This window comes from Butyricicoccus sp. Marseille-Q5471, assembly GCF_951230135.1.
In the GTDB taxonomy this organism is placed as follows: domain Bacteria; phylum Bacillota; class Clostridia; order Oscillospirales; family Butyricicoccaceae; genus Agathobaculum.
The window spans coordinates 113,426-228,768 of record NZ_CATNVC010000002.1 but is presented as its reverse complement, the minus strand read 5'-3'; the positions used below and the strand labels follow the sequence as shown (position 1 = coordinate 228,768).

Sequence of the window (115,343 nt, the reverse complement as noted above, 5' to 3'; positions counted from 1 at the left end):
ACGTAATTGCACAGCACTGTGATACCGCAAACCCGGCTCTGGCTGCTGAGAAGGCCGGCGTATGGGCAATCGGCTACAACTCCGACATGGCTGAGAAGGCGCCGGGCGCTGTTCTGACCTCCACAATGTGGGACTGGTCGGTGTACTACACCAAGGCAGTCGAGGACGCCATCAACGGCACCTGGGACGGCTCGAACTACTTCGGCGACATGGCTGACGGCCTTGTCAAGCTGGCTCCGCTGTCCGATCTGTGCACAGACGGCACGGCTGACGCCATCAAGGCAGCGCAGGACAAGATTATGTCCGGCGATTGGGACGTATTTGACGGCAAGACCGAGCTGGAGACCAACACCGGCGAGAAGGTCACGCTGAACGGTGCGGATTACGGTACCTGCACTTGGTACTACCGCAATGTTGAGGTTGCGTAAGCACCTCAAATGATCCGGCCGCCTGTGGCTGCATCAGAACGAAGGAAAAGGCGGTTTCCCGCAGAGGAAACCGCCTTTTTGAAATGAACGGACGATACAAAGAGGAGGAAACCTATGGCGCAGCAAAATACCACGCCGAATCAGGCGGAGCCGTCTGCGGTGGGGGAGTATGCGATTGAGTGCCGCGGTGTTACCAAACGCTTCGGTACGGTCGTCGCCAACGACGGCGTCGATCTGACCGTGCGCTACGGCGAGATTCTTGCATTGCTCGGCGAGAACGGCTCGGGCAAAACGACGCTGATGAACATGCTCTCGGGCATTTACCACCCGGACAGCGGCAGCATCCGCATCGCGGGCAAGGAGGCGGTCATCAACTCTCCCGAGGATTCGATGGCGCTCGGCATTGGCATGATTTATCAGCACTTTAAGCTGGTCGATGTGTTCACCGCGATGGATAACATTGCACTAGGCACACCGGGCCGCCGTCTGCCCGCGCGCGAGCTGCGCACAAAGGTGGAGGGCATCTGTAAGGGCGTGGGACTGACCATTGACCCGGCTAAGCGCATTTATGAAATGTCGGTTTCGGAGAAGCAGACGGTTGAGATTTTGAAGGTGCTATACCGCGGTCAGAAGATTCTGATTCTGGACGAGCCGACCGCCGTGCTGACCCCGCAGGAAACGGACAAGCTGTTCGCGATTCTGCGCCGCATGCGCGAGCAGGGCTGCGCAGTCATCATCATCACCCATAAGCTGGGCGAGGTGCTCGACATTTCCGACCGCGTGACCATTCTGCGCCGCGGCAAGTATATCGACACGGTGAACACGGCCGAGACAGACGAACAGCAGCTGACCGAATTGATGGTTGGCCGTCCGGTGTCGCTGGAGATTGACCGGCCGGAGCAGGGTGAGCTCAACAGCATCCTCAAGGCGGTCGACCTGACCATCCGCAAGCCGGATGGTGCAATCGCGGTCGATGATGTATCCTTTGAGGTTCGCACGGGTGAAATTCTGGGCGTTGCCGGCATTGCCGGATCGGGTCAGAAGGAACTGTGCGAGGCTATCGCGGGTCTGTATCCCGCAGAAAAAGGTGCGGTGCTGTACCGCAAGGAAAACCTGATTGGCAAAAATCCGCGTGAAATTTCCCGACTGGGCGTACATTTGGGCTTTGTGCCCGAGGATCGTCTGGGCATGGGTCTGGTCGCGTCCATGGGCATGGTGGGCAATATGATGCTCAAAACCTATGACGCGCCCAAGGGACCGTTCATTGATACCGCACCCGCGCGGGAGCAGGCGGAGGAGCTGGTGGACAAGCTGTCTATCGTCACACCGTCGGTCGATACACCGGTTCGCCTGATGTCGGGCGGCAACGTGCAGAAGGTATTGCTCGGACGCGAAATCGTGTCCAAGCCCAGCGTGCTGATTACGGCCTATCCGGTGCGCGGTTTGGATATCAATTCGTCCTACACAGTCTACGATCTGCTCAATGAGCAGAAGAAGGATAACGTCGCGGTTGTCTACGTCGGCGAGGATCTGGATGTGCTGATGGAGCTGAGCGACCGTATCATGGTACTGTGCCACGGCAAAATTACGGGCATCGTCGATGCGCGTACAGCAACCAAGGATCAGATTGCGCGATTGATGGTTGGCGGAAAGGAGGAGGCATAAATGCTGCGTGTGATTAAAACCGAGGAAAAGACCGCGAAACAGATGATGATCATTCGTCTGGCGGCATTTGTGCTGGCGCTCGCCGCGGGTGGGCTGTTTATCCTCGCCTTGGGGGTAAATCCGCTCAAGGTGTACGGCACAATCCTGTCGGGCGCGTTCCGCTCGAAGATGGCGGTGCAGGCCACCATCAAGGTCATGATTCCGATGCTTGTCGCTGCGCTGGGCGTAACGCTTGCGTTTAAAATGAAATTCTGGAACATCGGCGGCGAGGGTCAGATTATTATGGGCGCGGTGTTTGCCACCTATTTTGCGCTGTACCATGCCGATTGGCCGTTCTTCATCCTGTTCCCGGTGATGCTCATTGCGGGCATTGTGGGCGGCGGCCTGTGGGCGCTCATTCCGGCGCTGTGCAAGGTGCGGTTTGGCACCAATGAAACACTGTTTACCCTCATGCTCAACTATATCGCGCTGTATTTGGTTGCGTATTTGCAGGAAGGCCCGTGGCGCGATCCCGCTGCCAACGGCTTCCCCAAAATCCCAAGCTTTGCCGCGTCTGCGACGCTGCCCAAGGTGCTCGGCGTGCAGATGGGCTGGATCGTGGCGCTCGTGCTGACCGTAATCGTGTTTGTCTACATGCGCTACACCAAGCACGGCTATGAAATCAGCGTCGTGGGACAGAGTCAGGCGACGGCGGCATACGCCGGCATGAATGTGTCCAGAATTGTGCTGCGTACGATGTTCCTGTCGGGCGCGGTTGCGGGCATCTGCGGCATGCTGCAGGTTTCCGGTTCGGACAAAACGCTGACGACGGGCGTTGCGGGCGGCATCGGCTTTACCGCCATTATCATTGCATGGCTCGCGCAGCTCAATCCGTTTGGAAGCTTGGTTGTTGCCTTCTTGTTTGCGATACTTGAAAAGGGCAGCTCGGTCGTGCAGTCTGATTTCGGCCTGTCCACCGACTGTGCGGACGTATTGCAGGGCATTATTTTGTTTTTTGTATTAGGCTGCGAATTCTTTATCCGCTATCGCTTTGTGCGCGATAACGCACGCAAAGCTGCGGCCGTGAAGGGAGGCGAGGGCTGATGCTGCTGAAATTTATTGTTGCCGCTATCGGCGCTTCAACTCCGCTGTTATTCGGTACGGTGGGTGAAACCCTGTCTGAGAAGGTCGGTCACTTAAACCTCGGCGTGGAAGGCATGATGTCCATCGGCGCGTGTGCAGGCTTTATGGTCGGCATGATGACGGACTCGTTCCTGTGGGCAATTCTTGCGGCGTTCGGCGCAGGCGTGCTGGCAGCGCTGATTTACGCGGTGCTGACGGTCACCTTCATGGCCGATCAGAACGTTTCGGGTCTTACGCTCACGATTTTCGGCGTGGGACTTGCAAACTTCATCGGCATTTTCATGCTCGGTCATTCGCCCTCCGGCACGCTCAAGCTGCCTGACGGCATCACGGCGCAGATGCGCGGCGTGCACATCCCCGGACTGAGCGATTTGCCGGTCATCGGGGAACTGCTGTTTTCGTACAGCCCGTTTGTTTATATCGGCATTGTTATTGCGATTTTGTGCACCGTTTTCATGCGAAAGACCAAGGCCGGTCTGAACGTGCAGGCAATCGGTCACAATCCGGCGGCGGCTGATGCCGCGGGCATCAGCGTCACGCGCTGGAAGTATACGATGATTCTCGTTGGCGGCGGTATCTGCGGCATTGGCGGTGCGTACTGCGCGCTGATTATCAACGGCGGCGTTTGGATTTCCAACAACGTCGGCGGTCTGGGCTGGATTGCTGTAGCGCTGGTTATTTTTGCGAAATGGAAGCCGCTGTATGCGATTTGGGGCTCGTTCGTGTTCGGTGCGCTGCGCGTGCTCAAATACTATGTGCCGGCGTCTGTCATTCAGCTGCCGACCGCGCTGTACGACATGCTACCGTTTGTCATAACGGCGCTCATTCTGGTTGTCAGCTCGATGCGCAAAAAACGTGACCATAATATTCCGGGCAGTCTTGGCGTAAACTACTTCCGTGAGGAGCGCTGATGCATCCGGCGCGATAAATGCGGAATCAAAAAAGTATTTGACAACACATGTCCCTTATGGTAAAATATCAGAGCACGATTGAAGTGCGAAACACAATTCACACATTCTGCGATGAAAGCGGCGGGTGATGAGAACCGGGAGAAATCCGGGACAAATTGCCGCTGTCAGATGAGCGGAATGGAGGAAAACAACCGAGGAGGAAATTTAAATGGCAGTAATCTCTATGAAGCAGCTGCTGGAGGCTGGTGTACACTTTGGCCACCAGACCCGCCGCTGGAACCCGAAGATGGCAACCTACATCTTCACCGAGCGTAACGGTATCTATATCATCGACCTGCAGAAGACGGTCAAGAAGCTCGAGGAGGCTTACTTCTTCGTGCGTGATATCGCCGCTGCCGGTGAGTCTATCCTGTTCGTCGGCACCAAGAAGCAGGCGCAGGACGCAATCAAGGAAGAGGCGCTGCGTGCAGGCCAGTACTATGTCAACGCTCGTTGGCTGGGCGGCATGCTGACCAACTTCAAGACCATGCGTACCCGTATCGCTCGTCTGAATCAGCTGCAGAAGATGCAGGAGGACGGCACCTTTGATCTGCTTCCCAAGAAGGAAGTTATCAAGCTTCAGCTCGAAATCGCTAAGCTCGAGAAGTACCTCGGCGGCGTTCGTGACATGAAGAAGCTGCCGGGCGCTATGTTCGTTGTTGACTCCCGCAAGGAGAAGAACGCGATCGCCGAAGCTCGCAAGCTGGGTATCCCGATTGTTGCAATCGTTGACACCAACTGTGATCCGGACGAAGTCGATTACGTGATCCCGGGCAACGATGACGCAATCCGCGCCATCAAGCTGATCTCCCAGACCATGGCTAACGCCGTTCTGGAAGGCAAGCAGGGCGAGCAGCTCGAAGTTGAGCCTAAGGCCGACGAAGCTGCACAGGCTTAATCGCATACCGATAAAGTTTTAACCGTAGGGCGCGAGGTCCCGGCGCGCCGGGTCAATGCGCCCTACGGATTTTTTGTACTCAATAAAATTGGAGGAATTTAAAATGGCTTTTACCGCTGCTGACGTAAAGAAGCTCCGCGAAATGACCAACGTAGGCATGATGGACTGCAAAAAGGCGCTGACCGAAGCGGACGGCGACTTTGACAAGGCTGTCGAGCTGCTGCGCGAAAAGGGTCTGGCTAAGGCTGCCAAGAAGGCTGACCGCATCGCGGCAGAGGGCGTTGTCTGTGCGACCGTATGCGCTGAGTGCGGCATTGGCGCCATCATCGAAGTAAACTCCGAGACTGACTTCGTTGCCAAGAACGTGGACTTCCAGAAGTTCGTATCCGATCTGGCCGGCGTTGTCATGCAGGAGAACCCCGCTGATGTAGAAGCGCTGAAGGCTTGCAAGATGGGCGAAGGCACCGTGCAGGATGCCCTGCAGGAGAAGGTTCTGACCATCGGCGAGAACATCAAGATTCGCCGTTTCGAGCGTTACGACGACTCCACCGTTAACGTTTCCTACACCCACATGGGCGGCGTTATCGGCGTACTGGTTGGCCTTGAGGTTTCTGAGAATATCAAGGGCAACGAGAAGCTTGTTGAGCTGGGCAAGGACATCGGCATGCAGGCTGCTGCAATGCGCCCGCTGTTCATGGACAAGTCCGATGTGGACGAATCCACCCTGGCCAAGGAGCGCGAGATTCTTCTGGCGCAGGCGCTTGAGGAGAACAAGACCGCTGCTAAGCCGAAGCCGGAGCAGATCATCCACAAGATGGTTGATGGCCGTGTTGGTAAGTACTACGAAGAAAACTGCCTGCTGCAGCAGGCCTTCGTTAAGGAAAACAAGCACACCGTTGAGCAGCACATTGCTGAGGTTGCCAAGGAACTGGGCGGCGAAATCAAGCTGGTCAAGTACACCCGCTTTGAAAAGGGCGAGGGTATCGAGAAGAAGGTTGACGACTTCGCTGCAGAAGTTGCTTCGATGGCCAAGTAAGAACCAAACAAAGAGCAGTCCGCATGGACTGCTCTTTTTCTTGCTTTTATCGCGCTCCTTCGGTACAATAGGGAAAGAACATCAAAAGGAGTATAGAAGATGGAACTGCAGTACAAGATCACCAAAGAAGATTTTATCGCGTTTAACCTCAACTATTTTACCAATAATGCAATTGTGCAGCGCAGCATGATGGTCACACGCGTTGCCACCGCGGCAATTTGCGTGCTTGGCGGCACGGCACTGATGTATTGGCTCAAGCTGCTCTCCCCGGTGTCGGTTGCCGTGTATGTTGCCCTCGCGGCGCTCTGCTTTTTCGGCACACCGTGGTACATGAAGCGTAAGGTCGTTAAGAATGTCGACCGTATTCTGAAAAATCCGGCCAGCAAGTCGGCCTGCGGGGATAAAACACTGCTGCTGCGCGAGGAGGACTTCGAGCTCAAGGGCGAAAACGAGGATACGGTCTATCAGTATGCCGCTGTGCATCGCATCGCGTCGGATGAAAGCCACTACTATGTCTATGTGGATGAATTTTCTGCGCTGATTATCCCCTTTAACGCCTTTGCCGATGAAGCGCAGAAGCGTGCCTTTTATGAGCGTATCACGGCAGGTGTAGAGGATGAGGCCTACAAGCAGTGATGCCGCAGCTGCCTATAATTCAGCTGAATGACGGTTGACAAATGCCGATTTGGGGTATAAAATAGTACCATTCATACAAAACAAGCGATGATGGAAATCACGTTTTGTTCCCGAAACGCCTGGCAGAGAGCGACTGACGCGGCTGAAAGCGGTCGCAGGCGGTGGAACAGCGTTTACCGATTCCGGAGCTTCGCGGAGGAACTCAAAGTATTCCGCGACGTGTCGTTCCCGTTAAGAACTCTGAGCGGCAGTCCGTGCAAGCGGGCTTGCAAGCAGGGTGGAACCGTGGGTTACTTGTTAGCTCACCCCTGATTTTATGTCGGGGGTGAGCTTTTTTTCGTTCTCCCCGCAATCAAAAAGGAGGAAACAATCATGTCCGAAGAAAACAAGTACACGTTTGAAAACGAGGAATACCGCAACACCTACCGCCATACGGTATCCCATATTCTTGCGCAGGCGGTCAAGCGCCTGTACCCGGAGGTAAAGCTCGCCATCGGTCCTGCGATTGAGAACGGCTTCTACTATGACTTTGATACGCCCTTCTCCTTCACGCAGGAGCATCTGGACGCACTGGAAGCCGAGATGCGCAAAATCTGCAAGGAGAAGCTGCCGCTGGAGCGCTTTGAGCTGCCCCGCGCGGAGGCCATCCAACTCATGGAGGAGCGCGATGAGCCGTACAAGGTCGAGCTGATTCACGACCTGCCCGAGGACGCGGTCATCTCGTTCTATAAGCAGGGCGATTTTACCGACCTGTGTGCCGGCCCGCACCTTGACTCGACCGGCCGCATCAAGGGCAACGGCATCAAGCTGACCTCGGCGACCGGCGCTTACTGGCGCGGCGATTCCAAGCGCAAGATGCTGCAGCGTATTTACGGCACGGCTTTCCCGAAGAAGGAAGAGCTGGACGCGTATCTTGCACAGGTGGAAGAAGCCAAGAAGCGCGACCATAACAAGCTTGGCCGCGAGCTGGAGTATTTTACGACCGTCGATTCGGTCGGTCAGGGTCTGCCCATTCTGCTGCCCAAGGGCGCGCGTGTCATTCAGCTGATGCAGCGCTGGATTGAGGATGAGGAGCAGAAGCGCGGCTACCTGCTGACCAAGACGCCGCTCATGGCCAAGCGTGAGCTGTATAAGATTTCCGGCCACTGGGATCATTATCTGGACGGAATGTTTGTCATGGGTGATCCGCAGGATGAAACCAAGGAATGCTTCGCGCTGCGCCCGATGACCTGCCCCTTCCAGTATCAGGTGTACCTGAACCGGATGCGCTCCTACCGCGATCTGCCGATGCGTCTGGGCGAAACCTCGACGCTGTTCCGCAACGAGGATTCGGGCGAAATGCACGGCCTGATTCGCGTGCGCCAGTTCACCATTTCGGAAGGCCATCTGGTGCTCCGTCCCGATCAGCTGGAAGAGGAGTTTAAGGGCTGCCTTGATTTGGCGAAATACTGCCTGGAAACCGTCGGCCTGCTTGAGGACTGCACCTTCCGTTTCTCCCAGTGGGATCCGGCCAACCCGAATAACAAGTATGAGGGCACAGCCGAGCAGTGGAACGAGGCGCAGAGCGTTATGGCCAAAATCCTCGACCATCTCGGCGTGAAGTACGAAATCGGCATCGACGAGGCCGCGTTCTACGGCCCCAAGCTCGACATTCAGTACAAGAACGTATTCGGCAAGGAGGATACGCTTGTCACCATCCAAATTGATATGCTGCTCGCCAAGAAGTTCGGCATGGAGTATATCGACAAGGACGGCCAGCGCGCGACGCCGTATATCATCCACCGCACCAGCCTTGGCTGCTATGAGCGTACGCTCGCTTACCTGATTGAGAAATTTGCAGGTGCGCTGCCGCTGTGGCTTGCGCCTGAGCAGGTGCGCATCCTGCCTGTGACCGACCGCAATGCGGACTATGCAGAAGCCATCCGTGCTCGTCTGTGCGAAGAAGGCTTCCGCGTGGAGACCGACAGCCGCAGCGAAAAGATTGGCTACAAAATCCGCGAAGCACAGATTGGCAAGGTACCGTATGCAATCGTCGTGGGCGACAAGGATGAAGAAGCCGGCCTGATTTCGGTGCGTGACCGTAAGACCGGTGAAACCGCGCAGATGGAGCTGGATGAACTGATTGAAAAGCTGGCCTACGAGGTCAAGGTCAAGCTGCGCTAAACAGCAAAGTGCCCCGCGAAAAAATCGCGGGGCAGCTGTTGCGGCTCACGTGTTTTGTTCGAGTGCGCGAATCTGATCGGTTCGCTTAAAAACCTTGACGTGGTAAAGCTTGCCCGGCTCGAGCGGACCGAAGGCAAACTGCCCCTGATCGTCGGTGTAGAGTGCGCCTATGGGCGTCTGCGGCGCATCGGCGCGGTAGACGGTCACAAGGGCGGCGTCTACCGGCTTGTCATTCGTGTCGACGACCGTGCCAATGAGCGCGGGGCGTTGGTCGGCCGCGAGAGCCACCGTGGTTTCAACGACCTCGTGCGTGGCGGGCTTGACATAAAAGGACTGCGAATAATTCATGGCAAATAACCCCTTGTAAGTACGCATATGTGTGTAATACAAACTATGAGAATCATTGAAAAAAGGTGAGTGGATATATAATGGCAGATCAGAAGAAACTGGTCAGTGAAATTACCTCGATGGACGAGGATTTCGCAAAATGGTATACGGACATCGTAAAAAAGGCAGAAATGGCCGACTATTCCTCGGTTAAGGGCTGCATTATCCTGCGTCCGTACGCGCAGGCTCTGTGGGAGAACATCCAGAAAACGCTTGACGGCATGTTCAAGGCGACCGGACATGAAAATGTGGCGATGCCGCTGTTCATTCCGGAAGGTCTGCTGCAGAAGGAGAAGGATCACGTCGAGGGCTTCGCGCCCGAGGTTGCCTGGGTCACCCACGGCGGTTCGGAGAAGCTGGAGGAGCGTCTGTGCGTTCGTCCGACCTCGGAGACTCTGTTCTGTGAGCACTATGCAAAGACTGTCCGCTCCTGGCGCGACCTGCCCAAGCTGTACAACCAGTGGTGCTCGGTCGTACGCTGGGAAAAGACGACTCGTCCCTTCCTGCGCAGCCGTGAGTTCTGGTGGCAGGAGGGTCACACCGTGCACGCCACCGAGCAGGAGGCGCGCGAGGAAACCATGCGCATGCTTAATATCTATGCGCAGTTCTGCGAGGAATATCTGGCAATCCCGGTTGTCAAGGGTCGCAAGACCGACAAGGAACGCTTTGCCGGCGCGGTTGAGACTTACACCATCGAGGCGATGATGCATGACGGCAAGGCACTGCAGTCGGGCACCAGCCATTACTTTGGCGACGGCTTTGCGCGTGCGTTTGATATGCAGTATGCCGATAAGAACAACACGCTGCAGTATATGCATCAGACCTCGTGGGGCGCATCGACCCGCCTGATCGGTGCAATCATCATGACCCACGGCGATAACGAGGGTCTGGTGCTGCCGCCTAAAATCGCACCGATTCAGCTCGTCGTCATTCCTGTGGCGGCGCACAAGGAAGGCGTCAAGGAAAAGGCAACCGAGCTGTATGAGAACATTCAGAAGCTGGGCGTGCGCGCGAAGATTGACCTGTCTGAGCAGTCGCCCGGCTGGAAGTTTGCCGAGTATGAGATGAAGGGCGTGCCGCTTCGCCTTGAGGTTGGCCCGCGTGATATTGAGAACGGCCAGTGCGTACTGGTTCGCCGTGATAACCGCGAAAAGACGGTCGTGAAGTTTGAAGATCTCGAGCACGTCATTCCGCAGATGCTGGATGAATTGCAGCAGGCGCTGTTCAACAAGGCGCTCCAGAACCGTGAGGAGCACACCTACACCGCGTCCTCACTTGACGAGATGAAGCAAATCGTGTCCGAGCACACCGGCTTTGTCAAGTCGATGTGGTGCGGCGATTTGGCGTGCGAGGAGAAGGTCAAGGAAGAGGCAGGTATGTCGTCCCGCTGCATGCCGCTTGAGCAGGAGGAGCTCGGCGCTGTCTGCCCGATTTGCGGCAAACCCGCCAAGCACAGCATTTACTGGGGCATCGCGTACTAAGTATTGTCCTTTGCGTGAAGGGAGGCTCTATGGAACAGAGTGAAGTGCCGGAAAAGGTAGTCGAAGCTGTGACCGGGGCAGTGCCCAGTGGCTTTCGCTATGAAATTATGCAGTTTTTTGACAGCGATCTCGGTCGGATGACGCAGACACTGTTGTCGCTGATACTGGTGATACTGATGACGGTCGTCATCAAGCGTATCGTTTCCCGCGGCCTGCACCGGCTGCAGACCCGTCTGCGCGCGCAGAATAATTCAAGCGCGGCGCTGATTGGGTTTATGAGTCATATTGTGGTTGGTCTGGTTTATATTTTTGGTATAATCAGTGTGACCGGTGTGCTGCGCACGACGATTCCGGTGATTGATAAGATTTTTACCAGCCTGTTGGCAGCCGGCGGCATCATTACGGTAATCGCCGGTATTGCCTCGCAGGAAGCGCTGGGCAGTATGGTCAGCGGCATTATGATTCTTGCATTTAAGCCGTTTGAACTGGGCGATGTGGTGCGTTATGTGGATAACGATATCTCGGGCGTAATTGAGGAAATCACCGTGCACCATACCACCATTCGCACTTGGGAAAACAAGCGTGTTATCATTCCGAACAGTAAGATGAACAGCGCCATCATTGAAAATGCGGACTATGCGGACAGCAAGGTCTGTGTGCTGTTGGATATCGGCGTGACCTACGAGTCGGATTTGGTGCGTGCCAAGGCGCTCCTGATGCAGGAAATTGAAAAGCATCCGGACTATATCGACAACCGCACGCCGATGGACAAGGAAAACGGTGTGCCGCGCGTGTTGGTGCGTATCAAGGAACTGGCGGACAGTGCGGTCGTGCTGCGCGCGTGGGTCTGGGCGCGCGATAACGCCACAGCCGCTGCGATGAAGAGCGACCTGCTGCAAAGCGTCAAGGCCGCTTACGAAGCAAACGGCGTGGAGATTGCCTATCCGCATCTGGTCGTTGTGAACAAGTGAAAAAATAACCGCTGCGAGCAATTGCTTCGCAGCGGTTATTTTTATTTATTGTTTCGGTTGTAACGGGATCGGCGGGAGCGCATCATCGAGCGCTGCCTGCGCCGGCGAATTCGGCCGACCGTCATGTTGAAAATAATGTACAGCAAGAGGAAAATAACCAGAACGACCAGGATAAACTTGAATACGGGCGTTTTGAAGAAGTTCTCAAGCTTGTCCGCATAGTAAAGCACCTTGCTCATTTCCACGTCATTGAGTGCGACCAGTTCGACCGTGCCGTACTCTACGCCGTCATACGAGTAGGTGAGCGTGCCCAGTACGTCGCCCGCACGGATGGGCGCATCGACCGCGTCCTTGGCGGCGATATCCTTTTGCATATCTGCCAGTTCCAGCCCCTTGGGCACGGAAGCGTTCAGGTCACGTTTGGCGGTCAGCACCAGCTTGTCCGCATCGGTGGACAGTCGTACGCCGATTTGTGCGATGTTATCACCTTTTTTAGCGAGGGTTTTGGAGGTAAAGTTCTCATAACCCCATTCAAACAGGCGCTTGGTTTCGGTAAAACTCTTCGCGACAGTGCCGTCCGTTGCGTTGGCGCAGCCTAAGACGACCGAATACAGCTTGGATTTGGACTTTTCCGCATACGAAATCAGGCAGTTGCCCGCCTGCGAGGTGTGTCCCGTCTTGATTCCCTTGCAGTAGCCGTAATACCAAGGCTGGTAGGAGGAAAAGGTGAGCATATTGGTTGTGAAGACCTTGCGCTCCTCGTGCATGTTGGTTTTGGAGATGGTTTTCTGCGCGGTGTTCGCAATCTCGGCAAAGGTTTCGTTCTGCATGGCCGCATAGGCAATCTTGTACAGGTCGCGTGCGGTGGTGTAATGGTTTTCATCATGCAGGCCGGAAGGGTTGGTGAAATGCGTTCCGGTGCAGCCGAGTGCTTCGGCTTTGGCGTTCATCATGTCCGCAAACGCCTCGGAGCTGCCGCCGACATGGCGGGCGAGCATATAGGCCGCTTCATTGGCCGAAGGGAGCATCAGGCAGTACAGCAGGTCGATTACCTTGACCTGCTCGCCAACCTTGATGTCGGCGTTGGAGGAGTCCCAGCTGACATGTTCAAAGTCGACCTCCTCCGCGGTAACCACATCGTCGAGATTTGCGTTTTCCAACGTCAGCAGTGCGGTCATGATCTTGGTGGTGGAGGCGGGATAGCGGCGCTCGTCGGCATTTTTTTCATACAGCACCATGCCGGTATCCGGATTGACGAGCAGCGCCGCCGTCGCATCGATTTTCGGATCCTCCAGCTGAAACGCGAAGGCGGTCGGCAGGGACAGACAAATCAAAACGGCGGCAAGCACCAGTGCGCCGAGTCGGCGCAGCAGGTCATTTCTCATTGCTGTCACCTATGGAAAAGTCGGCAGCGGTAAAGCGTCCCCGCAGCGCGGCAGGCTTGGGTGGCGTGCGGCGCAGCGGGTCATAGCGGAACGAACGGCAATGATGTGTGGCTTCCACCACGCCGCGGCGGGGGCAGGTCAGACGGGTGCCATCCGCAAGCGGCGTGCCGTAAGCGCAGTAGGTGCATCGCGGTTCTATGTTTTTTCGGAATAATTTCCTGAGTGACATATGTGTTCGGCTCCTTTTCGGCCAAAGCGCAGTGCTTTGGGGAGATAGGGTATTTATAAATATTATACCGTATCTTTATGCTTTTTTCCAGTCCAAAAAGGAAACAAAACGAGAACAAGCAGCGCGGCGATGGCAACCCAGTCGGGAAGGGGAGAAACCGTCGGGTCGGGGGCGAAAACAGCAAGCGTCTGCGGCAGCAGGCGGCCGAGTGCGATGGTCAGTCCGGCGGCAATCAGTCCATGCAGCACTTTGCCGAGCGTAAAGCGGCGCATCGGAACGCCGTAGGGTGCAAGCAGCGCGTGTACCTGACAGTGCACCGAAAGTCCCCCGAAGCCGAGCATGAAGGAGGTGAGCGGCAGCAGCACGGCCGCGGGCAGCGTCAGTTCATTCAGGTGGTCAAGTCCGTTGGTCAGCTCGAGCAGACCGGAAAAAACCGGTGCGTCGGGCAGTGTGTGGATAATCGGCGCAAGCAGCTCGAGCAGCACGGAAAAGGCGGCGATGAAGGCGGTTACAATCAGCGCGGTCTGTGCGGCTGACTGCACCGCGCCGCAAAATGCGGTCGGAAAAGCTTCCCGCCGAATGTGCGGTGTGTTTTCCGGCGGCGCAAATCGGCGCTCCGGACGGCGGGTGACAAACAGACCGGTCAGCAGTGCGGACAGCGCATGAATGAGATACAGGATGGCGCCGATTTTCACGCTGCCGAACAGCATCACGCCGCACAGGTTGATGACGAAAGCAGGACTGGCACAGTTGCAGAAGGCAACCAGACGAGAAGCGTCCGAGTTGGACAGGCGATCGCGCGCGAGCAGCTCAGACACCGTTGCCGCGCCGACCGGATAACCGCCGACCAGACCGAGCAGCAGCGCGCCTGCACCCGCAGGCGGCAGACCGTAGATGCGCCATAGCGGACGGGACAGCAGGCGGGCAAGTTCGTCCACCGCACCCGAGCGCACGAGCAGTCCGCTCGCAATAAAAAAGGGGAATAGCGCGGGGAGCGCCTCGACCGCGGAAAGCGCGAGACCCTCCCGCACCCCTTCGGCGCAAGCGGTGGGGCACAGCAGAAAGGCCAGAAAAACCGCAATGGTCAGCAGCAGTGAGCCGTATTTTTGCATCGTTCATCACCTCATGTTTTGTGGAATCCTACGCGCGTCGGGCAACTTTCATGCCTGCGGTTCAGATTTGTGCACACGCTGCATAAAATAGCCCGAACGGAGGAGAACACATGCCATATGACGCGTTTCGCGCAGGCGAAAGCCTGCTGATCGAGGACCTGCGCAGCGACAAGCCGCGCGTTGAGATTTTCGGCAACAGCCGCGTCGTAGTCGAGAACCACAAGGGAATTCTGGAATACGACGATACGCTCCTGCGCGTTAAATGCAGCGGCTGCGAGGTGAGCATCACCGGTGACGGACTGACGCTGGCCGCATTGACGCTCAGCGAGCTCGCAGTGACCGGCACGATCGTATCGGTCGATTATCGGACGGGAGGATGAGAAAATGATCGGGCGCCTGATTCATCTGGCGCGGGGACAGGTGCGTGTGCGCGTGACCGGTGCAAGCCTGACACGCTTTTTAAACGTCTGCGCCGCGAATAACATTGTTCTGCGCCGTATGCGGCGAAAGGACTGGAATGAGCTGTATGCCGTGCTGTCGGTCGAGGATTTTCGCATACTGCGCCGCCATATGGGGCGCACAGGCTGCCGGGTGCACATTGTATCGCGGCGTGGCGCGCCCTTTTGGATTGAGCGCGTCCGTCCGCGTTATGTGCTTTGGGGCGGCCTTCTCGTGCTGCTTGCACTGTGCTGGACTCTGTCCACCCGCATTTGGTCAATTGAAACACATATTTCACCCGGTCTGTCGCGCGGCGAGATATTGGAGCAGCTGGATACGCTGGGCGTGCACGTTGGCACACGGCGCAGCGCGGTAGATGCAAAGCGTCTGCGCTGGAAGGTACTGCAGAAGCAGCCTGAAATCGGCTTTTTCGCACTGAACGTGCAGGGCAATCGCCTGACAGTCGAAGCGACAAAGGCTGTTGAAAAGCCGGAAATGCTCGATGAAGAGGCGGTCGTTAAACTGGTTGCAACGCGGGACGGCGTGATTGCCAGTCAGCGTGTGCAGGAGGGCGAACCGCAGTTCGAGGTGGGCGACGCGGTACGGCAGGGGGAGACACTGGTCAGCGGTCTTGTGCCGCCGCGCACGGAGACCGGCGCATACCGACTGGCGCATTCACGAGGACAGATTGAGGCGTATACGAGCTATGACGTAACGGCTGTGCGTGCGCTGACCACCGAGCGCAAGACCTACACCGGCAAGGAAAAAACACAATATGCACTGACTTTTGGCAAACGACGGTTAAATTTGTATTTTGGGAGTGGAATTTCAGGGGGCACCTGTGATAAAATAGTAGAAACGAAAACGGCATGGCTGTCGGAGAGCGTGGTGTTTCCGATATCACTCGTCAAACAGACCTATCGGTACTATGAACGCACGCCGGAGACTGCTGCGCCCGAAACCGTTGCACAGGACATGACCGACCGTGCGCTCGGCGATGTGACGGCGCAGCTGGACGGCGAGGCGCTTGCACACACCGAACAGGTAGCGGAGCAAAACGGTGTGGCCGTGCTGCAGCTGAACGTCAAGGCGCGTGAGCAGATTGCTATGGAAGCGCTGGATGACAGCGAGATTCCTCAAACACCACCGGAATCGGCGGAAACGCCGTAATCAAAGCAGAAAGCAAGGTGCAGGACCATCGAAAAGACCATGCAGGTAGATCAAATCGAGCTGATGATCAATATCTTCGGCGCGTTTGATGAAAATATTAAGTTGCTCGAGCGCGAGCTCGCCGTATCTGTCATCAGCCGCGGATCGGAACTGAAAATCTCCGGCGAGGAAGCTGATGTAGCCACCGCCGAACGCACGCTGGACGCGCTGTTCGGCATGGCCAAGCGCGGCGAAGCCGTTGGCACGCAGACCGTGCAGTACGTGCTCGGCCTTGCGCGCGAGGGGCGACAGGCTGAGGTGCAGACCATGAGCCGCGACGTGCTGTGCATCACCGCCAAGGGCAAACCGGTCAAGGCTAAAACGCTCGGACAAAAGAAATACATGGAGGCCATCCAGAAAAATACCGTTGTCATGGGTGTCGGCCCTGCGGGTACGGGTAAAACGTATCTTGCGGTCGCCGCCGCCGTCGCCGCGTTCCGCGACAAGCGGGTCTCGCGCATCATTTTGACGCGCCCTGCCGTAGAAGCGGGCGAAAAGCTCGGCTTTCTGCCCGGCGATTTGCAGAGCAAGGTCGACCCCTATCTGCGCCCGCTGTACGACGGCCTGTTCGACATGCTCGGTGCGGAGAATTTCGCCAAGTATCAGGAGCGCGGCTCGATTGAGGTAGCGCCTCTGGCCTACATGCGCGGCCGCACGCTCGACGACAGCTTCATCATTCTCGACGAAGCGCAGAACACAACGCCCGAGCAGATGAAAATGTTTCTGACCCGCCTGGGGTTTGGCTCGCAGGCTGTTATCACGGGCGATATCACGCAGATGGACTTGCCGGACGGCAAGCAGTCGGGACTCAAGGAAGCGCTGCGGGTGCTCGACGGCGTCGAGGGCATCGCCCAGTGCTTCCTGACCGACAAGGACGTAGTGCGTCACGAACTGGTGCAGCGCATCGTCCGTGCGTACAGTGAGTACGAAAGCAAAAAGAGCAAGGCGGCGGCAAAAAAGCCTGCGCCCCGCCGCAGAGAGGACAAGCGATGAACCATCAAATAAACATCGGCTTTGAGACCGAGGTGCCCGATGAAAACGCGGTGCGCGAGCTGATCGAAACCTGCGCAAAGCGTGTGCTGGAGAGCGAAGGGGTGGATTTTGCCGCCGAGATTGATGTGACTGTGGTCGACGCGGAGAGTATTCGCGCCCTGAATGCTGAGCATCGGGACAAGGACGCGGTGACCGACGTGCTGTCCTTCCCGATGTATGCGTTTTATAACGGAGCGCCGCAGGAGGAGCTGGAGCAAGAGCCGGGCACCGACTGCGTCATGCTTGGCGATATGATTCTGTGCTACACCCGCGCGTGCGAGCAGGCGGCCGAGTTTGGTCATTCGCCGGCCCGCGAGTGCGGCTATCTGACCACGCATTCGGTGCTGCATCTGCTGGGGTATGACCATGAGCGCACCGATGAGGATACGCGCCTGATGCGCATGAAAGAAGAGGACAACCTGACATTTTTAGGACTGACAAGAGAGTAAAGATGAAAAAACAAATCCGCAAACTGCATGAAAGCTTTCAGCACGCCTTCCGTGGACTGGGTCTCTGCATCCACGGCGAGCGTAATTTCCGCGTGCATCTGGTCGCGGCCTTTTATGTGACGCTGTTCGCGCTGATGGGCGGCGCATCTGCGGCCGAGGGCGGGATTCTGTGCGTGTGCTTTGGCTTGACGATGGGAGCGGAGCTGATGAACACCGCAATCGAGCGCCTTTGCGACAAGCAGGCCTCGGGCTATGACGGCGGTGTGCGCAACGCCAAGGATATTGCGGCCGCGGGCGTGTTCGTGTGTGCGGCGGCCTGCGTTGCAGTGGCTGTCTGCCTGTTTCTCGGCAGGGGACTGCTCTGGGTTGCGCTCGCGTATTTGCAGACACATCTTTGGGCGGCCGGACTGATTGTCATCACGATTCCGGCGGCATTGCTTTTTATATTTAAATATGGGAGAATTCAATGAGTAAAATTACAAAAACCGCGGTCGTCTCTGTCGTCGGCCGCCCCAACGTCGGTAAATCGACGCTGACGAACAAGCTGGTCGGCCAGAAGGTGGCCATCGTGTCCTCCAAGCCGCAGACGACGCGCACCCGTATCACGGGCGTGCTTTGCCGCGGGGAAACGCAGTATGTCCTGCTCGACACGCCGGGTCTGCACAAGCCGCGCTCGCGGCTGGGCGATTTCATGTGCAAGGTCGTCACCGAGACCGTGTCTGAGGTAGACGTGGCCGCGCTCGTCGTTGAACCGATTGCGAACATCGGCCCGGCAGAGGAAACGTTGATTGCGCAGATTAAGCAGAACCACATGCCGTCGATTCTGGTCATCAATAAGATTGATACCGTGCGAAAGGAAGAGCTGCTCGCGGTTATTGCGGCTTATGCCGCTGTGCACGAGTTTGAGGCTATTATCCCGATTTCCGCCCGCACGGGCGAGGGCGTGGGCGAGTTCCTCGATGAGGTGGACAAGTTCGCGCTGGAAGGACCGCAGCTGTTTCCGGACGATATGGTGTCCGATCAGCCGGAGCGTCAGCTCGCAGCAGAGATTGTGCGCGAGAAGATGCTGCGCCTGCTTGACCGCGAGGTGCCGCACGGCGTGGCCGTCGGCATTGAGCGCTGGAACGAGCGGGATGACGGCCTGATTGAGATTCACGCCGTGATTTACTGTGAAAAGGCAAGCCATAAGGGCATTATCATTGGCAAGCAGGGCGCAATGCTCAAGGAAATCGGTCAGCAGGCGCGCATCGATATGGAGCGCATGCTCGACACCAAGGTGTATTTGGAGCTTTGGGTCAAGGTCAAGGAAGGCTGGCGCAACAACCAGTATCAAATGCGCAACTTCGGGTACGAGGGCGAGTAAATGGCCGAGGTCAAGCTGCGCGCACTCGTGCTGCGCGAAGTCGATTTCGGAGACTACGACCGCTATCTGACCGCGATTTCCGAGGAAGGGCGCAAGATTGAGATTTTGTGCAAAAATGTGCGCCGCGGCGGCAAAAAACAGGTGCCGGCGGCGCGGCAGTTTTGCTATTCGTCGTTTCTTTTATCCGAGCGCGGCGGTCGGTATATGCTGCGCGAAGCGGATTTGGAGCACAATTTCTGGGATGTCACGCAGGATATCGAGGCCTACGCGCTGGCTTGTTATCTGGCCGAGCTGTCGGTCTGCCTGACCACGCCGGAGGATGAAAATCCGGCGGTCACGCGGCTGTTCCTGCTCGCGTTGCACGCGCTGACGAGCAAAAAACGCGCGCCCGCACTGGTCAAAGCGGCGTTTGAATGGCGGCTGATGGCGGAGTGCGGCTACGCGCCTGACTTGGCTGACTGCGGCGTGTGCGGCAAGCCGCTTGAGGCACCGCCCGTGTTTTTCTCGGTTCGTGCGGGTACGGCGGCGGATGAAGCCTGTGTGCGCCGCGTCGGCGGCGATTACGCGCCTCTGGCGGACGCGACGCTGCGTGCACTCGTGCATATTTTGACGTGTGACGTGGGTCGGGTCTATGCCTTTGCGCTGTCCGGCCCTGCGTGCGAGCAATTTTGTGACTTGTCGGAGCGGTACGTGCTGTATCATCTGGAGCGTGGGTTTGACAGCCTGAAATTTTATCATTCGGTCAAGCTGCCGCAGGGAGATGAATGAAACCAATCGTTCGGAACAACCTTGGTCGTATTGCTTGCATCTGATTCGGCGATGCGTATGCCGTTTTGGCACTATACTTTTGGAGCGAAAAGATGAATAAATTAGGAGAAAAATCCCTTAAAACGTTAGAATATTTCCTGATTCTCGACCGGCTTGCCGAGCAGGCCGCGTCGGACAAGGGAAAGGAGCTGTGCCGTGCGCTGCGTCCGCTCGACGACCGCGAGCAGGCTGAGCTTTGGATGCGGCAAACGTCGGACGCTAAGGAGCTGATGATTCGGCAGGGCAGTCCGGGCTTCGGCGGCATCCGCGAGGTCGGGGCGATTTTGTCCCGCGCTGACCGCGGGGGCGTGCTCAATCCGCGCGAGCTGCTGAGCGTCGCAAGTCTGCTGCAAACGGCGCGCCGCGCACTGTCCTATGACGCGGAGCATGAGGAAAAGACCTCGCTTACGCCAATTTTCGGCATGCTTTCGGGCAACCGTTCGCTGGAGGAAGCAATCACGACGGCAATCGTCTCCGAGGAGGAGATTGCCGACGGCGCAAGCCCCGAACTGCTGTCCATCCGGCGGGAGAAGCGCCGAATCGCGGGCAAGGTGCGCGAAACGCTCGGCCGTCTGATTTCGGGCGAGCGCTCGAAATATTTGCAGGAAGCCATCGTCACCCTGAGAAACGGACGCTACGTCGTGCCGGTCAAGGCGGAGCACCGGGGTGACATCCCCGGACTGGTGCACGATACTTCGTCGACCGGTGCGACCGTGTTTGTTGAGCCGTCCTCGGTGGTTGAAATCAACAACCAAATCAAGATGCTGGAAGGCCGCGAAGAGGTGGAAATCGAACGCATTCTATCCGAGCTATCCGCTGAGGTTTCGCTGTACAAGGGCGCGATTGAGCAGGATTATGACGCACTGACCTCGCTTGATTTTATTTTTGCGCGCGCCAAGCTGTCGTTCGGGATGAACGCTGCCGCGCCCGCGCTGCTTGAGGGAAGCCGCTGCCGTTTGCAGCGCGCCCGCCATCCGCTGCTCGATAAGGACAAGGCCGTGCCGATTGATATCGCCATCGGCGGCGAGTACGATACCCTCGTCATCACCGGCCCGAACACGGGCGGCAAGACGGTGTCGCTCAAAACGCTTGGTCTGCTGAGCCTGATGGCGGCGTCGGGTCTGCACATTCCGGCAAGCGAGCAGTCCGAAATCGGCCTGTTTGAGCATGTATATGCGGACATCGGCGATGAGCAGTCGATTGAGCAGTCGCTTTCAACCTTCTCGGCGCACATGAAGACTATCGTGTCCATCATGGACTGCTGCGGACAGGGCGATTTGGTACTGTTTGACGAGCTGGGCGCGGGCACCGACCCGGTCGAGGGTGCGGCGCTGGCGGTCGCGGTGATTGGCTATGCGCGCCAGATGGGCGCGTGCGTCGCGGCGACCACGCACTATGCGGAGCTGAAAACCTTCGCGCTGACGAGCGAGGGCGTGGAAAACGCCTCCTGCGAGTTCGATGTGCAGTCGCTTCAGCCGACCTACCATCTGTTGACCGGTATTCCGGGCAAGTCCAACGCGTTTGCTATCGCAGGGCGGCTAGGGCTTTCGCCGACCATCATCGAGCGTGCCAAGGAGCAGGTTTCTACTGAGGACGCGCGCTTTGAGGACGTCATCGCCGAATTGCAGAAGGAGCGCCGCCGCATCGAGCAAATCAAGGAAGAAGCGGCCAAAATGCGCGCCGCTGCGCAGTCGGAACGCGATAAAATGCGCGCCGACCGCGACGCGGCCGAGGCCAAGGCCGACAAGTTGCTCGAAAGCGCGCGCAGTCAGGCCGATCGCATCCTGAAGGACGCGCGGATGACGGCGGAAACCGTGTTCGGCGAGCTGGATGACATGAAAAAGAAGGCGCAGTCCACCGTGGCCGATCAAAATCTCGCCGCGGCCAAGGCAGCGCTGCGTGGTGTAATCACGCAGACCGAGTCGGAGCAGCGCCGCAGTGTAAGCCGCCGCACAGTGGAGCAGGATGAGCAGCGTCCGGTGCAGAAGGGCGATAAGGTGAAGCTGCTCAATGTTGCGGGCGTAACCGCGACCGTGCTGGCGCCCGCCGATCAGGACGGCAACGTGCAGGTGGCTGCCGGACAGATGCGCATGACGGTCAAGCAGGAGGAAATGCGCCTGCTACAGGAAGAGCCGAAGAAAAAACCGGTGCAGCCGCGCCGCACCGGCGCTGCGCCGCAGTTGAATTTGACCGCGGCCGACCGTGAGGTAGACGTGCGTGGCATGATGGTGGAAGAAGCGCTGCTTGAAGTGGATAATTTCCTTTCTCGCGCGCTGATGGGCAGTTTGCAGACGGTTACCATCATCCACGGCAAGGGCACCGGCGCACTGCGCACCGCGATTCAGCAACATTTAAAGCGTCACAAGCGCGTAAAAAGTGTTCGTTCCGGCGTTTACGGCGAGGGAGAACAGGGCGTTACAATTGTTGAATTACGCTAAAAATGTCTGTTTTTGCGGGTAAAAACGGTTATGCAGGGCAAATTGCCTGATGGGAACATTGTTTGCAGGAATAAATTCATTGAAAACGCAAACAATCCCGCAGGCAAAAGAGGCTTGACGAAACACACAAAAGGCAGTATGCTATATATATCGGATTTGAAGAAATAGGAGCGATGCAGATTATGTTTTCTAAAGAGGTACAGGTTACCAATCAGGTAGGTTTATATGCCCGTCCCGCAACGTTTTTCATTCAGAAGGCGAATGAATTCAAGTCTACGATTCTGGTAGAGAAGGAAGAGCGCCGCGTTAACGCGAAGAGCCTGCTCGGAATCCTTTCCCTTGGTATTACCAAGGGCACAACAATCAATCTGATTGCAGACGGTCCGGACGAGGAAGAAGCTGTCAATGCACTGATTGAGCTGATCTCGTCTAACTTTACGGACTGAGTCGTACGTTATCGCATCCTGAAAAAGCGCCGAGTTTCGGCGCTTTTTGTTGTATCTGGGAGAAGCAAATATGACCAAAGACCAACTCAAGGAACGCGTGCGCAAGCTGCCGCTTTCGCCGGGCGTCTATCTGCACAAGGATAAGTCGGGCAACGTCATCTATGTCGGCAAGGCCAAGGCGCTGAAAAACCGCGTGTCCAATTATTTTCAGGCAGAAGAGCGCCTGAATCCGAAAACGCGCCAGCTTGTATCCAAAATAGACGACTTTGATATCATTGTGACCGAGACGGAGTTTGAAGCGCTCGTGCTTGAGAACTCCATGATTAAAAAGTACAAGCCAAAGTACAATATCCTGCTCAAGGACGATAAGGGGTATCCCTATGTGCGGCTGAATGTGAATGCCGACTATCCCGCGTTTTCGGTCGTATCCAAGCCGGGACATGACGGTGCGCGATATTTTGGGCCGTATCCTGGGCGTGTGGCCGCACGCCGTGCAATCGACACCATCAGCGAAACCCTGCACCTCAAGACGTGCTCGCGCGTGTTTCCACGCGACATCGGCAAAGATCGTCCATGCCTCAATTTGCACCTCGGCCGCTGCTGTGCGCCGTGTACCGGCAAGGTGTCACCCGAGGAATACCGTGGGTTGATTGCGCAGGGGGTCTCGCTGTTTGAGGGCAATGCCAAATCGCTCGAACGGGAGCTGACCGAAAAGATGCAGGCCGCATCGGAGGAGCTGCAGTTTGAACGCGCCGCCATGCTGCGAGATCGACTGCGTGCGGTGCAGAAGCTCGGTTCGCGGCAGCATGTTGTCGCGGGCGCGTTTGCCGAATTGGATGTCATCGCATTTGTGCAGGGGCAGACACGTGCCTGTGTCTGCGTGCTGCATTACGGCGGCGGTGCGCTGCAGGACAAAGAATACACGCTGTTCCACCTGACTGAGAGCGACCCCGGCGAGGTGCTTTCGGCCTTCATCAAGCAGTATTACGCGCAGCGTGGAGCCGTGCCTAAAGTTGTGTTGCTCTCACACGAAATCGAGGAACAGGAGGCGGTCAGCGACTACCTGTCCTCCATTTCGGAGCGAAAGGTGGAGCTTGCTACGCCGCAGAGAGGCGAGCGCCGTGTACTGACCCGCCTTGCAGAGAAAAACGCATCGGAGGAGATCGAGCGGCGAGAGCAGCAGTCGGAACGCCGCCATAAATCGCTTGAGCTGCTGCAGAATGTGACCGGCATGATTGCGCTTCCGCTGCGGCTCGAGGCGTATGACATTTCAAACTTCGCCGGACAGGATACGGTCGGTTCGATGGTCGTTTTCGTCGAGGGACAGCCGAAAAAGAGCGATTATCGCAAGTTTAAGATTGCCTGCGCGGCAAACGGACAGGACGACTACGCTTCGATGCGTGAAATGCTCACACGCCGCGTGCAGCGGTATGCAGACGGAGATGAAAAGTTCACGCCGCTGCCGAATGCCTTTTTGATTGATGGCGGTCTGGGACATGTGCGCATCTGCAAGGAAGTGTTGGACGCATGCGGGCTGGACACGCCTTGCTTCGGCATGGTGAAGGACGATAAGCACCGCACCCGTGCGCTCATCGCACCGGACGGACGCGAGTTTGGCATTTCGGCCACGCCCGCGCTGTTTGCCTTAATCGGCCGCATGCAGGAAGAGGTGCACCGGTTTGCCATCGAGTACAACCGCAAACTGGGCGGCAAAAAGGTGCGCGGCTCAACGCTCGATAAGATTCCGGGCGTGGGGGACAAGCGCCGCGGCGAGCTGCTGAAGTATTTCAAGAGCGTTGACGCGGTCAAAAACGCGACCGAGCAGGAACTGGCCCGCATCGTGCCGCGCAACACGGCCAAGGCGGTTTTCGATTATTTCCATGAGGAGGAGCAGACATGAGAGTGGTATCCGGATCGGCACGCGGCTGTAAACTTACGCCTGTGCCCGGTATGAACACGCGCCCGACGACCGACCGCGTCAAGGAATCGCTGTTCAACATTATCCAGATGCGCGTGCGCGAGGCAGTCGTGCTCGACCTGTTCGCAGGTACGGGACAGCTCGGCATTGAGGCACTGTCGCGCGGGGCGTCACACTGTGATTTTGTCGAAAAAGATAAGACGGCATACAGCACGGTGCAAAACAATACACAAGCGGCACGTGTTGCCGACCGCGCTTTTTTGCACGCGGCGGACGCGCAAACCTTTGTTTCCCACGCCCGCGCAGGCAGGTATGACCTGATCTTCCTCGATCCGCCTTACGGAGGAAAAATTTTGGAAAGTGCGCTCAGCGCGATAGAAACGTTTGACATTCTGTCGACAAATGGTATAATAATATGCGAAAGTGCTGTGGAGGACGTGTTTGCGCACGGTTTCGAGACCGTCAAAACCTACCGATACGGTGCTACTTTGATTACCGTCCTGCAGCGTCGGGACGGCCGAACGGATGAAACATAACATGAGGATTGCGATTTATCCGGGCAGTTTTGACCCGGTCACGCTGGGACATTTGGACATCATTAAGCGCGCATCGGCTGTGTTTGACAAGCTAATCGTTGCGGTGATGCATAACCAGAACAAAGTGCCGATGTTTGACACAGAGGAGCGTATGGAGCTGCTGCGCCGTACGATTAACAACCTGCCAAACGTCGAAATTACCTCGTTCGGAGGTCTGCTTGCCGATTACGCAAGGCAGCAGGACGCGTGTGCGATTATCAAGGGTCTGCGCGCGGTGTCTGATTTTGAATATGAATTTCAGATGGCTCTGGCAAACCGTAAGCTGAATCCCGAACTGGATACGGTGTTCCTCATGACCAGCGCAGAATACATGTATCTTTCGTCATCGGTGGTCAAGGATATTGCGGTACACGGCGGCAATGTCGCCGGATTTGTCCCTGCTGAAATTTTAGATGATATTATGCTCCGAACAAGAAAGGATGGCTAAACGATGGCAACTTTAGACGAACTGATCAATAGCATGTATGATATGGTACAGGACGCAAAGGGCATCCCCCTGGCCAGTGAGAAGTGCGTCATCGAGCGCGACCGTTTGCTGGACTTGCTGGATGATTTGCGCAACACGCTCCCGGGCGACCTGAAAATGGCACAGGACATTGTGGAAAAGCGAAATGACATGCTGGCCGCGGGCAAGCGTGAGGCAGAGGCGATTCGCCGTCAGGCGGAGGAGGATGCCCGGCAGATGGTATCCGAGACCGAGCTGATTGTTGCGGCACGCCGTAAGGCGAAGGAAATCGCCGGCAACGCGGAGATTCAGTCGCGCGAGCTGCGTCGGGTAGCAAATGAATATTGCGAGGATACGCTCAAGCGCACGGAAGAGGCCGTAGCCCTCTCTCTGGAAGAGGTGCGCAAGGCGCGTCAGCGCTTCAAAAGCATCTCAAAGTAACCACAAGCGACCACCTGCATTCCCTGGCTTCGGCGAACCGCCCATTGAGGGCGGTTCTTTTTTTCGTTTTACAGGGATTTTTCCCCACTTCTCATTTTACATAGGATGAAAAAAATGGATGGTCAAAACAATCGAACAGGTGTTTGAAATGTACAGTTTTGCGCAAAAATGGCCGGACAACGCATAATTTTCTGTAACCGATCTGGAAAAAGCCCTTGCAATTTCATAGGGCAGTCAGTATAATGGATTACAGGGTGGTGAGAAGTGGGGAGAAGTGTCATGAATCCCACCGAAGGGAAAGCGTGGTGTAAAAACGGTGAAAGGTGAATACAAGCATTCCATTGACGCCAAGGGGCGTCTTGCCATGCCTGCTAAGCTCCGGGATGAGCTGGGCGATCGATTCACCGTCACCAAGGGACTGGACGGATGTCTGGCAATCTATCCCGAAAAGGAATGGGAAGTGCTGGAAGCACGCATTCGTTCGCTGCCGATGAGCAAGTCCCGTGATTTGCAGCGTTTTTTCTTCTCCGCCGCATTTGATGCAGAAATGGATGCACAGGGTCGTATCCTGCTGCCGGCGAACCTCCGCGAATACGCGGGACTGACAAAAGAAACCGCAATCATCGGCGCATCAAACCACGCCGAGATTTGGGATGCTGCCAAATGGGCAGAATATAATGCGGGCATCAACGATGACCGTATCATGGAGGCCATGGAGGATCTTGGCTTCTAATCGAAACAGGGAGGGCGTATGGAATTTCATCATGTATCCATTTTGCTGGAGCCTTGCCTGGACGCATTGCAGATTAAACCGGACGGGATCTATGTTGACGCGACGACCGGCGGCGCGGGGCATTCGCTTCGCATTGCCGAACGGCTGAGCGACAAGGGACGGCTGATTTGTATTGACCGAGATGATGAAGCGCTGAAAAACGCGGAAACCCGGCTTGCATCGGTATGGCAGCGTGTAACGCCGGTCAAAAGCGACTTTCGCGACATTGATCAGGTGCTCGCCGCGCAGGGACTTGCGGGTGCGGACGGCATTCTGTTTGATCTCGGCGTGTCCTCGCCGCAGCTTGACCATGCAGAACGCGGCTTTTCCTATATGCAGGACGCTCCGCTCGATATGCGCATGGATCGCAGCCAGCATTTGAGCGCGTACGAAGTGGTAAACACTTGGAGCCGAGAAGATATCCGCCGCATTTTATTTGAATACGGTGAAGAGCGCTATGCACCGCTGATTGCGGCAGGCATCGAGCGGGCGCGTGAAAAAAAGCCGATTGAGACAACACTCGAATTGGTCGATGTGATTCGCGGGTCAATGCCATCCAAGACGCTGCGGGAAAAACAGCACCCGGCCAAGCGCAGCTTTCAGGCCATTCGCATCGCGGTGAACGACGAACTCGCGGCCGTTCGTGAAGCGATGGAGAAGGCGATTGCGTGCCTAAATCCCGGCGGACGAATCGCGGTTATCACCTTCCACAGCTTGGAGGACCGCATCGTCAAGGTGGCCTTTGCGCAGGCGGCGCAGGGCTGCACCTGTCCGAAGGAATTCCCGGTCTGCGTCTGCGGCAAAAAGCCGCTGGTCAAACTGACGCCGCGCAAACCCATCCTGCCGGATGAAAGAGAAATTGAAGAAAACCCGCGGGCACGCAGCGCCAAGCTGCGCGTTTGTGAAAAGATTTAACAGAAAGGGACCGATGTCATGATGACTGCAAGCAGGGAAAGCGTAGCCTATCAGCTGTATGAAGAGCGCTTTGTGCCTGCCCGGCGCGAAACGCGGCGAGAACTGCGTTCTGTGTCGAGTAACGAAGTGCCGCCGCAGCAAGAGCGTGAATCAAAGCAGTCGCGTGAGCCGAAACAGCCGCGCCGCCGCAAAAAGGGCGTTGTTCGTCCGGATTTGATGGCGTGCATCGGCATCGTTGCAGTCGTATCGGTGTTCATTCTGTTTTGTCAGATGAATCTGACCCAGCTGACCGCTGAGGTTGCCCAGACAAACGAAAAACTGGAAGAGCTGACAGCGGAAAGCGTTTCGCTGACAACCAAGCAGACATACAACCTCAATATGGATGAAATTGAGGCAAAGGCAGTCGGTCTTGGTATGGTCAAGATGGACAATGCACAGATTGAATATGTTGAGCTGACCAATCCCGACAGCATCACAGTCAAGGAAAGCGGCGTATCACTCAATGCGCTGTTTTCCGGACTGGCGAAGAGCTTTTCCGCTGTCGTGGAATATATTCGGTGAGCCGGCGAATAGGATAGCGTAACAGGGGAGTGAGAGGTGGCAATGACACTTCTGACTCCTTACGCTTTTTTAAAGGCAGGCAGACGGACAACGGCGCGGAATGCGGCGGCGACATGGTTTTGGAGGAACAGGTAACACATGGCAATCAAAGGTCCGAACAATCAAATGCGAGCACGCGTCGGTTGGCTGACGGTGCTCATTCTTGTGCTTGGCTTTGGTCTGGTCGCTGCGCGGCTGCTGTATATGCAGACGGTGCATCATGATTTTTATGTGCAGAAGGCGACGATGCTGCAGACCCGTGACACACTGGTCACGCCGAACCGTGGTACGATATATGACACCAATATGCAGGAGCTGGCACGGTCGGCGTCGACAGAACGCATTGTCATCAACCCCAAGGGTGTGATAGACGAAGCCAAACTGGATAAAGGGATTACGGCGGAGACCCAGCAGCAAACACTGGCGGAAATCCTGAGCAAGTATCTGGAATTGGATACAGCGGAAGTGCTGACAAAAATTCAGCGTACAGATACCATGTACCAGATTATTGCCTCCAAGGTGGATAAAGATACAGCTACCGCGATGTACGAGGAACTGAGCAAGAACGATTGCACCGGCATCTATTCCGAGCCGGACACCAAACGCTATTACAAGTACGGCGCGTATCTGTCCGCAGTACTCGGCTACGTCAATGGCGATAATGTCGGCGTATACGGTTTGGAAGCGCAGTATGAAAATGAACTGGCCGGTACAGCCGGACGAATCGTGCGTGCACAGAATGCAAAAAATCAGGATATGCCGTATGACTATGAGCAGTATATCCCGGCGACTGATGGTAACTCTCTGGTACTGACGATCGACAGCGATATCCAGAGCTATCTGGAAAAGCATCTGGAAACCGCACTGGCCGATAATCCGCAGGCGCGAGACGGCGTTTCCGGCATTGTCATGGATGTGAAGACGGGCGCGGTGCTGGCAATGGCTTCGCTGCCTGATTTTGATCCCAACAGTGCGTATGTGATTTCCAATGAGCGCTATATTAACGAGCTAAAAGATAAAATTACGGCGATTTTGGCCGAAGCAGGAGTAACGGCTGAGATTTCCGACAAATACTATCGGGAGGGCGGTCTGGCCAACCTGCCGGAGAGCATTCAGAAGAATGACGATCTGGTCACCAAGCTGACCAAGGCTCGCACCGATCAGCTGAGTAAGATGTGGCGCAACCCGACCATCATGGATATGTATGAGCCGGGTTCGACCTTCAAGCTGATGAACGTTGCGACCGCATATGATCTGGGTCTGGTGCATGATCAGGATACCTTCCATTGCGGCGGATCGCTGATGGTAGGCGACTGGTCCAAGCCGATTAAATGCTGGAAGTACGGCGGCCACGGCAGCGAAAACCTGACCGAGGCGCTGATGAATTCCTGCAACGTTGCAATGATGCAGATTGCATTTAAAACCGGTCTTGACCGTTTCTATGACTATTACAAGGCGTTTGGCATGGACTCCAAAACCGGCATCGACTTGCCCGGCGAGGCCAGCGGTCTGTTCCATAACATCAATGATTCGACCGCGTGGAACGAGGTTTCGCTTGCTGTTGCATCGTTCGGACAGCGCTTTAATGTCACGCCGATTCAGATGCTCAACATGGCCTGCGCTATTGTCGACGACGGCAAGCTCAAGCAGCCTTACCTTGTTAAGGACGTTCTCAACGGCGACGGTTCGGTCAAATCAACGACCGAGACCAAGGTTGTGCGGCAGGTCATCTCTGCCGAGACCTCTGCCTTTATGCGCCAGGCAATGGAGCAGGTTGTTGCGAAGGGCACCGGCAAAAACGCCTATGTCGCGGGCTACCGCGTCGGCGGTAAGACGGCAACCTCGGAAATTCTGAAGGAAACGGGCGATGTGGAAGACCGTTACACCGCATCCTTCATCGGCGTAGCGCCGATGGACGATCCGCAGATTGCAATCATCGTCGCCATTCAGGATTTGCCCGAATCGGCCACCCACGGCGGCGGCGCAATTGCAGCGCCGGTCGTAGGCCGCGTGATGGAGGATGTACTGCCGTATCTGGGCGTTACACCGAGCTACAGTGAAGAAGAAAACGACCGCCGCGAGCTGTCCGTGCCCAGCCTCATCGGTTCGACCGAGGAACAGGCGGGCGCAACGCTCAAGCAGTCCGGTCTGAGCTACCGCACAGTGGGCGACGGCGATAAGGTCACAGATCAGGTGCCCGCCAACGGTGTGAAAATCCCGGCAAACGGTTCGGTTATTCTCTATATGGGCGGCGCAAAGCCGACCGAGCAAATCAGTGTGCCGGATTTGACCGGCCTGTCCCCGAGCGACTGCCGCGATCGGCTTGCCGGTCTCGGATTGTATATGAAGCGTAAGGGTGTCGCAACCTCGCAGACAACGGGTGAGACGACAGCCAGCAAACAGAATCCGGTTGCGGGTGCCAAGGTGAGCATCGGCTCGGTCATCACAGTGGACTTTGCCAACTCGACCGACATCGGCGACTGACGGAAGGAGACAAAACGATGAAATTACAGGAGCTTCTGCAGGGAGTTGAGGTCGTAAGCGCCTCTGTTCCGCTCGATATGGAACTGCACGAGGTGTGCTACGATTCGCGCGCGGTGGGCAAGGGCGATTTGTTCGTTGCCATCCGCGGCTACGCGACCGACGGCCACCGGTATATCGGCAAGGCGCTCGAGCAGGGCGCAGCCGCCATCGTGTGTGAAGAAGCGCCTGCGGGCGCACCGGCCATTGTGGTCAAGAACGCGCGCCGCGCGCTGGCGGAGATTGCGGCCAACCGGTTTGGCCATCCGGCAGATGCAATGACCATGATTGGCGTGACCGGCACCAATGGCAAAACAACGACGACCTATCTTGTCAAGCACATGCTTGAGGAAGCGGGACATAAGGTCGGCCTGATCGGCACGAATCAGAATTTGATCGGTGACGAGGTCATTGAGACCGAGCGTACCACGCCGGAGTCTTACGAGCTTCACGCACTCTTTGCGCGCATGCGTGACGCAGGCTGTACCCATGTAATTATGGAGGTTTCATCTCACTCACTCGTGCTCGACCGTGTGCACGGTATCCGCTTTGCGGTCGGCGTGTTCACCAACCTGACGCAGGATCACCTCGACTTTCATAAGACGATGGAGGAGTACCGCAAGGCCAAGGCGATGCTGTTCTCGGTGTGCGACAAGGGTGTTATTAATCTGGACGATGCGGCCGCGCCTGCCATGCTGATTGATGCAAAATGCCCGTGCCTGACCTTCTCCTGCGACAAGGATGAGGCGGGGCTGACGGCGAAAAACATTGTCATGCGTGCGGACGGTGTAGACTTCCTTGCAAGCACAATGAACGAACTTGCACGCGTTAAACTGCCGATTCCGGGACATTTTTCGGTTGAAAATGCGCTCGCTGCACTCGGTGCGGTGCTATCCTGCGGCGTAACGCTGGAGGATGCGGCCAAGTCGCTTGCAACTGCGACCGGCGTCAAGGGCCGCGTTGAAGTTGTGCCGACCGATACGAACTATACGGTGCTGATTGACTATGCGCATTCGCCTGACGGCGTGGAAAATGTGCTGAAGGCCGTGCGCGGCTTTGCCAAGGGGCGCGTCGTTGCGCTGTTTGGCTGCGGCGGCGATCGTGACCGCACCAAGCGTCCTAAAATGGGTGCGATTGCGGCGCGTCTGGCTGATTTCTGCATTGTAACCTCGGATAACCCGCGCACTGAGGAGCCGCAGGCCATCATTGACGATATTCTTGCGGGAATGCAGGGTACGAAAACGCCGATGCAGGTCATCGCTAACCGACCTGAGGCCATTCATTGGGCGCTCGACCATGCCAAGGCCGATGATGTGATTGTCCTTATGGGTAAGGGACACGAGACGTATCAGGAGATTAACCACGTGAAGCATCACCTCGACGAACGCGAGGTCATTGCGGCGTATTTTGCGCAAAAGAAGTAAAAAAAGACATCGGAGGACATCGTAGTGGAACGTTTTACGCTCAGACAGGCCGCCCAGTGGACAAATGGCGAAGCGACCGGAGAACAGCTGCTCGAGCATATTTCGACCGACTCGCGTCAAATCGAAGCAGGTACACTGTTCGTGCCCCTTGCGGGTGAGCGCTTTGACGGGCATAACTTCATTGAGAAGGCAATTAACAACGGTGCTGCTGCGGTGGTGTCGCATCGAGAAAACGAAAGCTATCCGGTGCCGGCGCTCTATGTGGAAAACACCGCGCAGGCGCTGCTGGATTTGGCAAGCGGTTACCGCGACCTTTGCGGAGGGCGGGTGGTCGGCGTGACCGGCTCGGTCGGCAAGACGACGACCAAGGAGCTGGTTTATGCCGTGCTGCGTCAGAAGTATCGTGCGCAGAAGACTGAAGGCAATCTCAATAACGAGATTGGCGTGCCGCTGACTCTGTTTCGCATGACGCGGGACACCGAGGTCATGGTCTGTGAGATGGGCATGAACCACTTCGGTGAAATCAGCCGGATGACGGCAGCGGCGAAGCCTGATTTGGCGGTGATTACCAACATCGGCACCTCGCATATTGAGTTTCTCGGCTCGCGAGAGGGAATCTGCAAGGCAAAGCTTGAAATTCTCGAAGGGTTAAAGCCGGATGGCTGTGCAATTCTGTGCGGCGACGAACCGCTGCTTTGGGAAAAGCGCGACACGCTCGGCTGCCGCACTGTGACCTACGGATTAAAAAACACCGCGTGTGACCTCATTTGTGACTTGTATGAGGACGGTACATTTGATATAGTAAATAGCGGTTTGCAGAACGAAACCCTGCCGATCGGACAGAAATTCACTGCAAAACTGAATTTGCCCGGCGCACACAATGTACTCAATGCACTGGCTGCCACCGCGGTCGGCCTGCTGCTCGGCGAGCGGCCCGCGGAGATTGCGCAGGGGCTGTTGTCGTACGAGGCGAGCGGTATGCGCCAGAATATCTACGAAAAAGGCGGCTATCATATCTTTGCCGACTGCTATAACGCAAGTCCGGACGCAATGGAGGCCACCCTTGCCGTGCTGGGCCGGATGGCGCCGGAGGGACGGCGCTTCGCTGTGCTCGGCTCGATGCTGGAGTTGGGAGACTACACGGAGGAGGGACATCGGAGAGCCGGACGCGCTGCCGCAGAATATGCCGATGCGCTGTTTGCCTTCGGGCCTGACGCAGGCCTGATGGTCGCGGGCGCACAGGAAAAAGGACTTGGCAAGGCGTTCGCGTTTGACGATCAGGTGGCGCTGGTCGCCGCGCTGTGCGCGGAGGCGAAACCGGGCGACGCACTGCTTTTTAAAGGCAGCCGCGGCATGAGAATGGAGCGTGCACTCGCATTGTTTCTGGGGGAGGACGTACAAGAATGAGACTGGCACTGATCGTTTGCGCGATTGCGTTTGTGGTAACGGCGGCTATCGGCCCCGGTGTTATCCGCTATTTGCAAAAGATGAAATTTGGACAAAAGATATTGGAAATCGGTCCGAAATGGCATATGAACAAGCAGAATATCCCGACAATGGGCGGATTTATGTTCATTATCGGTATTATAGCTGCGGTTGCAGCGGGTCTGGTGCTGACCGGCGAGATGGACGTTTCTGCAATTGCCATGCTCGGCCTTGCCGCGGCATATGGCGCAGTCGGTCTGGTAGACGATTATGCTAAAATCAAGAAAAAGGAAAACGCGGGTCTGACCGCACGCCAGAAAATGGTGCTGCAGATTTTGGTCGCCGCGGCCTTTATTCTGGTACTGTTTCTGCAGTCGGATGGACTGCCCACCCTGTGGATTCCGTTTACGGATATCGTAATCAGCCTGCCCTGGCCGGCATACATTATCTTCGCGGCCTTCGTCATTGTCGGCGCGGACAACGCGGTCAACCTGACGGACGGCATCGACGGCCTCGCCGCAGGGGTGACGCTGCCCGTTGCGGTGTTCTTCGCCGCGGTGGGTGTACTCACCGAGCGGATGGGCGTTACCGTTTTTGCGGCTGCGCTTGCAGGCGGATTGCTCGGCTTTTTGATTTATAACTTTAATCCTGCCAAGGTGTTTATGGGCGATACAGGATCGCTCTTTCTTGGCGGCGCGGTCGCGGGGCTTGCGTTTGCGTGCGATATGCCGCTCATTCTGCTGCCAGTCGGTCTGATTTATATCATTGAAACGCTGTCTGTTATTTTGCAGGTATCTTACTTTAAGATTTCCGGCGGCAAGCGGCTGTTCAAAATGGCGCCGATTCACCATCACTTTGAGATGTGCGGATGGGGCGAGAAAAAAATCGTTATGATCTTTGCTGGTGTTACGATTTTGATGTGTATCCTTGCTTATTACGGTGTTGTTACACCGATGCAATAATCTAAAACTATTTTGGAGGTGGCTCATGGCCGCAACAAGTACCAATGTTCGTGAAATGCGTCGTGAGCCGCGAAAGTCGGAGCAACCGAAAAGCGAGCGCCGCACGCGTCAGCGCGCCGGCAGTTGGGATGCAGGCCTGCTGTTTTCCATCCTGATGCTGTTGGCAATCGGCCTGATTGCACTGTTCTCCGCAAGCTATTCCACCGGCTACTATCGCTTTGGCAGCGCAACCTACTTTATCTCTCGTCAGGGTATGTTTGCACTGGTGGGTGTAGGTGCAATGCTGTTTATTTCCAAAATTAACTACAAAATTTATGCATCTCTCTACAAGCCGCTATTGATTGTGGCACTGGCCATGCTGGTATTGGTGCTCACACCGCTTGGCACGGTGTCAAACGGTGCGCGGCGCTGGCTGTTCGGTTTTCAGCCGTCGGAGGTTTCCAAAATCGCCGTTATCATCTGCTTCGCTTATTGGATTGCGAAAGACCCCTCAAGCGTGCGCAGCATTAAGGGTATGGCAAAGCCGTACGGCCTGCTGCTAATTGTGATTGCGGGTCTGCTGCTGATGGAGCCGCACACGTCGGCAACCATTATTATTTTCGGCATCGGTGTTACGATGATGTTTGCCGCCGGGATGCGCCTTTGGTATTTTGCACCGGTCGGCGTGGTCGGCGCGGTTGTCGGCACGGTGTTTTACATGACGCAGGAACATGTGCGCGATCGAATCAGTGTGTGGCTCGATCCGTTTCAGGATATGGCAGACAAGGGCTACCAAGGCTCTATGAGCCAGATTGCCATAGGATCGGGCGGATTTTTCGGTCTGGGACTGGGGCAGGGACGGCAAAAACACCTGTATCTGCCCGAGCCGCAGAACGACTTCATTTTTTCGGCATGGAGCGAGGAAATGGGTTTCATCGGTGCGCTGATTGTGATTCTGCTCTTCGCTTACCTGATTTATCGCGGTTTCACCATCGCACGTGCTGCACCGGATAAGTTCAGCTGCATGGTTGCTACCGGCATTACAGCAAAACTCGCCATTCAGACGCTGATGAACCTGTTTGTTGTCAGCGGGCTGATTCCTGTTACGGGCGCGAGCCTGCCGTTCTTCAGCTATGGCGGTACGGCGCTGCTCATGCAGCTGCTCGAGATGGGCATATTACTCAATATATCCCGCTATATGCGCGTCGATGTGCGGCAGGCGGAACAATAGCGTATTGTAAATGGGGGAAGAACATTGAAGCTGTATATTACGGGCGGCGGCACGGGCGGCCATGTTACGCCGGGTCTTGCCATCGCACGCTATTTTGAGCACAAGCATCCGGACACGGTCATTCGGTTCGCGGGTTCGGAGCGTGGCATCGAGAACAAGCTTGTTCCGCGCGAAGGGTATCCCCTCGATGCGATTGAGATTATCGGTCTGTCGCGCTCGCTCAGCCCCAAGGGACTGGCACACAATGTGAAGGCTGCAAAGCTTGCGGTCGGCGCGGTGTCCAAGGCGAAAAAGCTGCTGCAAAAGGCGCGGCCGGATTGTGTTATCGGATGCGGCGGCTATGCTTCGTTTGCTGTGGTCAAGGCGGCGCAGCAGATGGGCATTCCTACGGTGCTGCTTGAGGTCAACGCGCTGCCCGGTAAGGTGACCAAGATGCTTTCAAAAAAGGCGGATCGTGTGCTCGTCTGTTTTGAGCAGGCCAAGGAACTGCTGGGCGGGGGCGATAAGATTATTGTGACCGGCTCGCCGGTGCGCGGTGAGATTGTGACCGCCGACCGCACACGTGCCCGCGCCAAGTTTGGACTGGGTGAGACGGATCAGCTGGTTGTTTCGTTCTGGGGTTCCATGGGTGCAAAGTACATGAACGAGCATATGGCAGGGCTGCTCGCGCTTGAGTGCAAAAACAATGTGAAATACCATCACGTCCATGCGTCCGGCAGCGCCGCACGTGAGTGGATGCCCCGTCTGGCCGCTGAAAAGGGCGCAGATTTGGAGCGGCATCCGAATGTGAAGCTGGTTGAGTATATTTATGATATGGATGACCGCTTGGCGGCTGCCGATCTGGTGGTATGCCGTGCGGGCGCAGCCACACTGGGCGAGCTGTGTATGCTGGGACGTCCGGCGATTCTGGTGCCCTCCCCATATGTTGCGGAAAATCATCAGGAAAAAAATGCGCGTGCGCTTGAAGCGGCAGGCGGCTGCACCGTACTGCTTGAAAAAGACGCAACCCCGGAAAAACTGTACGAGATGATTGGCAGCATGCTGTCTGATCAAGACAGACTGCGCCGAATGGGACATGACGCAACCAAGCTCGCCGCACACGACGCGAGTGAGCAGATTTATCAGCAAATCATGCAGGCGATTGCAGCCGGAAAGCGATAAGAGGGCGGCGGCAGTGAAAAAGCGTAAACGGAAGCAGAAAACAATTGAACAGCGGCGGCGGCAGGCGGGACGACGGCAGCAGATATTCCATCTGGCCGGCAAAATTGCTTTTGTCGCCGTATTGCTGACCGCGGCAATCCTCGCAGTCACGGTGTTCTTCAAGGTCAACTCAGTTGAGGTGGAAGGCAACATCCGATACACGCAGCACGAAATTGTAGACGGTATGGATGTGAAAATGGGGGACAACCTGTATCTTTGGAACAAGGTTGCGGAGGCAAATAACCTGCGTGTCAAATTTCCCTATTTGGAAAGCGTGCGCATTCGCCGCCATCTGCCGGATACACTCATCGTATCCGTCACCGAATGCAAGGCTGCGCTTGCAGTCCCGGCAGACGGCGGGTATTACCTGCTGAGCAGCACCGGAAAGGTGCTTGAGCAGACCAATACCGACGGCGGCCTGCCTGTGATTACGGGTGTGTCCATGCTGGGGATACAGCTTGGGCAGACGCTGGACCGCACGAAGGACGCGTATATCAATGTGCTGATGACCGTGCTTGATGAGGTCAAGAGCAACTCCATGATGGATGAGGTGCGCTTCATCAACCTGCAGTCGCTGACCGACATCCGAATCGGCTATCTCGGCCGGTTTGATATTCGGGTCGGCACGGTCGATCAGGTGGGGTATCGCCTGCGGTTTGCAAAAAATGTGATTGAGGGCCGGCTCTCGCCATCCGACGTTGGACGGCTTTATTGGGACGGCAAGCAGCGGCTACATTTTGTGCCCGACACGGCGGAAAATGTCGCGTTGTCTGCGACGATTTTAAACGGTACGCAGTCGACGGAATCGGGCGATGCCCAGCAGCCTGCTGACACTGCGGGAACGGCAACTGCAGCAGGGGACAAGCCTCAAACAGACGTGTCCGGCGAAGCAGCATCGGGCGATACCGCTGCCGGGAATTCGGACGAGGCTGCGAACGGTGATGCCGGGGAAACTGGAAATAGCGATCAATAACCCCGGGAAAAGGAACAAAAACCGGCGTTTTTCGTGGGAATTGCCCGGTTTTCTGCATGAAATGGATTCCTTTGGTGTAAAGCGACAGAAAATTTCAAGTTTTTTTTGAGGAATTCACTAATATATGTTGCAAAATGCGTGAAATGGGGTTAAAATTAAAACAATAGGGGCATGCTGCCCGCGCGTGAGGTGAATTGGATTCCGCGTGTATTTCCCGACAGACGCAATAACAGAATTTACTTAGATCTTTAATCATAACGGAGGATGGCAACAATGGGTTTTCAGTTTGAATCTGGCTTGGACAATGTGGTGAGCATTAAGGTCATCGGTATTGGCGGTGGCGGCGGTAACGCAGTCAATCGCATGGTTGAAAGCGGCGTGCAGGGTGTTGAGTTCGTTTCGGTCAACACCGATATGCAGGCGCTGAATTTTTCTCAGGCCGGTACGAAAATTCAGATCGGCGAAAAGCTGACCAAGGGACAGGGCGCCGGCGCCAACCCCGAAATTGGTCGTAAGGCGGCAGAAGAGAGCCGCGAGCAGATTGCAGCTGCGCTGCAGGACACCAACATGGTATTTATCACCGCCGGCATGGGCGGCGGCACCGGTACAGGTGCGGCTCCGGTCGTGGCGCAGATTGCGCGCGAGATGGGCATCCTGACCGTTGGCGTTGTTACCCGTCCGTTCTCGTTCGAAGGCAAGAAGCGCCTCGAGCAGGCACTGAGCGGCATCGATGCGCTGTGCCAGAACGTTGACTCGTTGGTTATCATCCCGAACGAACGCCTCAAGTTCGTTTCCGAGCAGAAGATTACCTTTAAGAACGCGTTTGAAATCGCCGATGGCGTGCTGCGTCAGGCAGTTGCCAATATCTCTGAGCTGATTACCGTTCCGGGATTCATTAACCTTGACTTTGCAGACGTGACCTCGGTCATGAAGGATGCAGGCTACGCACATATCGGCACCGGCCGCGCCGCCGGTAAGGATAAGGCTGCCGAGGCTGCCCGTATGGCAATTTCCAGCCCGCTGCTCGAGACCTCGATCGACTCCGCACGCGGCGTCATTGTTTCCGTCATCGGGTCGGACGATATCGGTCTGGATGAAGTCGAGACTGCAGCTACCATGGTGCAGCAGGCGGCTCACCCCGATGCACATATTATCTTCGGTGCGTTCATCGATGAGAGCATGGACGATGAAATCCGTGTTGTGGTTATTGCCACCGGTTTTGATAAGGCGCCCAACTCGGCAACACTGGCGATGGACGGCAAAAAGGAGCAGCCCGCTTCCGCAGGCCTGTTCAGCAGCGCAGCCACCTCGGCTCCTGCAGCGGACAAGTCCTCAAACGAAGTCGGTTCCGATGATGCCGCATTCGATGTACTGATGCGTATTTTCGATAAGGACAGATAAACAATCGTTAAAGCGTCAACAAAACAGCCCTGAAAAGGGCTGTTTTAGTCTGAAAAGACCCTATTAAATTTTGGTAAAAAGGAAGTGATCTCACCGTGAGTCCCGAACCCCGAAGTATTTTCAAAAGAATAAAGACACGCGGTGGGGCATGCGCATAGCCTGCCGCGGAAAGGTGGTACGCTATGGTAGAATATTACAAGACGATAGACGGACAAGTGACCGCGATTCCGGATTTCGCTGATGGCTGCTGGGTCAATATGGTCCGGCCAAGCTCGGATGAAATTGAGGAAATTGCTCGTTTTGCACGCGTGGAGGAGGATTTCGTCCGCGCGGCGCTCGACCCGGAGGAAAGCTCGCGTGTCGATACGGAGGATGATCAGCTTCTGATGATTATCGACGTGCCGATGGTGGAACGCAACTCGGGCGAGGGCGGGCAGCAGCTGTTCAGCACCCTGCCAATGGGCATTGTGGTGGCGGAAAATGCAGTCATCACAGTCTGTCTGGAGGACACGGTTATTCTGCGCTCGATTGCAGAAGGCGCGGTTAAGGGCGTTCATACGGCGTTGCGCACGCGGTTTGTGTTTCAAATCCTGCTGCGCGTGGCCGGACGCTTCCTGAAAAACCTGCGCATGATTGAGCGTGACTTTACCAAGGTCGAAAAGCGACTCTACGATTCGCTGAAGAATGAGGAACTCATTCAACTGCTCGGTTTATCCAAATCGTTGGTTTACTTTTCGGCCTCGCTGAAGGGCAACGAAGTGACAATGGAAAAGGTGCTGCGCGGCCGCGTGCTCAAGCTGTACGAGGATGATCGTGATATCCTTGAGGATGCGCTGATTGAGATTCGCCAGGCCATTGAAATGGCGGGCATTTACTCGAGCATCTTATCGGGCACGATGGATGCGTATGCGTCGGTCGTTTCGAACAACCTGAATATCATCATGAAGGTGCTCACGGTGCTGACCATCATCATGACGATTCCCAACATTGTATTCGGCTTCTATGGCATGAATATCGAGGGCGGTGTGATTCCGGGCGATGTTTTCTGGTGGATTCCGCTGATTATATCGGTTGTGGCCTGCGCAGGAGCGTGGTACTTGCTCAAAAAGAGAAAACTGTATTGAGAAAAGGGCATCGCCATTGGGCGGTGCCCTTTATGTTAGATAGTGTCAATGATGAAGCGTGTGTGACCTGAGATTTCACCAGAGAAAAATTAAAATTACCCGGGAAATTTGTGTGAAACGTCATTGAAAAAAATGTATGAAGTGATATCATAGTAAGCGGACATTTGCGACTTTACAGAGATTAAGGAGATCATCATCATGATACGGTTTTTGGAGAGCCTGCAGTTTGTACTGTTTGTGTTTTTTACTGCCGCGTATGCATACCAAATGGTCTATTTGGCAGTCGGACTGCTTGGCAGGGGGCGTAAGGGACGTGAGGATGCGCCGCCGCATCGCTACGCCGTGATGATTGCGGCGCGCAATGAGCAAAATGTAATTGAGGGACTGATCGTAAGCTTGAAAAAGCAGAGATATCCCGAGGAACTGGTTGATATTTTCGTGATCGCGGATAACTGCACCGATGATACCGCCACGGTGGCGCGCGCTGCCGGCGCTTTTGTATATGAACGGTTCAACAAGACGCAGGTAGGCAAGGGCTATGCAATGGATTTCCTGATTCAGCGCATCTTTCAGAACCACGGACGCGACACCTACGATGGCTTCTTCGTATTCGATGCAGATAATATCGTCGACCAAGATTTCGTTACCGAGATGAACAAAATGTTCGATGGAAGTGACTACGCGGCGATTACCTGCTACCGTAACTCCAAGAATTTTTGTGACAACTGGATTACGGCGGGATATTCGCTGTGGTTTGTGCGTGAGGGTCGGTTTTTAAACCAGCCGCGTGCACAGCTTGGCATCAACTGTGCTGTTTCAGGGACAGGCTTTTTGATTTCCGGCGACGTGCTGCGGGAGAAAAACGGTTGGCCCTACCATCTGCTGACGGAGGATATTGAGTTTTCCGTGTCCTGCGCAGTGGAGGGACGCAAGATCGGTTACTGCGGCACAGCGGTGGTCTACGACGAACAGCCGACGCGTTTCAAGCAGTCCTGGGATCAGCGCATGCGCTGGAGCAAGGGCTTTTATCAAGTGGATGCAAAATATATGGGTTCACTGCTGCGGGGCACGCTGCGCGGCGGCAGAAGGGGTTTCTCCTGCTACGATATGCTGATGACGGTCGCCCCCTGCAATCTGATTACCGTGACGGCAATCTTGGTCGGCTTGGTAGTCGGCGTAACCTGCTTTACGCAGCCGATTTATGTGATGTATCGTGTGCTGCGTCTGCTGATGCACATCACGGTAATGACCGTGATGGGACTGTGGTGCAGTTTATTCTGCTTCGGAGCAATCAGTATGCTCTGCGAATGGAAAAAGATTGACGGGCCGGTACATAAAAAACTGCTCAGCGTGTTTACCTTCCCGTTCTTTATGCTGACCTATGTGCCGATTTCGATTGTTGCACTGATGCAAAAAGTAGAGTGGAAGCCGATTCAGCACGGCGTTCCGCTCAAACACCGCGAGGAATAATATAAAGCGCCATGCTTCTGCATGGCGCTTTTTCTATTCGGAAATTTGATGCGGGCGGCCGGCTGCGTACAGCTCTTTGCGGATGGCGGCAAACATGATTTCGGCCATCTCGAGGTAGCGCCGAATCTCAAGCTCGTCAATCTCGAACGGTAGGTCGGTCGGGTATCGCGTTTCAATATACAGGTCGTTGAGCGCCGCACTTTCGTCGAGGTATTCGTTGAAGGCGGCGTCAAGGTGAATGGCCTGCCGGCACAGATAGGTCAGGTTGTGTCCGTCAAAATGCCGACCGGTGCGAAAAAGCAGATACCCCTTGAGCGCCTTTTCAATGCCCTGTTGGCAGTGAAAGGCAATGTTGTACATATCCCCGCCGTAGGTGTGGAGAATGCGGGCGCACTGCAAATCGCACAGCGCCTTGTCTAGCCATTTGTAGTAAAACTGGCTGTCGGATGCCCCTTTACGTTTTCGGCCCATATAACACCTGCCCTTTCCGCGCAATCCATGCGGCATAGGAGGATTCGTCTTCAAGCAGCTCCTCCCATTGCTCGGCGGTGTAGACGCAGAGCGTTACCGGCACATCAACCGAGACGGCTAAATGCATCCGGGTGCGCAGTGCGCGCGGATTCTCATTTTCGCCCACGATGACGCACAGGCTGAGAGACTTCAGCTTGCGGGTGGACATCGTCCTCTTTTCGGCAAACAGGATGACCTTTTCCGGCATGCAAACACCGAGAATATCACCCAAAACCCGGCTGACTTCATCCATGATTCAGACCTCCTTGATTGGGGACAATGTAACGATGGCCTCGAAGTGTGTTTTGCCCTCCGTTTGACCGCAGACATAGCGTGCGCTGTCGACCGTGCCGCAGGACAGAGCGAGCTGCTCGCCGAACTGGGTTTCGGCCGTATAGTTGACCTGTATGGAAGAGACAAAACCCGGTTGCTTCTGCAAATCAAGCGCATCGGAAATCAAATCGACCACCTTTACGTTGTTGACATGATTGTTAACATCCAAATCGGAATAGCTGACGTTGTGCACGTGGTGCAGACGCACGCTGTCGCACGTGAGCTTGGGCAGGGGAGCAAACATTTCGCCGCGTGCGGTGTGCAAATAGGCTTCGGAGGCGGCGAATGCATTCGGACGCAGGATGCGATGTGTTTCGGGTTCGAGCGTGACCCACATGGATTGTGCTTCGCCCACCTGCTTGTCACCCGCGTAAAAGGCAAAGCTGCGATACCAGCTTGCTCCTCGGATGCCGGGACACCATGTTTCACACTGAATGCGTTCATACGGCTGCAGAGGGCGCGTCAGTTCGACTTTCATGCGCGAGAGCACCCAGAGGACGCTGAGTTGTTCGCGGCTCAGGTGGAGCTCCTCTGCGTGCACAGTGGCCGCGTCTTGCATGATGTCAAACAAGAAGGATGGGCGGGCAATACCGCGGTTGTCAATGTGACTGTAATTGACCTCGTATTCACGGGTAAGAACATTCTGCACTTTAAGACCCCCTTAATGGAAGAGCGCCAGAATAAAACGGGAAAAGGTTTCGATGAGGCCGTCGGCCTGCTGCTCGGGAGACGGCGTCTGCGCCTCGGGTCGGCTAGGCGAGGCAGCGTAGTGCGTGGAAAGCACATCGGACGCACCTGCAACCTGCGTCAGTGAATTGTAGCGGTAGAAAATTTCACCGGACACGCCGGAATCCTTGGCAATCAGGTTAAGTTGGCGTGTCAGCTCATCCGTACCTGACCAAACCGATCCGGCCGTGGCGTCCTCCATCCGGTATGCACCTACGCCGACATACAAATCAACGTCTGAACCCTTGACCGCATCGGTCCACCAGTCGACCAACTTGGAGAAGTCCGCTATTTTGAAGCCGATTTCCCAGTAAATCTGCGGGCAGACATAGTCGACCGTACCGGCTTCAATCCATGCGAGCGTATCGCAGTAGATTTCGGCATAGGAAGAGCGCCCTGCGGTGTCGCTGCCGCGCGGGTCGGCGCTTTTGTTGTTCCAGATGCCTGCCGGACTGATGCCGAAGGAAAGATCGGGGTCAACGTCGTGCAGTGCTTTGTCCAAATCGGCCACCAGCTGATTGACGTTGTCCCGACGCCAGTCGTCAATGCTGTCAAAGCCCTTGCCGTAGCGGGTGTAGGTCTCCTGATCGGAAAAGTCTGTGCCGGGATAGAAGTAATCATCCAGATGGATGCCGTCCACATCGTAATTTTCGGCGATTTCGCACGCACCGTCGACAACCATTGCACGAACCGACGATAAACCGGGGTTAAAGTAGTAGTTATCCTCATATTTGACGACCCACTCGGGATGCAGCTTTGCCGGATTATCCGATGCAAGCGAGGTACAGTCGCTCTCCCCGCCACGTGTGATGCGATAGGGGTTGAGCCATGCGTGCAGCTGCAGTCCGCGCTGGTGAGCCGCATCGACCCAGTAAGCAAGGGGATCGAAACCACCGGCGGGCGCCTGTCCCTGCGTGCCGCTGACATAGCGGCTCCACGGGAAAATATCCGATTCATACAGCGCATCCGCCGCGGGCCGTACCTGCAGAAAGACCGCATTTAGCCCCATGGCCTTCACGTTGTCCAGAATTTCGTTGGCCTGACTCTTTAGCTCGGCCTCGGTCATGCCTTGGCGGGTGGGATAGTCCAAATTATAGATGCTCGGGATCCAAACACCGCGCAGTCCCTCCTCGGGCGCGGGTGCGGCAGCGGCTGCGGGCAGCAGCAGCGCAAGGGTGAGCAATATGGATAAGATGCGTTCTTTCAGCATAAACATACTCCTTTGCATTCGCTTTCAAGATACGTACTATTTTACCATCCGAGCAGGGAGAAAGCAAGTTGACAGCACAGGGAAAAACAAGTATGCTAAGGAAGAAAAGGATGTGAACGGTTTCATGCAGAAAAAGATACTTGCGCTGCACGATCTGTCGGGATATGGGCGTTCCTCACTCGTGCCGATTATTGCAGTGCTTTCCGCCGCCGGACACCAGTGTGTGCCGCTGCCGACGGCTTTTTTTTCCACCCATACGGCAATTCCTGATTGGGTGACGAGCGATTTGACCGGTGTGATGCAGGGTGTAATCAACCAGTATGACGAACTGGGGCTGCGCTTCGAATCGGTCTATGCGGGGTTTCTCGGCTCGGCGGAGCAGATAGATTTGGTGCAGCAGGCGGCAAAGCGTCTATGCGCAGACAACGGGCTGACGCTGATTGATCCTGTGATGGGGGATAACGGTGAGGTTTACCAGACCTATACGCCTGAGATGTGCAGACGCATGCGAGAACTGTGCGAGATTGCGGATATCATTACCCCGAATACGACCGAAGCGGCCATCCTGCTCGACCGAGCGCCTGCGGACAAGCCTTGTTCCGCGGAGCAGACATGGGAATGGCTGCGTGCGCTGCACACGCGCTATGGGGCGCAGATTGTGCTCACTGGATTGGATTATGAAAAGGGTCAGGTCGGTTCGGCCTGCTTTGACGGGGAGCAGGGTATGATTAGCCTGCACGCGCGAATCAATCGATATTATCCGGGCACGGGCGATTTGTTTGCAGCGACCATGCTGGGTGCGCTGCTGAACGGCAGCGATTTAAACCGTGCTTCCGCATTTGCGGGCGAATTTGTCAAGGACTGCATTGCTTATACCGAAACGCAGGGGACGGATCCCATGCATGGCGTACAGTTTGAGCGGCTGCTTGGCAGAATTACCTCGCGATAAATGGAGCAGAAAAAAGAGCCATCCCGCTGTGGGATGGCTCTTATCACTAAAAAGTGCAAGAAAAAAGCACCGTTCAAACGGTGCTTTTGTGGAGCGGCTGACGAGGCTCGAACTCGCTACCTCCACCTTGGCAAGGTGGCGCTCTACCAGATGAGCTACAGCCGCATTTGCTATTTTCTTGTCGCATCTCTCAGCGACGATATTCATTATAGCAAAGCAGCGAGTATAAGTCAAGCCTGTCCATGAAAAAAATTCAACTCTTTTTCAGGCGCCGTAGAAGCAGGGTAATAATCAGGCAAAAGACAACGTATCCGGTAAAGCAAATGGCGGTAGGAAAGAGGATGGGCCAACCGCCCTCGTTAAAAAATGGCACGACGCGCCCAACCAGCTTGAAAAAACCGTAGGACACGGTGCGAGAGCAGATCGTATACAGAAAACCGAAGAGAAGCGGCGCAATCATCCAGATCGCGATGCTCCAAAACGTGCGAAGAAAACGCCGTCCCGCGTCGTTGCGCAGATACAGGCCGACTCCCGTGGCTAGTGACGAAGAGCCGATTTGCAGCAGGATGCCGATAATCGCGGGAATATGCAGCAGGTACTGCTGAGAAATATCGTACAAGACCAGAATCAGGCCAACCAGGCAGCCACCCAGCGTCAGGGCGAGCAGCATGGGCGAAGCGTTTTCCAGTTCTTCGCGGCTGGGAGTACCGGCAGGGCCGGCGGGGGCAGGCGCTGCTTCGATGCCGCGCAGCAGCCAGTCGGTCGTCACCTTAAAATAGACTGCGAGCGCAATCACTTTGTCGGTATCGGGCATGGCATCGCCTGTCTCCCATTTGGATACGGCTTGACGCGATACGCCCAGCGTAATGGCAAGTTCCTCCTGCGACAAACCGTGTTTTTTGCGCAGCTCTAATATGCGTTCTCCAAGTGTCATGAATGTTTACCTCCTTGTTTCTGCCCTGATTATAGCGCAACAGCCGGCTTGCAAGCCACCAAGTTCGCATGGAAATCCCGCAACCGGCGGTTGCATGGCATAAAAAAGGCGCGATTTTGTTCATCACGCCTTTGTTTGGTCAATATCCGAGTGTTTCACCAATCAGCACAATCTCGCAGGCTTCCATGCCCTTGGGCGGAGCCATATGGACAACGAGCGCAGAGCAGATGCGGTCGGCACTGCGGCAGTCATGGCATTTGCCGTCGATAGCACAGGGCGTTTTGCAGGAAAGCCGTTTGGCATTCATGGGCGCGGCAACATTGCGTACGCGCCAGATGGCGGAAGTCAAATCGTCGCACAGCTTATTGACACCGCATACGAAAATGCAGCGTTTTGGCCCGAAGAGCGTGCCGGCAACGCGGTTGCAATTCCCGTCAATGTTGACGATTTCGCCGGTTTCGGAGAGCGCGTTGGCCGAGGTGAGGTAGACCTCTGCATCCTGTTTGTAGTCGCTGGGGGTCAGCCAGTGCCAGTGCAGATCGGATCCATCGGCCAGTGCGTCGGCCACACCAAGCTCACGCAGCGTCATCGAACCGCCGAGCGATACGGTTTTGCCGCGGCAGGCCTCAGCTAGGTAGGGGAGTGCCTGCTGCGCGGTCGGGAAATAGGTAAATCCAAAGCTGCGTGCGGTGAAGGCGGAACCGATGGCCGCCGCGTTAAAAACACCGTGCTCAAACAGCGGCAGCAAATCGGACGGCCGATGTGCGAGAGCGTCAGCACCGGCTTCCAGCAGCGACTCCGCCGAACGGAAGCCCCAGGCCACGCCGACGGCGGTCAAACCGGCATTTTTCGCGGTCTGCATATCGGTGGAGCTGTCGCCGATATAGAGTGTGGTGGCCGGATTGCCGCCGAGTTCCCGCAGCAGCTGCAGCGTGCTGGAGGGATCGGGCTTGCGCGGTACGTCGGGCTTTTCGCCGCAGGTAATCTGACACAAATCGCCGAAATAATGACGCACGAGTCCCTTAGCGGCCAAATCGTACTTATTGGACAGCACACCGACGGCAACGCCCTCCTTTTTGAGGGTTTTCAGCACGCGCAGGATGCCTTCATACGGCTGTGTGCGGTTCATCATGCGTCGATCGTACACCGTGCGGAAATCGTCCAGACAGGCGTCGATGAGCGCGTCTTCCGCGTCCTGCGGCAGGCATCGGGCAACAAGCATGCGCACGCCGTTGCCGACGCGCTCACGCACCTGCTCCTCGGTTGCAGGCGGAAAGCCGTGGCGCTGCAGGGCGGCATTGACACTGTCCGCAAGATCGCCGAGCGTGTCGAGCAGCGTGCCGTCAAGGTCAAATATGGCAGTTTTGATTTTCATGGTGTTATCCTTCTTTTTCTATGGGGTTTCGATTCTTACGCGCGTTTATAGGTCACAGTGATATCGCCCAGTATGGCGGCAACATCTTGATTGAGCGCTTCCTTGCGCACGCGCCAACGCCAGTTACGGCCGCCGATGGTCGCGGGCGTATTCATGCGGGCATCCGCGCCGAGTGAGAGCACATCCTGCAGGGTGGTCATTGCAGTGCGTGCAGGGGAGGCCCAAACGCTCTTAATTGCGCTCCAACCCATGGCCTCACTGGTCGAGGTGCGCAGATAACGGTAGGCAAACTGCTTCTCCGGCTCGGTGCACAAATCCATAACCTGCTCGCAGATGGTCTGCGAGTCGTGTGTGGAGGTGTAGACAATGCTGTTCGGCAGGTAATTGTGCGGCAGATGCTCGTTGTCCTCTTCAGGCAGCAGACCAAAAATCAGCACGCGCATACCGGGGAAGCCGGTTTCACACAGCAGTTCCCGCACCTCATCGGTGATGATACCCAAATCCTCTGTGATGATCGGCAGGTCGCCCATCGTTTCTTGGAGCGTATCGAAGAAATCCGTGCCCGGCCCCTTACGCCACGCGCCGTTCACAGCTGTTTCTTCGCCGGCTTCGACCTCCCAAAAGCTTTCAAATCCGCGGAAATGATCGATGCGGACGAGATCAAACAGCGCAAGATTGGTCTGCATGCGCCAAATCCACCACGTGTAATCGTCCTTTTTGTGCGCCTCCCAGTCATAGACCGGATTGCCCCAGAGCTGTCCGGTGGCCGAATAGTAGTCGGGCGGAACACCGGCAATCATGCGGGGACTTAGGTCGTCCTGCAGCTTAAACAGCGTCGGATGCGTCCAAACATCGGACGAGTCGGATGAAACATAAATCGGAATGTCGCCGATGATTTGTACGCCGTGCTCGTTGGCATAGGTGCGCAGTGCGGCCCACTGTGTCCAGAACTCATACTGGAGAAAAATGCGAAACGCAATTTCCTCGTGCAGTTCTTCCCGTATCGCACGGAGTGCCTGCGGGTCACGCGTGCGAACGGCGTCATCCGGCCACTCCCAAAGCGGGCGGTATCCGTATTTTTCCTCGCGCAGCGCCATGAAGAGTGCATAATCGGGCAGCCATTCGGCGTTCTGCTCGGTAAAGTCTGTAATTTTGGCGCGGAGCGCATCGTCCACGCGGGAAAAGGCACAGCGGAACAGCGGCCAACGGGTCTGCGCAAGCGCGTCAAAGTCCACCTCGTCCGGCTTGTTCGGAAAGTCTGCGGCAGCGACTTCGTCAGCGGTCAGCAGACCGTCTTTGACGAGCAGGTCGAGGTCGATTAAGTACGGATTGCCGGCGGCGGCGGAAAAACACTGGTAGGGTGAGTCGCCGAAGCCGGTGTGGCCGAGCGGAAGCACCTGCCAGTAGGTCTGCCGTGCGGACGCGAGAAAATCTACAAAGTCGTATGCGGTTTGCCCCAGCGTGCCGACACCGTGGGGTGAGGGCAGTGAGGTGATATGGGCAAGTACGCCGCTTTTTCTAGGAAACATAAAGCTTTCCCCCATTCATTCGATATTGTATTATATCAAGTCAGGTGGAAATTTGTCAATTTGACTTGCCAACTGCGCGTGCGCCAGATATAATAAAAAGGCTGAAAAATACAGAAAAAGAGGGGACAACCCGCGATGAGAATGCGTAAAAAGAAAAATCTGGACGTTCGCTTTGCCGCCTGCCCGGATGTTATGGCGTTTGAGCCCAAGGAGAAGCGCGGCAAATGGCGTGCACTGTTTGGCAACGACAAACCGCTGCATGTCGAAATCGGCTGTGGTAAGGGGCGTTTTGCCATCGGCATGGCCGAACAGAACCCGGATGTGAACTTTATCGCGGTCGAGCGTGAGGAGGGTGCGCTTATCATGGCAGCCGAGCGCTGTCAGCTGGCGCCGCTGCCCAACCTGCGTTTCGTCTCATTTGACGCTGCGGAATTAAGCGAGGTGTTCGCGCCCGGCGAGGTGGATCGTATCTATTTGAACTTTTCCGACCCCTGGCCGCCCAACCGTCAGCGCAAGCGCCGTTTGACCCATCGTAATTTCCTCGCGGTGTATGATGAGATCCTCAAGAAACAGGGCGATTTATGCTTTAAAACGGATAATCAGCGCTTTTTTGAGTGGTCACTCAGCGAGATTTGTCAGTTTGGCTGGCTGCTGCAGAATGTTTCGCTCGATTTGCATCATTCGGACTTTGAGGGCAACATCATGACCGAGTATGAAGAGCGTTTTTCGAGCGAAGGCTACCGTATCTACCGCTTGGAGGCACGCCGTCGTCTGCCGGAATTTCTGATGAAATAGCGAAGGAAAAAACCGAAAAAAAGCGCGTCCACCGGATTGACGGGGGGCGCGCTTTGTGCTATGGTGAAGACAAAACAGAGCAGAGGAGGCGAGCGGATGGAAATTCTGCATGGAGTGATGGGGTTGGGGCGTGAGGTGTGCGCCGTTCTGATGGGGGCAGCCTGTTTCACAGGCGGTACGGTTGGCGCACGGCTGACCTACACATGGCGCGGAAGAATCTGCCTGCTCTCTGCGCTGCTGTTTGCGGTTTCGGTCTGCGAGCTCGCGCTGCGGGCATTTGGAGGACTGGCGGGCCGGATGCTTGTGCTGCTCGGCGGAGGTGCGTTTGCCGCGTTGTTCGGGGCGATGGGGTATTGCGCCTATTGCTGGACGGCGGAGTGCATGGCGGCCTGCAAGACTCACTGAATGGGCAAAGGAAAAGGAACGGATTTGTTTCCGTTCCTTTTTATTTACAGCTTGGTATAACCCTGCGGCGTAACGATGGCATCAAGCGGAACGCCAGCCACGCAGTCCGGGCAATTTCGGCCATGAACATAATTGTGGTAATGCGGCAGATCCTCACCCGAAAACAGGCTGATGACCGGCTTGCCGCCTAGCTCCGCGATGTTGGAGAACAGTGCGGAATATCCGGAAATGCGGCCGCCGTAATACTCGACACATTCGCGGGTCTGCGACAGCGTCTGTCCGGTGGAGGCCGATGTGACGAGCACCAGCACATTCATGTGCTCGACCATAGTGCGTAGGTTATCGGCAAAGATGAACTGCCCGTTGACGTTCGATTCGGGTTCCGCCAGATACAGGTCCTTGCCGACATTCATGCCGCCCAATCCGTCGCGTGTCAGCTCGCGGGCGAGAAAGGCGCCGATGTACTCCGTGCCCTCGAGGCACAGGATGGTGTCGACGCTGGTTGCTGAAAAGTGATAGGCAATATACTGAGCAGCCTCGGCTGCAAGGCTCTGACAGTGCTTGAGCGCGGACATATCAAGATAGTAGTTGATATGTGAGTGGTTTGTGGCAAAATGGCCGGGAATGGCGTCTGCAAAGATCTTGTTGTTCTGCTTGGACACGATGCGAATCGGTTGCTGCATACGGAAACCACCTTTCTTACTTGCTTCATTTTTCCAAATCACTTGTTGGTGTCATTATACCGCAATTTGGTGCGCACCGCAATAAAAAAAGACGAAACGCATGATGCGTTTCGTCTTTGGAAAAACTCTTAGAGAGCAGCCTTTGCCTTTTCTGCCAGAGCAGCGAAAGCAGCCTTGTCGTTTACAGCCAGATCAGCCAGCATCTTACGGTTGATGTCGATGCCGGACTTCTTCAGACCGTTCATGAAGCGGCTGTAGTTCATATCGCAGGTCTTGGCAGCAGCCGAGATGCGGGTGATCCACAGACGGCGGAAGTCACGCTTCTTGTGCTTGCGGCCGATGTAAGCGTACTTCAGAGACTTCATAACCGCCTGATTGGCTACGCGGAAATGAGTCGACTTGGAACCCCAGTAACCCTTGGCGCGCTTGAGGATCTTCTTTCTTCTTTTGCGCGTCATCATTGCGCCCTTAACTCTTGCCATTTGTATTGCCTCCTATATAAAAGATGATATTATTTTAACTTATTTGTAGGGGATCAGGCGCTTGACCTGAGCTACGTTGGTAGAATCCGCGAAGCCTTCCTTGCGCAGGTGGCGCTTGAGCTTGGTGTTCTTACCATGGCCGTTGAGCAGATGGCGCTTACCGGCGTGACCGCGCTTGATCTTGCCGGTCTTGGTTACGGAGAATCTCTTTTTTGCACCGCTGTGCGTTTTAATCTTAGGCATAGGTTTTGCTCCTCTCTGAATTTGCGCAAAAACGCGCTATATGATTACTTTTCCTTGATTGGCGCCAAAAACATCATCATCTGGCGACCTTCGAGCTTGGGCTGCTTTTCCACAGTGCTGCACTCGGTGCACAGCTCAGCGAAGCGACGGAGCAGATCCTGTCCGAGTGACGCGTGCGTCACCTGGCGGCCGCGGAAGCGAACCGTTACCTTGACCTTGTCGCCGTCCTTGAGGAAACGGCAGGCGTTTTTAACCTTTACATTCAGGTCGCCAACGTCAATATTAGGGGTCAGTCGAATCTCCTTGGTCTCCACGATGCGCTGGTTTTTGCGCGCTTCTTTTTCACGCTTGGCCTGTTCAAAGCGGAACTTGCCGTAGTCCATGATTTTGCAGACCGGGGGCTTGGCCTGCGGGGCGATTTTAACCAGATCCATGCCCTTTTCAATAGCAAGGTTCTGCGCTTCCTGAATAGAAACGATGCCCAGCTGCTCACTGTCGTCGCCAATCAGGCGGACTTCCTTGTCGCGGATCTCTTCGTTGATCTGATGTTCCATGCTGCTAATGGATAAGCACCTCCAAACAAAACGGATAATAAAAATAGAAAAAGGACGGATCAATAAGCATGATCGTCCTCCCGAATAAGCCGAACGGCACACGCAGAGCGCGGCAGTTTGGATTATTGACCCGGTCGCAAAGCTGCGGGTGAGGACGTTGCCTTCTTCTTTGTACCTGAATAACTATACCAAACCTTTTTCATAAAGTCAAGCCTTTTTTTCTTGCGTTTCTGCTGGTATGATTTAATCCGCTGACGGCATACTATGACAGTGCCGGGCTGTTAATTTTCACTTTACAAAGCCCGCTTCATTTGCTATGCTAGGGATAGGAAGAGGACACTCTTTCAATTTTGAAGGAATATTTAGGAGGTGCCGGACGATGAGTGAAGAGTTTGGCAACAACTTTGTAACGCTGACCGATGAGGACGGCAACGACGTTGAGTTTGAGCACATCGATACGGTGGAATACGAAGGCGAGACCTATCTGGCCTTTATTCCTGCGGACCTTTCCGTTGAGGAAGAGGCCGAAGTCGTCATTCTGAAAGTAGTAGAAGAGGGCGGCGAAGAACTTCTGGAAGCGGTTGAGGATGACGCAATCGCCGACGCGGTCTTTGATATCGTCATGGAGCGCGCGGAAGCAGAAGAAGAGTAAAAAGCGGTATAAAATCCCTGCCCTGTGCGACAGCGGCCTCTTTTTAACCCACATTTTTAGTACGGGATTTCGGAAAGTTCCGATTTCGAGCAGCAGGCCTCCCGGGTATACACGGATGTTGGAAGCGCAGAGATTTCGGACAGAAAACCCACCTGCATCGACGTGCAGGTTACTAATGGGGTTGCATCGGCAGGGCGGGGTTTTATATATTTTCAGGCAGTCACCCCTTTGGGGTGCTTTTTTTATTTTGTTACAATTCTGTGACTTTACAGGATTTTCACTTGCATATTTTCAGCAATGTGCATATAATATAAAAAGAATTCATCACAAGGAGGTGTAAATCAATGAGATATCTTACCATTCCGCAGAGACCGGACACGCCCGATATCGACGATATGATTTTTGGCGATGAGCATCAGACTCAGAGCGAAAAATAAACCGTCAGTTATTGTAGGTCCGCGTTTCGTTATGAAACGTGGTTTTTTTATATTTATTTCGGGGATATAATGAATGAATATTGAATCTGACTGTCCAATAGTCTCTACAACAGAAAACGTCCGCTAAAGCCTTTTGAGGGCCTTGACGGACGTTTTTTCTTTGTTTATCGGCCGAAATAACTGAAATGCATATAGTCGCGTTTGGAGCGCCAGGCATTTCCGCCCCACGTAAAGCCGTATTTGGTGAAGGCGTTATAGACGTCGCCGCCCTCAGGGATTGAAAAGGGATCTTCGCCGGGCGTCCAGTGGGTGCCACAGGTCGGGGTAAGCGTACCGTCGGCATTGATGGTCGCTTCCATATTTTCTTCCCAGTTGATGTCAATCGCCGTGCCCTGCGAATGTTCGCCCGTGCGCCAGGCATAGCTTCCAACGTTCTTGATGGGGAATTTCTCATCGCCGTTATAAATCTCTTCAAAAATCTTCGTATAGATTGGAGCAAGATTTTTGTTGACTGTTATGTAGCTTGTGCCGGTTGTCTTGCTGCCGTCAGATTGCAGCTTCCACACTTTGACTGCGATTTCAACCATATTCGCTTCGGCTTCTTCGGCAGACTGATACTGCGTGCCGCCCTCCCCGTAGACGAGCGTCATCTTTTCTGCGTCCGTGGTCGGCAGCGTGAAGTCCTGTCCGGTCCAGATGTCGCTGGGTTTGGTGTTGGTGGTTTGGTCGATGGTTGGCAGTTCCACATCATCGCCATCAATTGCGGGACGATAGGAGGAAGCAAAGGTGTTGCAGAAGCGGTTGGTCATAATAAGCGCCTGCTCTCGCGTGGCCGTGCCGGCGGGGGCGAGCTGCGTTGCCTTGCCCGTAGCGGCAACACCGTTTACGATGGCGTAATCGACCATGGTAATCATCGCATCAACTGCGTAATCGCGCAGGGACGAAACATCCGGAAAATCCTCCACACAAGCGTCGCCTGCAATCGCGGGTGCTTTGATCTTGGCCTTGTTCAGCACGTTCACCAGCATGACGCACAAATCCTGCCGCTGTATGGGTGCATCGGGATCGAAAATGCCGTCTCCGCGGCCGGAAACAAGGCCGAGCTTGTAGGCGGTAATCACATCGGGATCGGTACAGTCGGTGAATGGCTGCTCCGTAGAGGGCGCAACCGATTTTCCGGTTACATTTTCGTAGGCGTTGAGCGCAATTGCGCAGAACTCTGCGCGCGTGACCGGCGCGGTAGCGGAAAGAGAAGCAAAGACATTGGGCTCCAGTCCGGCATCACGCGCGGCTTCAATGTCATTTTGCGCCCAGACCGAGATGCCGGAAAGCGCATGTGCGCCGGGCACGAGCTGGGTCAGCAGCAGAATGCATGCGCCTGCACGGCGCAGCTTGGGAAATGGCATAAGAGAGTCCCTCCTTGCATGAGACATAATTCGACATTTTACGATGGGAATGGAACAACAAAAAAGAAAGAAATTTGTCGAATGCGTAACTTATTCACAGTATACACAGGTTTATCCACAAAAAATGGAAATGCTGGGATTACTCGGCGGCTTCACGGTCCAACGTGCGGTACTGCAGTGCTTCGGCAAGATGCGCGGCTTCGATAGAAGAAGCGCCGTCCAAATCCGCAATGGTGCGGGCGACGCGCAGCACGCGGTCATGCGCACGGGCGGTCAGCCCAAGCCGCTGGAAGGCGGCGGCAAACATGCGGGATGCATCGGCCTCAAGCGGGCAGAGCGTGCCCAGTTCGGCGGGAGAGATATTCGCGTTGCACACGCCTTCCCCCTGCCTTTGGTACTGAATCTGCCGCGCCGCCAGAACGCGGGCGCAGATATCGGCGGAGGATTCCTCCTCGGTTTTGCCGCGTGCGGCGAGAGCCTCGTACTGCACCGGCTGCACGGCAACCTGAAGGTCGATGCGGTCGAGCAGCGGGCCGGAGAGCCGTCGAAGATACTGCTGAACCGAGGACTGCGAGCAGGTACAGCGGTCGGTGCCGTACCAGCCGCATTTGCACGGGTTCATCGCGGCAATCAGCTGGAAATTGGCCGGATAGGTGACCTGCCCCGCAACGCGGGAAATGGTCACGCGGCCGTCCTCCATCGGCTGACGAAGCGTTTCGAGCACATCGCGCCGGAATTCGGGGAACTCATCGAGAAACAGCACGCCGCGATGGGCAAGTGTGATTTCGCCAGGCGTGGGCAGACGGCCTGCCGCACCGGAGCCGCCCGCGACTGCATTAGCGGAGGAGTTGTGGTGCGGCGCACGAAAGGGGCGCTCCGCACGCTGAACGGCTTCTTCGCCGAGGCCGACTGCCGACCAGACACGGATTACCTCGAGCCGCTCACCATCTGTCAGCGGCGGCAGGATGGTCGGGAAGCGTTTTGCCATCATGCTCTTGCCCGAACCGGGCGAGCCGGAGAGCAGGACGTTGTGACCGCCCGCTGCCGCAATCTCCAGCGCACGTTTGACGGCGTGCTGCCCCATAACATGCCGGAAGTCCAGTTCGTTCGGATGGCCGACTGGCGGCGGAGGCGCAGGGCAGGGGGAGAGGGGGGCTTGTCCGCCGAGGTGGGAAATCAGTTCGCCCAAACTGCGCACCGGCAATACGGTAATGCCGCTTGCGTAGGCGGCCTCGGCAGCGTTCTGCGTCGGCACAAACACCGACTGACAGCCTGCGTCCCGAGCGGCAAGTGCCATGGACAGCACGCCGCAGGCCGGTCGGATTTCGCCGGTCAGAGACAGCTCTCCGAGAAAGACCGCGTCGGGCGGCAGCGCGTTGATTTCGCCCGCAGCCGCAAGAATGGACAGTAGAATGGGGAGATCATACGCGGTTCCGGCCTTTTTCGTGTCGGCCGGGGCAAGGTTCACGGTCAGGCGCGAGACGGGCCAGTCAAAACCGCAGTGCTTCATGGCAGCTCGCACGCGCTCGCCGGCTTCGCTGACCGCACCGGTGGGCAGGCCCACGATGTCCAGACGGGGCAGACCGCCCGAGAGAAAACACTCCACGGTGACGATATACCCGTCAATGCCGCGCAAACCGGCAGAAAGCACGCGCGAAACCATACAACCCCTCCGAATAGACAAATTTCTAATGCTACTATTATACGATATTCCGACCCGCCGCGCAACGGGTGAGAGGGATTGATAAAGAAATGTAATATTAGGGAAAATGCATGGAAAAGATACACTCAACTAGAAGAGTATGTTATGAAAATGTCAAAATTGGTGTTTACAATTGAGGTGGGTAGTGATAGAATAAAAAGGGTCTGTTAGGCACGGTTTCAGGGCGGAGAGGGACGCTCTTGAGCCGCTTTCAGGCTTTAGGCAAGTTATAAACTGATAGGAGGATATAAAACATGGCAAGAAAGATGAAGTCCATGGACGGTAACACTGCGGCCGCACACGTGTCGTATGCGTTTACCGAGGTTGCGGGTATTTATCCGATTACCCCTTCCAGCCCCATGGCAGACAACGTTGACCTGTGGGCCGCCGCCGGTCAGAAGAACATTTTCGGCACTGAAGTTAAGGTGATCGAAATGCAGTCCGAGGCAGGCGCGGCGGGCACGGTGCACGGTTCTCTTGCAGCTGGCGCACTGACCACTACTTATACTGCTTCTCAGGGTCTGCTGCTCATGATCCCGAATATGTATAAGATCGCAGGCGAGCTGCTCCCCTGCGTGTTCCACGTTTCCGCGCGTACGGTTGCTTCCCACGCGCTGAACATCTTCGGCGACCACTCCGACGTTATGGCCTGCCGCCAGACCGGTTTCGCTATGCTGGCTGAAACCAACCCGCAGGAGGTTATGGACCTTTCTGCAGTTGCACATCTTGCAACCATTGAGAGCCGCGTGCCCTTCATTAACTTCTTTGACGGCTTCCGTACCTCCCACGAGATTCAGAAGATTCAGGTTTGGGACTATGCGGACCTGAAGGAAATGTGCAACATGGACGCTGTTGAGGCGTTCCGTAAGCACGCACTGAATCCTGAGCACGCGATGATGCGCGGCTCGCACGAGAATGGCGACGTATTCTTCCAGCACCGTGAGGCCTGCAACAAGTTCTATGATGCAGTTCCGGGCATTGTGGAAGACTACATGGCAAAGGTCAACGCCAAGCTCGGCACCGATTACCAGCTGTTTAACTACTACGGCGCTGCCGATGCAGATCGCGTCATTATTGCGATGGGTTCGATTTGCGACGTTGCCGAGGAAGTTATTGATTATATGAATGCAAACGGCGGCAAGGTCGGCCTGGTTAAGGTTCGTCTGTACCGTCCGTTCCGCGCGGACAAGCTGCTTGCTGCGATCCCGGCTACCGCCAAGAAGATCGCCGTGCTTGACCGTACCAAGGAGCCCGGCGCGCAGGGCGAGCCGCTCTACCTTGACGTTGTCACCGCACTGGCAAATGCCGGCATCACCGATAAGGTTGTCACCGGCGGCCGCTACGGCCTTGGCTCGAAGGACACCCCGCCGTCTTCCGTGTTTGCGGTATACGACGAGCTGGCTAAGAGTGAGCCGAAGCACCAGTTCACACTGGGCATCACCGACGACGTTACCTACCTGTCGCTGGAGGAGAAACCCTCTCCGAACACCGCGGCAGAGGGCACGACCGAGTGCAAGTTCTGGGGTCTGGGCGGCGACGGCACCGTTGGCGCAAACAAGAACTCCATCAAGATTATCGGCGACCATACCGATAAGTTCGTACAGGCTTACTTCCAGTACGACTCCAAGAAGACCGGCGGCGTAACCGTTTCGCATCTGCGTTTTGGTGACAAGCCGATCCGTTCTCCTTACTATATTAATAAGGCTGACTTCGTTGCCTGCCATAACCCGTCTTACATCATCAAGGGTTACCCGATGGTGCGCGACGTAAAGCCGGGCGGCGTATTCCTGATTAACTGCCAGTGGACACCGGAAGAGCTTGATCACCACATGCCGGCTGTTGCCAAGCGTTATATCGCTAAGAACAACGTTCAGCTGTATACCATCAATGCAATCGATCTTGCAATTGAAATCGGTATGGGCAAGCGCACCAACACCATCCTGCAGTCCGCGTTCTTCGCGCTGGCACAGGTAATGCCCTCTGAGCAGGCGATCCAGTTCATGAAGGACGCTGCAACCAAGTCCTACCTCAAGAAGGGTCAGGATGTGGTTGACATGAACCACAAGGCAATCGACGCAGGCGCTACCGCGTTTGTCAAGATTGACGTTCCGGCCGCTTGGGCAGACGCTGCAGACGCAGCGGACGAGCAGCATCTGGAAGGCGCACCCGCAACCGTCAAGATGGTCAAGGATCTGATGGATCCCATCGGCCGTATGGACGGCGACAGCCTGCCCGTATCCGCATTCGAGGAATATGTAGACGGTACCTTCGCGCACGGCGCAGCTGCTTACGAGAAGCGCGGCGTAGCCGTTACCGTTCCGACCTGGAATCAGGACACCTGTGTGCAGTGTAACCAGTGTTCTTACGTTTGCCCGCACGCAACCATTCGTCCCTTCGCGCTGACCGAGGAGGAAGCTGCTGCAGCTCCCGCATCGGCTAAGATTGTCGACATCAAGGCCGGCAAGGGCAAGGGCGTTTACAAGTATTCTCTGGCTGTTTCTCCGCTTGACTGCATGGGCTGCGGCGTGTGCGTCGGCGTCTGCCCGACCAAGTCGCTGACCATGGTCGCTCAGGAGCAGGAAGCCGCTCAGCAGGATGCGTTCGACTACATGGTGGCTGACGTTGCCGAGAAGCCGGACATGATTTCTGTCAATTCCGTCAAGGACAGCCAGTTCAAGAAGCCGCTGCTTGAGTTCTCCGGCTCCTGCGCAGGCTGTGCCGAGACCTCTTATGCTCGCCTGATCACTCAGGTTTGTGGCGATCGTATGTATATCTCCAACGCAACCGGCTGTTCGTCCATCTGGGGCGGCCCGGCTGCTACCTCGCCGTACACCGTTGATGCAAACGGCCACGGTCCTGCTTGGGCAAACTCCCTGTTTGAGGACAATGCTGAGCACGGTCTGGGTATGTACTACGGCCAGTTGGCTGTTCGTGAGCGTCTGATTGCCAAGCTCGAAGAGATGGCAGGCGCACAGAACACGCCCGACACCATGAAGAACGCCGTCAACTCCTTCCTGGAAACCAAGGATGAGGGCGACGCCAATGCTGAAGCAACCAAGGCACTGATTGCAGAGCTCGAAAAGGGCGAAGCTGCCGGCTGCCCGACCTGCAAGGAAATCCTTGCAAGCAAGCAGTACCTTGCTAAGAAGTCCGTCTGGATCTTCGGCGGCGACGGCTGGGCTTACGACATCGGCTTCGGCGGCCTTGACCACGTACTGGCTTCCGGTCAGGACGTCAACGTCATGGTATTCGATACCGAGGTTTACTCCAACACCGGCGGTCAGGCTTCCAAGGCAACTCCGATCGGCGCAGTTGCGCAGTTCGCGGCTGCCGGCAAGACGATCGGCAAGAAGTCTCTGGCTGAAATCGCGATGTCCTACGGCTACGTTTATGTTGCACAGGTTGCTATGGGCGCCAACATGCAGCAGACGCTGAAGGCTATTGCTGAGGCTGAGGCATATCCGGGCCCGTCGCTGATTATCGGCTACGCTCCCTGCGAGATGCACTCCATCAAGGGCGGCATGGTTAATTGCCAGGCCGAGATGAAGAAGGCTGTTGACTGCGGTTACTGGAATATGTTCCGCTTCAATCCGTCGCTCAAGGCTGAGGGCAAGAACCCCTTCATCCTGGACTCCAAGGAGCCCAAGAGCGAGGATTACCGCGGCTTCATCATGAACGAGGCACGCTACTCTGCGCTGACCCGTTCCTTCCCGGATCGTGCCGAGAAGTTGTTCGAAAAGGCTGAGGAAGCCTCGGTAGATCGCTATGCACATCTGAAGAAGCTCGAAGCGCTGTACGGCCAGCTTTAATTAATCAAAACCCAAAAGACCCCTGCGGGATTTATCCCGCGGGGGTCTTCTGTATCTGTATCATAACGCACTTCTAACGCAACACGGCATAATAACAAACAGGAGCAGGGCTTTTGTGCCCTGCTCCTGTTCGTTATTCAGCATACGCCGGTCAAATCCTTAACGACTTCACCGGCGAGAATCATCCCTGCAACTGGCGGTACGAAGGATACGCTGCCCGGCACTGCCCGACCGGCGGTACCCTTTTGTTCGTCCGAGGGCAGCGGGGTACGCGCTTCTTCACGGGAATAAACGACCTTCAGCTTTTTGATGCGGCGCTTCTTGCATTCCTGCCGAATGACACGCGCAAGCGGGCAGACTGAGGTCTTGTAAATATCCGACACGGTAAACTGGGTCGGATCGAGCTTATTGCCCGTTCCCATGGAGCAAATGAGCGGCACATTTTGCTGTGCACACTGCTCAATCAAAAAAAGCTTGGCCGTCACGGTGTCAATCGCGTCGATGATATAGTCAAACTGCTTTAAATCGAGGGTGCTTTCGGGGGTGTAAAACATTTGCAGCGCGTGGACGGCGGCGTTCGGGTTGATATCCAGAATGCGCGCGCGCATGACCTCAACCTTCGGCTGTCCGATCGTGGAAGAAAGGGCAATTAGCTGGCGGTTGCGATTGGTCAGCGAAACATCATCGTTGTCGATGAGTGTTAGCGTGCCGACACCTGCACGTGCAAGTGCTTCGGCTGCAAACGAGCCCACGCCGCCTATGCCGAACACCGCGACATGCGCGTGCCGCAGCCGGTCGATTGCATCCGACCCTAACAGCAGCTCGGCGCGAGAAAATTCATGCAGCATTTTGGTCACCTCATACGGATAGAATGGATTCAGTATAGCATAAAGTGCAGAATGGAACAAGTCTTGTCCGGCAGAATGCCCAAAGTACATTTGGAAAGACTGACAGAATGCGTCAAAAAATGCTTCACAAATTACACCAAACGCGCTATAATGTATATGGAACAGGAAAATGTAACCTCTTCCAAGACAAGAGAAAGCGAGGACAACGGAATGCGTATTTTGAAACGAGTTTTGGCGGGCGTAAGTGCGGCTGCTTTGTTGGCGGTTCCGCTGAGTGCTTGCGGTCAGAATCGCACGGCAGAGGATTCGGTCACCGGAGATGATCTGCGCGCGATGATCCAAATAGATGAGGAAGACGCGCCTTTGGCGATTGCCAATCCCACGCTGGATGGGATTTTAGTGCCGGAAGCCACTGGCACAGTGACCTATGGGAACGCTTATGCCGTAATTGACGCATCGAATACCGATCAAGGCTATGTGATGGTCAAATATCTGAAAAACGAAGCGGTGCGCATCAAGGTGCAGATTACGCGTTCAGGCGGCACAACCTATACCTATAATATTGCGGCCGATGAAAACTACGATGTTTTCCCGCTGTCCGACGGGGACGGCACCTATCAAATCAATGTTTTTCGCAACATCAGCGGCACGCGCTACTCGCAGGTTCTGGGGCAGAGCATCAGCGTAAAGCTGTCGAATGAACTGCTGCCGTTCCTGTATCCCAACCAGTTTGCGAATTTTAAGGAAGACAGTAAGGCTGTGCAGTATGCCGACCAGCTTGCCTCTAAAACGGGGGATGAGTTGGAAACAGTTGCGAATATCTATAACTACGTGGTGCAGAACATCAGCTATGATTATGATTTGGCCAAAAATGTAGAGAGCACCTATTTGCCGGTTGTAGACGATGTGTTGGCCAAGGGGAAGGGCATTTGCTTTGATTATGCCTCGCTCTTGACCTCCATGCTGCGCTCACAGGGTATTCCGACCAAGCTGCTCGTCGGTTACACCAGCCGGGGCGAGTATCATGCCTGGATTTCGGTGCATGTCAGTGAGCTGGGATGGATTAACAACATCATTTCGTTCGATGGCCAACAGTGGAAATTAATGGACCCGACATTTGCGTCGACCGGAAAATCCAGTAAAAAAATCATGGATTTCATCAATAATCCTCAGAATTATACAGAGAAATACTGTTACTAATCCAAATTTTCAAAGACGACCGATATATCGGTCGTCTTTTTTGCGTTTGCCGAAAAATCCTTGAAACATTTGTGAATGGCAGAGCCGATTCCATTATCGCCAATTGCAAAAATATATGATATAATAACAATAAGACCGCTATAAGATGGACTGCTTTACGTCAATAGCGGACACGAATGCCATGGTACTGCAGACGGGAAGCGGTGAGGCGACCGTTTGCTGCACGATATGGCGACATCGGAGCATGCGCCAGACGGGGGCGGAGCATGCATGAGGGGGCGGCTGAATGGCACAGAAAAAATCGCGCGCACTGATCTTTTCACCGGCAGAATTGTCAGCGCTTTGTCTGCAATTGGGCGACTTGCTGCATGCGGGCATTTCGCCGGAGGAGAGCTTCTCCATCTTGGCCGAGGATGCACAGCGGGAGCAGGAGCGTGCGCTGTTTACGGCGCTGAGCGAAGCGCTGGCAGCAGGACAGCCGCTGAGTAAAGCGCTGTCTGACCAGGGGGCGTTCCCGGATTATATGCTCGGCATGCTGGGGATTGCGGAATGCACCGGCACGATGGAAGAAGTGTGCACAGCACTGGCGGCGCATTTTGACCGGGAGGATAAGCTGGAAGAAAGCATTCGCAGCGCGGTGGCATTTCCGCTGCTGATGGGTGCGGTGATGGCCGCACTGCTGATTGTGATGGCGGTTGTTGTGCTGCCGGTGTTTGATGGAGTGTTTGCCTCGATGGGGCTCACGCTTTCGCCGATTGCATCGGGATTGATGCATGCGGGAAAATGGCTGGTTGCGGTTGCTGCGGTGGTACTTGTTGCCGGTTTGGGCGCGTGTGCGGCAGTTGCGGCGGCGAGGAAAAGAGGAAAACTGCAGGGTACACGGCTTTTCCGAGAAAACGGCACGGTTCGCTTTGCATCCGCGATGGCGCTGATGCTGCACAGCGGCTTAGAACTCGAGGAAGCGCTTCGCCGCGCAGGGAGCTTGACCGGCACGCCGGCGGCGGTGCAGTCGGCGGATGCGGCGGCGGAAAAACTGGCGCTCGGTGCAACGCTGAGCGATGCGCTCGTCGATACCGGGTTGTTTTCCGGTTTCCATCTGCGCATGCTGCGCGTCGGTGAGCGTGCCGGCTGCATTGAACGTACGATGGACGAGGTTGCCGCACGAATGGCCGGAGCGGCGGAAACGAAAGTGGACGAGCGAATCTCTCGCATTGAGCCGGCGGTCATCATGGCACTCGTGGCGGCGGCCGGACTGATTCTACTTTCCATTATGCTGCCGCTGCTCGGCGTGCTTGCCACGGTTTGAGCGGGAGGCACGTATGCAAAAAAAGACTGTGAAGAGACGAATCGTCCTTTCCGTGCTGAGCATGCTCACGCTGGTGGTCCTGTTTGTTCTGAGCACCCTGTGGGTTGGCGGCACGGCGCAGGAGCAGGATATTCAACGGCTGCAAGAGGATTTGCGGCGCGCTTCTACCCACTGCTATGCCACAGAGGGACGCTATCCGCCGAATTTACCTTATTTGCTGAACGAATATGGCGTCCGGTATGATGAAAGCCGGTTTTTTGTCATGTATCAGCTGTTCTCATCCAATCTGCCGCCTGACATTACGGTGGTGGAGAAGCAAGGGGAGGCGGCTGTATGACCAGACATCGCAGCGTCGACACCCTGGCGGCCTTGCTGCTGCTCCTGCTTTATCTTTCTGTGTCCGCGGCTGCACTGCTGTGCGGCGTGCAGGTTTGGAACGGTGCGGAGGATTGCATGCAGCAGAACTTTACCCTGCAAACACCGCTGTCCTACCTGGCGGGCAAAGCGCGCCAGTCCGACAGCTTTCATATCGACCCCTTTGCCGATGGCACGCAGGCGCTTGCGTTTGATGCCGAGTGGGAGGGGGAAGCCTATATTACGCGCCTGTACTGCTATGACGGCGCATTGTATGAGCTTTTCACACCGGAGGACATTGTGCTTACTCCGGCCGACGGCACGCGTCTGATGGAGGGCGGCACAATGGTGTTCTCCAACCGGGACGGCATGCTGTGCGTTGACTATACTGCGCAGGACGGTCAAACGCAAAGTCTGCTGCTTGCGCCGAAAAGAGGGGAGGTGCACCCGTGAAACGCCTGAAACACACACAAACCTTTCTGCTGGAGCTGGGTGTCAATCTCATCTTTTTCTGCATCTGCACGGCGGTCTGCCTGAGCCTGTTGGCGCATGCGCACGGACTGAGTGAAGAGAGCGAAACGCTCGATCGCGCAGTTGTTGCGGCCGAAAACTCTGCTGAGCGCTTCAAAGCGGCAGATGGTATAATGGAGGCAGAAACCATTCGTTATGATGCTAATTGGAACGAAACGGCGGAAGATGCCGATTACTTATTGGAATTGATGCCCGAAGATATGGGAAACAACCTGTATAAGGCACAAATCACGGTATATGCAGCGAAAGATCGGCGCGAATTGTACACGCTGACCGTCCGGCGTTTCGCCGGAGAGGTGGGTGCATGACCGGGGGGCGCACGCCGCGCCGCAGTATTGTGTTCGGCGGAGCGACGGTGTTGACCGTGCTGATTGTACTGTGCATGGCTTGCCTGTCCCTGATGGGACTGTCGCGTGCACGCGCGGATCATCGGATTGCGCAGCGGGCCGCGGAGACGGTGCGCAGCTATTATGAGGCTGAGGCAGCAGTCGAAACGGCGCTGAGTGTGCTGTCGGTACACGCAACGGCGACGCCGGATGCCGTAGGCTCTGCGATGGCAGATGCGGCGCAAAGCCTTGGCGTACAGGCGGAGTATGACGCCGCATCGCGGCTGCTCACGATTTCGGCCGATGCAGGCGCACAGGGGATGCTTGTGGCGCAGCTGCAATTATCCGCACAGGGGCGAGACACCGCGGCGAAGGTTATATCCTACCGCATACAAAGCCGAGAGGACGCGCAAATTGATACCACGCTGCCTGTTTATCAAGAATAGGCAAGAAAGAGGGAGAAATGGTAGAACTCAACGCATTATTGCATCAGGTTGTGGCGTGCGGCGCGTCTGATGTGTTTTTGGTTGCCGGTCTGCCGCCGTCTTACAAGGTGGAGGGTCATTTGACCCACACGGGGGAGCGGCTGATGCCCGATCAAACAGCCGAAATGATTGGCAAGATTTATGCACTCGGCAAGCGGGAAATGCGGGTGCTCCATGAGAAAGGCGAGGATGATTTCGCGTTCTCGGTTCCGGGGTTGTCGCGGTTTCGCGTCAATGTGTATCGGCAGCGCGGCTCGCTGGCGGCGGTCATTCGCATCATTACGTTCGACCTGCCCGATCCGGCGGCGATTCATATCCCCGATTCGGTGATGGATCTGAGCAGCCTGACGCGCGGTCTGATTCTTGTGACCGGACCTGCGGGCAGCGGCAAAACAACAACACTGGCCTGCCTGATCGACCGCATTAACAAAACGCGGGAAGGGCATATTATTACGCTCGAAGATCCGATTGAGTATCTGCACAAGCACGACCGCTCAATTGTGTCCCAGCGCGAAATCGGTATGGATACGGAGGGTTATGTACCCGCGCTGCGCGCTGCACTGCGGCAGGCACCCGATGTGATTCTGCTTGGTGAAATGCGGGATTATGAGACCATCCGTACGGCTATGACGGCGGCGGAGACGGGACATCTCGTGATTTCCACCCTGCATACGGCAGGTGCGGCGAACTCGATTGATCGTATTATCGACGCATTTCCGGCGGCACAGCAGAATCAGGTACGGATTCAGCTATCTATGGTGCTGCGTGCCGTTGTTTCGCAGCAGCTGATTCCGATGAAAACCGGCGGTGTGCTTCCGGCGGCCGAAGTGCTGCGTGTGAATCCGGCCGTTGCAAATCTGATTCGGGATGCGAAGATTCATCAGATTGGCGCGGTCATGCAGGCCTCCGCCGGCACAGGGATGCAGACGATGGACAATGAGCTGCTCCGATTGTGCCAGGCGGATGTTATCACCGCGGAGAACGCGGTACAATATTGTTTTAACCGGGAACAAATGAGCAAAAAGCTGTCACTCAATCAGACGAGCGGAGGTGGTGATCTGTGGTGAAAGGACAAAATCCGAAAACCAAGGTTTCGGTCGCGTTGTTTGGCGAACTCACGATCGAAGTAAACGGGGTGGTGGTAAGCGGACCACTCAGCCGCTCCAAAAAACTGAAAAACATGGCGCAATACCTGATTATGCACCAGAATCGTCCTGTGCCGCATGGCGAACTCTATGCGACCTTTTGGCCGGATGAGGGCAGCGCAAATCCGCGTGGCGCACTCAAAACGCTGATGCACCGCTTGCGTACCGCACTGGTGCAGGGCGGCGCGCCGGAGGAGCTTACATTCATTACGGTCGGACAGGGTGCGTACCAGTGGAATCCGGCGCTTGATACCACGTGTGATTTTGTGGAGTTTGAGAAGGCGTTTCACCGCCTGCAGGAGGAAGACTGCGGCGGAGAGGAACGGATGCGGCTGCTCGAGCAGGCCTGCGCCCTGTATCGCGGTCGCTTGTCCGATGAAACCGAGCTGTGGATGGTATCGCCGACAGTGTATTTCCATGGCTGCTATCTCAAACTCGTTGGGGAACTCTGCGAGCGGCTGCGGCAAGAGCAACGTGCCGATGAAGCGGCGGATCTGTGCCGGGATGCGCTTCGGTTTGACGAACTGGATGAGGGACTCAATCGTGAACTGATTCTGGCGCTGACGGCGTGCGGACGCAATCAGGAAGCCATGCAGCAGTACAATCGTGTGACGGAGCTGTATTACAGCGAGCTGGGTGTGCAGGTGTCGGACGAACTGCGCGCGCTGTATCGTAAGATTGCGGCGGCAGAAGAAACAACCGACATGAACATTGATAGCGTGCGCGATCGGCTGCAAGAAAAAGAAGGGACAACCGGTGCGTTTGTCTGCGAATTCGGCATTTTCCAGGATATTTACCGCATTGAAGAACGCGTGCTTGCACGCTATGGCGGCCGAATCTTTCTGGGACTGCTGACCGTGACCAATGCTTACATGGAAACCCCTGAACAGAAGGTGCTCAACCGTGCAATGGATCAAGTGCTGTCAGTTGTGCGGAAAAGCCTACGCCAGTGCGACATCGTTTCTCGGTTTAGTCCGTCGCAATATGTGGTGCTGCTGCCAACCGTGACCTATGAAACCGGTGAAATGGTCATGGAGCGTATTCGCAAAACCTTTCGCAGGGAATTCCCCAAGTCTCCGGTGATGCTTTCGTGCAAACTACGTCCTCTTCGTCCGCAGGACGGCGAGCGGATTATGGAATGATGAAAGCGGGAAGTGAGGGGCGGCAAAATTTTTTCGCAGATTTGTCCCGTTTTCGGCGAGATGTAACCGAGATTTAACCGGAGTATGTCATAATAAAGAAAATAGAAAAAGGGAATACCTTTTCGGAGAGGGGGCAGATACAGCGTGTTGACAGTTCCAATGGATTCCGTTCCGTACGAAGCGCGCGGGCTGAAGCTCTGCTTTGATGGATATGTCAATGGTGTGCCTTCCGGCAGGCTGCATACTGCGTTTGAACCGACCACGTTTGTCTTTTCAGCGCTCATGCCGTTGATACACTATATAGATGATCTGCTGGATCAGACCATGCACACACAGCGGTTTGAGGATCGCCGCGCACTGTTGGAGCACCGTGCGCCCGCGCTCGCAAAACGCACCGCTGAGGGATGGGAGGATGCCGTCTGTGCGCCCGGAAAATTGGCGACCTTTTTGGTGCGAATCAATTTTCGGCAAAACGCAAGCTGGCAGGGAGAAGTCGTTTGGATTGAGAAGAAACGCTCCTGTTTCTTCCGCAGTGCACTGGAATTGCTGCGTATGATTGATGATGTGCTGCTGGAGCAGGACGGAACGGTCGCAGAGTAACGCGGCGGCAGCGTCAGATGATGTGCAATGAAGCAGAATATTTTAGGGCAGGCACCCGGTTTCGGATGCCTGCCCTAAATTTATGGCGCATAGCTGCGTTCTTATTTTTGAATTCCCAAAACCCAAAAGCGGACAATGGGGATCCTTTTTAGGATTTCGAATGTAGCGGCAGTGAGCGCAAACTCAGCTGCAAGAGCAATCAGATATACCGCGGCGGCAGGCAGGCTGAACGCGTGCACCAAAACATAGCAGACGGCAAGCAGAATGGGATAATGCAGGATGTACCATCCGAAACTGGCCTTGCTCATATAGCTGGTAAACGCGGACTGGAAATCAAGCCACGCCTTTGCACAACCCAGAACGGCCAGCACCGCAATCCATAAATATAAATTGGTAAAAAAGCTTTGCAGGCAGGCGGCGGAGGTGTAATCACTGCCGAAATAATAGAGTGTGTAGAGAACGCCCAACAGAACTGCGGAGATGCCAAGCGGTATTTTTGCCTTTTCAAGTCGACAAATGACCGCTTCGTGAGAAAGGACGAAGTATCCCAGTAAAAATGCGAAGAAATAGATTCCAAACCGATACACGATTAAAACAGGCAGGTTGAGAATTTGCGCGGCGCCCCAAATGGGCAACACAAGCAGAAGCAGAGCCGGTAAAGTCATTTTGCCGCAGACGCTCCAAAGCCGATCGGAGCGATCTAGCTTGCGCACGGCGACCATCAGCAGAGAGAACAAGAAGAGCATTTGGATAAACCACAATGGGCCAATACCGCTAATGACAAAAACCGGGTATCGCATGAGAGTTGGAATGTAGGGAAGACCGCCGCCGATTTTCAGGTTAAAATAACCCGAAATCCACTGATAGACGAAAAGGCCCAGCGTGGAAGGGACCAAAAGCTTGACGGCTCGGCCGCGTATGAACTGCTTGGCAGTGCGGTGATTCAAAGAATATCGTGTGCTGATGCCGGCTACGAGAAACAGAAGCACCATAAACCAGGGGTAGAGAAAATACAGCAGCGCGTCCGCGCATTTTGCACCCTCTAAAGCGGCCACGCCCCCTAGCACGCCGGCGTGATTGAACAAATAAAAAACATGGTACACCAACACCAATGCTACGGTAATCCACCGAATGTTATCGATATAGTGTTTTCTCATCTTCTATCGCCACTCGTTGGCGGTTGTTGATCTTGAAATATTTTAGTGATGAGCTCTGCAAAGGAGCTTTTTGGAGGGATTGCAATGCCTCGCTGCTCATCGCCCAATAGAATCAAGGTATCGCCGGGCTTGATGTCAAAAATGTCGCGAGCCTCCTTGGGGATTACAAATTGACCTTTTTCGCCCACCTTAACGGTCCAAGCATATTTGCCTTCCGGTGCATTCATGGCGCATCTCCTTATCGAAGTATGATTTGTATAACTTATCATACTCAGTATACGCTTGCATCGAAGCATTGTCAATGGAAGGGGATATTTGGACATGAAAAAAGCACCGTTTATAACGGTGCTTTTAAAATGGAGCGGCTGACGAGGCTCGAACTCGCTACCTCCACCTTGGCAAGGTGGCGCTCTACCAGATGAGCTACAGCCGCATGTGGAATTTTGTGCCTCCGGCTTTTCCGAAGGCTCTTGATGATATAAGTGGTGCCTCCGGACGGAATCGCTTTTCTGCGGAAAAGCCACGGCGGTTCAAACAGTCCGCCGGACTGTTTTCAAGAGCCGCCTTTCGATTCGAAAGACACGCAGGATGTAAGTGGTGCCTCCGGACGGAATCGAACCATCGACACGGGGATTTTCAGTCCCCTGCTCTACCGACTGAGCTACAGAGGCAAAATTGGCGACCCGGATGGGACTTGAACCCACGGCCTCTAGCGTGACAGGCTAGCGCTCTAACCAACTGAGCTACCGGGCCAACTGCGAAGTGCTTAATTAGAATACTACACATACAGACAAATGTCAACAAAAATTTTCGCTTTTTTTCACGCCTTGATTCTTTTTTTCAAAAATGGTACGATAATGGCATAAACCAGAAAGGGGGCGGACGGCGCTATGCATATCCTGACCGGCCGCGGAAACAGCGGTAAAACCACGGCAATCCTGCGGGAAATTGCAGGCCTGAGTGAGACGGGGCAGGGGCGGCAGATTCTGCTTGTGCCTGAACTGAACTCTCACGTATATGAACGAAAGCTGGCGGCATGCACCGACAACCACGGCGCACGAACTGCCGAGGTGCTGACCTTCTCCCGGCTCTGTGACCGCGTTTTTGCCGAAGTAGGCGGTCTGGCGCAGCAGATGCTTACGCCGGCCGGACAGCTGCTTACAGCGCAGCAGGCCGCACGACGTGTGCAGAGCGGGCTGTCAGTGTGGAGCGGCCTTGCGGACAAGCCTGAGCTGCTGCGCGAGGCGCTGCGGCTGATTGACGAGTGCAAAACCTGTGCGCTACCGCCGGAGACGCTGTTTGAGGCGGCTGAGGAGAGCGAGGATCAGGCGCTTTCCGCAAAACTGCTCGACCTCGCGCAGCTGTATACGGCTTATGACCGATTGTGCGAACAGTCGCTGCCCGACCCGCGCGACCGGCTGACGCATTTGCGTGACCGCCTGTCGGAAAGCCGCGTGCTGGACGGTACAGCGGTTTATCTGGACGGTTTTCTGGGTTTTACGCCGCAGGAGCTATCGGTCATCGATGCTATGCTGTCCATGCGCGTTCCGCTGACAGCGGCGGTCACCTGTGATATGCGCTATCCTGAAATTTTCATCACCGGCTGCCGCACCGTCCGAACGCTGACACGCATGGCGAAACGCCACGGCATGACCGTGGAGCAGACCGACTGCGGCGGGAGCAAAGCGGCACAGCCAAGCGATTTGGCGGCGGTTGAGGCGGAAAGCCTGCTGCCGGTTCGCACCTCCCGCCCCGCCACGGGGGAGGGGGTTGTCATATACGCCGCCGGTTCGCCGTTTGACGAGTGCGAACACGCCGCGGCCTTGATCCGCCGCAAGGTGCGAGATGAAGGACTGCGCTACCGTGATTTTGTGATTACGGCGCGTGAAATTGATTCCTACACTGCGCCCCTTGCTATGGCGATGTCACGCTATGATATTCCGGTTTTCCTCGCCGAAAAGCCGGATTTGCTGTCGCGTCCGCCGTTGGCACTGGTGACAAGCGCACTGGATGCAGTGCAGGGCGGCTTTCGGTATGAGGATTTGTTTGCCTGCTTTAAAACAGGACTGACCCTGCTCACGCGCGACGAGGTAGACCGTCTGGAGAACTATGTGCTGACCTGGAACATTCGCGGCGGCGTGTGGGAGCGGGAGTGGGATATGCATCCGGACGGCTACGGCCTGCCGTTTGACGATACCTCCCGTGCGCAGCTTGACGAGCTGAATGCACTGCGGGCAAAAGCAATCGCGCCGTTCGCGGCTCTGCGCGAGCAGCTGAAGGGTGAAACGCCTGCGGGAGACTGTGTGCGTGCACTGTATGCCTTCCTGTGTGCGGTCGATGCACCGGGACAAATGGCCGACCGCGCCGTTCGACACGAAACGGCGGGCCGACTGCAGCTCGCAGAGGAATACCGTCAGCTGTGGGAAATTCTCGTTTCAGCGATGGAGCAGTTCGCGTGGGTCTGCGGCGATATGCCGCTGACCGCACAGCGGTTTGCACAGCTATTTCGCCTTGTGCTTGGTGAATATGATGTGGGCTCGATTCCGGTCTCGCTCGATCGCGTGACCTGCGGCAGCATTGACCGCGCGTGCGGCGAAAATGCAAAGTATGTGCTTCTGCTTGGCGTTAACGATGGCCTGATTCCGAAAGCGTCAGCGAATGCGTCTCTGCTTACTGATCTCGATCGGGACAAGCTGGATGCGCTGGGCGTAGAGCTGAAGGCCTCGGGCGCGGAGCGGCTGCTGATGGAGCAGGAGACACTGTATCGCGCACTGTCCTGCCCGACCGAGGGGCTGCTGCTCAGCTATCACACGACCGATGCGGCGGGCAAGGAGACGCGTCCATCCTATTTTATTCATACGGTGCGCTCGCTGCTTGAGGGGGTTCCTTTTGTTGAGTACCAGACTGCGCTTGCGGAGGATCGGCTGCAAGCCGAACGTCCTGCGGTTGAACTGGCCTGCGCTTATCTGTCGGGGGATCGTTCGCCTGCTGCTTGTGCAGCCTTTGCGTACTATCAGGAGGACGAGCGGGTGCGCCATGCGGCAAAACAGCGCATCAGCCGCGGGCCGCTTGTCAGTCCGCATACGATTGACGGGCTGTACGGAAAATCGCTCGCGCTGACCGCGTCGCGCGTTGACACCTTCTATTCCTGCCGGTTTGCCTTTTTCATGCAGTATGGACTCAAGGCGAAAAAGCGCCGCGCGGCGAAGTTCGACGCGCTGGAAACGGGTACATTCATCCATTATGTGTTGGAGCACGCACTCGCCGAGCTTGGCGCGCAGCAGGGAGGCGCGGGCGCTGCCGAGGCCGATACGATTAAGCGAGTGTGCCGTACGGTAGTGCAGCGTTATGTCAAGGAGGAACTCGGCGGGCTGGAAACCAAGACGGCGCGATTCCGTTACTTGTTCCGGCGGCTCGTTAAAACGGTGGAGCAGATTCTCGACAATGTTCTGGAAGAACTGCGCGCATCCGATTTTCTGCCGATTGATTACGAGGTCGATTTTTCCCGCGGCGGCGATTTGCCACCAGTCGCATGCGAGGAGGACGGCGTTTCGGTCAGTCTCTCAGGAAAGGTCGACCGCGTGGACGGGTATATTAAAAACGGTCGGCTGTACCTGCGCGTGATGGATTACAAGAGCGGCAAAAAATCGTTTGCGCTCTCTGATGTGTGGTACGGACTTAATATGCAGATGATTATCTACCTTTCCGCGCTGCAGCAGCAAGGGCTGGAGCGCTATCGGAGTAAGCTTGCCGAGGAGCTGAACGAGATTGTCCCGGTGGGCGTGCTGTACGTGCCGGTGCGCGATGAACTGCCCGACGCGTCCCGCGATATTGACGAGGAGCAGCTCCGCGCGATGCGTGACAAGGCGCTTCGGCGGTCGGGACTGCTGTCGGACGATATGGAGCTGCTCGATGCAATGGAGCGCGGCCTGTCGGGCGACGGACGGTATCTGCCTGTCTCCATCAAGGTCAAGAAGGGTGAAGAAGAGCCGAGTCTCTCTGCCAAATCGGCGGTGGCCGATCTGGAGAAGTTCGGTCGTCTGGCGCGGTACACGCGGAAAAAGCTGCTCGAAATGGGGCAGGAGCTGCGTGCTGGCAGCGTTGATGCGGTGCCCTGCAAAAAGGACAAAAATTCAAGCTACTGCGATTGGTGTGATTTCCGCGCGGCCTGTCGGTTTGATGAAACCGCGGGCGACCGTGCGCGGCTGCTGCGCCATCTTTCGGATGAGGAATTCTGGCAGCAGATAGGAGGGGAGCAGCATGCCGAAATGGACAGCGGACCAGCAAACCGCAATTGAAGACAGGGGCGGCACACTGCTCGTCTCTGCGGCGGCAGGCTCGGGCAAAACGGCGGTACTCGTCGAACGTGTGCTGCGCCGCCTGACCGACGACCGCGACCCGGTCGACGTGGACCGGCTGCTTCTCGTGACCTTTACGAACGCGGCGGCGGCTGAGATGCGCGAGCGCATCGGCGCGGCACTGGCTGCCGAGGTGGCCAAACGGCCGGACGACACCCGTCTGCGGCGGCAGCTGTTTCTGGTACACCGTGCGCAGATTACGACCGTGCACGCGATGTGCTTGCAGCTTGCACGGGAACAGGCGGCACAGCTTGGCATTGCGCCGGATTTCCGGCTGATGGACGAGCAGGAAGGGAAGATTCTGCGCGCTGAGGTGCTGGAAGAGGTGCTGGAAGCGTCGTATGAAGCGGAAAACAGCGAATTCTTCGCGCTGACCGACCTTTTGACCGCAGGGCGTGATGATAAACGCCTGGGTGAGGTGATTTTGAGCACCTATGATAAGATTCAGTCGCATCCCGATCCGCGCGCATTTTTGGAACGCGTGCGGTGCGGTCTGTACGCGGGGGACATGAACACCCCGCACGGACGCGTGCTGCTTGAGCAGGCGCATGCAGCGGCTGAGCACGGCGCGGCGTTTTTGCGCATGGCGGTGGCGGAGCTGGAGGATGTCGAAGAACTCGACAAATACCGCAGTGCCCTGCAAAACGATTTGAAACAGGCGGTGAGCATGCTCAGCGCGTTGGAGCACGGCGTGTGGGACGAGTGTGTCGAATCGGCACGCGGCATCGCGTTTGACACCCTGCGCTCCCCGCGCGGTTATGAGGACAAGGCGTTTTTGGAACACATCAAGGCGCTGCGCGAGGAGTGGAAAACGGTCGCAAAGACCATCCGTGACAAGTGGCTTACGGTTGACACAAACGGTGCGGTCTATGATCGCAGCCTAACCGCACCCGCACTTTCTGCGCTGATTGACGTGGTAAATGCGTTTGATGATGCGTTTTCCGCCGCTAAACGTGCACGCAATCAGGCGGATTTCAACGATTTGGAGCATTTTGCCGTGCGGCTGCTTTATAACGGGGCAGAGCGCTCCGAATTGGCGCGGACGCTGTCCGAGCGGTATGCCGAAATCATGGTAGACGAATATCAGGACACCAACGCCGTACAGGACGCGATTTTTCGTGCGCTCTCCAAAGCGGAAACCAACCTGTTCATGGTGGGCGACGTCAAGCAGAGTATCTATGGTTTCCGTTTGGCCGATCCCACGATTTTTCTGGACAAGTACCGCCAATTTGCCGATGCTGAGCATGCTCAGGAGCGCGAGCCGCGCCGCGTAATCCTCGGGCAGAATTTCCGTTCGCGCGGGAGCGTGCTGGACGCGTGCAACTACCTGTTCGAGTCCGTAATGGGCGAAACGGTAGGCGATTTGGTCTATACCGACCGCGAAGCGCTTCATCTGGGAGCGGCGTATCCGGATGCAGACGACCCGCGCTACAAGACGGAGGTGTTGCTCATCGACGCGTCGGCAACGGGTGAGGACGATGACGGCGCGGACAAGACCGAACTCGAAGCGCGGCTGGCTGCAAAGCGCATTCGTGCCCTGCTGGATGAGCGGTTTCCGGTGCTCGACAAGGCGTCCGGCGCATTGCGTCCGGTCACACCGGGCGACATCGTTATCCTGCTGCGCTCGCCGCGCGGAAAAGCGCGGATTTACACAGCGGCACTTGAGGCGGTCGGCCTGTCGGCCTCGGCGGAGGAGCGCGGGGGTCTGCTAAGTACGAGTGAGGTCGGCGTGATGGTTTCGCTGCTCGCCGTGATTGATAATCCGCGGCAGGATGTCGACCTGATCGGTGTGCTGCGTTCGCCGCTTTTCGGCTTTTCCGAGCAGGAGCTGGCCGACATTCGTTTGACCGACCGCAAAATTAGCTATTATGATGCGCTGCTGCAAGCGGCTGAAACCGACGAAAAGGCGGCGCTTTTTCTGCAGCGGCTGGATTTTCTGCGTGATTTCGCCTGCGATCAGCCGGTTTACCGCCTGCTGTGGGAGATTTATGATCAAACAGGTGCACTCGGTCTTTACGGCGCGCTGCCGAATGGGGCGCAGCGGCAGTCTAATCTGCTGACCTTTTTTGAACGCGCCCGCGCGTTTGAGGGGCAGGGGTATCGCGGACTGTTTGCCTTTGTGCGTCTGCTGCGCGGCATGGCCGAAACCGGTGAGGATTTTCAGACGGTCGGTGCAGAGTCGACCGGCGGCGCGGTGCGCATTCTATCCATCCACAAGTCCAAGGGACTGGAGTTTCCGGTCGTCATCGTGGCGGACTGCGCTAAGCAGTTTAATGAGGGCGACTTGCGCGAGCCGGTGCTGGTGCACAGCGAGTTGGGATTCGGCAGCAAATGCCGCGATATGGCACGCGGGGTGCAGTATGACACGGTTGAACGCACGGCGGTGGCGGCGTTGCAGCGGCGGGAGATGGTTTCGGAGGAACTGCGCGTGCTATACGTTGCGCTGACGCGTGCGCGGGAAAAGCTGATTATCACCTGCGCAAGCGGGACTCTTGCGAATGCATTGAAAAAGTGGGCGCAGCTGGCTGCGCTGCCCAAGCTGCCGCAGTACGCGATGGGTGCACTGCGTGCGCCGCTCGGCTGGATTATTGCGCCGCTGCTGCGACATCCGGCGGCGCGGGCATTGCGCGAGCAGTATGAATTGGATTTGACCGAAAACCCCGGTACGCCTGATGTGTTTTCGCTTCGCGTACTCACACCGGCAGAGCTGACGGTGGACGGTGCGGAAGAAGTGCTGCGTTTTGAAGAAACGGAGCGGGAGCTGCCGGAGGTCAAGCCGTATCTCACTTATCCGCATGACTACTTGACCGAACTGCCGAGCAAGCTGACCGCGACCGGTGTCGGGCGCGGCTACCGCGCGGACGAAGCCGCCGAGCAGACTCCGCCGCCGAGCCGCGAGCCGGTGCTGCGCGCGCCGCTGTTTGAACAGGGGGAGCACCGCCTGACCCGTGCGGAAATCGGCACAGCGCATCACCTGTTTTTGCAGTTCTGCGATTTTGAGCGTTCCTCTGCGCCGGACGGGGTGGAACAGGAGCTCGCGCGTCTGCGCGAGAAGCGGATTTTGTCCCCCGAACAGGCAGATGCGATCGTGCCGGCGCGGATTACAGCCTTTTTTGCATCATCTCTGTATCAGAAGCAGATGAAGGGGCAGCATGTGCGACGGGAGTTTAAGTTTTCCGTCCTCGCACCGGCAGGACAGTATTTTCCGATTGCAGCCGGTGCACCGGAGGAAAAGGTGCTGCTGCAGGGTGTGGTCGACTGCTTGATTGAGACGGATGAGGGATTCATCGTGCTCGACTTCAAGACCGACCGCGTGACGCCGTCCTCGCTTGCCGCACGCGCGGAGGAATACCGTCCGCAGCTCGAGGCATATGCTTATGCGGTGGAGCAGGTGTTCGGCAGGCCCGTTTCTAAAAGAGTGCTGTTCTTTTTGGAGACGAGCGCAGCATATGAGATTTAATGGAAACCCCGGTGCCTCAGCACTGGGGTTTCGTCATGTGTGCGGACGGGTTGCGCGGCGGCGTTTTGCATAAGGAAACTCTGCCAAAAAAGCACAAAAACCGTCACAAGCACGCTTTACTTTACATGGGAAAAAGGGTATAATAAAAAACAATATTAAATTTTATAGGAATTGAAAAGGAGCAGAAAGAATATGGCATTTTATTTCAAGGAGCCTTCTCGTACGTTTAGTGAGTATCTGCTTGTGCCCGGTTATTCGTCAGCGGACTGCGTTCCGGGAAACGTTAGCCTGCGCACGCCGATCGTGAAGTATAAGAAGGGTGAGGAATCTGCCCTGTATGCCAATATTCCGATGGTTTCAGCAATCATGCAGGCCGTTTCGGACGACCGCATGGCAATCGCTCTTGCACAGGAGGGCGGCATTTCCTTCATCTTCGGTTCGCAGACCATTGAAAGCGAAGCGGCGATGGTATCTCGTGTGAAGTCTTACAAGGCAGGTTTCATTGTATCCGACTCCAACCTGCGTCCGGAGCAGACGCTGTCCGACGTGCTTGAGCTTAAGGAAAAAACCGGCCACGCCACGATGGCGGTCACAGATGACGGCACGGCCAACGGCAAGCTGCTCGGCATCGTCACCAGCCGTGACTACCGTGTCTCCCGTATGGATCGTGATGCTAAGGTTTCTGAGTTTATGACGCCGTTTGAGAAGCTGATTACCGCGCCTGCGGACACCAGCCTCAAGCTCGCCAACGACATTATCTGGGACAACAAGCTGAACGCTTTGCCGCTTGTAGATGAGCAGCAGCATTTGGTTTACATGGTGTTCCGCAAGGACTATGACAGCCATAAGGCGAATTCGCTCGAGCTGCTCGACGCGCACAAGCGCTATGTCGTTGGTGCGGGCATCAACACGCGCGACTATGCAGAGCGCGTCCCTGCTCTGGTTGAGGCCGGTGCGGATGTGCTGTGTATCGACTCTTCCGAAGGCTTCTCGGAGTGGCAGGCACGTACGCTGGCGTGGGTACGCGCCAAGTACGGCGATGCGGTCAAGGTCGGCGCAGGCAACGTGGTTGACCGTGAGGGCTTCCGCTTCCTGGCTGAGGCCGGCGCGGACTTCATCAAGGTCGGCATCGGCGGCGGCTCGATCTGCATCACCCGTGAGCAGAAGGGTATTGGCCGCGGTCAGGCAACTGCACTGATTGAAGTTGCTGCAGCGCGTGATGAGTATTATATGGAAACCGGTGTCTACGTGCCGATTTGCTCGGACGGCGGCATTGTCCATGATTATCACTGCACGATGGCGCTTGCCATGGGTGCGGATTTCCTGATGTTGGGTCGCTATTTCTCCCGTTTTGACGAGTCTCCGACGAACAAGGTCAATGTGGGCGGCACCTTCATGAAGGAATACTGGGGCGAGGGTTCGGCCCGCGCGCGCAACTGGCAGCGCTATGACCTCGGCGGCGATAAAAAGCTGTCCTTTGAGGAAGGCGTGGACTCCTACGTGCCGTACGCCGGCTCGCTCAAGGACAATGTGACGCTGACGCTGAGCAAGGTGCGTTCTACGATGTGCAACTGCGGCTCGCTGTCGATTCCGGAACTGCAGAAGACAGCGAAGATTACGCTGGTATCTGCTACCTCGATTGTCGAGGGCGGCGCACACGACGTTGTGCCTAAGGAAACTTCGGTTACGTCCAAGTAAATGAGCATTGCCCCGTGGTTTCTGCTGCGGGGCACTTTTATCGCTTTGATGAAGAAATAAGGGGTGAAACTTTGGAGCGGCAAGCATATTGCGAGAAACAATTGAAAAATGTGGTTATTTTTTTGAGATGGTGTTTGTTTGCGGTGGTCATTGGTGTGGTGGTCGGCGCGGTCGGCGCGGCGTTTCACCATGCATTGGAGTGGGCGGGAACACAGCGCGAAGCGCACGGTTGGCTGCTGTATCTGCTGCCGTTTTCCGGTGTCGCTATTGCGTTCTGGTACGCTAAGGCAGATATGCCGCTTGAGCGGGGCACCAACTTCATCCTGACCTCGGTGCGCGAAAACCATCCGGTGCGGCTGCGGCTAGCGCCGGCAATTTTCGTCACCTCGGTGCTGACCCATCTGACTGGCGGCTCGGCCGGACGCGAGGGTGCGGCACTGCAGCTGGGCGGTGCCATTTCAGGCAATATCGGCCACTGGATGCGGCTCGACGACCGTGATTCGCGTACGATTACCATGTGCGGTATGGCGGCGGGCTTTGCGGCGCTGTTCGGCACGCCGCTCGCAGCGACGGTGTTTTCGATGGAAGTTATCAGTGTCGGCGTGATGTACTATGCGGCGCTGTTTCCATGTATTTTGGCTTCGGTCATCGCGCATCGCGTGGCGCTGGCACTCGGCGGCGGCACGACGGCTTTTCCAATCAGCGGTGTGCCGGATGAGGTAACCGCGCTGTTATTGGTAAAACTCGTGATTTTCGGCGTGGTATGCGCCGTGCTATCCGCTGTCGTGTGCATGGTGTTTCATAATATCGGCAGGCTGTACCAAAAATACATAACCAATCAATACTTGCGCATCGCGGCGGGCGGCTTGACGGTCGTGCTGGTTACGCTGCTGCTTGGTACGCGGGATTATAACGGCGCGGGCATAGCAGTAATCGAGCGTGCGATGATGGGGCAGGCGCAGTATACGGCGTTTTTCATCAAACTGTTGTTGACTGCGATTACGATTGGCGTCGGATATAAGGGCGGCGAGATTGTTCCGGTGCTGTTCATCGGCGCGACGTTCGGCGCGGCTTACGGCGGATTTTTCGGACTGAACCCCTCGTTTGCCGCAGGCCTCGGCATGACAGCGGTGTTCTGCGGCGTGACCAATTCGCCGCTGACCTCGCTGCTGCTTGCGTTTGAACTGTTCGGCGGACAGGGACTGCCTATGTTTGCAATCGTCATTGCGGTCGCCTATATGCTTTCGGGTTATTACGGCCTGTACCGCGAGCAAAAGATTCTCTACTCCAAGATGCGGCCGCAGTTTATCGACCGCAAAACGAAATAAGGAAGGTTTTCATGCACAATTTCAAAGGCGCAATTTTTGATATGGACGGCACGCTGCTGGATTCGATGCCGGTTTGGGATCAGCTGAGTCAGCGGTTTCTGGGGCAGTATGGCGTGACCGTCACCGATGCAGACTATGAGGCGATTGAAGGCACGACGCAGCTGCAGGGCGCGCAGTATTTTATCGACACCTATCCGTTCCTGCCGTTCGACGCACAGGGACTGGTAAATGGGCTGGATGAACTCATCACAGCACGCTACGAAGCATTGGCACAGCCGAAAGACGGTGTGCTCCGTTTCCTAGACCGCCTGCGGGAAAATAAGGTTAAAATGGCAATTGCCACGCTGACCGCCCGCCATCATGCCGAGAAAGCGCTGCGTGACCGCGGTATGCTCGACTATTTTGACTTCATGCTGACGATTGAGGATATCGGCGTGAGCAAGCGCCGCCCGGATATTTATCTGCGCACCGCCGAAAAACTGGGTCTTGCGGCGGACGAGTGCATTGTCTTTGAGGATGCGCCCTATGCGGGCGAAACGGCGAAGCGTGCAGGCTTTCGTGTCTGTGGCATGGCGGAGCCGGCCTACGCGGCAGGCGAGGCGCAGCTGCGTGCGGCGAGCGACTTCTTTGTTGAGCGCTCCTTTGAGGAACTCGACGGAAAAATATAAAAACTCTGCGAAACACTTGAAAAACAAACTGTATTCCGTTAAAATAGACAAGCTATATGATGATAACGGCTGCGGCGGAGTATTCCGGCGCGGTTTCGTTTTTCATCACCGATAAGGGGGTATTACCGTTGGAACAGTCCAACAAAATGGGCACCCACAGCATGGGGCCTCTGATTTTCTCGATGGCGCTGCCGGCTATGATTTCCATGCTGATCAACGCGCTGTACAACATTGTGGACAGTATTTTCGTCGCGCGCTTCTCGACCGATGCGCTGACGGCGGTTTCGCTGGTATTCCCGCTGCAGACGCTGGTCATTGCAATCGGCGTGGGAACGGGCGTTGGCGTAAATTCGCTGATTGCGCGGCGGCTTGGTGAAAAACGCCAACAGGAGGCGGATGATGCGGCGGAGCACGGCATTGTGCTGTCCATCATCAGCGGCTTTGCGTTTGTGCTGATCGGCCTGTTTTTGAGCCGCCCGTTCCTGTCGCTGTTCACGGATAACGCATCCGTGCTCGAGCAGGCGGTCGACTATTCGCGTATCGCGGTTGGCGGCAGTATTTTCGTCATCATTTCTATCATGTTTGAAAAAATTCAGCAGTCAACAGGTGACATGATTATCCCGATGTGTCAGGGACTGTTCGGCGCGATTTGCAACATCATCCTCGATCCGCTACTTATTTTCGGCATCGGTCCGTTCCCGCAGATGGGTATCCGCGGCGCGGCAATCGCCACGGTGATCGGGCAGATATTGGGTTGTGTGATTGGCCTGTGGGGCGCATTCCGGCATCAAAAAACGGTTAAAATCAATATGCGCGCATTTCGGTGGCAGGGACACACGGCACTCGATATTTACCGTGTCGGCCTGCCCGGCATCATCATGCAGAGCGTTGTATCGGTCATGACGGCGGGGATGAACGTCATTTTGATTCAGTTTTCCGAAATCGCGGTTTCTGTGCTCGGTATCTACTTCAAGCTGCAAACCTTTGTGTTTATGCCGGTATTCGGCCTCAACCAAGGTGCGCTGCCCGTCATGGGCTACAACTACGGCGCGCGCAACAAAAAGCGCTTGATGAGTGCCTACAAAATCACGCTTGCCGGAGCGGTTGCCATCATGGTCGCCGGACTTGTGGTATTTCAAATTTTTCCCGAGCAGATGATTCGCCTGTTCAATAACGATCCCGAAATGTTGGCGGTGGGCGTGCCCGCCCTTCGCATTATCAGCATTTCCTTCCTCGGCGCGGCCTTCGGCATCATCAACTCGACCATTTTTCAGGCCATCGGCCGCGGTATGGCCAGCTTGATTGTGTCGGTCTGCCGTCAGCTGCTGCTCATTCTGCCTGCGGCGTGGCTGCTTGGCCGGATATATGGTTTGCAGGCGGTTTGGTATTCGTTCCCGATTGCCGAGGTTGCGGCGTTTGTCATTTCCTATGCGCTGCTGCTGCGCATTTACAAAACAGAACTCCGGTTTATGAAACCGACGGCGGAGGAATAAGATTTGCTTCGGACACTCATTTGGTTCATGTATTTTTGGCTGTATCTGCTCATCTGCGCACCACTTAGCGCCTATGCCAACCATTTGGAGCACCGGGGCGAAATGGAGCGCTGCGACCGATTGGTTGAACGCGTTGTTCAAAACTGGGCGCGCCGCCTGCTTTGGCTGGCCGGTGCGAAGGTCGAGGTGAGCGGGCGGCAAAACCTGCCTGACCGTGCAGCGGTTTATGTCGGCGATCATCAGGGCAACTTCGACGTACCGGTCATGCTGGCCTGCGTAGGTGCGCCGCGCGGCTTGATTGCAAAAGCGGAACTGGGCAGGCTGCCGTTGGTGCGCGTCTGGATGCGCCACCTGCACTGCCTGTTCGTTGATCGGCGCAATCCCCGTGCGGGCGCGGAAACCCTGCGGCAGGGCGCGGAGCTGTTGAAAAGCGGACATGGCCTGACCATCTTTCCGGAAGGCACTCGTTCCCGCGGCGGTGCGGTCGGTCAATTTCAGGGCGGCGCGTTCCGCATCGCTTCGATGGCGGGCACTCCCATCGTACCGGTCACGATTGAGGGAACACATCGGCTGATGGAGTCGAACAAGGGCATGCGCATCCGTCCGGCCGAGGTGCGTGTGACCATTCACCCGCCGGTGGAAACCGACGGTCTGTCCCGCGAAGAGCTGCGCGCACTGCCGGAGCGCGTGCGTCAAATCATCATTGGAGCAATGGAGGAAACGGCATGAAACGAATTGCCAGCTTTGAAGTCAACCACGACGTGCTGAAACCCGGCATGTACACATCCCGCGTGGACGGGGATATTACAACCTACGACATTCGAATGGTTTATCCGAATACGGGTACCTACATTGAGCCTGCGGCAGGGCACACATTCGAGCACCTGTTTGCAACCTATGCACGCAATTCACGCTTTCAGGACAGCATCATCTACTGCGGTCCGATGGGCTGCCAGACGGGCTTCTATTTCCTTGTGCGTGACCTCGCACCTGCGGATGCAATCGAACTGGTGCGCGAGACGATGAACTTCGTTGCAGCGTATGAGGGTGAAATTCCGGGCGCAGGCCGCATCGAATGCGGCAACTATCTGCTGCACGACCTTGCAGGAGCAAAGGCACTCGCGGCTTCTATGATTCCGATTTTAAAGGATTGGAAAGAAGAAAATCTTGTTTATCTAAAATAATGCTTGCAATTTACGACCTGCTATGCTATCATAAATTTACGACTGTTAGAATATTTTCGTGAAAAGAGGTGAAACAACATGAAACAGGGCATCCATCCCGAGTACAAGCAGACGACTATCCGCTGTGCCTGCGGCAATGTCATTGAGACCGGCTCCACCAAGGAGAATATCGTCGTTGACGTTTGCTCCAAGTGCCACCCCTTCTTCACGGGTAAGCAGAAGCTGGTAGACACCGGCGGACGTGTTGATCGCTTCAAGAAGCGTTTCAATCTGGATAAGTAAGCATCTTCAGAAAACCATCGAAACGTTTGCTTTCGATGGTTTTTTCCTTTATATAACAGGAAGGAGATTATGTGATGAACGAAGCAAATCTTTCCGAACAGAAGACCGAAAAGGCGGTGCTGGTCGGCCTGTCCTGCCCGGGCTTCACCGCCGATCAGGATACAAATGAGCAGACCATGGCCGAGCTCGCGGCTCTGCTTGAAACCGCAGGCGGCGAAGCGGTTGCGATGACGCTGCAGCGCCGTCCCGCGCCGGAGGCACGCACCTTTATCGGCGAGGGAAAGGCCGAGGAAGTAAAGCAGCTTGCTGAGGCGAACGATGCAGCCCTTGTTGTTTTTGACAACGAGCTGTCACCCTCGCAAATCAGCAATCTGGAAGAGCTGACCGGCAGAACCGTGCTCGATCGTTCGGCGCTCATTCTTGATATCTTTGCACAACGTGCCCGCACGGGCGAGGGCAAGCTGCAGGTTGAGCTGGCGCAGTACCAGTATATCCTGCCGCGGCTGTCCGGCATGGGCAGGTCGATGAGCCGTCTGGGCGGCGGCATCGGCACGCGCGGCCCGGGCGAATCCAAGCTGGAAAGCGACCGCCGCCATATCCGCCGCCGCATTGATAAGCTCAAGGAGGATCTGGAACAGGTGCGTCAGGTGCGCGCCGTGCAGCGCCGTCAGCGTAAGAAAACCGAGCTGCCGATGGTTGCCATTGTCGGCTATACCAATGCGGGCAAGTCTACGCTGCTCAACGCGCTGACCGATGCAGGCATCGAAGCGAACGACCGGCTGTTTGACACGCTTGACCCGACAACGCGCAAAAAGCGCATTTCGGATACACAGGAGATTCTTCTCTCCGACACGGTTGGATTTATCCGCAAGCTCCCGCATCATCTGGTTTCGGCCTTCAAAGCAACGCTTGAGGAGCTGGTCTATGCCGACCTGCTGCTGCATGTGGTTGATGTGTCTGACCTGAACTGGCAGACGCAGGCGGAAACGGTTGACAAGGTAATCGCACAGTTGGGCGCACAGGATATTCCGCGCGTTATGGTTTACAACAAAGCCGATAAGTGTCATCCCGATGTCATTCCCTTCTTCCGTCCCGATGAGGGCGTGAAGATTTCAGCCAAGATGGGCGTCGGTCTGGACAGCCTGCTCGAAGCGATTGAAAAAGCGCTCGGTAAGGGCAAGCACAAGGTGAAACTGCTGATTCCGTACAGCGAGGGCGCGGTGCTCGATATGCTGCATCGGGAAGCACAGGTGGAATCGATCGATTACGCCGAAAACGGGACAATTCTTGAGGCTGTGGTTGATGATAAGACCTATGGCCGTATCATGGCGTACCAAATCGAGGACTGACTGATGGAGAAGGATTATTTCGTGCCGTTTGACGCCTATGGCGAGGATCGGTTCGAGGAAAAGCGCTCCAAATTTACCAGCCGTCTTTGGCGGGTCGAAACTCCAGATGAGGCGGTCGCCAAAATCAAGGAAATGCGCGAAACACACTGGGATGCCGCGCACAACTGTTGGGCGTATATCCTGCGCGAGGGCAATATCATGCGCTACTCGGACGACGGCGAGCCGCAGGGCACAGCCGGTATGCCGATTCTGGACGTGCTGCGGCATGAAAATCTGGTCAACGTCTGCTGTGTGGTGACACGGTATTTCGGCGGTATCCTGCTTGGTACGGGCGGTCTGGTGCGCGCGTATACGCAGGGTGCCCAGATTGCCGTTCAGGCTGCGGGCGTAATGCAGATGAGCATGTTCAGCGTTGTGCTGATTGCATGCCCATATAACCTGTACGAAATCGTTCAGCACTTACTGCCCGATTTTGACTGCGCGGTCGAGGAGACCGACTACGGAGCGGATGTGACGCTGACCTGTTCTCTGCCCGCGGGCGGGGAAGAAGCGCTCAACCGCGCACTGGCGGATACGACCGCAGGACAGGTCTATGCAGAGGTCGTGGAGACCAAGTTCATGGGTCGGCGCATCAAATAGAAACACGGGCAGCATTTGCTGTCCGTGAAACTTTCTTTGAATGGTGATTATATCTAAAAAATATTGCATATATATAGCTATCTTGACGGGATTCACAATGCTGAGCGGGGAATGCCGAAAGATAAAAAAATACACTGAAATTTTGTGAAAAAAAGAGGTTTTTTCGGATCGGCGCGGTACTTACTTAATACAAGGCTTTTCGCGAACAGGAGGAAACCGGCTTCATGACAGTCAGAGAACAGCAGCAGCAGCGCGAGGCGCAGACACTCGCCGATTGGGCCACGCCTTCGGTCAAAACGCAGGGACGGCAAAAGCCGATGGACGAATGTCCATACCGCACCTGCTATCAGCGTGATCGCGATCGCATCATCCATTCCAAGGCGTTCCGTCGCCTGTCCAACAAGACACAGGTGTTCATTTCACCGGAGGGCGACCACTATCGCGCCCGCCTGACACATACGCTCGAGGTCGCGCAGATTGCGCGTACAGTCGCGCGTGCGCTATCGCTCAATGAGGATTTGACCGAAGCCATTGCACTTGGGCACGATTTGGGACATACGCCGTTCGGACACGCGGGTGAGCGGGCGCTGGACGAGGTCTGTCCGCTTGGCTTTCGCCACAACGAGCAGAGCTTGCGCATGGTGGACAAGCTGGAGGAGCTGAACCTGACCCACGAGGTGCGGGACGGCATCATTTGCCACACGGGCAGCCGCAAGGCGTGCACCCCGGAGGGACGCATTATCCACTACGCCGACCGCATTGCGTACATTAACCACGATATCGACGACGCCGTGCGCGGTGGACTCATCCGTGCGGAGGATATCCCCAAAGCCCTGCGGGACAGACTGGGGGATTCGCACGGCAAGCGCATTGATACGATGGTCACGGCGATGATTGAATACGGCATGGAGCATCGTGAAATCGGCATGGACGAGCGAGTACATGACGCGATGATGGAGCTGCGCCGGTTTATGTTTGACTATGTTTATCGCGGCACGGAGGCGCAAAGCGAAGAGACGCGCGCAAGAAATATGCTGCGCAGTCTGTATGAATATTTTGTTGAACATCCGGATGAATTGCCGGCGGACTACTTTGTACTGATGACGCAGGGCGATCCGCTGGAGCGAGTGGTGTGCGATTACATTGCCTGCATGACCGATCGGTATTCTATTACCGCGTATAAACGGCTTTTTATCCCCAAAAGCTGGAACAAGATTGAAGATTGACGAATTGGGCATAATGCGGAGAGGAGGATGCGCGTATGGCCTTTGACCGCATCTTTCTGGACGAATTGTCGGCACGAAACGACATTGTTGATGTCGTGTCACAGTACGTTCCCCTCAAAAAGAGCGGCGCAAATTACTTTGGACTTTGCCCCTTCCATAATGAAAAAAGTCCGTCGTTTTCCGTTTCGGCCGACAAGCAGATTTTTCACTGCTTCGGCTGCGGCGCGGGCGGCGGCGTTATCACCTTTGTCATGAAGGCCGAGGGCCTGGAATTTCCGGATGCGGTACGCTTCCTGGCTGCCCGCTGCGGCATCGAGGTGCCCGAACAGGGCGAGGATGAGCGAAAGGCGGCGCGGCACCGGGAACGGCTGTACGCCCTTTGCAAGGACGCGGGACGGTTCTTTTATGACACACTCTGGCTGCCGGAGAATCGGTCGGTGCAGCAGTATTTTTTAAACCGCGGTCTGCATCGGCGGATTATGAACAAATTCGGTCTGGGCTATGCACCTGACTCATTTCATGCGCTGATGGATGCGATGGCCGCAAAGGGTTACACTCGTGAGGAACTGCTCGACGCGGGACTGGTGAGCCGCAACGAAAAGGGCAGGGTATATGACCGGTTTCGAAACCGCGTCATGTTTCCCATCATCGATGTGCGCGGCAACGTAATCGCCTTCGGCGGTCGAGTCATGGATGATTCCAAACCCAAATACCTCAACTCGCCCGAAACGCCCATTTTCCACAAAAGCCGAAATCTGTTTGCGCTTAATTTTTCCAAGACGACGCGCAGCGACTATTTCATTTTGGCGGAAGGCTATATGGACGTAATCGCGCTGCATCAGGCAGGATTTGACTCGGCGGTGGCTTCGCTCGGCACTTCGCTGACCGAGGATCAGGCGCGCATGATTGCGCGGCACACCGGACAAATCGTCATTTCCTATGATGCGGACGGCGCGGGGCAGGCAGCGGCACAGCGTGCAATTGATATTCTAAAAAAATGCGATTTGCAGGTCAAGGTGCTTAAAATTCCGGGTGCCAAGGATCCGGATGAATTCTTGCGCGAAAAGGGCGCGGATGCGTTCCGCAATCTGATTGAGCGCAGTGAAAACCACAACGCATACCGCATCGAACAAATCGCCGCCAAATATGATTTGGAGGATGATGAGGCGCGGGTGCAGTTTCTCAAGGATGCAGCACGCATGCTCGCCACCATTGATTCTTCGGTGGAGCGCGAGGTATACGCCGGACGTGCGGCCAAAATGGCGGGCGTAACGCCCGAAGCCATGGCGGTTGAGGTCAAGCGGGAACTGACCATTCGCCTGAAAAAGCGAAAGGCGGCGGAAAGAAAAGAGATACGCTCGCCGGTCAATATGGCGCAGCCAAAGGACAAAACCCTTGCCTATACGGATATAAAATCGGCAAAGGCGGAGGAAGGTGTGCTGCGACTGATTTTCAGCGACCAGAAATTACTTGCTGGATTACAAAAAGAACTGCCGGCAGAGTGGTTCTCAGCGCCCATTTTGCGTAAGATATATGAGCACGCGCACGCGCTGGACGAACACGGCCAAATCGTCGGTATCGCCCAGTTTGAGGGCGAATTAACTGAAAGTGAAATGGCACACCTGACCAACGTGTTGTCAGCCTCTACGCCCGCCGCCGAGCAGCGGCAGGCACTGACTGACTACATAAACACGATTCGATTACAACGCGTCAAGGACGGTACGCTCGCCGAAGCCGGAGAAGATCCGCTGCTAACCTTTGGACGCATCAAAAAACAAAACGCGGGAGGACAAATGATATGACGACCAACAACAACACGCCGGAAACCGTCGACCAGCAGCAGGTACTCAAGGACCTGCTTGCGCTCGGCAAAAAGAACGGCAAGCTGTCCCTGAAGGAAATTGCGGATGCGCTTGCCGCACTTGATCTGGAAACCGAAGATATCGATAAACTGTACGAAACCATGGAAACCATGGGCATCGAAATCGAAGGCGAGGGCGTGCTGGAGAAGGCGCTCGGCAACGACGAGGAAGAGGCTTTTGAGCCGGAAGAGGTTGAAGAGGTTTCGGAAGCCGAGCTGATTGACACATCGGCCATGGCGGAGACCTTTGCCATCGACGATCCTGTCCGCATGTACCTCAAGGAGATTGGTAAGGTAGATCTGCTGTCTCCCGAAGAAGAAGTCAGCCTGGCAGAGATGATGCAGAAGGGCGCGGAAGCCATTGAACGCATCGAAAAAGAGGGTGACGAGATTCCGGCAGACGAGCGCAAGGCGCTTGATAAGGCGGTTGCCGCAGGCGAGCGTGCAAAAAAACGTCTGGCAGAAGCCAACCTCCGTCTGGTCGTATCAATTGCGAAGCGCTATGTCGGCCGCGGCATGCTGTTCCTTGACCTGATTCAGGAAGGCAATCTGGGTCTGATTAAGGCGGTTGAGAAGTTTGACTCGAGCAAGGGCTTTAAGTTTTCTACCTATGCAACGTGGTGGATTCGTCAGGCCATTACCCGTGCAATTGCCGATCAGGCGCGTACCATCCGTATTCCGGTACACATGGTAGAAACGATTAACAAGGTCATCCGTGTTTCCCGTCAGCTGCTGCAGGAGCTGGGTCACGACCCGAGTCCGGAGGAAATTGCCAAGGAAATGAATATGCCAGTTGACCGTGTTCGTGATATCTTGAAGATTGCACAGGAACCCGTTTCGCTGGAAACGCCAATCGGTGAGGAAGAGGATTCCCACCTCGGCGACTTCATTCCGGACGACGATGCGCCCGAACCGGCGGAAGCCGCATCCTTCATGCTGCTCAAGGAGCAGCTGGTTGAGGTGCTTAAGACGCTGACTCCGCGTGAGGAAAAGGTGCTGCGCCTGCGTTTCGGCATTGAGGACGGTCACACCCGCACGCTTGAGGAAGTTGGCAAGGAATTCAACGTCACCCGCGAGCGTATCCGTCAGATTGAGGCCAAGGCACTGCGTAAGCTGCGTCATCCGTCCCGTTCGAAGAAGCTCAAGGATTTCTTAAATTAAGAGAAAAACGCCGTCCGGTTAAACCGGACGGCGTTTATTTATTTGGTTTTAGTGGTCTCGGCCGGCTCGTCGATTAGGCTCCAGTTCAGTGTGAATCGACCGTCATGAAAGGGGGAAATCGGGCTGTCGGACGAGAGGGCGGCCGTCATAATCTCCGTAAACGACAAATCAGAGCACTGCCACGTTTCGGCAGCGCGTGCGGAATTGATGGTATCGTCCCACGCCGCAACTGTGTAAATCTCCTCCGGCTTCAGCGGCGTTCCGTCTGCGAGTGTGGCACTGACGATGCGCTTGCCGTCACCCGCCCACGGTGCGAATTCGATTTTAAGGCCGGAGGCAACCACATAGGCGTTGGGATAATCGGCAGAAGGCGCATAAATCTCATTCAGGCAGCGGAGCAGATTGTCGCCTGTCATCTTCATGGCGGTCAGGCAGCCTTCATAGCCGCGGGCGAGAAAGTCCAGTGCCGCATCGTCGCCGCCCGCTGTGATATTACCCTGATAAAAACGAATGCTGCAGCCGCTGCTCGGCGTATTGGCACGGGTCAGTCCGATTTGTGTGCCTGCAGTGCGGCGAAAAACATCGGCTGTGTAGAGCGCGGTCTCCAGCACCGTAAAGTCTGTTGCAGCCGTGCCGACGGATTCGCCGGTGTCTGCATGAGGCAGCTCGAGCCGGTCGTGCGCCGCCGCGGCCGCTGCCGCAACCTGCTGCGAGGTCATCTGACCGGCGGCAAATGAGCGGATTGCATCCGAAAGGGCGAGGTCGGCGGCCGTCTTTTGGCGGCTGCTGGCATAACGCAGAGAGGTGACGCGGCTGTCGGAAATAGTATCTGCACAGTCGGCGAGCAAATCGCCGTCAATCGGGGCGGCATCCCGCACCAGACTGAGCATCGGTGTGCCCTTGGCGGTCAGTTGAGTCTGTACATCGGGCGTGCTGAGAAGCTCCAGAATTTCGTGCACCGCTTTCAGCTTGTCCTCGCTGCTCGGCTCAGCAAGCGCCTTGCTGGCTCCGACAAAATAGCTTGGCTCGGCAAGCAGGTAGTCAGAATTTGAATTGTTTCCGCAGGGGAAGGGCATCATACCCAACTCGTGCTGCTTGCCGTCGCCGTAGGTGCCGGCATTGCGCGGCGCGGAGAGCGTGTCAATCATCATCGCGCAGCCGTGATCGCGGTAAAACGAAAGAGAACTGTCAATGGCCTCCGCCTCAAAATCACTTGGCTCAATGACTTTTGCATCAAGCAGTGTCTGGATTCCTGCAAGCGCCGGTGCGGTGTTGTCCGGTGCGCCGGATAACAGTGCGCAGAGAGTGTCCAAGTCTGCGGAGGAGACCTGAAGCGCACGCAGGTTAGTTTCCTGTTCAATCTGCTGACACAGATCGATAAATCCGTCAAGATTGGTAGGAATTTTCCAATTGTGTTGCTCAAACAGCGTTCTATCGTACACGATACCAGTTAAAGACGCAGGACCGGGCAGATAATAGATATGTCCGTCAATTTGGCAGCTGTCCAGTGCAGGCAGATGATAATAATCAAGGTATGCCTGCGCTGATAAGTCAATCAGCTGCTCGTCGGCGCGGCTGTTGAACTGCTCGGGCGCGGTGGTAAAGTAAAGGTCCGCCAAATCATCGTGCGCAATATCCAAGGCGGAAGAGGTATCGTTTCGGAACACAAGGTCGATATTCGGAAACTTGGTTTCGACAATCTGTTCGATTTGCGTGTGATTGACCCCGTCCTCGCCGCGTGCGGTGAGAAGCAGCTTGCCGGAGGGAACGGGCTGCAGCGTGAGCACTTCGTTCGGCGCGGTACCGGAACGGGCGGCAGCGTCCGCCGGTGGGTCTGCGGGCGTGCAGCCACTCAGCAGAGTGGTCAGCGCCATGGTGAGCGCGAGTGCCGCTGAGGCTTTGGTGGCATTCATGCAGATTTCTCCTATCCTGTCTTTCTGGTTCTGGCGGACCACAAGCGTGGAGCGCAATAATCATGTTCAGTGTAGCGTTTTCTACATGAAATGTCAATCATTTCTGACCTATGCTTGCTGAACCAACCAGTCGAACAGGGTGGCGTGATTTTCGCCCGTCACATCGTCGCAAAGCGACGGAACCATGCGCTCGGGATGCCACTGTACACCCAGAATAGGCAGTGATTCGTGCCAAATCGCCTCAATCACGCCGTCGGGTGCGCGTGCGGCGAGGCGCAGGCCTTGCCCCAAACGATTGCAGGCCTGATGATGGTAGCTGTTGACCATGGGAGCAGAGCCGACAAGCGCGGTAAGACGAGCGGAACAGGCAACCGGGTGACATGCGTCCGAGTGGTCGTCAAGATGCTGAAACAGCGTGCCGCCGCACAGCACATTGATGACCTGAATGCCGCGGCATACTCCGAGAATAGGTTTGTTTCTTGCGGCAAAGGCCTCAAACAGTCCCTGCTCCTCGCCATCTCGTACCGGATCGATGGATAGATGCGCCGAGGTATCGCAGGTCTGACCATACAGCGCGGGATGCACGTCACCGCCGCCGGAGAGCAGCAGCGCATCGCATCGCTGCGCGAGGGCAGAACAATCGCCGCCCGTATCGAGCACAGCGACGCCGCCAGACTGTGCAATGCACAGCCCATATAGCTCGCTCTGTCGGCGCTGCATAGACAATTCACCCATAATTCTTCCGCTGGAAATCAAAATTAGTGGATTTTGCACCATGTTTCATCTCCTTGGTGTTTGAGTGTTGACAGGGGTTTTATCCGTAAGGTATACTTTATAATGTATGAAAAAGAGGAAAAGATAAAGTAAGATCTGTGTGAAACGGAGGAAGCGCATGAAATTTGATGTGCTGTCGCTCGTACAAATGGTAGGCGGTCTGGCGCTGTTTGTCTATGGTATGACAACCATGGGCAAGGGTCTGGAACGTGCCGCGGGCGCAAAACTGGAAAAAACTCTGGAAAAAATGACGGGAAATGTCTTTAAGGCGCTGCTGATGGGCATGGTCGTCACGATGGTAATTCAGTCGTCCTCGGCGACGACAGTCATGGTTGTCGGCTTTGTAAACGCCGGTATCATGACGCTGAGACAGTCGGTTGGCGTTATTTTGGGCGCAAACATCGGTACGACGGTCACGGCGCAGATTCTGCGTCTGGATTCGGGCGGAGCGATTGGCGATAATCTGCTGCTCAAGCTGATTAAGCCGGCAAACCTTGCGTATTTGATTGTACTTGCCGGTGTCATCATCATGATGACGGCCAAAAAGCGACGCACGCGTGACATCGCCGATATTTTTACCGGCTTTGGTATTCTGTTCATCGGTATGTCGGTGATGGAAAAGGCGGTTGCACCGCTGGCGGAGCTGCCGCAGTTCGCGCAGCTGTTTGCCATGGTGGCAAATCCGGTACTGGGCGTGCTGGTCGGTGCGCTCGTTACAGCGATTATCCAGTCGTCCTCGGCCTCGGTTGGCATTTTGCAGGCATTGTCTACCACCGGCGTTATTACCTATGCGGCGGCGGTGCCGATTATTCTCGGTCAAAACATTGGTACCTGCATCACAGCGTTTCTGTCCTCGCTCGGCGGTTCCAAAAATGCACGCCGCACAGCGATGGTTCACTTTTATTTCAATCTAATCGGTTCAATCGTGTTTTTGACCGCGGTTTACGGACTCAACAGTGTAATCGGCTTTAGCTTCTGGGAGCATGCGATTGACAAGGGCGGCATCGCAAACTTCCATACGCTGTTTAATGTGAGCTGCACGCTGCTGTTCCTGCCCTTTACCAAGCAGCTGGTGCATCTGGCTGAGTGGAGCGTGCCGTCTGGCGAGCAGCAGGAGGATCCGTTGGCCAAGCTGGAGCCTCGCTTCCTGACCACGCCCTCGCTTGCACTTGAGCAGGCACAGCGCTGCATCATTGATATGGGTGAAGCGGCTAAGCTCAACTTTGAACTGGCGATTACACCGCTGTTTGACAGCAGCAAGCCGGAGGAAGAGCGTTTTCACGAGCATGAAAGCTTCCTTGACCGGGCAGAGGTGGAAATCGGCAAATATCTGCTGAACATTCACAACATCCGTTCGGTTGATCAGCGCCGGCAATCGGCGGAAATGATGCATTCGCTATCGGACTTTGAAAAAATCGGCGACTATGCGCAGAATATCTTTGACCGGGTCGACGAGTTCCGTCAGACCGATCAAAAATTCTCTGAATCGGCCATGAAGGAGCTGCAGGTCATGTGCGAGGCTGTGAGCGAGGTACTGGAGCTGACGGTCGAGGGTTATATGACGCAGTCGGTTGGCATTGCACGTACGGTCGAGCCGATTGAGGAAGTCGTTGATACGCTCAAGGAACGGCTCAAGAGTCGCCATATCGAGCGACTCGGCGGCGGTTCCTGCACCATGCAGATCGGTATTCCGTTTCTGGATATCGTGCATGACTTGGAGAAAATCAGCGACCATTGCTCGAACATTGCGATTTATACCATCCAGTTGGGTGAGGGTGCAACTGAATTCGATACGCACGAGTATGCGAAGCAGGAGTACAAGACCACACCGCAGTTCAAGGAAAAGCTGATGTACTATCAGCAGAAATACCTGAGCAAGCTTGATTTGATTGATGTATCTGACCGCGCATAAGAAGAGCAGGATCCCACTGGGATCCTGTTTTTTTGCGCAGCCCGGGGAGAGATAGGTTGGAGTATGCTTTCCATGGAAAATAATGTTTTGTAATATAACACTAAGGCATGATAAAATAAAAACATAATGCAATGGGGGTGAAGTCATGACCGTTTACATTTGCGACGACAATGCATATTTCGCAGACAACCTTGCAACAGCGTTAAAAGAGGCCTTGCCGAGTTTGTTCGATTGCATGGAAATTCAGACGTTTACAGACGGTTCTGAACTGCTGAAGGTGGTGGAGACAGCACCGCCGGAGGTTGCATTCCTTGATATTGATATGCCGATTATCAACGGCTTTGCGCTTGCCAAAGAAATCCATGCCAGATCGCAGGATACCAGCATTGTGTTTGTGACCAGTCTCAGCGAACTGGTGTTCCAGTCCTTTCAGTATCAGCCTCTTTGGTTTCTGAGAAAAACGCACTTTGCAGAGGAATTGCCGCAGGTCATTGAACGGCTGGAGCATAAGTGCAAAGAGAAGAACCGAACGCTGCTGATCAATCTGCATGGGGAGAAACGGGCGTTTCCCGCTGCAGATATTTTGTATTTGGAAAGCGATGCGCATTACGTGCAAATACATACCGTCGACGATGTGATTCGCTTTAAGGCGCAGCTGAATAAAGTGGAGCAGGAAATAAACCATCCGAACTTTGTCAGAGTGCATGTTGGGTATCTGGTCAATTGTGCACATATGAGCCGTCTGCGTGCCAACACGGTGATATTGGATTCGGGAGAGGAACTGCCGATCAGCCGCAGCCGGATGGCGGAGACGCAACAGGCCTTCATGCGTTATATGAGGAGAAGCAGATGATGCAGCAATTGTTCGAACTAAGTGTAAATGTGTTGGAAAACGCAATTATACTGGACTTTATGAATCGCTACTTCGGTTTTAAACAGCCAAAACCCCGCCGATACTTGATATGCGGCATCGCCTTCGCGTTGCTGTTCCTGCAAATATCGGTGTTGAATGTTTATCTGCCGCTCGATAATCTGGGAACCTATATTGCGGTGGTCATTCTCTTCTTGTATGCACGCGCAAATCTGGCGGGCATAGCAACAGTGCAGGTGTTCATATCGATTCTGCTGATGACGATTATTACGCTGATTGCATACGGCACCAATTTGCTCATCAGCAGTTTGTCGGGACTTGAACCGCGCATTTTGATTTTGCAGTTTAGTTCGGTGCGCATTGCCGCGGTACTGCTGACCAAAATGATTCTGTTCTATGTCACGAGAATTTTGCTGCATTTCAATGAGCAAAACCTCCGAACCAATGACTTGATTCCGCTGACGGTCATCCCGCTGTTTTCCCTGCTTTGTGTCACGCTGATGATGAAAGCCGCCTTTCATGACCCGGATATGCAGCAGATTTTTCTGTATGCGACCCTGTGTATTTTTATTACCAACCTGCTTACATATAACCTGTTCATTCGGGTGAGTAAGGATCACAAAAACCTGATGGAGCTTGCGCTGCTTCGTCAAAAACAGGAATACACCAAGAAGGAGCTGGAAGAAGCTGGCATTCTGTATCGGGAAATGAGCGCGGTTCGCCATGACAGTAAGAACCATATTATGATTCTGTCAGGGCTGCTTAAAAATGGGGAGATTGATTCTGCACAGCAGATGCTGGGACAGCTGTTGAACACCCATGATATTTACGAACCTAACATGCCGGATACGGGCAACGATGTGCTGAACGCGGCCTTGGGAATTAAGCTTTCCATTTGCCGAGAACAGAATATCACGGTATTGCTCAATGTTCAGAACGCTCTGTCGTGGGTTGAGCCGGTGGATCTCAGTTCCTTGATTGGAAATCTGATGGACAATGCGATAGAAGCCAGTACAAAATCCGCCAATCCGTCGGTTGAGGCAGTCATTGTGCCGCAGGAGCAGTATGTAAGCATTGTTATTTCCAACAGCATTGCGCAATCGGTGTTGGGGCAGAATCCACATTTGCGTACCACAAAGCGCCATACCAATGAACACGGATTTGGCGTGCGCAATATTCGTAAAATTGTCGGGAAGTATAATGGACTGATCGACTTTTATGAGTATCAGCAGCGGTTCGTCTGTGACATCCTGCTGCCGGTGCCGGATGAAATGCTGCAGAAAAAAAGCGCTCACGCTTACGTCGTTTGTGAGAAACAGTGCACTACTGTATAAGCCTGTGCTATAGTGCGTCCGTTAATAGAACCGTCTGCGAATCCAAGTGGGTTTGCGGGCGGTTTTTTGACTCTCTTCGTCATAATCATGAAGATCTGCAAAGTGTGCACGAAAAACTGCTAAAAGTGTACAAGGTATTGATTGAAGCGGTTTCATGCGTTATCATGTAAACACGAAAGGGTTTGAGATATGATTGCTGAACTATCCAACCGAATCGTTGACCGTTTGGTCACACGAGGAAACATCTCTTGTGAGGAAAAAGAGATTTATCAGTATGGGGCAGAACTGCTTCTGTCCGATCTTGTAAATTTCAGTCTTATTGGATTGTTGGGCGCGGCTTTTGGCAGAATTGGTACAAGCATCCTGTTCCTGATTTCATTTGTGCCGATACGTCGCTTTACGGGGGGATATCATGCCTCCTCACATCTTAGATGCCGCACCGCGATGATTGCAACGTTTCTGCTCCTGCTGTTGACATCTTATCTGTTCCCGGTAGATAAACCGATACAGGTTTTTTTGATAAATGCAGCTTCCGTCATGGTGATTGCTCGTTTTGCACCCATTGAAAACCCCAATAAGCCACTGTCGGACGAGAGCATTCGTATCAATAGACAGCGTGCCATCCAATCGTCACTGTTGGTAGGCATTGTATCGTTAACTATGTATGCGCTGCATTATGCAGCCGGTATTGTTCTTTCGTTAACCTTGTCAATCATAGCTTTGCTTATGATTATAGAAGTTCAAAAAAGAGAAAGGAGATAACCTATGTTTAACTCTATCTGGGACGCTCTTGCCTCCGGCCTGTATCAGGTTGCAATGAATGCGGCAGGTATGGCCTCGTATGCCGGTATGTACCAGCCCAAAGAGCCTGAATCTCTGCGCAAGCAGTCGGCTAAGTAAGGCATCCTAAATCCTTAATTTGCACATTCCTATAAACTTCATTCCTATATCCGAAAAAAAGCCACCTCTTTCAGAGGCGGCTTTTTTTCATTGCACTTAGAACGGGTAACGGATGATGCAGCCCTACGTGCGGTGCGTCAGGTGGAGGAGAAAAACTGCTCGCAGGCGCACTGCGCACGGCTGAGTGCATCACCGACCGTGGCAGTACCTAAAATGGCGCTTTTGATTTCGAAGGAGAGGCGTTTCTCCAATTGATACTGGCTGAAATTGTGGTAAAAGGTGCTGTGGCCGCGCAGTTTGCCGATAGGGAAGCTCTGCTTGGCCGCGGACAGCCACGGATACTTTTCATAAACGCCGCGATCCTCATAAACCGAACGGCAGGGCGACAGACCGCCGAGCGTGGTAAAGGTGGAGGCAACAGGAGCTGTATACAGCCAATCGAGAAAACGCGTGGCGGCCTCGTGCTTTTGCGAGGTGCGTGTCATGCCGATGACGCCGCCGCCGATGAGCGGTTTGCCGCCGGGCACGGGCGCAAAGCCGATTTTTCCGGCGATATTTGAGCGCTTGAGGTTGAGAATATCGGACGCGTGATTCATGAATACCACGGTCATGGCAACCGATCCTTCGGCAAAGCTCTGTAAGGCGTTCTTCCACCATTGATACTGGGTTTTGTCCGAGCATTCGTAGGTCTGCGCATAGTTTTCCAGCGCGTCGCGCGCGGCAGGCGTGTTGATGGAGATGCGCCCGTCAGCATCAAGCAGGTCACCACCGCTGCCATACAGCCGCACCAGATATTCACTGGTGCTGACGGTTGCACTGCCAATTGCGGCAGTCGATCCGTATTTCAGCGGAGAAAGCGGGTTGCGGCTCTGGGTGAAAAACGCAGCGATTTCGTTATATTCGGTAAAGGTGCGCGGAACCCGCAGCTCCTTGCGCGTGGTTTCGTAATACATCCGCTTATAGATGGGATTTTCGAAGATATCCTTGCGGTAAAAAAGGATTTGCGTACTGGGGTCATAGGGCAGGCAAAGCCGCTCGCCGCACACACGGCTGTAATGTTCGCCGAAAATCGGATGAAAGCGGCGAAACAGCGCGTCCCAATCGAAGGCAAGCTGATCGAGCGGGAAATAAATGCGCGGCCCCAACTCGTCAAGCCAGGCCATGTCCATGCGGATCAGGTCGTAGCGAGAGGACTCTTCGCTTCGCTGCAGCAGCTCGTAAATATCATTGAGACTCATGACCGTCTGGCGCAGTCGGATGCCGGCCGATCGCTCCAGATAGGGGAGCAGACGGTTGAGCGCAACTGAGGCAGGAGAGGCTACGGTGAGCATTTGCAGTTCTTCCGCATTGGATACATCGCAGCGGTAGACCGCCGGAAATCCGGTGTTTTGCATGGGCAGGCTGGCGGGTAGCGGTTCGTGTTCTTCCAGATGCGCTAATAGTGTTTTGCAAATTCGATGCGCCATGCGCTTGTAATCCAGTTCATAATTTGCGTGCTTGATATCTGAAATGGCACGGTGTGGCGACAGCACGACATATTTTGGCGCAGGGGTCAAACTGGCATAGGTGTGTGCGACCTGCGCTGCCTGCATGCGCTGCCGGTCGGAACAAACAAGATAATCATAGGCTGCGTTGTCTTCAAACAGTTCAAAGGCATCAATGTCGAGTTGGTGGTCAGAGCAGCAAACGGTACGCAGAATAATCTCGTCGCGGTATAGCGTAGCGCGAAGACCGCTCAGCAGCTGCTGGATTGCGTAGCTGCTCTCTTCGCCAAGGAACAGACCCACCGAATGAGCGCCGTGCTCCTTGAGGTAACGGCCGATCTCGTCTCCGGCGAGCCGGTAGTCAAAACTGACTCCGCAGCTTCCGGGATAGGGTGCTTGCGTCTGCTGCAAAAAGAAAACCGGCGTGCCGTCCGTCTCATTCTGATAAAATAGCGCCGCATCCGAAAGACAGCTGTCAACGATGATGGCGCAGACCTGTGTGGCCAACGCTTCGCAGAGCATGGCCTTTTCAACCACATCGATGCCCTGTGTTGCATACAGATGAAGCGTGTATCCGCACACGGTAAGCTCTTGCTCAAGCACCTCGTACAGCATGGCATACTGCTCGCCAATCATGCCGGGTACCAGCAGAGCGACGGTCTGCGTGCTGCCCTTACGGAGCACCTGTGCTTTTTCGTTGATACGGTAGCCAAGCTGCTCGGCGGCCTGCCGGACAAGGCGAATTTTTTCTACACTGACATTGCCGCGGCCGTTGAGGACGTTGGACACTGTGCCGTGTGAAACACCGGCTTCCCGAGCGATATCCTTGATAGTCGGCATGGGATGTCCTCCTTTGGCTTTATAAGATGGCTCTATTCTACTACATATGAATGAAATTGACAAGTTCAAATCAATGAAAAAGCGGATTGAAACAATATGCACAAATTAGAAAATACAAAGATGTTGATTTTGTAAGAAAAGTGTAAAGAACAGTAAAAAACAACCAAAAGTAAATTGACACGTTCCAATAATGGTGATATGCTTAGGCCATCAAAGAAGGGTATTCATACGATCATCTACTTATGGAGAGGAGAAAACAATCATGAAATGCAAACGTTGGTTGAGCATGTGTCTGGCCATGACGATGTCGCTAAGCTTGCTTGCGGGCTGCGGCGGGGGCGATGCTGCGGCAGATTCCACACCACAAGCTCCGGATTCCGCATTGGATGCTGAGACGCCTAAGACGGGTGGTAAGCTAGTGGTTTATTCCGCGCTGAATGAAGACAATACCATTGATTTGGCTGAGCGCTTCAAAAAGGATACCGGCATTGAAATTGAGTATATTTCACTGGGCGGCGGCGATGCGGTCGCGCGTGTACAGGCGGAGATGGCCAACCCCAAGGCGGATATTCTGGTTGGCGGTTCGGTTGACCTGTACGGCTCACTGGCGGAGCAGGGCGCGCTCGAAGCGTATGACTCTGCCAATAATAACGATCTGGATGCACGCTTTAACGACCCCGATCATATGTGGCAGGGATGGTACATGGGCGTGCTGAGCATCATCGTCAATGATGAGCGCTTTGAAAAGGAGCTTGCGTCAAAGGGTCTCAAAAAGCCGGAAACATGGGATGATTTGCTCGATCCGGCTTACAAGGATGTGTTTGTCTGGTCGAACCCCGTGACCGCCGGCGGCGCTTATATTGCAACGGCCTGCCAGCTTTTCCGTCTGGGCGAAGATAAGGGTTGGGATTATCTCAAGGCGTTGGATAAGAACGTGCATCACTATTATAAAGGCGCAGGCGACGTCATCAGTCCGGTTGCAACCGGTGAGTTCATCGCATCCATCGCATGGGCGCACGACAGCTTTAAGGTAAAACAGCAGGGATACCCGCTCAATATCATTATTCCGAAACAGACAGCCTACGAGGTCGGTGGTGCAGCAGTGGTTAAGGGTGGCCCGAATACGGAGAATGCCAAAACCTTTATCGACTGGCTGCTGACCAAGGATGTTCAGGATTTCCATACGCAGATTTCCTACCGCTATTCGGTGCGCGGTGATGTGGCATCTCCCGAGGGTCTGCCGACGCTGGATGAGGTTGATTTGGTCGATTATGACCGCGCCAAGGCAACAGAAATGAAAACTGCGGTATTGGAGAAGTTTGAAGCCGAAATTACTTCGGCGCGCGCCTAAACGTTTCCATCTCTCCTTTGCTCTCAGCGCATAGCAAAAAGCGCCCGCCTGTCAGGGGCGGGCGCTTTTTGACTACTCGGAAAAGGAAGTGATCCTATGGCGGCCGGAGTTTCGGTCAAAGAATCCGTAAAGGAAATGAAGCGATTAAAAAATGAACCGCTGCTATTGATTGTCATTGCAGCGATTGTGATATTTGTGGGATATTTTGTGATTTACCCGGTAATTCGCGTGATTACCGTGCCGGAGTGGCAGGATTATGCACAGTTGGTGCAAAAGGCCCGTTGGGCAACAGCCATCAAAAACAGCTTGTTTATGACCGTGATATCTACTGTATCCTGCACGGCGGTTGCGTTTTTGTTTGCTTACGTAAATGCGCGGCTCGATGTGCCGTGTAAGGGTCTGTTTCGGTTTGTAACGCTTTTGCCGATTGTGTCGCCGCCGTTCATCGTCGCGCTGAGCTACATCCTGCTGTTTGGCGTGCAGGGTATCATCACCAAGGGTGTGCTCGGCATGCAGGTGGACATATACGGACGTTTCGGACTTTGGATTGTGCAAACTGTTACCTTTTTCCCGTACGCTTATTCGGTGATTTACGGTGTTATTCGCTCCATTTCCACCAATCTGGAATACGCGGCCTATAATATGGGGGCAACACGCTGGCAGGTGTTCCGGGATGTGTTTTTCCCACTCTGCCGTCCGGGCATCGCGGGCGGCGCGCTGATTGCGGCAATCAACGTGCTGACCGACTTCGGCAATCCGATGATGATTGGTGGCGACCTTGCCCTGTTGCCGACCGAAGCCTATATGCAAATTTCGGGTTGGTATGATATGAAAACCGCGTCGGTGTTGGCGGTTGCCCTGCTGGTGCCCGCGCTGATGATCTTTTTGGTCAACCGTTTCTGGGTTGGCCGTCGATCCTACGTCACAATCACCGGCAAGGAGATTTCGCTCAATCCGTTTTCTCTGCCCAAGTGGGTCAAGTGGACGTTGTTCGGCTTGACGATGTTTATCTCCCTCTTTATTCTGCTGGTTTACGGTACGCTGCTCTATGGTGCGTTCACCAAGGCTTGGGGGTATGACTGGTCGATGACGCTGAAAAATCTCCAGTACGTGTTCCACAAGGGCGGGCAGATTTGGAATTCCATTAAATTTGCCTTTCTATCCTCGCTTGGTGCGTCCTTCCTGGCGATGATTCTCGCCTATATCGTGCAGAAAAAGCAGATTGGCATCAATAAACTATTGGATTTTCTTGCCATTCTGCCGGGCGCGATTCCGGGCATCTTCCTTGGTATCGGCTTTGTTATGGCGTTTAACGAAAAGCCGGTCGAGCTGACCGGCACGGCTGCAATTATGGTGCTCGCGCTGCTGTTCTGGAATATTCCGACCTGTTACAGCGCAGCGACTGCGGGTCTGCAGCAAATCGGAAACTCGGTGGAGGATGCGGCGCTGAATCTTGGTGCGAACAGCTTCCGGTCCTTTAAGGACATCATCTTGCCGTTGCTGAAAGCACCGTTTTTGTCGGGCTTTGTGCTGTCCTTCCTGCGTTCGGTCACCTGCTTGTCAGTGGTTATTTTCCTTTATGCGCCGCGCACCACAGTCGGTACCATTTCGATCATGGTGTTGGTGCAGAATGGACAGTGGGGCGAAGCGGCGGCCTTCACCATTGTTCTGATTACGATTGCGTTTGCCGTGCTGCGTGCAGCACAGTATATTCTGGGCAAGCAGGGCATCAAGCTTGAGCTGTAAGCGGGAGGATGAAATCACTATGGGATACTTTATTGAATTTAGGAATATCGTCAAACGGTTCGACGATTTTGTAGCGCTCGACCATGTTTCGTTGAACATTCCAAAGGGCGCGTTTGTCACGCTGCTCGGCCCTTCCGGCTGCGGAAAAACCACGCTGATGCGGCAGCTTGCCGGTTTTTCCGAACCGGAGGAGGGCGATGTACTGATTGAGGGCAAGCGGATGAACGGCTTACCGCCGTTTAAACGCAACACGCCGTTGGTGTTTCAGGAATATGCACTGTTTCCGCACATGACGGTGTATGAGAATATCTCCTACGGCTTGCGGCTGAAAAAGGTGCCGAAGGATGTCGTTGACAGAAAGGTCAATGACATGCTGGAGATGTTCAACCTGCAAGGCTTGGAAACGCGCTTTCCCAAGCAAATGTCGGGCGGGCAGCAGCAACGTGTTGCCTTTGCCCGCGCGCTCATCATGGGGCAGGAGATTCTGCTGCTTGACGAACCGCTGTCCAATTTGGATGCGAAACTGCGTGTTGAAGTGCGCAGCGAGCTGAGGCAAATTCAGCAGAAGCTTGGCATTACGACGATTTATGTCACCCACGATCAGGATGAGGCACTGTCGATGTCTGATATCATTGCGGTGATGCGGCGCGGAAAAATCGAGCAGATTGGTTCGCCGTGGGATATTTACTTCCATCCGGTGAACAAGTTTGTCGCAGACTTTGTCGGCACAGTGAACTTCCTGCCGGCAACGATGGTTGCGGCGGAAGAGGGGGGCTCGCTCGTCTCGTATGCTGGGCAGACGCTGCATGTTCCCGTCGTACTCGATGTGCCTGCGGGCGGCTGCATCTCACTTGTGGTTAGGCCGGAGTGCATGCATATAGCACGAGAGGGCGAAATAAGTGAGCATCATGCGCGGTTGGATGGTGTAATCGATCATTATAACTTCCTTGGCCGCGTCATTCGCTATTGGGTGCGCGTAGGGGAGCATAGCTTTATTATTGATGATTCTAACCCCGACTTGACCGGCGCACGAACCGGTGCGGTGCAGCTCATATTGGATACCGCAAAACTCCATGCTTTGAAAGATGAGGACTAAAGAATGCTGACGATTGATTTTATCAATGTCGGCTATGGCGATGCGATCCTGATACAAAAAACAACGGGCGGCCAACGGGAATTTGTGATGCTGGTGGACTGCGGTGATTTAAACACCGGCAAGGCCTATCCGGGTTCTCAGCGGGTGACTGCCGCACAGTTCCTGCGGGATCAGGGGATTAATCATCTCAATCTGCTGGTGCTGACGCATTTGCATCTGGATCACAGCGGCGGACTCCGACATTTACTGCCGGGTATCTCAATAGACGAGTTTTGGACCAATTATCTGCCGCCGCAAGAGGTGTGGAACCGTACGCTTGCGGTGCCGGATGACCTTTCGTCCGGCGCAAGATGTCTATTTCATTCGATGAATACATATCTGCCCGCGCTGCGTGAAATGCATCGTCAGGGTACGAGAATGTCCCGGATTAGCGGGACCACACGGCAGATTATGCTGTGTGAAAATCTGCAGCTGGACGTTTTTGGTGAAGAGCCGGAGCTGTATGACCGACAGGCACAGATTTGGGAAAATCAGTTTTCGGGCGCTGCGGATGGCGGGAGACTTGATGAACTGGATCAGTTTATCAATAATACGAGCATACGAATGCGGCTGACCTATCGGGGCAGCGCAGTGGAATTGCCGGGAGATGTATACGCAAGCTGCTGGGAAATGCAGGACATTGCACCCTGCACGGTAGTCAAACTGCCGCATCACGGACACTGGGATTCCTATACCGAGCGACTGAGCGAAATGCTGCGGCCGCAGTATGTGGTGGTTTCGGTATCCAACATGCGAGTGGATGATTGCCCGAGCGGGTTGGCCGTTGAACTGGCGAGGCGTGCGAATGCACAGCTGTTGTTTACCGATGCGGTGGTGCGTCCAGGAATTGTGCCCGCATACCACCAAGCGGTTCGGTGCATGATTGATGACCAGGGCAACTGTACCGTAAACAGCTATCATGCGGGAGGAGACACAACACATGAAGCGGTATGACAGTTTTTTGATTGGACACATCACAAACGACGAGTCGCGTGATCACCTTGACCACTGCGAACGTTTTTACGGCGGCCAGAGCTGTTTAGCGCATATGCGGCGTGGGCCGTTGGCGCAAAGGTCGGTCTGTTGACCAAAACAGCGCGCACCGATGCACCGATTTTGGATTTGATGCCATTTTCACGGCAGGATATTTACTGGAAGCCAAGCGAAAGCAGCACCTCGATGCTCAACTGGTATCACACAGCAGATCGGGAACGGCGCGATTTAATAGTATCTTCGGTTGCCGAATCGTTTCGGGCGGACGAGATACCCGATGATATCCAAAGTGAAATCTATCATCTGGCAGGTCTAATCCGCGGAGATTATGAGGATGGCATGATAGAAACCTTGTCGCGGCGCGGCAAAGTGGCGGTTGACATGCAGGGCTTTCTGCGTTGTCTGGACGCGAAGCGCAAGGGCCTGTATTTTGCCGACTATGAGGAGAAGTGCCGGGTTTTTCCGTATATCCATTTTTTAAAAACAGACGCGGCCGAGGCAGAAATCCTAACCGGATGCGCTGACCGTGCAGAGGCTGCGTGGCAGATGCATGCGTGGGGTGCAAAGGAAGTCATGGTTACGCATAACAGCGAGGTGCTGGTTTGTGCCGGGGGCGCAGTGTATACCTGTCCCATGCGGCCGCGCAGTTTAGAGGGGCGAACGGGACGGGGCGATACCGCTTTCGGTGTTTATCTGGTTGAACGGCTGCACCGCGGCGTGCAACAGGCGCTGAACTTTGCAACGGCTGCGGTCAGTTTGAAACTGGAAACAGCAGGGCCACTGAAAAATACAAGGGGAGAGATTTTGCATTTTCAACGGGAAGTGATGGGTATGTGAGCCGATTCAGACGCGCGGAGATCTTGCGGAATGATGTATTAAAAGCACTGAAACAAAGGTTTCAGTGCTTTTTTCTGTGGAAAGTCAGGGATATAGCGTTTCATAGCTTGAGGACTTGCTGTTTTATACTGTTATAGAAAACCTGTAAGCGACTGCGGCTAGAGCAATCACAGAAGGGCATATCGACGATGCAGATAAGTCGCAAATCAATATTTAGAGCGTTATGCTACCGTTTTACCAGACAGGATATGCCTGTTTTTTATGTCTTAAGAAATATGAAGCTGAAGCGACTGCTTTCTGAATCTTCCTTAATTGCGCCTCAAATGGGTGGAAAACCTGTAAAATACCCGATATAATCCCAGATATGAAGATAATACAAGAAAGAGACAGAAGGGGAGCACCTCTATGAAGCTGAGACAAAATAACAAGCTGTTTGACCGAGCACTCGCGTTGCCGGATGCAAAGACAAAACTGCGGCGGTTCGCACCGCGTATCATTGCCGGTGTGTTGGTACTGTGCATCACAGGCGGTGCGGCAGTACATCTACTGCGTAAACCTGCGGCGGGTGCATCGGACCTCACTCCGTCGGCACCGGTTGAGCGGCGTGACATCATCCGTGAGCTGACCGGCGTGGGCACGCTTGCGCCGATCAATCAATACAATGTGACACCGCTCGTCAGCGGAAATGTGCTTGAAAGCTCATTTGAAGAGGGCGACAAGGTCAAGAAGGGACAGATGCTGTACCGCATTGACCCTGCCGAGGCACAGAAGGGCATTGAGGACGCCAAAATCGCCCTCAGCCAGAGTCAGATGAGCTACCGTCAGCAGACCGACGGCCTGAGCAGCCTGATTGTCAAGGCGCTGCGCGGCGGCATGGTGACTGCGCTGCATGTCGGAGTGGGCGATCGGATTGAAGCGGGCGCTAAAGTAGCTTCGATGCGCGACAGTGCGACCATGCTGCTGACCGTGCCCTTTAACGCCGCGGATGCGGATCGGTTTTCGGTCGGTCAAATGGCGCAGGTCACGGTCGCGGGCAGCTTTGAAACCGTTTCGGGTAAGATTAAGTCGATTGATGCGGCTGTCACGGTCGGAAACGGCTTTCAGATGGTCAAAAACGTCACCATCTCGGTGATTAATCCGGGTGCGCTTTCTCCGTCGGCCTCGGCGAGCGCGGTTATTGGCGGCGTTGCGTCGAGCGGCAGCGCGGCGTTCCGTTACAACGACGAAAGCGAGATTACCGCACAGGTCAGCGGCACGGTGGTATCCATTTCCGCCAAGCAAGGCGGGCTGCTGAAAGCGGGAGAAACTATTCTCACCCTGTCAAGCGAATCGCTGAACAGCCAGAGCCAGTCGGCGGCGCTCGCTGTCCGTTCTGCGGAGCTGACGCTTGAAAATGCAAATAAAACTCTGCAGAATTACAATATTGTCTCACCGATTGAGGGCACAGTCGTCACCAAGAACATCAAGGCGGGTGATACACTGGGACAGCAGGGTACGCAGAGCAGCAATTCGAATGCCATGGCGGTGATTTATGACCTGTCCTCACTGGTGTTTAATCTGCCGCTCAATGAACTGGATATCAACGTGGTCAAGGTCGGACAGAAGGTGCAGGTCAAGGTGGATGCGCTGGATGGGCGCACCTTTGCGGGCGTCATCATCCGCCGCAGCGTTGCGGGCAACACCGATAAAGGCACGACCAGCTATCCGGTGACCGTACGTGTTGACAACCCGCCTGAGGAGCTGCTGCCCGGCATGAATGTCAGCGCCCGCATCGAGGTTGCACGGGCGGATCAGGTGCTTGCAGTCCCAGTGACCGCCGTGCAATACGGCGACGTGGTATACGTCAAGGACGGCCCCGGCTACAAGCCCGATGCAGACGCTCAGCCCGACCCGGCACAGCCAGCAGGCTATCACGCGGTCAAGGTGACCGCAGGCGTGACGGATGGTACATACATTGAAATTAAGGACGGTCTTTCCGAAGGCGACGAGGTATATGCGCCGGCAGCCGAGCCGAGCGTGCCTGCGGACGGAGGATTCTCCGACATGGGCGGCGAAAACTTCATGGTTTAAGAAGGCGGTACACAATGGAACAGACTCCATTGATTGAATTTCAGGATATTCATAAAATCTATCATATGGGCGACAGCGAGGTGCGCGCCGCAGACGGCGTTTCCTTCCGCATAGACCGCGGTGAATTTGTTGCCATCGTCGGACAGTCCGGTTCGGGCAAGTCGACCTGCATGAACATCATCGGCTGTCTCGATGTGCCGACGAGCGGACGTTATTTGCTCGGCGGAACCGACGTTTCGACCATTGATGAGGACGCACAGGCCTCATTCCGCAACACCATGCTGGGGTTTATTTTTCAGCAGTACAACCTGCTGCCCCGTCTTTCGGTGCAGGAGAACGTTGAACTGTCGCTGCTGTATGCCAAGGTGCCGCCGCAGGAACGGGCAGAGCGGGCACGGCAGGCGCTCAGCCGTGTCGGTCTTGCGGATAAGATTCATCATCTGCCCAGTCAGCTTTCGGGCGGGCAGCAGCAGCGTGTGTCTATTGCCCGCGCGTTGGCAGGCGATCCTTCTATCATACTGGCCGATGAACCGACCGGCGCACTCGACAGCGGCACCAGCCGTGAGGTGCTGGATTTTCTGAGGCAGCTGCACGAGAGCGGGAACACCATCGTGCTCATCACGCATGACAACGCCATTGCCGCCGAGGCACAGCGCATCATCCGTCTGGCAGACGGAAAAATCGTCTATGACGGTTCGGCAGTCGCGGCAGAGCAAGTGCAGTTTGCAAAAGGGGTGGTGTCATGAGTCTGCTCCAATCGCTGCGTTTGGCACTCAAGAGCTTGGCAAGCAGCAAGGTGCGTGCGTTTCTGACCATGCTGGGCATCATCATCGGCGTAGCATCGGTTATCATTCTCGTGTCGCTGATGGATGGCATGTCGCGCCAGATGACAGACGAATTTTCCAAAATGGGCACCAACCGCCTGACGGTCGAGGTGTTCGGCATGGGACCGTCGCGCACGGTCGGGCCGGACGATTTGGATAAGCTCTACCGCGAGAACCAGTCGATGTTTGCGGCGATGTCACCCACGGTAAGCCTCACCGTGCGCACGACGCGCGGCACAACGGAACTCAAATCCACCAAGGTCATCGGCGTGGGCGAGCAGCATAACGCGGTCGACAAGCTCACGCTGTCACAGGGGCGTTTCCTAGGCTATATTGATGTTTCGCGACGCAGTAAGGTGTGCGTGGTTGGCTCTTATGTGGCAAATCAGGCGTTTCGCGGACGGGCAGTCGGGCAGATTATCAAGCTCAGCGGTGATGAATATAAAATCATCGGCGTGCTTGAAAAGAAGGCCAACGGCGAAAAGGGATCGGATGACGATCGCATTTTCGTGCCCTACACGCTTTCCTCCGCGCTTGGCGGGGGCGAGGTGTCGAGCTTTACCTTTTCCACAGCCAGTGCGGATAAGAACCCAGAAGCCAAGTCCGTAATAGACCAGAAGCTGTATGAAATTTTCAAAAGCCGGGATGCGTATTACATCATGGACAACGCCGAAATGGTAACCTCCATTAATCAGATGAATAAAACCATGACGCTGGTGCTCGTTGGCATTGCCGGTATCAGCCTGCTTGTCGGCGGCATTGGCATTATGAACATCATGCTTGTCTCGGTCACCGAGCGCACGCGGGAAATCGGCATTCGGAAGTCGCTCGGTGCGAAACGGCGGGATATCATGAGCCAGTTCGTCATTGAGGCGGCGACGACCTCGACCATCGGTGGGCTGATTGGCATTGCGCTCGGTGCAGGTGTGTCAATTGCAGCCGGAAAGCTGATGAACATGAACGTTTCTCCTTCGATGGGCGCGATGCTGATGTCCTTTAGTATTTCGGCGGGCATCGGTGTATTTTTCGGCTTTATGCCAGCCAGACGCGCGGCGCGGCTCAACCCGATTGATGCGCTGCGATATGATTAGAATGCTCTTAAAACGGCTCTAAGAAAGGAAATTATCATGAAAAAAGCACTTTCTCTATTGCTTTCGGCCGCCTTATTATGCGGCACATTCGGACTGTCTGCCGGCGCGGCAGCGGGTGAGCCGGCTGTCATCCGTCAGGTGGCCGCCGTGCTCGGCGTGAACGCCGAACAGAGCGGTACGGTCACGCGCGGCGCGTTTGCCCGCATGTTGGCAGGCGCGTCAGCCTATAAAAATCAGATTGCTGCCGTCGTCTCGCCCTATCGTGATGTGCCGCACAGCGACCCGTCGGCGGGCGCGATCAAGCTCGCGGCAGACAAGGGGTGGATGTCGGGCTATCTGGACGGCTCGTTCCGCCCTAGGCAAGCCGTCACTGCCGCGGAGGCTATGACCGCTGTACTGGGTGTCCTCGGTTATACGCCGGCTGATTTTGCAGGCAGCTATCCGCAGGCGCAGATGGCGCTCGCGGCAACGCTCGGTCTGCGAGACGGCATCTCGGCGGAGTCCACAAGCTCGATCAGCAACAGCGACTGCGCGCGATTGCTCTACAATCTGCTTTCGGCAAAGCCGAAAGAGGGCGAGCAGAAATATGCGCAGACTCTTGGCTACGCGCTTGACAGCGCAGGCAACCCGGACTATACTGCCATGCTGCAAAAGGCTACTGAGGGACCGGTCGTTGTGACAGCGGCAGGCTGGAAGAGTGCGTTGTCCTTTACACCGCAGCGCGTGTTCCGAAACGATGCGCCGGCTACGGCAAACGATTTGCAGCCGTGGGATGTGCTGTATTACGACCGCGTGGGACAGACTGTCTGGGCGTATGCGCGCCGTGTCAGTGGTACTTTGGAAAAGACCGCGCCGAACAAGCAGAGTCCCACATCAGTCACAGTTGCGGGTACGGAATACCCGGTTTTGGGTGCGGCAGTTGCGGCGCTCGGCTCGTCGGGCGGTTTGCCGCTCGGCTCAAATGTCACGCTGTTGCTTGGACGGAATGGGGAGGCAGTCGCGGCATATGCAGCGAGCGCCCTGACCAGTGAATTGGTCGGCGTGGTCATTTCCAGTGAAACAAAGAACTTCCCGTCGGCTACCGGCACGAATTTCGATGCACCGTCGGTCACGCTAATTGGTCTGGACGGTCAGAACTACACCCTGCGTGCCGACCGCAAGTACGAAACCGGTGCGCTGGTGCGCGTGACCTTTGCCACGGACAAGACAAACATCACTTCTCTTGGCAGCTCGGCTTCGGTTTCCGGCAGGGTTTCGGCCGCGGCAGGGCGCATCGGCAACACGCCGGTTTCGCCCACGGCCAATATTCTGGATGCAGACGAAACCGGTGGTGCACGCGTGTTCCTCAGCCGTCTGGACGGACTGAACCTCTCGTCCGACAATGTGCGTTGGGCAGAGACCAACCCTGCGGGAGAAATCACCGGCTTAATTTTAAAGGATTTAACCGGCGACCGCCACGCCTACGGCATCGTGCTTTCGGCCAAGGAGCAGTCGGAAAATATGAGCACGAGCGGCACCTACCGATTCTTGATTAACGGCGAGCAGAGCGACTTATCAACTTCGGATAAGCTGTTTGGCATTCAGCCGGGACCCGCGAAGTTTGTCCGTAAAAGCGGAGAAATCAGCAGTATTCGTCCGCTGAGCGAGCTTAAGCAGGTGGAATTGCTTTCCGGCATGACGGTTAAGGGCGGCGGCAAGGCGTACACGATTTCCGACCGCTGTGCGGCATATGTGGTCGTAAACGGCATGTATCGCCGGATTGATCGTAACGAACTAGACACCGGGCGTTACAGAATCCGCGCCTTTTACGATCGGGAGGATGCATTGGGCGGCCGCGTTCGCGTGCTGCTTGCGTCGCCGCGCACGTAATGCTGGTCAAGCGGTGCAACGTCCTGTATGATGGAATAAGGAGGCGGGGAAATGGAAGAGAAAAAGATTTTATTTGCAGATGACGATCCCGAAATCCGTGAGGTTGTGCGCATTTTGCTTGAAAGCGAGGGCATGACTGTGGTCGAAGCGGCCAACGGTGATCAGGCTGTTGAACGCATGGATGATACAATCGATTTGGTGATTCTGGACGTGATGATGCCCGGACGGTCGGGCGTGTCGGCCTGCGCCGAGATTCGCAAGCAATCGACTGTACCCATCCTGTTTTTGACCGCAAAGTCGCAGGATTCGGATAAAACTGTAGGATTCTCGGCGGGCGGAGACGATTATCTGGTGAAGCCCTTTTCCTATGCCGAGCTGACAGCCCGTATCAAGGCCATGCTGCGCCGGTACTGCGTGTACCGCGGCAAAGAGCCTGCGGAGGAGAGCGACACGGTTGCGCTGCCCGGCCTTACCGTTCACACCGATCGCGCCGAGGTCACGCGCGAGGGGGAGGCCATCCCGCTGACCGATATCGAGCACCGTATTCTGTTGCTGCTCGCTTGCCATCGCGGCACGATTTACAGCGTACAGCGGATTTACGAAGCGGTGTGGGAGGAGCCTTACCTTCCCAGTGCCAATAATACGGTAATGGTACACATCCGCAATCTGAGAAAGAAACTAGAGGATGATCCGCAGAACCCGCGATACGTGAAAAACGTGTGGGGAAAGGGGTATTTTGTTGGGTAAACGCATCAAATGGAAGCGGTTGAGTACCCAACTGCTTGCAGCCGTCATTGCCGCGCTGCTGCTTGCGGGCACGGTGCTTTTCGTGTCCAATTCTGCGCTGTCCGAGTGGTTTTACCGCTATTCAACGAATGATGCCTTCGCGCACCGGGAAGAACAGCGCTATGCGGATAAGCTGCAGGCATATGTGGATCAGCATAAGCTGTCCGGTACGGATACCGATGCGTTGGATCAATGGCTGCGCGATCATCGAAGTGTGCTGGTCATTCTCCGCCGCGACGGGCAGCCGATTTACAACGCGGGACTGCTCTGGACAGAGGAGGCTTCAGCGGATGACGCACCAGTAGCACAGTACGAGGTACAGTTTGCGGACGGTCCGGCGCAGGCGACCTTTCTCTGCTTTTTTGAGAATTACTATTTTGCAATCACCATCCTGTCACTGCTGCTTTCCTTTGTGGTATTTGTTGCGGTGCTGCTGACGCTGATTCGCAAGAAAACGCGCTATATTACCCGCATGCGGGACGAATTGCGTATTCTGGAGGGCGGTGATTTGGAATACACGGTGGCCGTACGCGGCGAGGACGAACTGGCCGATTTGGCGCGCGGCATCAACGACATGAGGCAGGCAGTCATCAGCCGTCAGCAGGATGAGCAGGAAGCGCGGGAGGCTAACCACGCATTGGTAACTGCTATGTCGCACGATTTACGCACCCCGCTGACGGCGCTGATTGGCTATCTCGACATCATGACTATGCAGAAGTGTAAGAATGAAGAGGAGCACGCGCGTTTTCTCGCACTCAGTCGGAGTAAGGCGCAGCAGATTAAGGAGATGTCCGATCGTCTGTTTTAGTATTTTCTGGTTTACGACAGGGAGGGGCAACCACTCGACCTGCAAGCGGTGGATGCGGCGTCGCTTCTCGGGCAGACGATGGAGGAAGGCCTGTTTGAACTGGAAAGCCGCGGCTTTACGGTTGAGCGGAATGCGCTGGATTTTTCCGGCCGTCTGTACGTCAATGTAGAACTCTTCCGACGTCTGATTGACAATCTCATCTCGAATGTTGGAAAATACGGCGATTCGACACAGCTGGTGCGGGCAGAATACCGTATCGAGCAGGGGATGCTGACAATCGGCCTGCATAATGCAGTGCGACAGGACGGAAATCGACCGGAAAGCACACGGATTGGCCTGAAAACCTGTGAAAAGATTGCGCGGGATCACCGCGGGACATTTACAAGCGAAACGGACGGACAGACGTTTTCGGTTTGTATTTCGCTGCCGTGTGAGGAAAAGTAAAAACCCAAAGAAGCGCCCTATCCGGGGCGCTTCTTTAGGTTTTGTGATAGGACATGCAAAAATCATATAAAGGCGGTTAGGGAAAATGGACTTGAGATGCTTATGGCGTAGTGTAAATCACCAAAAGATAGGGGGGGATATCGAATCAGTTCTACAAACGCACTGTGCAATAAAACAAAATTTTGTTCGAAAAAATATAGAGATATACAAAAAGAAAACGTTTTCGAGGAATGGATTGACAAATTATAGCGAGCATCGTAAAATATACACATGAGAACGTTTACATTCACTAAACGGAGAATTAGATTCACATTATTGTTATAATCCCTAATATCAACTGATATTTGGAAAGATACAAATCAAAAATGAGAACGTATACATAGGGGCGATTTTATGGCAGCTACAATTTTAGATGTTGCAAAGCTATGCGGGTATTCAAAAGCAACCGTGTCCCGCGCTTTTGCCAGTCCGGAGCAGGTTACGGACAAGACGCGTCAAAAGGTCTACGAGGCTGCACAGCTGCTCAACTACACACCGGATGCAATTGCCCGCGCCATGGTACGGGGCAGAACGGATAATATTGGTTTCATCATTTATGAAAAGCAATATCCTGTGGTTATGAATCCCTTTTATTCTGCGATTTTTGAGGCCGTGTTGCAAACTTGTGCACGCAAAGGATTTAGTCTATTTATTTCTTCCGATCGCGATTTATATCTTCCCAACGGCCAGATTGGCTTTAAAAAGCATATGGACGGCGTATTGCTTGCCGGACAGACCGATGCAGA

Annotated in this window: 105 protein-coding genes, 4 tRNA genes and 1 other RNA gene (2 of these 110 running past the window's edge); 83 read left to right on the top strand and 27 right to left on the bottom strand. The window is 55.3% G+C overall.

Translation table 11 applies throughout. The features are described from left to right. From QOX26_RS03615 to thrS, 8 genes are all read left to right on the top strand, one after another. Positions 1–428, top strand: the 3' end of a protein-coding gene (locus tag QOX26_RS03615) for a BMP family ABC transporter substrate-binding protein (protein WP_283673521.1). 733 nt of this gene lie to the left of the window's left edge; the window shows 428 of its 1,161 coding nt (coding positions 734–1,161); its start codon lies off the left edge, out of view; its stop codon occupies positions 426–428. Positions 429–542: 114 nt separating this feature from the next. Further along, the gene (locus QOX26_RS03610) at positions 543–2,093 is read left to right on the top strand and encodes an ABC transporter ATP-binding protein (protein ID WP_283673520.1); all 1,551 of its coding nucleotides are present in this window, start codon (positions 543–545) and stop codon (positions 2,091–2,093) included. Next, positions 2,094–3,176 carry an ABC transporter permease gene (locus tag QOX26_RS03605; protein WP_283673519.1) on the top strand — a complete coding sequence of 361 codons (1,083 nt, stop codon included), beginning with the start codon at positions 2,094–2,096 and terminating at the stop codon, positions 3,174–3,176. Next, positions 3,176–4,126: an ABC transporter permease gene (locus QOX26_RS03600; protein ID WP_283673518.1), complete on the top strand. Its 951-nt coding sequence runs from the start codon at positions 3,176–3,178 to the stop codon at positions 4,124–4,126. Before QOX26_RS03605 ends, QOX26_RS03600 begins: the two co-directional genes overlap by 1 nt. Before the next feature lie 208 nt (positions 4,127–4,334). Then, complete coding sequence (gene rpsB / locus QOX26_RS03595) at positions 4,335–5,063, top strand: 30S ribosomal protein S2 (RefSeq protein WP_283673517.1); 729 nt, start codon at positions 4,335–4,337, stop codon at positions 5,061–5,063. Between the two features lie 103 nt (positions 5,064–5,166). Next, positions 5,167–6,099, top strand: coding sequence for a translation elongation factor Ts (tsf, locus tag QOX26_RS03590; protein ID WP_283673516.1), 933 nt, complete (start codon positions 5,167–5,169; stop codon positions 6,097–6,099). A 99-nt stretch (positions 6,100–6,198) separates the two neighbouring features. Further along, positions 6,199–6,735 (top strand): YcxB family protein, encoded by a 537-nt coding sequence (locus QOX26_RS03585; RefSeq protein ID WP_283673515.1) that lies wholly within the window; start codon positions 6,199–6,201, stop codon positions 6,733–6,735. Between the two features lie 372 nt (positions 6,736–7,107). Further along, positions 7,108–8,898 carry a threonine--tRNA ligase gene (thrS, locus tag QOX26_RS03580; protein WP_283673514.1) on the top strand — a complete coding sequence of 597 codons (1,791 nt, stop codon included), beginning with the start codon at positions 7,108–7,110 and terminating at the stop codon, positions 8,896–8,898. Between the two features lie 45 nt (positions 8,899–8,943). Here the strand turns inward: thrS and QOX26_RS03575 are convergent, their stop codons facing one another. Further along, on the bottom strand, positions 8,944–9,246 hold the full coding sequence (locus QOX26_RS03575) for a carboxypeptidase-like regulatory domain-containing protein (protein ID WP_283673513.1): 303 nt from the start codon (positions 9,244–9,246) through the stop codon (positions 8,944–8,946). An 80-nt stretch (positions 9,247–9,326) separates the two neighbouring features. Between QOX26_RS03575 and proS the strand changes: the two genes are divergently transcribed. After that, a complete protein-coding gene (proS, locus tag QOX26_RS03570; protein ID WP_283673512.1) occupies positions 9,327–10,766 on the top strand; it encodes a proline--tRNA ligase in 1,440 nt (479 codons plus the stop codon). Between the two features lie 29 nt (positions 10,767–10,795). Further along, on the top strand, positions 10,796–11,737 hold the full coding sequence (locus QOX26_RS03565) for a mechanosensitive ion channel family protein (protein ID WP_283673511.1): 942 nt from the start codon (positions 10,796–10,798) through the stop codon (positions 11,735–11,737). Between the two features lie 41 nt (positions 11,738–11,778). Here QOX26_RS03565 and QOX26_RS03560 read toward each other — a convergent pair whose 3' ends face one another. The 3 genes from QOX26_RS03560 to QOX26_RS03550 form a co-directional block, all read right to left on the bottom strand. After that, positions 11,779–13,122 (bottom strand): D-alanyl-D-alanine carboxypeptidase family protein, encoded by a 1,344-nt coding sequence (locus QOX26_RS03560; RefSeq protein WP_283673510.1) that lies wholly within the window; start codon positions 13,120–13,122, stop codon positions 11,779–11,781. Beyond that, positions 13,112–13,351 (bottom strand): hypothetical protein, encoded by a 240-nt coding sequence (locus QOX26_RS03555; protein WP_283673509.1) that lies wholly within the window; start codon positions 13,349–13,351, stop codon positions 13,112–13,114. The genes QOX26_RS03560 and QOX26_RS03555 overlap by 11 nt, the downstream gene beginning before the upstream one ends. 62 nt (positions 13,352–13,413) lie before the next feature. Beyond that, on the bottom strand, positions 13,414–14,463 hold the full coding sequence (locus QOX26_RS03550; RefSeq protein ID WP_283673508.1) for a nucleoside recognition domain-containing protein: 1,050 nt from the start codon (positions 14,461–14,463) through the stop codon (positions 13,414–13,416). Between the two features lie 110 nt (positions 14,464–14,573). Here QOX26_RS03550 and QOX26_RS03545 point away from each other — a divergent pair, with 110 nt between their 5' ends. The 26 genes from QOX26_RS03545 (at position 14,574) to QOX26_RS03420 (ending at position 42,041) form a co-directional block, all read left to right on the top strand. Beyond that, the gene (locus tag QOX26_RS03545; RefSeq protein ID WP_283673507.1) at positions 14,574–14,843 is read left to right on the top strand and encodes a YabP/YqfC family sporulation protein; all 270 of its coding nucleotides are present in this window, start codon (positions 14,574–14,576) and stop codon (positions 14,841–14,843) included. Between the two features lie 4 nt (positions 14,844–14,847). Next, a complete protein-coding gene (locus QOX26_RS03540) occupies positions 14,848–16,071 on the top strand; it encodes a sporulation protein YqfD (RefSeq protein ID WP_283673506.1) in 1,224 nt (407 codons plus the stop codon). 39 nt (positions 16,072–16,110) lie between these two features. Then, positions 16,111–17,103: a PhoH family protein gene (locus tag QOX26_RS03535; RefSeq protein ID WP_283673505.1), complete on the top strand. Its 993-nt coding sequence runs from the start codon at positions 16,111–16,113 to the stop codon at positions 17,101–17,103. After that, a complete protein-coding gene (gene ybeY, locus QOX26_RS03530; RefSeq protein WP_283673504.1) occupies positions 17,100–17,591 on the top strand; it encodes an rRNA maturation RNase YbeY in 492 nt (163 codons plus the stop codon). The genes QOX26_RS03535 and ybeY overlap by 4 nt, the downstream gene beginning before the upstream one ends. A gap of 2 nt (positions 17,592–17,593) precedes the next feature. Beyond that, entirely contained in the window at positions 17,594–18,061 is a 468-nt protein-coding gene (locus QOX26_RS03525) for a diacylglycerol kinase family protein (RefSeq protein WP_283673503.1), read from the top strand. Beyond that, complete coding sequence (gene era / locus QOX26_RS03520) at positions 18,058–18,954, top strand: GTPase Era (protein WP_283673502.1); 897 nt, start codon at positions 18,058–18,060, stop codon at positions 18,952–18,954. Before QOX26_RS03525 ends, era begins: the two co-directional genes overlap by 4 nt. Further along, on the top strand, positions 18,955–19,722 hold the full coding sequence (gene recO / locus QOX26_RS03515) for a DNA repair protein RecO (RefSeq protein WP_283673501.1): 768 nt from the start codon (positions 18,955–18,957) through the stop codon (positions 19,720–19,722). A 92-nt stretch (positions 19,723–19,814) separates the two neighbouring features. After that, positions 19,815–22,199: an endonuclease MutS2 gene (locus QOX26_RS03510; RefSeq protein WP_283673500.1), complete on the top strand. Its 2,385-nt coding sequence runs from the start codon at positions 19,815–19,817 to the stop codon at positions 22,197–22,199. Positions 22,200–22,381: 182 nt separating this feature from the next. Further along, entirely contained in the window at positions 22,382–22,645 is a 264-nt protein-coding gene (locus tag QOX26_RS03505; RefSeq protein WP_283673499.1) for an HPr family phosphocarrier protein, read from the top strand. Between the two features lie 70 nt (positions 22,646–22,715). Beyond that, positions 22,716–24,545, top strand: a complete 1,830-nt coding sequence (gene uvrC / locus QOX26_RS03500; protein ID WP_283673498.1) for an excinuclease ABC subunit UvrC — start codon at positions 22,716–22,718, stop codon at positions 24,543–24,545. After that, the gene (gene rsmD / locus QOX26_RS03495) at positions 24,542–25,099 is read left to right on the top strand and encodes a 16S rRNA (guanine(966)-N(2))-methyltransferase RsmD (RefSeq protein ID WP_283673497.1); all 558 of its coding nucleotides are present in this window, start codon (positions 24,542–24,544) and stop codon (positions 25,097–25,099) included. Before uvrC ends, rsmD begins: the two co-directional genes overlap by 4 nt. 1 nt (position 25,100) lies before the next feature. Next, on the top strand, positions 25,101–25,586 hold the full coding sequence (coaD, locus tag QOX26_RS03490; RefSeq protein ID WP_283673709.1) for a pantetheine-phosphate adenylyltransferase: 486 nt from the start codon (positions 25,101–25,103) through the stop codon (positions 25,584–25,586). A gap of 3 nt (positions 25,587–25,589) precedes the next feature. Continuing rightward, complete coding sequence (locus tag QOX26_RS03485; RefSeq protein WP_283673496.1) at positions 25,590–26,045, top strand: hypothetical protein; 456 nt, start codon at positions 25,590–25,592, stop codon at positions 26,043–26,045. Between the two features lie 316 nt (positions 26,046–26,361). After that, a complete protein-coding gene (gene mraZ, locus QOX26_RS03480; RefSeq protein ID WP_283673495.1) occupies positions 26,362–26,778 on the top strand; it encodes a division/cell wall cluster transcriptional repressor MraZ in 417 nt (138 codons plus the stop codon). Between the two features lie 18 nt (positions 26,779–26,796). Beyond that, positions 26,797–27,732 carry a 16S rRNA (cytosine(1402)-N(4))-methyltransferase RsmH gene (gene rsmH, locus QOX26_RS03475; protein ID WP_283673494.1) on the top strand — a complete coding sequence of 312 codons (936 nt, stop codon included), beginning with the start codon at positions 26,797–26,799 and terminating at the stop codon, positions 27,730–27,732. An 18-nt stretch (positions 27,733–27,750) separates the two neighbouring features. After that, positions 27,751–28,293, top strand: coding sequence for a hypothetical protein (locus QOX26_RS03470; protein ID WP_283673493.1), 543 nt, complete (start codon positions 27,751–27,753; stop codon positions 28,291–28,293). A 138-nt stretch (positions 28,294–28,431) separates the two neighbouring features. After that, complete coding sequence (locus QOX26_RS03465) at positions 28,432–30,816, top strand: penicillin-binding transpeptidase domain-containing protein (RefSeq protein WP_283673492.1); 2,385 nt, start codon at positions 28,432–28,434, stop codon at positions 30,814–30,816. A gap of 17 nt (positions 30,817–30,833) precedes the next feature. Then, positions 30,834–32,276, top strand: a complete 1,443-nt coding sequence (locus QOX26_RS03460; protein ID WP_283673491.1) for a UDP-N-acetylmuramoyl-L-alanyl-D-glutamate--2,6-diaminopimelate ligase — start codon at positions 30,834–30,836, stop codon at positions 32,274–32,276. 24 nt (positions 32,277–32,300) lie between these two features. Further along, the gene (locus QOX26_RS03455) at positions 32,301–33,683 is read left to right on the top strand and encodes a UDP-N-acetylmuramoyl-tripeptide--D-alanyl-D-alanine ligase (RefSeq protein ID WP_283673490.1); all 1,383 of its coding nucleotides are present in this window, start codon (positions 32,301–32,303) and stop codon (positions 33,681–33,683) included. Continuing rightward, complete coding sequence (gene mraY, locus QOX26_RS03450) at positions 33,680–34,663, top strand: phospho-N-acetylmuramoyl-pentapeptide-transferase (protein WP_283673489.1); 984 nt, start codon at positions 33,680–33,682, stop codon at positions 34,661–34,663. The genes QOX26_RS03455 and mraY overlap by 4 nt, the downstream gene beginning before the upstream one ends. 25 nt (positions 34,664–34,688) lie before the next feature. Continuing rightward, a complete protein-coding gene (ftsW, locus tag QOX26_RS03445; protein ID WP_283673488.1) occupies positions 34,689–35,873 on the top strand; it encodes a putative lipid II flippase FtsW in 1,185 nt (394 codons plus the stop codon). A 24-nt stretch (positions 35,874–35,897) separates the two neighbouring features. Then, entirely contained in the window at positions 35,898–37,034 is a 1,137-nt protein-coding gene (gene murG, locus QOX26_RS03440) for an undecaprenyldiphospho-muramoylpentapeptide beta-N-acetylglucosaminyltransferase (RefSeq protein WP_283673487.1), read from the top strand. Between the two features lie 13 nt (positions 37,035–37,047). After that, a complete protein-coding gene (locus QOX26_RS03435; RefSeq protein ID WP_283673486.1) occupies positions 37,048–38,046 on the top strand; it encodes a cell division protein FtsQ/DivIB in 999 nt (332 codons plus the stop codon). A gap of 273 nt (positions 38,047–38,319) precedes the next feature. Further along, positions 38,320–39,447, top strand: a complete 1,128-nt coding sequence (ftsZ, locus tag QOX26_RS03430) for a cell division protein FtsZ (RefSeq protein WP_283673485.1) — start codon at positions 38,320–38,322, stop codon at positions 39,445–39,447. 182 nt (positions 39,448–39,629) lie between these two features. Next, positions 39,630–40,571, top strand: a complete 942-nt coding sequence (locus QOX26_RS03425; RefSeq protein WP_283673484.1) for a magnesium transporter CorA family protein — start codon at positions 39,630–39,632, stop codon at positions 40,569–40,571. A gap of 198 nt (positions 40,572–40,769) precedes the next feature. Further along, positions 40,770–42,041 (top strand): glycosyltransferase family 2 protein, encoded by a 1,272-nt coding sequence (locus QOX26_RS03420; RefSeq protein ID WP_331488464.1) that lies wholly within the window; start codon positions 40,770–40,772, stop codon positions 42,039–42,041. 33 nt (positions 42,042–42,074) lie between these two features. On the opposite strand, the gene QOX26_RS03415 is transcribed toward QOX26_RS03420, so the two are convergent. The 4 genes from QOX26_RS03415 to QOX26_RS03400 are packed head-to-tail and all read right to left on the bottom strand — an operon-like array spanning position 42,075 to position 44,820. After that, the gene (locus QOX26_RS03415) at positions 42,075–42,512 is read right to left on the bottom strand and encodes a HEPN domain-containing protein (protein ID WP_283673483.1); all 438 of its coding nucleotides are present in this window, start codon (positions 42,510–42,512) and stop codon (positions 42,075–42,077) included. Next, a complete protein-coding gene (locus QOX26_RS03410; protein ID WP_283673482.1) occupies positions 42,496–42,804 on the bottom strand; it encodes a hypothetical protein in 309 nt (102 codons plus the stop codon). Before QOX26_RS03410 ends, QOX26_RS03415 begins: the two co-directional genes overlap by 17 nt. Positions 42,805–42,807: 3 nt before the next feature. Beyond that, positions 42,808–43,533 (bottom strand): acyl-[acyl-carrier-protein] thioesterase, encoded by a 726-nt coding sequence (locus QOX26_RS03405; RefSeq protein WP_283673481.1) that lies wholly within the window; start codon positions 43,531–43,533, stop codon positions 42,808–42,810. A 12-nt stretch (positions 43,534–43,545) separates the two neighbouring features. Then, the gene (locus QOX26_RS03400; RefSeq protein WP_283673480.1) at positions 43,546–44,820 is read right to left on the bottom strand and encodes a glycoside hydrolase family 10 protein; all 1,275 of its coding nucleotides are present in this window, start codon (positions 44,818–44,820) and stop codon (positions 43,546–43,548) included. A 124-nt stretch (positions 44,821–44,944) separates the two neighbouring features. Between QOX26_RS03400 and QOX26_RS03395 the strand changes: the two genes are divergently transcribed. Next, positions 44,945–45,769, top strand: coding sequence for a pyridoxamine kinase (locus QOX26_RS03395; protein WP_283673479.1), 825 nt, complete (start codon positions 44,945–44,947; stop codon positions 45,767–45,769). Between the two features lie 89 nt (positions 45,770–45,858). On the opposite strand, the gene QOX26_RS03390 is transcribed toward QOX26_RS03395, so the two are convergent. The 4 genes from QOX26_RS03390 to malQ all read right to left on the bottom strand — a co-directional run bounded on the left by QOX26_RS03390 (position 45,859) and on the right by malQ (position 49,607). After that, a tRNA-Gly gene (locus QOX26_RS03390) sits at positions 45,859–45,934 on the bottom strand. A gap of 88 nt (positions 45,935–46,022) precedes the next feature. Continuing rightward, the gene (locus QOX26_RS03385; protein WP_283673478.1) at positions 46,023–46,703 is read right to left on the bottom strand and encodes a helix-turn-helix domain-containing protein; all 681 of its coding nucleotides are present in this window, start codon (positions 46,701–46,703) and stop codon (positions 46,023–46,025) included. A 139-nt stretch (positions 46,704–46,842) separates the two neighbouring features. After that, positions 46,843–48,078 carry an HAD-IA family hydrolase gene (locus tag QOX26_RS03380; RefSeq protein WP_283673477.1) on the bottom strand — a complete coding sequence of 412 codons (1,236 nt, stop codon included), beginning with the start codon at positions 48,076–48,078 and terminating at the stop codon, positions 46,843–46,845. Positions 48,079–48,113: 35 nt separating this feature from the next. Next, the gene (malQ, locus tag QOX26_RS03375; protein WP_283673476.1) at positions 48,114–49,607 is read right to left on the bottom strand and encodes a 4-alpha-glucanotransferase; all 1,494 of its coding nucleotides are present in this window, start codon (positions 49,605–49,607) and stop codon (positions 48,114–48,116) included. Positions 49,608–49,742: 135 nt separating this feature from the next. On the opposite strand from malQ, the gene trmB reads away from it, so the two are divergent. Next, positions 49,743–50,402: a tRNA (guanosine(46)-N7)-methyltransferase TrmB gene (gene trmB, locus QOX26_RS03370; protein WP_283673475.1), complete on the top strand. Its 660-nt coding sequence runs from the start codon at positions 49,743–49,745 to the stop codon at positions 50,400–50,402. A 96-nt stretch (positions 50,403–50,498) separates the two neighbouring features. Next, positions 50,499–50,807, top strand: coding sequence for a hypothetical protein (locus tag QOX26_RS03365; RefSeq protein WP_283673474.1), 309 nt, complete (start codon positions 50,499–50,501; stop codon positions 50,805–50,807). Between the two features lie 44 nt (positions 50,808–50,851). Here QOX26_RS03365 and QOX26_RS03360 read toward each other — a convergent pair whose 3' ends face one another. From QOX26_RS03360 to infC, 4 genes are all read right to left on the bottom strand, one after another. Next, positions 50,852–51,490, bottom strand: coding sequence for an orotate phosphoribosyltransferase (locus tag QOX26_RS03360; RefSeq protein WP_283673473.1), 639 nt, complete (start codon positions 51,488–51,490; stop codon positions 50,852–50,854). Positions 51,491–51,618: 128 nt separating this feature from the next. Next, a complete protein-coding gene (gene rplT / locus QOX26_RS03355; protein ID WP_283673472.1) occupies positions 51,619–51,972 on the bottom strand; it encodes a 50S ribosomal protein L20 in 354 nt (117 codons plus the stop codon). Positions 51,973–52,011: 39 nt separating this feature from the next. After that, positions 52,012–52,215: a 50S ribosomal protein L35 gene (gene rpmI / locus QOX26_RS03350; RefSeq protein WP_283673471.1), complete on the bottom strand. Its 204-nt coding sequence runs from the start codon at positions 52,213–52,215 to the stop codon at positions 52,012–52,014. Between the two features lie 44 nt (positions 52,216–52,259). Next, positions 52,260–52,769, bottom strand: coding sequence for a translation initiation factor IF-3 (gene infC, locus QOX26_RS03345; protein WP_283673470.1), 510 nt, complete (start codon positions 52,767–52,769; stop codon positions 52,260–52,262). Between the two features lie 379 nt (positions 52,770–53,148). Here infC and QOX26_RS03340 point away from each other — a divergent pair, with 379 nt between their 5' ends. Together QOX26_RS03340 and ssrS are read left to right on the top strand one after the other, a co-directional pair. After that, positions 53,149–53,421 (top strand): DUF1292 domain-containing protein, encoded by a 273-nt coding sequence (locus tag QOX26_RS03340; protein ID WP_283673469.1) that lies wholly within the window; start codon positions 53,149–53,151, stop codon positions 53,419–53,421. 11 nt (positions 53,422–53,432) lie between these two features. Further along, positions 53,433–53,626: non-coding RNA, 6S RNA (gene ssrS / locus QOX26_RS03335), on the top strand. A gap of 396 nt (positions 53,627–54,022) precedes the next feature. Here the strand turns inward: ssrS and QOX26_RS03330 are convergent. Together QOX26_RS03330 and QOX26_RS03325 are read right to left on the bottom strand one after the other, a co-directional pair. Further along, positions 54,023–55,264, bottom strand: coding sequence for a M15 family metallopeptidase (locus QOX26_RS03330; RefSeq protein WP_283673468.1), 1,242 nt, complete (start codon positions 55,262–55,264; stop codon positions 54,023–54,025). A gap of 139 nt (positions 55,265–55,403) precedes the next feature. Continuing rightward, on the bottom strand, positions 55,404–56,927 hold the full coding sequence (locus QOX26_RS03325; RefSeq protein ID WP_283673467.1) for a YifB family Mg chelatase-like AAA ATPase: 1,524 nt from the start codon (positions 56,925–56,927) through the stop codon (positions 55,404–55,406). Between the two features lie 293 nt (positions 56,928–57,220). On the opposite strand from QOX26_RS03325, the gene nifJ reads away from it, so the two are divergent. Then, complete coding sequence (gene nifJ / locus QOX26_RS03320) at positions 57,221–60,775, top strand: pyruvate:ferredoxin (flavodoxin) oxidoreductase (RefSeq protein WP_283673466.1); 3,555 nt, start codon at positions 57,221–57,223, stop codon at positions 60,773–60,775. Positions 60,776–60,912: 137 nt separating this feature from the next. Here nifJ and QOX26_RS03315 read toward each other — a convergent pair whose 3' ends face one another. Further along, positions 60,913–61,623 (bottom strand): tRNA threonylcarbamoyladenosine dehydratase, encoded by a 711-nt coding sequence (locus QOX26_RS03315; protein WP_283673465.1) that lies wholly within the window; start codon positions 61,621–61,623, stop codon positions 60,913–60,915. Between the two features lie 219 nt (positions 61,624–61,842). On the opposite strand from QOX26_RS03315, the gene QOX26_RS03310 reads away from it, so the two are divergent. The 9 genes from QOX26_RS03310 to QOX26_RS03270 all read left to right on the top strand — a co-directional run bounded on the left by QOX26_RS03310 (position 61,843) and on the right by QOX26_RS03270 (position 68,712). After that, positions 61,843–62,823: a transglutaminase-like domain-containing protein gene (locus QOX26_RS03310; protein WP_283673464.1), complete on the top strand. Its 981-nt coding sequence runs from the start codon at positions 61,843–61,845 to the stop codon at positions 62,821–62,823. Between the two features lie 286 nt (positions 62,824–63,109). After that, positions 63,110–64,129, top strand: coding sequence for a type II secretion system F family protein (locus tag QOX26_RS03305; protein ID WP_283673463.1), 1,020 nt, complete (start codon positions 63,110–63,112; stop codon positions 64,127–64,129). Between the two features lie 13 nt (positions 64,130–64,142). Next, entirely contained in the window at positions 64,143–64,466 is a 324-nt protein-coding gene (locus tag QOX26_RS03300) for a hypothetical protein (RefSeq protein ID WP_283673462.1), read from the top strand. After that, complete coding sequence (locus QOX26_RS03295; RefSeq protein ID WP_283673461.1) at positions 64,463–64,936, top strand: DUF4860 domain-containing protein; 474 nt, start codon at positions 64,463–64,465, stop codon at positions 64,934–64,936. Before QOX26_RS03300 ends, QOX26_RS03295 begins: the two co-directional genes overlap by 4 nt. Beyond that, positions 64,933–65,322: a hypothetical protein gene (locus QOX26_RS03290; RefSeq protein ID WP_283673460.1), complete on the top strand. Its 390-nt coding sequence runs from the start codon at positions 64,933–64,935 to the stop codon at positions 65,320–65,322. Before QOX26_RS03295 ends, QOX26_RS03290 begins: the two co-directional genes overlap by 4 nt. Then, on the top strand, positions 65,319–65,786 hold the full coding sequence (locus tag QOX26_RS03285) for a hypothetical protein (protein WP_283673459.1): 468 nt from the start codon (positions 65,319–65,321) through the stop codon (positions 65,784–65,786). The genes QOX26_RS03290 and QOX26_RS03285 overlap by 4 nt, the downstream gene beginning before the upstream one ends. Positions 65,787–65,803: 17 nt before the next feature. Then, positions 65,804–66,892: a type IV pilus twitching motility protein PilT gene (locus QOX26_RS03280; protein WP_283673458.1), complete on the top strand. Its 1,089-nt coding sequence runs from the start codon at positions 65,804–65,806 to the stop codon at positions 66,890–66,892. Then, positions 66,886–68,112 carry a BTAD domain-containing putative transcriptional regulator gene (locus tag QOX26_RS03275; RefSeq protein WP_283673457.1) on the top strand — a complete coding sequence of 409 codons (1,227 nt, stop codon included), beginning with the start codon at positions 66,886–66,888 and terminating at the stop codon, positions 68,110–68,112. Before QOX26_RS03280 ends, QOX26_RS03275 begins: the two co-directional genes overlap by 7 nt. Positions 68,113–68,271: 159 nt before the next feature. Next, on the top strand, positions 68,272–68,712 hold the full coding sequence (locus QOX26_RS03270) for a hypothetical protein (RefSeq protein ID WP_283673456.1): 441 nt from the start codon (positions 68,272–68,274) through the stop codon (positions 68,710–68,712). Between the two features lie 101 nt (positions 68,713–68,813). On the opposite strand, the gene QOX26_RS03265 is transcribed toward QOX26_RS03270, so the two are convergent. From QOX26_RS03265 to QOX26_RS03245, 5 genes are all read right to left on the bottom strand, one after another. After that, positions 68,814–69,869, bottom strand: a complete 1,056-nt coding sequence (locus QOX26_RS03265; RefSeq protein ID WP_283673455.1) for an acyltransferase family protein — start codon at positions 69,867–69,869, stop codon at positions 68,814–68,816. Then, positions 69,866–70,096 carry an AbrB/MazE/SpoVT family DNA-binding domain-containing protein gene (locus QOX26_RS03260; protein ID WP_283673454.1) on the bottom strand — a complete coding sequence of 77 codons (231 nt, stop codon included), beginning with the start codon at positions 70,094–70,096 and terminating at the stop codon, positions 69,866–69,868. The genes QOX26_RS03265 and QOX26_RS03260 overlap by 4 nt, the downstream gene beginning before the upstream one ends. A gap of 130 nt (positions 70,097–70,226) precedes the next feature. After that, positions 70,227–70,302: transfer RNA gene (locus QOX26_RS03255), tRNA-Gly, on the bottom strand. Positions 70,303–70,464: 162 nt separating this feature from the next. Next, a tRNA-Phe gene (locus QOX26_RS03250) sits at positions 70,465–70,540 on the bottom strand. Positions 70,541–70,545: 5 nt separating this feature from the next. Next, a tRNA-Asp gene (locus QOX26_RS03245) sits at positions 70,546–70,622 on the bottom strand. Between the two features lie 137 nt (positions 70,623–70,759). On the opposite strand from QOX26_RS03245, the gene QOX26_RS03240 reads away from it, so the two are divergent. From QOX26_RS03240 to rpoD, 14 genes are all read left to right on the top strand, one after another. Beyond that, complete coding sequence (locus tag QOX26_RS03240) at positions 70,760–74,167, top strand: PD-(D/E)XK nuclease family protein (RefSeq protein WP_283673453.1); 3,408 nt, start codon at positions 70,760–70,762, stop codon at positions 74,165–74,167. Next, a complete protein-coding gene (gene addA / locus QOX26_RS03235) occupies positions 74,130–77,687 on the top strand; it encodes a helicase-exonuclease AddAB subunit AddA (protein ID WP_283673452.1) in 3,558 nt (1,185 codons plus the stop codon). Before QOX26_RS03240 ends, addA begins: the two co-directional genes overlap by 38 nt. Positions 77,688–77,879: 192 nt before the next feature. Further along, positions 77,880–79,385 carry an IMP dehydrogenase gene (locus QOX26_RS03230; RefSeq protein ID WP_283673451.1) on the top strand — a complete coding sequence of 502 codons (1,506 nt, stop codon included), beginning with the start codon at positions 77,880–77,882 and terminating at the stop codon, positions 79,383–79,385. 122 nt (positions 79,386–79,507) lie between these two features. After that, positions 79,508–80,713, top strand: a complete 1,206-nt coding sequence (locus QOX26_RS03225) for a chloride channel protein (RefSeq protein ID WP_283673450.1) — start codon at positions 79,508–79,510, stop codon at positions 80,711–80,713. An 11-nt stretch (positions 80,714–80,724) separates the two neighbouring features. Next, entirely contained in the window at positions 80,725–81,381 is a 657-nt protein-coding gene (locus QOX26_RS03220; protein ID WP_283673449.1) for an HAD family hydrolase, read from the top strand. Between the two features lie 56 nt (positions 81,382–81,437). Further along, positions 81,438–82,874: an MATE family efflux transporter gene (locus tag QOX26_RS03215; RefSeq protein ID WP_331488463.1), complete on the top strand. Its 1,437-nt coding sequence runs from the start codon at positions 81,438–81,440 to the stop codon at positions 82,872–82,874. A gap of 27 nt (positions 82,875–82,901) precedes the next feature. Further along, a complete protein-coding gene (locus QOX26_RS03210) occupies positions 82,902–83,603 on the top strand; it encodes a lysophospholipid acyltransferase family protein (protein ID WP_283673448.1) in 702 nt (233 codons plus the stop codon). Further along, positions 83,600–84,058, top strand: a complete 459-nt coding sequence (locus QOX26_RS03205; RefSeq protein WP_283673447.1) for an S-ribosylhomocysteine lyase — start codon at positions 83,600–83,602, stop codon at positions 84,056–84,058. The genes QOX26_RS03210 and QOX26_RS03205 overlap by 4 nt, the downstream gene beginning before the upstream one ends. A 78-nt stretch (positions 84,059–84,136) precedes the next feature. Then, positions 84,137–84,340: a 50S ribosomal protein L31 gene (gene rpmE, locus QOX26_RS03200; RefSeq protein ID WP_031475830.1), complete on the top strand. Its 204-nt coding sequence runs from the start codon at positions 84,137–84,139 to the stop codon at positions 84,338–84,340. A gap of 74 nt (positions 84,341–84,414) precedes the next feature. Next, positions 84,415–85,689 carry a GTPase HflX gene (gene hflX / locus QOX26_RS03195; RefSeq protein WP_283673446.1) on the top strand — a complete coding sequence of 425 codons (1,275 nt, stop codon included), beginning with the start codon at positions 84,415–84,417 and terminating at the stop codon, positions 85,687–85,689. A 3-nt stretch (positions 85,690–85,692) separates the two neighbouring features. Beyond that, positions 85,693–86,328, top strand: coding sequence for a YigZ family protein (locus QOX26_RS03190; protein WP_283673445.1), 636 nt, complete (start codon positions 85,693–85,695; stop codon positions 86,326–86,328). A 224-nt stretch (positions 86,329–86,552) separates the two neighbouring features. After that, entirely contained in the window at positions 86,553–87,554 is a 1,002-nt protein-coding gene (locus QOX26_RS03185) for a deoxyguanosinetriphosphate triphosphohydrolase (RefSeq protein WP_283673444.1), read from the top strand. Positions 87,555–87,589: 35 nt separating this feature from the next. Next, the gene (gene dnaG / locus QOX26_RS03180; protein ID WP_283673443.1) at positions 87,590–89,356 is read left to right on the top strand and encodes a DNA primase; all 1,767 of its coding nucleotides are present in this window, start codon (positions 87,590–87,592) and stop codon (positions 89,354–89,356) included. Further along, on the top strand, positions 89,353–90,576 hold the full coding sequence (rpoD, locus tag QOX26_RS03175) for an RNA polymerase sigma factor RpoD (RefSeq protein ID WP_283673442.1): 1,224 nt from the start codon (positions 89,353–89,355) through the stop codon (positions 90,574–90,576). The genes dnaG and rpoD overlap by 4 nt, the downstream gene beginning before the upstream one ends. A gap of 38 nt (positions 90,577–90,614) precedes the next feature. Here the strand turns inward: rpoD and QOX26_RS03170 are convergent, their stop codons facing one another. Together QOX26_RS03170 and QOX26_RS03165 are read right to left on the bottom strand one after the other, a co-directional pair. Continuing rightward, entirely contained in the window at positions 90,615–92,489 is a 1,875-nt protein-coding gene (locus tag QOX26_RS03170) for an extracellular solute-binding protein (protein ID WP_283673441.1), read from the bottom strand. 108 nt (positions 92,490–92,597) lie between these two features. Next, complete coding sequence (locus QOX26_RS03165) at positions 92,598–93,266, bottom strand: gamma-glutamyl-gamma-aminobutyrate hydrolase family protein (protein WP_283673440.1); 669 nt, start codon at positions 93,264–93,266, stop codon at positions 92,598–92,600. Between the two features lie 115 nt (positions 93,267–93,381). Between QOX26_RS03165 and QOX26_RS03160 the strand changes: the two genes are divergently transcribed. From QOX26_RS03160 to QOX26_RS03140, 5 genes are all read left to right on the top strand, one after another. After that, positions 93,382–95,175, top strand: coding sequence for a Na/Pi cotransporter family protein (locus QOX26_RS03160; RefSeq protein ID WP_283673439.1), 1,794 nt, complete (start codon positions 93,382–93,384; stop codon positions 95,173–95,175). Positions 95,176–95,320: 145 nt separating this feature from the next. Further along, positions 95,321–96,028 carry a LytR/AlgR family response regulator transcription factor gene (locus tag QOX26_RS03155; RefSeq protein ID WP_283673438.1) on the top strand — a complete coding sequence of 236 codons (708 nt, stop codon included), beginning with the start codon at positions 95,321–95,323 and terminating at the stop codon, positions 96,026–96,028. Next, positions 96,025–97,380 (top strand): sensor histidine kinase, encoded by a 1,356-nt coding sequence (locus QOX26_RS03150; protein ID WP_283673437.1) that lies wholly within the window; start codon positions 96,025–96,027, stop codon positions 97,378–97,380. Before QOX26_RS03155 ends, QOX26_RS03150 begins: the two co-directional genes overlap by 4 nt. 189 nt (positions 97,381–97,569) lie before the next feature. Then, positions 97,570–98,142, top strand: coding sequence for an accessory gene regulator B family protein (locus tag QOX26_RS03145; protein ID WP_283673436.1), 573 nt, complete (start codon positions 97,570–97,572; stop codon positions 98,140–98,142). A gap of 3 nt (positions 98,143–98,145) precedes the next feature. Further along, complete coding sequence (locus QOX26_RS03140; protein WP_283673435.1) at positions 98,146–98,280, top strand: cyclic lactone autoinducer peptide; 135 nt, start codon at positions 98,146–98,148, stop codon at positions 98,278–98,280. A gap of 137 nt (positions 98,281–98,417) precedes the next feature. Here QOX26_RS03140 and QOX26_RS03135 read toward each other — a convergent pair whose 3' ends face one another. Then, complete coding sequence (locus tag QOX26_RS03135; protein WP_283673434.1) at positions 98,418–100,604, bottom strand: extracellular solute-binding protein; 2,187 nt, start codon at positions 100,602–100,604, stop codon at positions 98,418–98,420. A gap of 262 nt (positions 100,605–100,866) precedes the next feature. Between QOX26_RS03135 and QOX26_RS03130 the strand changes: the two genes are divergently transcribed. The 13 genes from QOX26_RS03130 to QOX26_RS03070 form a co-directional block, all read left to right on the top strand. Then, the gene (locus tag QOX26_RS03130) at positions 100,867–101,955 is read left to right on the top strand and encodes an ABC transporter substrate-binding protein (RefSeq protein WP_283673433.1); all 1,089 of its coding nucleotides are present in this window, start codon (positions 100,867–100,869) and stop codon (positions 101,953–101,955) included. 135 nt (positions 101,956–102,090) lie between these two features. Then, positions 102,091–103,701: an ABC transporter permease gene (locus tag QOX26_RS03125; RefSeq protein ID WP_283673432.1), complete on the top strand. Its 1,611-nt coding sequence runs from the start codon at positions 102,091–102,093 to the stop codon at positions 103,699–103,701. 19 nt (positions 103,702–103,720) lie between these two features. Then, entirely contained in the window at positions 103,721–104,797 is a 1,077-nt protein-coding gene (locus QOX26_RS03120) for an ABC transporter ATP-binding protein (protein ID WP_283673431.1), read from the top strand. Positions 104,798–104,800: 3 nt separating this feature from the next. After that, entirely contained in the window at positions 104,801–105,790 is a 990-nt protein-coding gene (locus QOX26_RS03115) for a ComEC/Rec2 family competence protein (protein WP_283673430.1), read from the top strand. A 129-nt stretch (positions 105,791–105,919) separates the two neighbouring features. Next, positions 105,920–106,666, top strand: coding sequence for a PfkB family carbohydrate kinase (locus QOX26_RS03110; RefSeq protein ID WP_283673429.1), 747 nt, complete (start codon positions 105,920–105,922; stop codon positions 106,664–106,666). Between the two features lie 405 nt (positions 106,667–107,071). Next, entirely contained in the window at positions 107,072–108,736 is a 1,665-nt protein-coding gene (locus tag QOX26_RS03105) for an efflux RND transporter periplasmic adaptor subunit (protein WP_283673428.1), read from the top strand. A gap of 14 nt (positions 108,737–108,750) precedes the next feature. Further along, entirely contained in the window at positions 108,751–109,482 is a 732-nt protein-coding gene (locus tag QOX26_RS03100) for an ABC transporter ATP-binding protein (protein ID WP_283673427.1), read from the top strand. Beyond that, positions 109,479–110,651: an ABC transporter permease gene (locus QOX26_RS03095; protein ID WP_283673426.1), complete on the top strand. Its 1,173-nt coding sequence runs from the start codon at positions 109,479–109,481 to the stop codon at positions 110,649–110,651. The genes QOX26_RS03100 and QOX26_RS03095 overlap by 4 nt, the downstream gene beginning before the upstream one ends. A 36-nt stretch (positions 110,652–110,687) precedes the next feature. Beyond that, the gene (locus QOX26_RS03090; RefSeq protein ID WP_283673425.1) at positions 110,688–112,520 is read left to right on the top strand and encodes an S-layer homology domain-containing protein; all 1,833 of its coding nucleotides are present in this window, start codon (positions 110,688–110,690) and stop codon (positions 112,518–112,520) included. Between the two features lie 51 nt (positions 112,521–112,571). Beyond that, positions 112,572–113,267 carry a response regulator transcription factor gene (locus tag QOX26_RS03085; protein ID WP_283673424.1) on the top strand — a complete coding sequence of 232 codons (696 nt, stop codon included), beginning with the start codon at positions 112,572–112,574 and terminating at the stop codon, positions 113,265–113,267. A gap of 19 nt (positions 113,268–113,286) precedes the next feature. After that, on the top strand, positions 113,287–114,114 hold the full coding sequence (locus QOX26_RS03080) for a histidine kinase dimerization/phospho-acceptor domain-containing protein (protein ID WP_283673423.1): 828 nt from the start codon (positions 113,287–113,289) through the stop codon (positions 114,112–114,114). A 48-nt stretch (positions 114,115–114,162) separates the two neighbouring features. Beyond that, positions 114,163–114,558, top strand: a complete 396-nt coding sequence (locus tag QOX26_RS03075) for a GHKL domain-containing protein (protein ID WP_283673422.1) — start codon at positions 114,163–114,165, stop codon at positions 114,556–114,558. A gap of 393 nt (positions 114,559–114,951) precedes the next feature. Beyond that, positions 114,952–115,343, top strand: the 5' end (the start) of a protein-coding gene (locus QOX26_RS03070; RefSeq protein ID WP_283673421.1) for a LacI family DNA-binding transcriptional regulator. Its footprint extends 604 nt past the window's final position; only the first 392 of its 996 coding nucleotides appear in the window; its start codon is at positions 114,952–114,954; its stop codon lies beyond the right edge, outside the window.

Excerpts from the sequence above, each read along its gene's own strand:
- ftsZ (WP_283673485.1), top strand. The coding sequence starts at position 38,320 with ATGGGTTTTCAGTTTGAATCTGGCTTGGACAATGTGGTGAGCATTAAG.
- QOX26_RS03395 (WP_283673479.1), top strand. The coding sequence starts at position 44,945 with ATGCAGAAAAAGATACTTGCGCTGCACGATCTGTCGGGATATGGGCGT.
- QOX26_RS03140 (WP_283673435.1), top strand. The coding sequence starts at position 98,146 with ATGTTTAACTCTATCTGGGACGCTCTTGCCTCCGGCCTGTATCAGGTT.
- QOX26_RS03095 (WP_283673426.1), top strand. The coding sequence starts at position 109,479 with ATGAGTCTGCTCCAATCGCTGCGTTTGGCACTCAAGAGCTTGGCAAGC.
- QOX26_RS03385 (WP_283673478.1), bottom strand. The coding sequence starts at position 46,703 with ATGACACTTGGAGAACGCATATTAGAGCTGCGCAAAAAACACGGTTTG.
- QOX26_RS03280 (WP_283673458.1), top strand. The coding sequence starts at position 65,804 with ATGGTAGAACTCAACGCATTATTGCATCAGGTTGTGGCGTGCGGCGCG.
- QOX26_RS03305 (WP_283673463.1), top strand. The coding sequence starts at position 63,110 with ATGGCACAGAAAAAATCGCGCGCACTGATCTTTTCACCGGCAGAATTG.
- QOX26_RS03130 (WP_283673433.1), top strand. The coding sequence starts at position 100,867 with ATGAAATGCAAACGTTGGTTGAGCATGTGTCTGGCCATGACGATGTCG.
- uvrC (WP_283673498.1), top strand. The coding sequence starts at position 22,716 with ATGACCAAAGACCAACTCAAGGAACGCGTGCGCAAGCTGCCGCTTTCG.
- QOX26_RS03560 (WP_283673510.1), bottom strand. The coding sequence starts at position 13,122 with ATGAGAAATGACCTGCTGCGCCGACTCGGCGCACTGGTGCTTGCCGCC.
- QOX26_RS03135 (WP_283673434.1), bottom strand. The coding sequence starts at position 100,604 with ATGCCGACTATCAAGGATATCGCTCGGGAAGCCGGTGTTTCACACGGC.
- rpoD (WP_283673442.1), top strand. The coding sequence starts at position 89,353 with ATGACGACCAACAACAACACGCCGGAAACCGTCGACCAGCAGCAGGTA.
- ybeY (WP_283673504.1), top strand. The coding sequence starts at position 17,100 with ATGAACCATCAAATAAACATCGGCTTTGAGACCGAGGTGCCCGATGAA.
- QOX26_RS03540 (WP_283673506.1), top strand. The coding sequence starts at position 14,848 with ATGATCGGGCGCCTGATTCATCTGGCGCGGGGACAGGTGCGTGTGCGC.
- rpsB (WP_283673517.1), top strand. The coding sequence starts at position 4,335 with ATGGCAGTAATCTCTATGAAGCAGCTGCTGGAGGCTGGTGTACACTTT.
- QOX26_RS03145 (WP_283673436.1), top strand. The coding sequence starts at position 97,570 with ATGATTGCTGAACTATCCAACCGAATCGTTGACCGTTTGGTCACACGA.
- QOX26_RS03100 (WP_283673427.1), top strand. The coding sequence starts at position 108,751 with ATGGAACAGACTCCATTGATTGAATTTCAGGATATTCATAAAATCTAT.
- QOX26_RS03150 (WP_283673437.1), top strand. The coding sequence starts at position 96,025 with ATGATGCAGCAATTGTTCGAACTAAGTGTAAATGTGTTGGAAAACGCA.
- QOX26_RS03210 (WP_283673448.1), top strand. The coding sequence starts at position 82,902 with ATGTATTTTTGGCTGTATCTGCTCATCTGCGCACCACTTAGCGCCTAT.
- rplT (WP_283673472.1), bottom strand. The coding sequence starts at position 51,972 with ATGGCAAGAGTTAAGGGCGCAATGATGACGCGCAAAAGAAGAAAGAAG.
- rsmH (WP_283673494.1), top strand. The coding sequence starts at position 26,797 with ATGGAATTTCATCATGTATCCATTTTGCTGGAGCCTTGCCTGGACGCA.
- rpmI (WP_283673471.1), bottom strand. The coding sequence starts at position 52,215 with ATGCCTAAGATTAAAACGCACAGCGGTGCAAAAAAGAGATTCTCCGTA.
- QOX26_RS03170 (WP_283673441.1), bottom strand. The coding sequence starts at position 92,489 with ATGAATGCCACCAAAGCCTCAGCGGCACTCGCGCTCACCATGGCGCTG.
- QOX26_RS03265 (WP_283673455.1), bottom strand. The coding sequence starts at position 69,869 with ATGAGAAAACACTATATCGATAACATTCGGTGGATTACCGTAGCATTG.
- QOX26_RS03410 (WP_283673482.1), bottom strand. The coding sequence starts at position 42,804 with ATGGATGAAGTCAGCCGGGTTTTGGGTGATATTCTCGGTGTTTGCATG.
- ftsW (WP_283673488.1), top strand. The coding sequence starts at position 34,689 with ATGGCCGCAACAAGTACCAATGTTCGTGAAATGCGTCGTGAGCCGCGA.
- QOX26_RS03470 (WP_283673493.1), top strand. The coding sequence starts at position 27,751 with ATGATGACTGCAAGCAGGGAAAGCGTAGCCTATCAGCTGTATGAAGAG.
- proS (WP_283673512.1), top strand. The coding sequence starts at position 9,327 with ATGGCAGATCAGAAGAAACTGGTCAGTGAAATTACCTCGATGGACGAG.
- QOX26_RS03230 (WP_283673451.1), top strand. The coding sequence starts at position 77,880 with ATGGCATTTTATTTCAAGGAGCCTTCTCGTACGTTTAGTGAGTATCTG.
- hflX (WP_283673446.1), top strand. The coding sequence starts at position 84,415 with ATGAACGAAGCAAATCTTTCCGAACAGAAGACCGAAAAGGCGGTGCTG.
- QOX26_RS03115 (WP_283673430.1), top strand. The coding sequence starts at position 104,801 with ATGCTGACGATTGATTTTATCAATGTCGGCTATGGCGATGCGATCCTG.
- QOX26_RS03420 (WP_331488464.1), top strand. The coding sequence starts at position 40,770 with ATGATACGGTTTTTGGAGAGCCTGCAGTTTGTACTGTTTGTGTTTTTT.
- QOX26_RS03425 (WP_283673484.1), top strand. The coding sequence starts at position 39,630 with ATGGTAGAATATTACAAGACGATAGACGGACAAGTGACCGCGATTCCG.
- QOX26_RS03315 (WP_283673465.1), bottom strand. The coding sequence starts at position 61,623 with ATGCTGCATGAATTTTCTCGCGCCGAGCTGCTGTTAGGGTCGGATGCA.
- QOX26_RS03300 (WP_283673462.1), top strand. The coding sequence starts at position 64,143 with ATGCAAAAAAAGACTGTGAAGAGACGAATCGTCCTTTCCGTGCTGAGC.
- QOX26_RS03575 (WP_283673513.1), bottom strand. The coding sequence starts at position 9,246 with ATGAATTATTCGCAGTCCTTTTATGTCAAGCCCGCCACGCACGAGGTC.
- QOX26_RS03125 (WP_283673432.1), top strand. The coding sequence starts at position 102,091 with ATGAAGCGATTAAAAAATGAACCGCTGCTATTGATTGTCATTGCAGCG.
- QOX26_RS03215 (WP_331488463.1), top strand. The coding sequence starts at position 81,438 with ATGATGATAACGGCTGCGGCGGAGTATTCCGGCGCGGTTTCGTTTTTC.
- QOX26_RS03270 (WP_283673456.1), top strand. The coding sequence starts at position 68,272 with ATGGATTCCGTTCCGTACGAAGCGCGCGGGCTGAAGCTCTGCTTTGAT.
- QOX26_RS03465 (WP_283673492.1), top strand. The coding sequence starts at position 28,432 with ATGGCAATCAAAGGTCCGAACAATCAAATGCGAGCACGCGTCGGTTGG.
- coaD (WP_283673709.1), top strand. The coding sequence starts at position 25,101 with ATGAGGATTGCGATTTATCCGGGCAGTTTTGACCCGGTCACGCTGGGA.
- addA (WP_283673452.1), top strand. The coding sequence starts at position 74,130 with ATGCCGAAATGGACAGCGGACCAGCAAACCGCAATTGAAGACAGGGGC.
- trmB (WP_283673475.1), top strand. The coding sequence starts at position 49,743 with ATGAGAATGCGTAAAAAGAAAAATCTGGACGTTCGCTTTGCCGCCTGC.
- nifJ (WP_283673466.1), top strand. The coding sequence starts at position 57,221 with ATGGCAAGAAAGATGAAGTCCATGGACGGTAACACTGCGGCCGCACAC.
- QOX26_RS03190 (WP_283673445.1), top strand. The coding sequence starts at position 85,693 with ATGGAGAAGGATTATTTCGTGCCGTTTGACGCCTATGGCGAGGATCGG.
- QOX26_RS03505 (WP_283673499.1), top strand. The coding sequence starts at position 22,382 with ATGTTTTCTAAAGAGGTACAGGTTACCAATCAGGTAGGTTTATATGCC.
- QOX26_RS03365 (WP_283673474.1), top strand. The coding sequence starts at position 50,499 with ATGGAAATTCTGCATGGAGTGATGGGGTTGGGGCGTGAGGTGTGCGCC.
- QOX26_RS03400 (WP_283673480.1), bottom strand. The coding sequence starts at position 44,820 with ATGCTGAAAGAACGCATCTTATCCATATTGCTCACCCTTGCGCTGCTG.
- thrS (WP_283673514.1), top strand. The coding sequence starts at position 7,108 with ATGTCCGAAGAAAACAAGTACACGTTTGAAAACGAGGAATACCGCAAC.
- QOX26_RS03380 (WP_283673477.1), bottom strand. The coding sequence starts at position 48,078 with ATGAAAATCAAAACTGCCATATTTGACCTTGACGGCACGCTGCTCGAC.
- QOX26_RS03415 (WP_283673483.1), bottom strand. The coding sequence starts at position 42,512 with ATGGGCCGAAAACGTAAAGGGGCATCCGACAGCCAGTTTTACTACAAA.
- QOX26_RS03285 (WP_283673459.1), top strand. The coding sequence starts at position 65,319 with ATGACCGGGGGGCGCACGCCGCGCCGCAGTATTGTGTTCGGCGGAGCG.
- QOX26_RS03510 (WP_283673500.1), top strand. The coding sequence starts at position 19,815 with ATGAATAAATTAGGAGAAAAATCCCTTAAAACGTTAGAATATTTCCTG.
- QOX26_RS03545 (WP_283673507.1), top strand. The coding sequence starts at position 14,574 with ATGCCATATGACGCGTTTCGCGCAGGCGAAAGCCTGCTGATCGAGGAC.
- QOX26_RS03240 (WP_283673453.1), top strand. The coding sequence starts at position 70,760 with ATGCATATCCTGACCGGCCGCGGAAACAGCGGTAAAACCACGGCAATC.
- QOX26_RS03605 (WP_283673519.1), top strand. The coding sequence starts at position 2,094 with ATGCTGCGTGTGATTAAAACCGAGGAAAAGACCGCGAAACAGATGATG.
- era (WP_283673502.1), top strand. The coding sequence starts at position 18,058 with ATGAGTAAAATTACAAAAACCGCGGTCGTCTCTGTCGTCGGCCGCCCC.
- QOX26_RS03165 (WP_283673440.1), bottom strand. The coding sequence starts at position 93,266 with ATGGTGCAAAATCCACTAATTTTGATTTCCAGCGGAAGAATTATGGGT.
- QOX26_RS03360 (WP_283673473.1), bottom strand. The coding sequence starts at position 51,490 with ATGCAGCAACCGATTCGCATCGTGTCCAAGCAGAACAACAAGATCTTT.
- QOX26_RS03085 (WP_283673424.1), top strand. The coding sequence starts at position 112,572 with ATGGAAGAGAAAAAGATTTTATTTGCAGATGACGATCCCGAAATCCGT.
- QOX26_RS03120 (WP_283673431.1), top strand. The coding sequence starts at position 103,721 with ATGGGATACTTTATTGAATTTAGGAATATCGTCAAACGGTTCGACGAT.
- QOX26_RS03220 (WP_283673449.1), top strand. The coding sequence starts at position 80,725 with ATGCACAATTTCAAAGGCGCAATTTTTGATATGGACGGCACGCTGCTG.
- malQ (WP_283673476.1), bottom strand. The coding sequence starts at position 49,607 with ATGTTTCCTAGAAAAAGCGGCGTACTTGCCCATATCACCTCACTGCCC.
- mraY (WP_283673489.1), top strand. The coding sequence starts at position 33,680 with ATGAGACTGGCACTGATCGTTTGCGCGATTGCGTTTGTGGTAACGGCG.
- QOX26_RS03205 (WP_283673447.1), top strand. The coding sequence starts at position 83,600 with ATGAAACGAATTGCCAGCTTTGAAGTCAACCACGACGTGCTGAAACCC.
- QOX26_RS03485 (WP_283673496.1), top strand. The coding sequence starts at position 25,590 with ATGGCAACTTTAGACGAACTGATCAATAGCATGTATGATATGGTACAG.
- QOX26_RS03600 (WP_283673518.1), top strand. The coding sequence starts at position 3,176 with ATGCTGCTGAAATTTATTGTTGCCGCTATCGGCGCTTCAACTCCGCTG.
- QOX26_RS03325 (WP_283673467.1), bottom strand. The coding sequence starts at position 56,927 with ATGGTTTCGCGCGTGCTTTCTGCCGGTTTGCGCGGCATTGACGGGTAT.
- rsmD (WP_283673497.1), top strand. The coding sequence starts at position 24,542 with ATGAGAGTGGTATCCGGATCGGCACGCGGCTGTAAACTTACGCCTGTG.
- recO (WP_283673501.1), top strand. The coding sequence starts at position 18,955 with ATGGCCGAGGTCAAGCTGCGCGCACTCGTGCTGCGCGAAGTCGATTTC.
- QOX26_RS03105 (WP_283673428.1), top strand. The coding sequence starts at position 107,072 with ATGAAGCTGAGACAAAATAACAAGCTGTTTGACCGAGCACTCGCGTTG.
- QOX26_RS03185 (WP_283673444.1), top strand. The coding sequence starts at position 86,553 with ATGACAGTCAGAGAACAGCAGCAGCAGCGCGAGGCGCAGACACTCGCC.
- QOX26_RS03565 (WP_283673511.1), top strand. The coding sequence starts at position 10,796 with ATGGAACAGAGTGAAGTGCCGGAAAAGGTAGTCGAAGCTGTGACCGGG.
- QOX26_RS03585 (WP_283673515.1), top strand. The coding sequence starts at position 6,199 with ATGGAACTGCAGTACAAGATCACCAAAGAAGATTTTATCGCGTTTAAC.
- QOX26_RS03295 (WP_283673461.1), top strand. The coding sequence starts at position 64,463 with ATGACCAGACATCGCAGCGTCGACACCCTGGCGGCCTTGCTGCTGCTC.
- QOX26_RS03525 (WP_283673503.1), top strand. The coding sequence starts at position 17,594 with ATGAAAAAACAAATCCGCAAACTGCATGAAAGCTTTCAGCACGCCTTC.
- tsf (WP_283673516.1), top strand. The coding sequence starts at position 5,167 with ATGGCTTTTACCGCTGCTGACGTAAAGAAGCTCCGCGAAATGACCAAC.
- QOX26_RS03555 (WP_283673509.1), bottom strand. The coding sequence starts at position 13,351 with ATGTCACTCAGGAAATTATTCCGAAAAAACATAGAACCGCGATGCACC.
- QOX26_RS03090 (WP_283673425.1), top strand. The coding sequence starts at position 110,688 with ATGAAAAAAGCACTTTCTCTATTGCTTTCGGCCGCCTTATTATGCGGC.
- QOX26_RS03160 (WP_283673439.1), top strand. The coding sequence starts at position 93,382 with ATGAAATTTGATGTGCTGTCGCTCGTACAAATGGTAGGCGGTCTGGCG.
- QOX26_RS03155 (WP_283673438.1), top strand. The coding sequence starts at position 95,321 with ATGACCGTTTACATTTGCGACGACAATGCATATTTCGCAGACAACCTT.
- QOX26_RS03535 (WP_283673505.1), top strand. The coding sequence starts at position 16,111 with ATGCAGGTAGATCAAATCGAGCTGATGATCAATATCTTCGGCGCGTTT.
- QOX26_RS03330 (WP_283673468.1), bottom strand. The coding sequence starts at position 55,264 with ATGCCATTTCCCAAGCTGCGCCGTGCAGGCGCATGCATTCTGCTGCTG.
- rpmE (WP_031475830.1), top strand. The coding sequence starts at position 84,137 with ATGAAACAGGGCATCCATCCCGAGTACAAGCAGACGACTATCCGCTGT.
- QOX26_RS03340 (WP_283673469.1), top strand. The coding sequence starts at position 53,149 with ATGAGTGAAGAGTTTGGCAACAACTTTGTAACGCTGACCGATGAGGAC.
- QOX26_RS03260 (WP_283673454.1), bottom strand. The coding sequence starts at position 70,096 with ATGAATGCACCGGAAGGCAAATATGCTTGGACCGTTAAGGTGGGCGAA.
- QOX26_RS03550 (WP_283673508.1), bottom strand. The coding sequence starts at position 14,463 with ATGCAAAAATACGGCTCACTGCTGCTGACCATTGCGGTTTTTCTGGCC.
- QOX26_RS03460 (WP_283673491.1), top strand. The coding sequence starts at position 30,834 with ATGAAATTACAGGAGCTTCTGCAGGGAGTTGAGGTCGTAAGCGCCTCT.
- dnaG (WP_283673443.1), top strand. The coding sequence starts at position 87,590 with ATGGCCTTTGACCGCATCTTTCTGGACGAATTGTCGGCACGAAACGAC.
- QOX26_RS03610 (WP_283673520.1), top strand. The coding sequence starts at position 543 with ATGGCGCAGCAAAATACCACGCCGAATCAGGCGGAGCCGTCTGCGGTG.
- infC (WP_283673470.1), bottom strand. The coding sequence starts at position 52,769 with ATGGAACATCAGATCAACGAAGAGATCCGCGACAAGGAAGTCCGCCTG.